The following is a 106,306-nucleotide window of genomic DNA, read 5'->3' as shown; positions in this document are numbered from 1 at the left end:
GGGTGCGGGGCGGGCGTGCGCAGGTCGCGCGGGGCCGGGGGCGGTGGCCGGGTCGACGCGGAACGACACCGTCGACGTCGTACGACATCGACCCTGTCGTTCGCACGCGCCTGCAACCGTCTGCGCACGCAACAGGCGACCGAGTCGGTGTCGTACGACATCGACCCTGTCGGTCGGCGTCCGCACGCAGCCGTGGTCGCGCAACGTAACGGGCCCGACCCCTCGTGGCAGAGTGGCACTGCAGCGCACCGCGAAGCCTCGCGCGCGGCCCCCGACTCCCGACACTCCGCACCCATCGAGAGGAAGGCAGCGCATGCCCTTCGAGAACACTGACCGCATCCAGGCCACCACCGCCGGATCGCTCCCCCGCACCCCGGAGCTCATCGCCGCGAACGCCGCACGGCCCGTGGCCGCCGACGGCTTCACGCTCGAGAGCACCGACGAGGTCCGTGCCCTGACGAGCGCGGCCGTCGACGACGTCGTCGCACGGCAGACCGCGCTCGGCATCACGCAGCCCGGTGACGGCGAGTTCGGCAAGGCGATGTCGAACAGCGTCGACTACGGCGCGTGGTGGGGCTACTCGTTCCAGCGCATCAGCGGCCTGAGCCTGACCGACGAGAACATCTTCTCGCAGCAGCCGGTCCGCTCCACCCCGGGGAACATCCGGCTCACGAGCTTCCCGGACCGGCGCGACTGGACGATCTTCCACGACGCCTACACCGACCCCGAGTCGGGTATCGGCACCGGCAAGAACGCCACCGCGTTCCCGACCACGACCGGTCCGATCACCTACACCGGCCACGAGGCCGCGGCCACCGACGCCGCGAACCTCAAGCACGCGGTCGAGGCCGCCGGCGCGGACAACGGCTTCATCACGGCGCTCTCCCCCGGCTCCGCCGCCCGCATCGCGAACGAGTACTACGCGACCGAGGAAGAACACATCTGGGCGTGGGCGGACGCCCTGCGCGAGGAGTACACGACGATCCTCGACGCCGGCCTCGTGCTGCAGATCGACGACCCCTCGATCGCCGAGAACTGGGACCAGATCAACCCCGAGCCGAGCATCGAGGACTACCGCGCCTTCACCCGCGTCCGTGTCGAGGCGCTCAACCACGCGCTGCGGGGCCTCGACACCAGCCGCGTGCGCTTCCACCTGTGCTGGGGTTCCTGGCACGGACCCCACACCACCGACATCGAACTCCGCCACATCGTCGACCTGATGCTCGACATCGACGCCGGTGCGTACTCGTTCGAGGCCGCGAACGCCCGCCACGAGCACGAGTGGACCGTCTGGCAGGACGTCACCCTGCCCGAGGGCAAGGTCATCGTCCCGGGGGTCGTCGGCCACGCCACGAACGTCGTCGAGCACCCCGACCTCGTCGCGCAGCGCATCGAGCGGTTCGCCTCGGTAGTCGGGCGCGAGCGCGTGATCGCCGGCACCGACTGTGGCCTCGGCGGCCGCGTGCACCCGCAGATCGCCGCGGCGAAGCTCGAGTCCCTCGGCGAGGGTGCCCGGCGCGCGAGCGCGAAGCTCTTCTAGCCGCCCGTTCCTTCCCAGAACGGCCGCGATACCTGGTGAGATCGGGCGTACTTGCCACGAAGAACACGGCAGGTACGCCCGATTCCGCCAGGTACGCCCGGTTCGGGCAGGTTCGCCCGGTTCAGGCAGGTACGCCCGGTTTCGGCAGGTGCGCCCGGTTCGGGGAGGTACGCCCGGTTTCGGCAGGTGCGCCCGGTTTCGGCAGGTACGCCCGGTTCGGCCAGGTACGCCCGCTTCCGGCAGGCACGCCCGGATCCGGACGCACGCACGAGCGGACTGGAGGCCCGGTGCCAGCTGGCACCGGGCCTCCAGTCCGTCAGCGGGTGCGTCTACCGACGCGAGCGGCCGAGCACGACCGCCGCGCCCGCAGCGGCGACGCCGAGCCACACGAGGGGGCGCGTGACGCGCCGTCGCTTCGCCACCCAGCCGCCGTTCGTCGCGTTCGCGGCGTCGGCGGGGGCGTAGAGGTTCCCGTCGGTCGGCGCGCCCTCGCCACGGAGCGCGAACGTCTCCACCATCGGCTTCGTGATCTTGTGGAACAGGCCAGGGAACACGTATTGCAGCGGCACGAGCGATGCCTGGATGCGTCCGACGAAGCGGTAGCGCTTGGGGTGCGTGGCGGCGTGCACGACGGCACGGCCGGCCCGCTCGACCGAGACGGTGGGCGGCAGCGGGTGCGAGGTCTTGCCGGTGTAGTTGGCGCCGTTCTGGTAGATCGGGGTGTCGATCGTGGACGGCAGCAGCGCGGTGAACTTGATGCCGGTGCCCGCGAACTCGTCGCCGAGCACGTCGACCAGGCCGAGCGCAGCGTGCTTGCTCGTCACGTACGCCGACTGGTACGGCGCCGAGAGCAGCGACTGGATCGAGCCGACGAGCACGTAGGTGCCCTTCCCGCGCTGCTTCCAGTGCGGCAGCAGGTGCGTGATGGCGTTGAGGTGCCCGTACAGGTTCGTGTCGACGACGCGCTTGAACGCCTCGGTGGGGGTCTGCTCGAACAGGCCGTAGACGAACAGCGCCGCGTTGCCGACGAAGACGTCGATGCGACCGAAGCGGGTCGTCACGGTGCCGATGAGGTCCTTGACCTGGTGCTCGTCGGCGACGTCCGTCGGGATCGCGATCGCCTCGGCGCCGAGCTTCCGGCACTCGGCGGCTGCGGCCTCGAGCGAGTCGTGCCCGCGTGCGGCGAGCACGAGCGTGGCGCCCTGCCGGGCGAACTCGTGTGCGGCGGCCCTCCCGATGCCGCTCGATGCTCCGGTGATGACGACGATCTTCCCGCGGTACCGATGTCCCATGTGTCCTTGGTACCCGGCCGTGGTCCGTTCCCGCACAGCCGGGTCGTACCCCTGCACGCGGTGCGAGGATGGAGCATGCGCAAGGACGACCTGACCGTCGACGAAGCCGCGGTCATCGCCGAGCACGCCCGCTCCGGTGTCCTCGACGTCGACGACCCCGAGGTGCGGAAGGTCGTCGAGCAGGCGAACCGGGTGCTGGTCCGTGCACAGATGTGGGGCGAGGAGCGGAGCCCGAAGCTGCGGCGTCGCCGACGGCTCATCGCGGTCGGCGCCCTCGTGATGGTGCTCGTCTGGGTCGCGGGGCTGCTCGTGCCGCTGGCGATGCGCTTCGGCTGACCGGTGCGTCCCGCGGACGAAGCGGGATCCGGGCCTGTTCAGGCGCAGCCGGATGGTGCATGATCCGACGATCACACCACCATCGCGCTGCAGGGAGCACGACATGGACCAGCACATCGATCGACGGCGCTTCATGACGCTCGGACTCGCCGGGGCCGCGACGACCGCCCTCGGCGCGACGGCGATCGGCCCGGACGGCTCGGCACAGGCCGCGACCGGAGCTGCGGCGCCGACCGCTGCGCCCGTGCTGCTCGCCGCCGACGAGTTCGACGGCCCGGCCGGCAGCGCGCCGAACCCGGGGATCTGGCGGTACGACCTGGGTGCTGGCGGCTGGGGCAACGCCGAGCTGCAGACCTACACGGACTCGCGGCGGAACGCGGCGCTCGACGGTGCCGGCAACCTCGTGATCACCGCACACCGCGAGGCCGACGGGTCGTACTCATCGGCCCGGCTGAAGTCCGAGAGCACCTACACCGCGCAGTACGGCCGCATCGAGGCGCGGATCCGCCTCCCCCGCGGCCAGGGCATCTGGCCGGCGTTCTGGATGCTCGGCGCGGACATCGGGCAGGTCGGCTGGCCGGCGTGCGGGGAGATCGACGTCATGGAGAACGTCGGGTACGAGCCGGGGATCGTGCACGGCACGGTGCACGGGCCCGGGTACTCCGGCGCGCAGGGCATATCGGCGGCGTACACGAACCCGTCCGGAGCAGCGTTCGCCGACGACTTCCACGTGTACGGGGTCGACTGGCGCCCCGGCTCGATCACCTGGACGGTCGACGGCGTCGCGTACCGGACGGTCACCCGGGCCGACGTCGGCTCGGCCCCGTGGGTGTTCGACAAGCCGTTCTTCGTGATCCTCAACGTCGCGGTCGGCGGGAACTGGCCGGGTTCGCCCGACGCCTCGACACGGTTCCCGCAGCAGATGACGATCGACTGGCTGCGGGTCCACCAGAACGGCTAGGCGCGATCGCCGAGGCGGACGAGCGTCAGGGACGGCGGTTCGCCCGGGCGACGAGCCACAGGTACGTGCTGTGCCCGACCAGGGCGAGTCCGAAGAACACCGCGGCGACCGCGTACACCCGGTCGAGCTTGCCCTGCCCGATCACGAGCATCACGACGCAGAACACGACGGCGATCGCGAGGACACCGACCTGCACGGTCGACCAGATCCGTCGGAAGCGCGGCATGCCCGTCTCGTTCACGCCCCCCATTCTGCCCGATGCCGTCAGTGCTTCTCCGGGTCGTGGCCCCAGTTCATGAGCGAGTACCGCCAGGGGGTGTCGTGCACGTCGCCGTCGGGACGCTGCTCCGAGTGCCGGGCGACGTAGCCGACGACCTTCCGCATGTGCGCCAGGTCGTCGTCGGTGCGGTCGGCCTTGTGCTTCTCGAGGATGCGGATGATGTGCCGGCCGCTCTCGTGCCCGGTCGACTCGCCACCGCCCGAGGGCTTCTGCCCGACGGACTTCGACTCGTCGGTGTCGAGCCACTTCCGCAGCTCGGTGGCGGTCATGTTCACCGCGTCGTCGAAGTCGGCTCGGGTCTGCTCGTCGTCGTGCTCGCTCATGCGGTCGAGACAACCCGATCGTGCTGGACGACTGCGCAGGACGGATGCGCCTCCGACCGTGCCCAGCCCCTCGCGCGTTTCCTGACCCTGCGAACCCCTTACCCGAACAGGAAGAGGCATCACATGCGCGCAGTCGTGTGGCACGGCATCGGCGACATCCGGCTCGACGACGTCCCGCAGCCGACGATCCAGGACCCGGAGGACGCGATCGTCCGGATCACCCGCAGTGCGATCTGCGGCACCGACCTGCACTTCGTCCGCGGCACGATGGCACCGATGGTGGAGGGCACGATCCTCGGTCACGAGGCCGTCGGCGTCGTCACCGAGGTCGGGGACGCGGTGCGCGGGTTCAGCCCCGGCGACCGCGTCGTCGTCAACTCCACGGTGTCCTGCGGTGCCTGCCGGTACTGCCGGATGGGCAAGACCGCCCAGTGCGACCGCTCGAACAGCAACGGACCGCAGGCGGGCACCGCGTTCTTCGGCGGCCCCGCCTCCACCGGACCGGTCGACGGCATGCAGGCCGAGTACGTCCGCGTCCCGTGGGCCCGCAACACCATGCACCCGCTCCCGGACACCGTCTCCGACGAGCAGGCGATCCTACTGTCCGACATTTTCCCCACGGGGTGGTTCGGCGCGGAGCTCGCGGGCGTCACGCGCGGTGACGTCGTGGTGGTGTTCGGTGCCGGGATCGTCGGACAGTTCGCGGCGGCCTCGGCGTACAAGCAGGGTGCGGCCCGCGTCATCGTCGTCGACGGCGAGGAGACCCGGCTCGCCGCCGCGCTCGCCCAGCACTGCGAGGTTGTCGACTACAACGCCGAGGACCCGGTCGAGACGATCATGTCGCTGACCGACGGTATCGGCGCGGACTGCGTGATCGACGCAGTCGGCGTGGACGCCGAACGCCCGAAGCGCGGCCCGGCGGCGGTCGATCAGGACCAGGCGGCGGCGTTCGACGCCGAGGTCGCCGAGGTCGCGCCCGACGCCGCGCCTGACAGCTTCGGTGCACAGCAGCAGTGGAAGCCCGGCGACGGCCCCTCGCAGGTGGCTCGCTGGGCGGTGGCGAGCGTGGCGAAGTACGGCCGCATCGGGATCATCGGCGTGTACGGACCGACGGCCGAGCACTACCCGATCGGTGAGGCGATGCTGAAGAACCTCACCGTGCGGATGGGGAACTGCGACCACCACTCCGTCACCCCGCCGCTGATCGACATGGTGGCCGCCGGACAGTTCGACCCGACGGCCCTGATCACCGAGCACGAGCCGATCACCGACGCGATCGGCGCCTACCAGGCGTTCGACCGACGCGAACCCGGCTGGATCAAGGTCGAGCTCGGCACCTCCTGAACCGAACGCGACGCACCGGTACGCGCTGCACCGGACCAGGACGACACCGGGTGGGAATGGAACGGCCCCGCCCGGTGTCGAACTCTCCACCGACCACGAAGGAGCACACCATGAGCCTCGACCTCCACAAGAGCACCGGCGCCGGAACCGTCACCGACGAGCGCGCCTGCCTGCCGAAGCCCGTCCTGCCCACCCTGCACGACGAGCGCACCCCGTCCTTCGGTCGCTGGCTCGGACAGATCAACCACACCGACTGACCGACCGTCGGGAGCGACGGCACGCACGGCCCGCCGACGGCCCGGCCCCTCGCCGCGCACTGCTACCGTGCACCCATGTCCTGGGGCCGGCGGTACTACGCGCTGCAAGCCGTCGGTGGAGCGGCCTGGTGGATCGCCGTCGCGACGCTGCCGTGGATCCGCACGGCGACGCTCGGCTCGCTCGACCCGGTGCTCGTCGCCGTGTTCGACGTCCCGCTGTTCGTCGTCGCCTCGGCGCTCGCCGCCGCCGGTGTCCGGGCCGCCGCGGTGGGCACGACGGTGTGGACCGCCCTGGTGCTGGTCGCCCTGAGCGTCTGGGCCACCGTGACCGGCGAGGCCGGCTGGGGCGTGCTCGTCATGCTCGCCGCCACGATCGGCTCGGCCCTCGCCCTCGCCCTGGTGCTGCTCGGACGGGTCCCGACGGAGTGGGTGACGAGCGGTCCGCTGCGGATCCGCACCGCTGACGCCAGCGCCCCGCGCTCCCGGCACGTCACCGCGACCGTGCTGCAGATCGTCGTCTTCTGGGGCCTGTTCCTCGGGGTGTTCCCCCTGCTCATCGCGTTCGCCGAGCAGCGCTGGGGCCTGCACCCGGACCTGCCCGCACCCTTCGTCACCACCCTCACCGTCGTCGGTGTGGTCGTGCTCCTGCTGGCCAGCGCGCTCGGCATCGCGTCGGCAGCGGCGATGTCGACCAAGGGCGAGGGCACACCGCTGCCCTCGGCCACCGCGAACCGCCTGGTGGTCGCCGGGCCGTACCGGTCGGTGCGGAACCCGATGGCCCTGGCCGGCATCACGCAGGGCGTCGCCGTCGGCCTGCTGCTGTCGTCGTGGCTGGTCGTCGTCTACGCGATCGCCGGTTCCGTGGTCTGGAACTGCATCGTCCGCCCGCTCGAGGAATCCGACCTGGCGGAACGGTTCGGCGACGACTTCCGCCGCTACGCCGAGCAGGTCCGGTGCTGGGTGCCGCGGTGGCCGGTGCCGGCACGCGTGGGTTCGCTGCCGCTCAGCTCGTCGCGCCGCTGATGTTGACGAGCCACGACACCCCGTGGCGGTCGGTCAGCATGCCGAAGGTGTCGCCCCACGGCGCGGTGGTGAGTGGTTCGACGATCGTAGCGCCCTGGGCCAGGCCGTTCCACCAGCGCGTCAACAGCTCGTGGTCGTCACCGCTGAGCGACAGCGAGATGCTGCTCTCCGCCGGCGTCGGCATGCCGGACGGCGCGTCCGAGGCCATCAGGAGCAGGCCCTGGTCGCCGTCGAGCTGGCCGTGCATCACCTTGTCGGCGTCGGCGGGGTCCTGGCTCATGCCGGCTTCACCGAACGTGCCGATGGTGAGCGTGCCACCGAAGACCGAGTGGTAGAACTCGAGCGCTTCGCGGGCTCCGCTCCGGAACCCGAGGTAGGGGTTGAGGCGAACGGTCACGACGGTCTCCCTCGTCCTGCGCGGGCGTCGTCGCCCGCGTCGTGATCATGCTGGCAGAGTGCGCGTCCCGGCGAAAGCGGCAGGCGCACGGGTGCTGGGCCGCGCCGGACGGGAGGCGCGTGGCGGCGCCGCCACGGGCCTCCAGGCCGTCACTCGGCGGGGTCCACCACCGGCGGTCGCGCGGACGGGGCGAGCTCACGGATGCGCTTGGCGGGGACGCCTGCGTAGACGCCGTGCGCCGCCAGGCGGCCGACGACCACGGCGCCGGCCGCGACCACGACGTCGTGCTCGATGTGGGCGCCCGGCAGGATCGTGGCACGGCCGCCGATCCAGACGTGCTCCTCGACTACCACCGGGCGGCCGGTCGCGACGTCGCTCCACCGGCCCTGGGCGTCGATCTCGTGGTGGCTCGTCATGATGAGCACCTGCATCCCGATCGCGGTGTTCGCCCCGATGGTCACGGGGGCGACGGCCTCGACGGTCACGTTCCGGTTGCAGAAGACACCCCGGCCGATCGTGAGGTGCTTCGGGTCACCCGTCAGCGAGAACCCGGTGCCCACACCCGACTCGGCGCGTGCCCCGGCGGCACGGAGCAGCAGCCGCCGGACGATCCGGGGCAGCAGCGGGGATCCGAGCAGCGCGGTGAAGACGAAGTGTTCTCGGGCGTAGGAGGCGTCCTCGACGAGCCGGCGGCCGAACGTCGACGGATCGGTCGTCGGCGGGACGGCCGCAGCCGGGACGGGTGGTGCTGCTGAGCCGGCCATGGGGTCTCCAGTCGTCGTGGCTGCGTGTCCGTGCAGCGCAAACGTAGGGCGACGATCGTCGGCGATCGGCCGGACGGCGGGCGGTTGCGGGATTCTTGCGGGCCCGCGCGGCCAGTCGTCTACGCGCGGGCGCCGTCGCGCGCGGTGGACGCCGTCTGCCGGGGCAGCTCGCCGAACTCCTCGCGGTAGCTCCCCGCGAACCGGCCGAGGTGGGCGAACCCGGTGGCCCGGGCGATCTCGGCGATGCTCCGGCCGTCGCCCGACTCGAGCTGTTCGCGCGCGAGCAGCAGCCGGATGCGACGCAGGTACATGGTCGGGGTGATGCCGTGGTGCCGCTGGAACGCCGCCTGCACGCCGCGCACGCTCAGGCCGGCGGCCTCGGCGACGTCGTCGACGGTGATCTGCTCGGTGGCGTGCTCGAGCAGGAAGGTCTCGGCGCGGGCGAAGCGGGCGGTGGAGGCCATGACCGGCTCGTGCTGCCCGACCGGCCAGTGCGGGATCGCGGTGAGCAGACCGCCGGCGGCGAAGCGCGCGAGCTCCCGCTCGCGTTCGACCGGGACGGCGTCCGGTCCGGCCAGGACCTCTTGTGCGATGGACCGCACCATGAGCCACCAGGCAGCGAGCGGCGCGCCCTCGGGGACGTGCCGCGGACGGAACTCGATGGGACCCGGGGCCCAGTCGCCGCGCTCGGCCGCGACCTGTTCGACGATCGAGCGGTCGATCCGCAGGACGTCCTTGTTGCAGGCGATCCAGCGGAAGCGCTGGGGCCCCTGACGGAAGAGCGTCGGCCGGCCGATCTTCACGGTGTTCTCGTCGAGCTGGGCGACTCCGGACTTCATCCAGAAGATCATCATCGCGTCGCCGGGCTCGATCGTGCCGCTCAGGACCCCGGTGCAGCGGGTCGACTCGAGCGACAGCAGCGCCGTTCCGCGCACGCGCTCCTCGAACACGAACTCGGCGTCCGTCGGTTCGACCGACAGCCCGTGGGTGATGTGCGTCCGAGCCATCGCCTCGGCCGCCACCGACGGCTCGGCGGTCTGGATCTCCCGCAGCAGGCGGTGCATGGTCTCGGGCACGTGACGATCCTGACGACAAGTCGGCGTCGGCGCAACGAGCGACGCGCCGTGTTCCTGTACGGCGGCCAGCCGAAGCCCTGTTTGCTGTGCGGATGGAGGCCCGGACATGAAGCAGATCCAGTACGACCGATCGACGATCTTGACGAGCGACGACGTGGCCGACGCCGTGATCGAGTACGCCGCGGCCCTGGCCGGTGGCAACCGGGCGGACACCGTCGCGATCCCCTCGGTGGCGACGGACGGCACCATGACGACCACCAAGGTCCTCATCGGTCCGTCGAGTCAGCTCGTGGTCGAGGACGCCGAGGAGGACGAACTCGAGCGCGAGGACACGGAGTTCGTGGCACGGCTGCGGGCCGCCGCGCTGACGTTCGAGCACGACGAGGTGATCCACGCGGACACCCGGACGGACCTGACCGAGGGGCCGGTGGCGTAAGCAGCGCCCCCGCGGAGCGACCGCTCAGCGCCCGAGGTCCGGCGGCGTCGCGTTGGGGTCGACGGCGAGCACGGCCTCGGTGCGCCGTGCGATCTCGACCAGGAACGCGTCGCCCTCGGGCTCGAGGTCGTCATCCGGGGCGGGCTCCACGGCCACCGGGACGGACGGGGCCAGCAGCACCTCGACGGTGCTCGCCACCCCGAAGTCGTCGGCCGTCGGGATCGACACGACGTCGCTCAGCCGACTCTGGTGCAGTGCGGCGGCGTACCGGATCACCGCGTCGGCGATCGAGTCGCTCGTCAGGACACGGACGGTGCCCGCGTAGTTCACGTACTTCAACGTTGCTCCCTGGTGAAGAGGAGCTTCCGTCGCGGTGACGGTTCCCTGATCCGGTGCCACGGTAGGCGGCCGACGTGCCGGGTACACATCTTCGAGCACCGAACGGGGTACGCCGTGACCCTGGACAGGCGTTCAGTGGCGCCCGCCCAGCATCGGGGACGTCCAGGGAAACCGACCACAGGGAGAGACATGACCGAGCAGCAGCAGCCCCCGGGGAGCGACCAGGAACTCACCCCGGAGGCCGACCACGGCGAGGAGTCGTACCGCGGCTCCGGCAAGCTCACCGGCAAGCGGGCCGTCATCACCGGTGGGGACAGCGGCATCGGGAAGGCCGTCGCGATCGCGTTCGCGCGCGAGGGTGCCGACGTCCTGATCAGCTACCTGCCGGAAGAAGAGGACGACGCGCAGGACACGAAGCTCTGGATCGAGGAGGCCGGTCGGAAGGCCGTGCTGTTCCCGGGCGACGTGAGCGATCCCGCGTACTGCCGATCCGTCATCGACCGGGCGGTCTCGGAGCTCGGCGGGCTCGACGTCCTCGTGAACAACGCCGCCTACCAGATGACCCACGAGACGATCGAGGAGATCAGCGACGAGGAGTGGGATCACACCCTCGCGACGAACCTCAGCGCCTACTTCCACCTCGTCAAGGCCGCGCTGCCGCACCTCGGCCCGGGGTCGTCGATCATCGGCTCGAGCTCGGTGAACTCCGACAACCCGAAGCCGAACCTGGCGCCCTACGACGTCACCAAGGCGGGCGTCGCGAACCTGTCGGCCGCGCTGGCGCAGCTGCTCGGGGAACGCGGGATCCGCGTGAACAGCGTCGCCCCCGGTCCGATCTGGACGCCGCTGATCCCGTCGACGATGCCGCCGGAGCAGGTCGAGCAGTTCGGCAAGCAGTCGCCGCTCGGCCGTCCCGGCCAGCCGGCCGAGCTCGCACCCGTCTACGTGCTGCTCGCCAGTGACGACGGCAGCTACGTCTCCGGCGCGCGGGTCGCCGTGACCGGCGGCACCCCGATCCTGTGACGGGACGCCGGTCCGGCAACGGGACCAGGTGACGGACGGGAGGCCCGGGGCACGACGTGCGCCGGGCCTCCCGTCCGTCGTCGGGGGACGCTCCTGGCTGAACCGCCGCCCACCGGGGCCGGCCTACGTTCAGGGCCATGTCCACGCGAGCGAAGACCGTCACGGCGCTGTTCGGCGCCGCCACCGTAGCCCTCCTGCTCACCGCCTGCGACCCCGGCGGAGCGCAGAACATCAACCCCGTCGGCAAGGTCCCCGGCTCCGAGGAGAAGTCCCAGTCGGCCCAGTGCGACGTGGCCGCCAGCGCCGCCGTCGACATGATCGACAAGGCGGTCGGGTCGCACGACACCACCGAGTTCGCGAACATCCAGAAGGGTGACGGCGGCTGGTACCTCGGTGCCGCGATCGTCCCCGCGGACAGCAACGACTCGAACGACGACGAGGTCACCATCTGGGCGACCACCGCCGACCCCACGGCCGACGACTTCGACGGTCCGCTGTACGCCGTGAACGACGTCGCCAAGCAGGCCGTCGCCGACGAGACGACCACCACCTCGGATGCGCCGACGCCGTTCGCCGACGACTCGAAGGCCGCCGAGCAGGTCGAGAGCTGCGTCGTCGAGGCGTCCGACCGCTAGTCGTCGGACACCGCGCAGTGGCCGATCAGTCCTTGGGCTGGTCGGCCACTTCCACGTCCACGTGGTAGTCGTCGCCGCCGTCGGTGCTGATCGTGGACACCGAGTCGTAGACAACGTCGTAGCCCGCCGTGTTCACGTCGCAGTGCACCTCGGCGCCGTCCTCGATCGCGATGTCGTCCGCACCGCAGTCGACCTCGGGCGTCGCGTCCGAGACGTCGGCCAACGCGTCGACGACGACGCGTTCGAAGGCGTCCGGTGTGACGGTCCGTGACGCCGACGACGATGCCGTGCACCCGCTGAGCGTCACCGCCAGGGCGATCGTCGCGATGAGCGTCGTGAGTGCGGTGATGGCGCGCTGGTGCTGCATGGTGTCCCCCGTGGTCCCCTGGCCGCTGCTCGCCCCGAGATCGGGGACCGGCCGTTCCTCGACGACAGCGGGAAGGTGCGAGGACGTCTGCCACGAGTTCGGGTCAGGAGCAGACGTCCTCGCGCTACGACGCCGTCGGGTTCGACGCGGTGGTCATGACGAGGCCAGCCCGGGAACGGGGGGGTCGGGCACCCGCCGGTAGGGTCCGGCGGGGTAGCTTCCGGAGACTGTACGTCGACCACGGCTCAGACGTGTCCATGTTCCGCAGGAACCGGACAGTGCCCGACCATCCGCCGCGCGCCCGGCTGAGCGTCCGCCCGAGGAGTCGTGAAGGCCCGTTCAGCAGCGTCGCAGTTCACTAGACGATCGTCTTCTGAGCGCCTACGGTTCCCAACACCCCGTTCCCCTCCCGAACCGTGAGAGACCGCATGCGCAGCCCCCGCCAGACCACCGTGCTCGAGACCGGCCGCTGACGTGGCCGCGGCGAAGGCGACCGTCCTGCTCGTGAGCGACTTCCCCCTGTCGGCGATGCGGGGTGAACGCGCCGCGCTGGTCGAGCAGGCGAAGGCCTTCGCGGAGTCCGGTCACGTCGTCTGGGTGGCGACTCCGCGCTCGAGCGAGACCGCGGAGCTGCGGAAGCACGGCGTCCGCCTGTTCGAGGTCGAACCGTCGATCAGCGCCCCGGAGAGCGACCTGCCGGTGGTCCGCAACTCGGTCCGCGTCCGCCGGTGCCTCGGCACGCTGATGCTCGAGGAACGGATCGACCTCGTCGTCACCCACTCGGACTTCGGGCTCGCCGCGGCGGCGCTCACCACGGCGCGCTCCCTCGAGCTGCCGACGATCCACACCGTGCACGGTTCGGCGCCGGTCCGGGGCCGGACCGCGGCGGCGATGGCGCCCCTCGCGCGGCACGCGCACCGTGTGGTGACCGGCATCCGGCCCACGCGGCACCGCTTCACGGGGCACCCCATGGACGACGCGCGCCGCAACATGGCCGTGGCCGTCTCCGGGGCGGCCGACGTCGTCGTCACCCCGACGACGCGGCAGGCCCGTGTCCTGCGCGAGGCCGGCGTCGGCCCGGTCCACGTCGTGCCCAACGCCCTCGGCCGCCGGCCGGTCGAACCGCCGCCGGCGCCGGAGCTCGGCCCACTCCGGCTCGTCTGGGCGTCGCGGTTCACCCCGGACAAGCGCCTCGACGTCCTCCTCAACGCGATCCGGCTGGTGGAGATCCGACTCGGGGCACACGCCGTGCGGGTCGACGTCGCCGGCGGGACCGTCCCACCGACCCGCACGCCGGTGTCGGTCCGTGTCCACGGCCGCCTGTCGTCGCAGGCCGTCCACGACCTGCTGCTGTGCGGGCACGCGGCGGTGGTCTGCTCGCTCGAGCACGACGGCCAGCCGATGACCGCGCTCGAGGCATTCCGGGACCACCGCCCGGTCATCGTCTCCGACATCCGCCTGGCGAGCGAGTTCGGCTCCGCCGCCGTCCTGACCGACGACGAGACCGCGTTCGGGCTCGCCACGACGATCATCGAACTCGCCTCGGACCGGACGCTGCTGCGGCCGCACACCGCCGCCGCCGTCGAGCACGCGCGGCTCGCGACGGCGGAGCGGCACACGGATCAGGTCCTCCGGCTGGTCGCCGGCAGCTGCCGGCCCTGAGTGACGGCTCCCCCGCGAGCGCGCGCCGCCCTGGGCGCACCACGGGACGGACTGGAGGCGCGGTGCGGGCCCGCCCCGTGCCTCCAGTCCGCAGGCGGTCGAGCAAGGAGAACGCCCCGATGAGGAGGGGGGATCTCATCGGGGCGTTCCGTTCGTGGGGCCGCGTCAGGCGGCGAGGCGCGCAGCGAGCGCGGTGGCGCGGGACCGGAGGTCCGCGTAGGTGGCCTCGTACGCGTCCGGCGTGCCGACGCGCGAGGGGTTCGGCAGCGACCAGTGCAGGCTGTCGCCGTCGTCGATCGACTCGTGCGCGCGGTCGCAGACCGTGACGACCAGGTCGCCGTCGGCGACGAGGTCGCGGAAGGCACGCGGGACGTGGTCGCCGAGGTCCAGGCCGTGGCGTTCCCCGACGGCGACCGCCCCGGGAGCGATGGCGGCCGCCGGACGCGTCCCGCCGGACACTGAGCCGATCTCGCTGACCTGCGCCCAGACGCCCGCGGCCAGCGGGGAGCGCGCGGAGTTGCCGGTGCAGACGAACAGCACGCGGGACACCGGTGGCCGCACCGCTGCCGAACCGTGCGGGACACCGCTCGGCTCGAGGTGCAGGTAGCTGCGGCGCCCGTCGCCGTCGGAGCGGCGTCGCGTGACCAGACCGGACTGCTCGAGAACGCGCAGGTGGTGCGCCAGGAGCGGGCCGGAGATCCCGAGGGCGGCCCGCACCTCGCTCGGGCTGGCGTCGGACGCGGCGAGCAGGTCGACGATCGCCAGGCGGGCGACGTCGCCGAGGGCCGCGTGCTGCGCCGCACGCCGCTCGAGGTCCTGCCGCCGACTGTTCATCGGTTCAATGTTGACTGAACCATCTGCCGTCGTCAAGATGAGCGGGTGACGACCAGCCCCGAGCCCCTGCGGTCGTCCGCGGCATCGGTGTTCCTGGTGTTCCTGCGGCTCGGGCTGACCTCGTTCGGCGGGCCGGTCGCACACCTCGGGTACTTCCGTGAAGCCTTCGTGGTGCGTCGCCGCTGGCTGCGGGACGACGCCTACGCCGACCTCGTCGCGCTGTGCCAGTTCCTGCCCGGACCGGCGTCGAGCCAGGTGGGGATGGCCCTCGGGCTGCAGCGCGCCGGGCTGCTCGGGCTCCTCGCCGCGTGGTGCGGGTTCACCCTGCCGTCCGCGGTGCTGCTCGTCGCGTTCGCCCTGCTGGTGTCCGGTACGCCCGACCTGGCCGGCGCCGGGTGGCTGCTCGGGCTGCAGGCCGCCGCAGCCGCGGTGGTGGCACAGGCGGTGCTCGGCATGGCGCGCTCGCTCACACCGGACCGCCGTCGGGCGACCATCGCGGCCGCCGCCGCGATCGTGGTGCTGCTCGTCCCCGGCCCGGGGCCGCAGGTCGCGGTCATCGCGGTGTGCGGTGTGGTCGGCGCGGTGTGGCTCCGCGGCGTCGTCGCGCCACCCGAGGACGTCGCCGACGCCGAGGTCGCCGTGCACCTCCCCCGCTGGGTCGCCGTGTCGGCGCTCGTCGCGTTCGCCGCCCTGCTCGTCGCGGCACCCGTCGCCGCGAGCGGCACCGGGGCCGTGCGCCTGTTCGGGGTCTTCGCGCAGGCTGGCTCGCTCGTCTTCGGCGGCGGCCACGTCGTCCTGCCGCTGCTCGAGTCACAGACCATGGCCACGCACCTGGTGGGCCACGCGGACTTCCTGGCCGGGTACGGCGCCGCACAGGCCGTGCCCGGGCCGCTGTTCACCTTCGCCGCCTACCTCGGCGCCGTCGCCGACGGCAGTCCGAGCGGGCTCGTCGGCGCGGCGGTGGCACTCATCGCGATCTTCCTGCCTGCGGCACTCCTGGTCATCGGCGCCCTGCCGTTCTGGCACGTGCTCCGTGCCCTGCCGTGGGCCCGACGCGTGCTGGCCGGCGTGAACGCGGGCGTCGTCGGGCTCCTCGCCGCGGCGCTCTGGGACCCGGTCATCACCGAGGGGGTCCGCTCGGCACCCGCACTGGCGCTCGCCGTGGCCGCCTTCACCGCCCTCACCCGCTGGTCCGCTCCCCCGTGGGCCGTCGTCATCGGAGCCGGCCTGCTCGGCGCCGTCGTCCTCTGATCGGAGCACTCCGCATGCCCACCGTCCTGTTCGTCTGCGTCCACAACGCCGGCCGTTCCCAGATGGCCGCCGGCTTCCTGCAGCACCTGGCGGGTGGCCGCGTCGACGTCCGGAGCGCCGGCTCCGAACCGGCCGACCAGCTCAACCCGGTGGTCGTCGCGGCGATGCTCGAGGAGGGCATCGACATCCGGAACGAGCAGCCCGCCCTGCTCAGCACCGATGCCGTCCGCGCCGCCGACGTCGTCATCACGATGGGGTGCGGGGACGCCTGCCCGGTGTTCCCGGGCAAGCGCTACGAGGACTGGGAGCTCACCGACCCCGCGGGGCTCGACCTCGACGCCGTCCGGCCGATCCGCGACGACGTGCGCGCGCGGGTGCAGGACCTCATCGCCCGGACCGCTCCCTGACGCGGTCGAGCAGGCGGTCGACGAGCTGCTCGCGCCACGGGACCGACGACCAGACGTGGTCCGCGCCCTCGACCGCGGTGAACGTCGCCCCGCTGAGCAGTTCGCCGTAGCGCCGGCCGTACTCGACCGGGACGATCTCGTCGGCAGTGCCGTGCAGCACGTCGACCGGCCCGTCGTACCCGCGTGCCTGGGCGTAGACGTCGAGTCCGTCCCGGACCTCGTCGACGAACCCGCGCCCGAGGGCGGTCCCACCGAAGTCGAACCAGCCGCGGTCACGGACGGGTGCGAGCGGCTGCCCCTGGATGGTGTCGTGCACGGCGATGTCGTCGACCACGACCCCGGCCGGCGACCACAGGGTCAGGCTCCGGACCAGGTCGGGGACCCTCGCCGCCGCCATCGCCGACTCGACGGCACCCAGGCTGTGGGCGACGACGTCGATCGGTGCCCCCTGGTCGGCCGAGAACGACCGGATCATCGTGACGACCTGCTCGACCTCGTCGCCGATCGAGATGTCCGCGAACCGTCCGTCGCTCGTGCCGTGCCCGAGACGGTCGTAGGAGCGGACCGTCAGACCGGTGTCGGTCAGGGCGGTCGCGGCCTGCACGAAGAGCTGGCGCGGACCGATCGACGAGTCACCGAACCCGTGCACGAACAGCACCGAGCCACCGGCAGCCGAGGGTGCCGACGCCGGGCGGTACTCCCACCCCCGGAGCGCCCCGCCCCGGTGCTCGAGCCGGATGCTCGTCAGAGCACGCTCCAGCGGACGTTCCGCGGTCATGCTCAGTTGCTCCGGTCGGCGAACCCGGCCGGCAGGTCGGCGGGCGCAGTGTCGACGACGGTCTCGTCGTCCTGGCCGACGAACTCGAAGAGGGTGATGTGGGCGAACTCGGGGACGACGTAGATCGGGTAGGTGGGGCCGGCGTCGCGGTACTCGCGCATCCGGTCCAGGTGGTCGTTCTGGAACAGCACGGTCTTGCTGCCGTCCTCCTCGACCCAGTGCGGGAAGAAGATCGTGCCGTGCAGCACGCGCTCTCCCGGCACCACGGTCACGACGACGCTCGTGCCGGTCGGCTCGTTCCACGACACCTTGTAGACGCCGGCGGTGAGCACCACGAGGTCGACCTGCTGGTCCTTGACCCAGCGCCCGCCGACCATGCCGGAGTGGATGCGGTAGTCGATGGTGGTGGCGTTCTTGACGTACATCTCGTACTGCCAGCCGTTGGCGTACGTGTAGATGAACCGGTGTCCGACGATGCCGGAGAGGTCCTGCGACGGGACGGGCTGTGCGACTGAGGTGGTGATCGTCATGCACCCATCCTGCGCCAAACATAGTTTTGTTGCAAACCTTTTTCGAGGACCTAAGCTGAGGACATGGGCAGCGAGCACGACACCGCAGGACTCCGGGACATCGCCCGGCGGCTCAGCGACCAGGTCGGCCCGTTCCGCCGCACCCTGCTGAACGCATCACGTCGTGACGGTGCGCTGCCGGAACTGCCCGACGCCCAGATCGAGGTCCTGCGACGACTCGACGAGGCCGGGTGGCTCACGCCGACGGCGCTCGGCCGGTCCCTCGGCCTCGCCCGCTCCACGGTCAGCAACCTCGTCACCGCGATGGAACGCGGCGGGCTCGTCCACCGGCGGCTCGCCACCGGTGACGGCCGCAGCACCGAGATCGCCCTGACCGAGCTCGCGTCCGAGCGGCTCCGGGTCTACGACGCCTCGGCCGAGCACGTCCTGGTCGGCGCGCTCGAACGCCTGGGCCCGGATGGGGTCGACGCACTGCGCGCCGCGCTGCCCGTGCTCGCCGAGCTCCGTCTGGCCATCGACGAGCCCGGAGCGTAGGGATCGGCTGACAGTGCGCGTGAGCCGTCCCACAGGTCCGGACCGTCGATCACCAGCGGGAACGGGTCACCCTGGCAGCGCGCGTACAGGCCACCCTGGAGGCGCGCACCGCGACTGAGAAGCCGGTCACGGTCGCAACGTGTGGCGGCTCCAGGGCGCGCGTCGGCTTCCAGGGTCCGGTTCCATCGTTCTGCCGTGCAGACGACATCACTTCTCCCCATCTTCGCCAAGGCGTGTGCGGTGGCAGCTCCGGTCGCCATCGCCGTGTCGCTCGTGGCCGGTCCGGCCGTGGCGGCACCCCTCCACACCTCCACCTCCGTCACCACGGCGACCTCCGCGCAGCACACGGTGGACCGCGTAGCGCGGACGACCTCGGGTGGCACGGCGGTCTCGCGGCTCGACCGTCGCGCCGAGCAGCGCAACGAGGCCACCGTCCGGCACCTGTTCCGGTGCGCGTTCCGGTCGCCCGCGTCCGCGAAGGCCCGTGCGGCTGCACGGTCCGCCGTCGCGACCGGTGCCGTCGCGCACGGTGCGACGAGCGCCTCGGGTCCGTCCGCGTTGCTCGCCGAGTTCACCGCCGACCGCTCCCGGGTGCCCGGCGCCCACGCCGTGATCAAGCACATCGCCGGTGACGCGGACCTGGTGGCCGTGCACTGGCAGATCACCGCGAAGCCGAAGGACGAACGCACCGGTGACGCCGCCGTCGACCTGTTCCGCATGCGCGACGGGCGCATCAGCGAGTGGTGGGCACTCCGTCAGACGGTGCCGACGGGGACCCCGGCCAGCGGCAACACGAACAGCATGTTCAGCGACCTGTACCCGGCCGCGAAGCGTGACCGTCACCTGACCGAGCGGCAGGAGGAGCACAACCGAGTGCTCGCCGTGACGGCGTACAACCGGCTGTTCCGCGACCACGACGTGTCCGTCCTCGACGAGAAGTTCGACCCGGCGTACCTGCAGCACAACTCGGTCGCCGCGAACGGCACGGCCGCGCTCAAGCAGTTCTTCGCCGGCAGCGCCGCGCAGAGCCTGCCGAAGCAGGAGTCCGTCATCTCGCTCGCCGACGGCGACCTGGTGTGGACGTTCTCGAAGCCGGTCGGGGCGAAGGCCGACGCACCGTTCGGCGCGGCCGACCTGTTCCGGGTCGACGACAACCTGATCCGCGAGCACTGGGACGTCGTCCCGACGAGCTGAGGCTCGGCCGGAGGAGCCGCGCGTCTCAGGACGCGCGGCTCCGTCGCGCCCGCTCCTTGATCGCGGTGATGACGGCCGTCTTCGCCTCGGCGTAGGCGTTCATGTCGTCCCAGCTCCGGTCGAGCAGCTCCCGCTTCGTCCGTTCGTACAGCGCCCGGTCGTCGGCGTCGGCGCGCAGGTGGTCACGGAGGAGCAGGTACTCGTCGACCGCCGTCGCACCCCGCTCGTAGACGTGCACGTGGACGTCGCGGGCCGGCGTCCGGACCAGGCGGTGGCGCGGCTCGCGGACGCGCAGCTCGTACCCGGCGGCGAGGAGCTGGTCGAGGTACGTGGCCTCGGCGGTGATGTCGGCGACGACGACCACGATGTCGACGATGGGCTTCGCTGCCAGGCCGGGGACGGCCGTGGAGCCGATGTGCTCGACGACCGGGGCGTCCGCGCCGGAGCCGGGGAGGGCCTCCAGGATGCGTCGCCGGTGGTCCGCGAAGACCGCAGCCCACCCGCTGTCGGCGGGGTGCAGGGTCACGGTGACCGGTTCCGGGCCGCCGATGATCTCGACGGTCGTGACGTCCGGGCGGGTGTGGTCCTCGTCGTGGTGCACCCGGACATGATCGCAGTCCGTGGTCGTGGTCGTGGTCGTGGTCGCGGTCGCGGTCGCCGTCGCGGTCGCCGTCGCGGTCGCCGTCGTCGATCGCGTCAGAGCTTCGCGGGGAACGCCGATCCGCGGCCGATGACGGTGAGGAGCGCCGCGACCGCCCCGAACACGATCATCACCACGGCGAGCACCAGCCCGTCGGAGGCCGTCAGCAGGGCGGCGCCGAACAGGCCGGCCGCGAAGATCGCGATGTTGAACGCGACCGGCAGGAACGCGCTCGCGACGTCGGCGTCCTCGCCGCCGGCGGTCGTCAGGGCGGCCTGCAGCTGCGTGGAGGAACCGCCGAAGCCGATGCCCCACAGGCCCGCGGCCACCAGGACCGCGACCGGCGACGTGTGGCCGACGAGCAGCACCACGCCCGCCAGGACGAACAGGCCGACGCTGCCGTGCAGCAGGGGTCGGGGGTGCCGGTCGAGCAGCGCGCCCGTCACGACGACGCCGAGGATCGCGGCGATCCCGTAGACGAGCAGCACCAGCCCGGCGCTCAGGTCGGTGCCGGTCGCCCGCAGGTACGGCGAGATGTACGTGTAGATCGTGTTGTGCGCCACCATCCACGTCGCGATCACCGCGAGGATGACCGCGATGCCGCGGATCCGGAACACCTTCACGACGGACAGCTTCGCGGCGCTCGTCTGCCCCGGGGCGTCCGGCACGAACAGCGCGATCAGCGCCAGGACCACCACGCCGACCAGGCTCAGCCCGATGAACGACGACCGCCAGCCCAGGGCGTTGCCGATGAAGGACCCGAGCGGGGTGCCCAGCGCGAACCCCACCGGCGCGCCCGTCGAGACGATCGCGAGCGACACCCCGGCGAAGCGGGCCGGGCTGATCCGCCGGGCGTAGGTGGCGAACATGCCCCAGATCGTCCCCGACATCGCGCCGGCGACGAACCGCGTGACCAGTGCGACCGCGACGTTCGGGGCGAACGCGGTCAGGGTGTTCGCGACGAGGAGCACGGCGATGGCGGCGACGATGAGCGGCTTGCGGCGGAACCCGCGGGTCAGGGCGATCGCCGGGACCGTGGCGATGACCGTCCCCATCGCGTACGCGCTGACGAACAGGCCGACCGTGCCCTCGCTCGTGCCCATCCCGTCGGCGATCGCCGGCAGCAGCCCGGCCGGCATCGTCTCCATGGCGACCAGGAGGAACCCGATCGCGGCGAGCAGGGCGAGCGGGAACCAGGGCAGTCGACCGTCGGTGGCCCGGTCGGTCGTGGGGAGGTCGGAGGTCGTCGTGGTCACGGACCGACGGTAGGGGCATCGTCCGGCGCAGAGGGAGGTTCGGCTGGACCCCGTTTCGCCGGAGCCTCACTGGGCGGGTGGTGGTGGGGCTTCGATGGTGGTGTCCACGAACCGAGGGAGCCCCGATGCAGGTCCGAACCAGACGCCGTCCGGCCGCGGGTCCGCACCTCGCGCTGCGTCCACTCGCGCTGGCTCCGGTCGTCGCGCTGGTGGTGGGGGCGCTCGCCGGGTGCAGCGGCGTCGACCGCGCGGAGCTGCCGGAGTCGGCGCCTGCGTCCGCGGCCGCGACTGCGACTGCGACTGCGACTGCAGCTCCCACGATCACCACCCCGACGGAGGCCGACCCCGTGCACATCACCATCGAGCTCGACGGCGAGACCCTGACCGGCCGGTTGACGGGCAGTGCGACGGCGCGCGCGCTGGCCGCCCGGCTGCCGGCGACGCTGACCTTCGCCGACTACGGCGGGCAGGAGCAGATCGCCCGGCTCCCCGCGCCGCTCGACACCACCGGCGCCCCGAGTACGAGCGATGCGCCGGCGGGCACCATCGCGTACTACGTGCCGGACCAGTCGATCGTCCTGTACTACACGGACGTCGGCAGCTTCTCGGGGATCGTGCCGATCGGCACCGTCGACGACTTCGGAGCGGTGCGCGACCTGCCGTCCGGCGCCGCCACCATCCGAGTGCGCGGCTGACGGGCGTCCGCCCCCTTCCCCGCGTCCCCGCCTCCCCTCGCGTCCCTTCCATCGAACAGGAATCACACCCCATGACCGGAACCAGCACCTTCCTCATCACCGGCACGAGCCGCGGGATGGGCACCGACTTCGCCCGGACCGCCCTCGACGCCGGGCACCGGGTCGTGGCGACCGGACGCGACCCCGAGCGGGTCCGCGCCGTCCTCGGCGACCACGAGCGCCTGCTCGCCGTCGCGCTCGACGTGACCGACCCGGAGTCGGTCCGAGCCGCAGTCGACGCCGCGACCGACCGCTTCGGCGGAGTCGACGTCCTGGTGAACAACGCCGGGAGCTTCCAGGCCGGGTACTTCGAGGAGATCTCGGCCGAGCAGTTCCGCGCGCAGATGGAGACGAACTTCTTCGGGGCGCTCGCGGTGACGCGCGCCGTGCTCCCGGTCATGCGACGGCAGCGATCCGGGCACGTCGTCAGCATCAGCTCCACCGCGGGCATCGTCGCCGGCGCCGGTGGGAGCGCCTACTCGGCGTCGAAGTTCGCGCTCGAGGGCTGGATGGAGGCCCTGCACGACGAGGTGGTGCCCTTCGGCATCCACACCACCGTGGTCGAGCCCGGCTTCTTCCGCACCGACCTGCTGGCCGAGGGCGACTCGACCTTCTGGGGCGACGTCGCGATCGACGACTACGCCCCGCTCTCGGCCGGGTCGAAGGAGTTCTTCCGCGGCATGCGGGGCAACCAGTCCGGCGACCCCGCGAAGCTCGCGCAGGTGCTGCTGACGCTGATCGCGATGCCCGAGCCGCCGCTGCGGTTCGCCGCCGGCGCGGACAGCGTGGCGGGGATCGTGCAGAAGGGACAGCAGCTCGTCGACCAGGCGCAGGCGTTCCCCGAGCTGTCGACGACGCTCGACCTGGATGCGTGACGACTGCCCCTTGCCGACTTTGGCTACGGGTATTAGCCTCTGAGTTACTACCCGTAGCCGAAGGAGCCACGTCATGCTCGAACACCTGGACACCGAGGGCGGCACGATCGCCTACGACCTCTCCGGAACAGGCCCGCTCGTGGTCCTCGCCCACGGCATGGGCGACAGCCGGCACGCCTACCGTTTCGTCGTACCGGAGCTCGTCGCGGCCGGCTACCGGGTGGCGAACGTCGACCTCCGCGGCTGCGGCGACTCGAGCACCGGGTGGGACGGCTACCAGCGCACCGACATCGCACGTGACCTCGTCGCCGTGGCCCGCCACCTCGGTGGCCCGGCCGTGGTCGTCGGGCAGTCCATCAGCGGGGGCGCGGCGACCATCGCCGCAGCCACCGCACCGGACCTGGTCGCGGGCATCGTCGAACTGGCGCCGTTCACGCGCAAGCAGTCCGTCGACCTGGGCGGACTCCTGCGCAACCGCCGACACCGCGCCGGCACCGTCCAGCTCGCGCGGGTCATGACGAGCGGCAGCCTGCCCGGCTGGCTCGCGTACCTCGACATCGCGGTCCCCGCCAAGCCCGCCGACTGGGCGACGGAGCGCAACCGCATCGAGACGACCCTGCGGCGACCGGAGCGGATGGCGGTCCTCCGCGCCATGACCCGCACGTCGCCCGCCGACGCCGGCGAGCAGCTGGGTGCCGTCCGGTGCCCCGTGCTGGTCGTCGAGGGCAGCGCCGATCCGGACTGGGCCGTGCCCCGCGCCGAGGGCGAGCGGATCCTCGCCGACCTGCCGGACGGCCTCGGCGAACTCGCCGTGATCGACGGCGCCGGCCACTACCCCCACACCGAGACGCCGGCAGCGCTCCTCGCCCTGCTGCTGCCGTTCCTCGCCCGCACGCTGCCCGTCGCAGGTCCCGTTGCCTAGGGCGGGGCTCGACCCGGCGACCGTCACCGAGGCCGCGGCGACGCTGGCCGACGAGATCGGCCTCGCCCAGCTGAGCATGAGCGTCGTCGCCGACCGCCTCGGGGTGAAGGCACCGTCGCTGTACAAGCACGTCGACGGACTCGGCGACCTCACCCGCAGGATCGCGATCCTCGGCGCGAACGAGCTCGGTGACGCACTCCGCGACGCCATGCAGGGGCGCAGCGGTCGGAGTGCGCTCGAGGCGGCGGTGCAGACCGTGCGCCGGAGCGTCCGGGAGCACCCGGCGCGGTACCAGGCAGCCGTCAGCGTCCGGCCGACCGGTGCCGATGACCCCCTGGCGGTCGCACTCGGCCGCACCCTGGCGTCCTTCGCCGCGGCGCTCCGCGACTACCCGCTCGACCCGGCCGACGAGGTCCACGCGCTCCGGGTGCTCCGCAGCGTCCTGCACGGGTTCGCCACGATCGAGGCATCCGGCGGGTTCCAGATGGACACGGACGTCGATGCGAGTGCCGCGTGGATGGTCGACTTCCTGGATCGCGGCTTCCGTGCCGCGACGACAGGGTGACCGTCACCACGGCGACGCGCCCGTCGAGGCCCGTCGGTCACGACCCGCTCCGTGGCGGCCTGCGGTTCCTGGCGGAGCTCGTCGCGTGGGTGGCCGTGCCCTGGGCGCTCTGGCCCCACTCACCGGTGCTCGCGATCGCCGCCGTCCTGGTCCTCGTCGTGCCGCCGGCGGTGTTCGGGACCCCGGGTGACCGCCCCGGCGGCGACCCGCCGGTCACGGCACCGGGAGCGGTCACGATCGCGTCGGTCCTGGCGCACCTCGTGGGGGCGGTCGCGGCGGCGTGGGTCCTGTGGCCGATGGCGGTCGCGATCGCCGTCACCGCCCTGTGCGTCGCCGTCGTCGTCTCGGAACAGCCGCGGTGGCGGGCGCTGGTCGGACGCGGGCGCTGAGCCGTTCGTAGGCTGACGCCATGGCAGCAGCAGACGAGACCGGTCCGTTCTGGCACGGCACCGTGGCGGCCCTGCAGCCCGGGGAGTTCCTCTCCCCCGGCTTCCATTCGAACTACCGCCCCGACGTCGTGATGAACCACGTCTACTTCACGGCGACCCGCGACGGAGCAGGGCTCGCGGCCGAACTCGCGGCCGAGCTCGTGCCCGGCGACCGCGAGCCGCGTGTGTACCGTGTCGAGCCGACCGGTCCCTTCGAGGACGACCCGAACGTGACGGACAAGAAGTTTCCCGGCAACCCGACCCGGTCGTACCGCAGTGCCCTCCCGCTCCGTGTGGTCGGCGAGGAGACCGGGTGGACACGGCTCACCCCGGAGGCGTTGCGCCAGTGGCGGGAACGGCTCGTCGCGCTCCCGCCCGAGGAACGCGGCGAGATCGTCAACTGACCGGCGTCAGGCCGCGATGATGTTCGGGGCGAACCGGCACCAGTAGTCCGTGATCGGCCCGTCGGACTCGCGGATGCCGACTCCGAAGGACTCGCCGCCCACGACCCACGACCCGAGCACCGGGTGGTTGTGCCCGTTCGACCCCGGGAAGTCCGGGAGCTCGTGGTACTGCTGCCACACCCGTTCGGCCCCGGAGCCGGGGCGCCGGTACTCGCGACCGTTCGTCGTGACCGAACCGTCGGATCGGTGCACCGCGATGCCGTCGCCCTCACGCCCGAACACGGGCTTCACGACGAAGTCGCGCATGCCGTTCGGACCGTCCGCGAAGGCCGGCAGCAGGTTCGGGTGACCCGGGAACAAGCGCCAGAGCGCGACGAGCAGCAGCTTGTTCGACAGGAACATCTTCCACGCCGGCTCGTACCAGCGGCCGAGCCGCCCGCGGTCGCTGACCAGGAAGGCGCCGAACTCCTCGTCGCCCTGCGCCCGGTCGTCCCCGGAGACGAGGTCCTCCCACGGGTACAGCTTGAAGAGGTTGCGGATCACCGGGTACTGGGTCCCCGGAGCGTCCCCGGGCAGCGTGAACACGCTCCGCGACGAACCGACCGGCTCCTGGTCGCCGACGAACTGGCGGGCCGTCGCGTGCCAGCCGATGTCCTTCATCTCGATGCCGGTGTGCTCCCACCCGGCCTCCCCCGCCAGGTCGCGCATGTAGGCCACCGTGTCCCAGTCCTCGCCCGCCGTGTCGAGGTCGGAGTGCGCCACGAACAGTCGGCCACCGTCCTCGGCGCGCAGGGACTCGTGCAGCAGTGTCCGCCAGCGCGCCACCATCGCCTCGTGGATGCCGTTCCACTGGTCGGTCTCGGCGGACAGTTCGCCGGTGGCGAGCCGGTCCTGCATCCAGTGCCACTGCGTGACCGATGCCTCGATCAACCCGGTCGGGGTGTCCCCGTTGTACTCGAGCATCTTGGCGGGTGAACCGTCTCCGGCGTAGGCCAGGTCGAACCGCGCGTACAGGTCGGGCTCATCGTGCTCGAGCGACCACGCGGCGAGGTCGAACCCGGCTCGCGTCAGGCCCAGCGTGCCGAGGGCGCCGGTGGCGAGGTACCGGGCGGCTTCGAGGCACATCCGGTGCAGTTCCTCGGTCTGCCGCTCGAGCGCCTCGACCTCCGGCAGCGTGAAGACGTACGCGGCGGTGTCGTTCCAGTACTCGACGGGCGTGCCGTCGTCGCGGACGGACCGCGAGTAGATCAACCCGGTCTGCTGGATCCGGCGCCGCCAGTCCGGACGCTCGGGGAACTCGATGCGCTCCATCAGCCGCCGAACCCACCGTGTCCGCCGGCTCCGCCGAAGCCGCCCTTGGTGACCGAGCTCCCGCGGGACGAGACGCCAGCCTTCGCGGTCTTCCCGGCGGGCAGGGCGCTCGTGCCGCCGGAGACCGCATCCCCGACGCCGGGGACCCTCGTGGCACGGTTGGCGAAGAGCGGCAGGAAGTACCAGCCGGCGTGCCCGCCGTGGTTGTTGCAGTCGTCGTCCGGCAACCGCTTCTCGGTCGCGTTGTCGCGGCAGATCTTCGCGTAGTCACTGTCGACGCCGGCGCCCTCGCCGCACCCGGTCAACGACGCTGCCAGGGCTGCGACCACCCCGATGGAGATGACACGGGAAGCACGGCGACGAACACTCACGAAGGGGAACAGTACCGCTCACCACGGACCGGTGTCCGCGTCGGCACGTTGGTCAGCGCAGACGATCGTCTGGCGAACCGGTAGCGTGTGTGGTGGCGGCGCCCGCCGCACACCGTCCACGAGAGGGCCGACCATGCCACGGAGCACCGATCGGGTCCGGGCATCTCCGATCGTCCTCGCCGTGGGGATCGCTGCGCTCGCCGTCGCCATCGCCCTGCCCGCGCCGTCACCGACCACGCCGGGACCCGAGACGATCGGCCTCGGCGCATCCGGCGCACTCGGCGCCGCACTCGGGGCACCGCCGGTGACGAGCGGCGCGCACCGGTTCGCGATCCGCCCACCACGGACGGTCGGCACCAGCGGAGTGGTCAGGGTGCGGTTCGCCGGACTGGGCACCCCCGGTGCCGTCGTCGTCGTCCACTACGGCAGCCCCGGGGACGACTCCGGGAACGAGCGCGTCGCGGAGGTCGAGCCGGGCAGCAGCGCCGTCGGCTCGACCGGCCGGTTCGCCTTCACGGCGGCGCTGCCCGAGCTGCCCCGTGGAGCCGACCGGGCGTCGTGGAGCGCCCGGCTGATCGACCCCGCGTCGCTGGCCGTCCTCGGCCGCGTCGAGGGCGTCCACCTCGTCGAGCACACCGAGCGCTGACCACCGATCCACGGCCGGCACGATGAGAGGGCGCGCAGGGTGCTGGCTCCCGTCCCGTCCTGCGGTTACGTTCGCTAGACGAACGTCTGGCCAGCAGTCAGCGGCGAGACCTGACCTCGAGGAGCCCCCGTGTCGACACCCCACCGCACCCCGTCATCCCGACCCGCGTCCATCGCACTCGGGGCCGCGCTGCTCCTGACCCTCGGCCTCGCCGGCTGCTCCACCGCCGGATCCGCAGCACCCTCGCCATCACCGTCCCCCGCTGCGCAGGGCGACGCGCCCGCGACGACCGACTCGTCACCGTCGGTCGACGTGACCGTCGCCGCGACGACACTCGGCAAGGTCGTCGTCGACGGCAAGGGCATGACCGCGTACTACTTCGACGCCGACGTCAAGGACTCCGGCAAGAGCACCTGCACCGGTGGCTGCGCGACCGCGTGGCCCGCGATCGAGGCGACGACGGCGACACCGAAGGTGTCCGGCATCACCGGCAAGGTCGGCACCATCACGGGCGTGGACGGCGGACGGCAGATCACGATCGACGGCCGACCGATCTACACCTTCATCGGGGACAAGAAGGCCGGTGACGTGACGGGTCAGGGCGACAAGGGCGTCTGGTACGTCGTGAACCCGGACGGCTCCGAGCAGAAGAAGTAGGGCAGGCACCCCGGCGGGAGGGCAGGGATGCCACGCCCGCCGGGGTCAGCCCTCGGCCTCTGCCGGGTGCCCGCCCACGCGCACGGGCTCCACCTGCTCGAGCAGCGCGTGCACACCCGGCAGACCGAGCCCGGTGAACAGCGCCGCCCACAGATCCCGGAGCTGCCCCTCGGTGTCCCGCGTCAGCCGGGCGCTCGTGCGGGCCCACATCACCCCGAAGGTCGACGTCAGCACGAGGTCCGCCGCACGTGCCCACTCGGGGTCGGTGGCCGGTCCGGTGCCACCGCTCGAAGCCGACAGGTGCCGACGGACGTAGTCGTCCCACGTGAAGACCCGTGGAATCACTTCCCCCGCACCGCGGAGTTCGTGACTCAGGCGGATCGCCCCGGCAGCCACCGGGCACCGTATGGCGTCGGAACAGGCGGACGTCAGCATGACGAGTAGGTGCTCGAGCCCCTCGGGCTGCCGGATCAGTGAGTCGATCGCCGCCCAGCGCGCCTGCTGCCGCTCGATGACCGCGAAGGCGAGCTCGTGTTTGGACGAGAACACGTGGTAGCCGATCGCCGACTTCGGGCGGTCCATCGCGGCGGCGACCCGCGCGAACGAGGTCCCCGCGTAGCCGTGGCTCGCGAACTCCGCCGCCGCAGCCTCGATGATCTGCTCGCGGGTCCGGGTCTTCGCCTGCTGCCGCTGGTTCATCGCACTCCTCGGTCGGGTCTTTGTTCATCATACGAACGTCTGGCCAGGAGACGGCAGCGGTCACGCCGGGCGCAATGCCTCTGATCCCCTCAGCTTCAGGATTTCGATAGACGATCGTCTGGCGCGTTGTTAGCGTTCACGCACACCGGGCCACCCCGGCCCGCACCCACGAACCGAGGAGTCCCCATGCGTTCGACCCCGTCCACCCACCGCTCCCCATCGGTCCGCCGACTGACCGTGCTCGCGACCTGCGTCACACTCGGCGGCGCGCTCGCCGCCGGCGTCCTGGTCCCCGCGCAGGCCGGAGCCGCCACGATCTCCCACACGGCGCACGCCACACACGCCTCGACCCGGGCTGCGTCCGTGGCGTTCACCGCGAAGACCCACGGCGGGCCCGACCGGAAGAGCTTCACCGGCATCACCTTCGCCGGGACCGGGAAGCCCGGCACCCTGGTCATCGTCTACTACGACGCACCGGGCAAGCCGCGGGGCCTGTTCAACAAGCACATCGCCGAGGTCACCTCGGGCGACGACGTCGTCAGCGCCAGCGGCCACTACCGCTTCACCGCGGCGTTCCCGGACCTGCCGCGCGGCACCAGGACGCTGCACTGGCACGCCCGTCTCAGCGACCCGGACACCCTGTCGGTGATCGGACGCGTCAACGGCACCCGCACGCTCGGCTGACCCGTGACCCGCCACGTGCAACCGGCGCTCGTCCGCACCCTGGCCGTCGCCGTGTCCCTGGCGGCCGTCGCCGGGGCCACCCTCACCTGGGCTCCGTCGGCCTCGGCCACCACGAGCGACCCCGACCGGGTCGCAGCGCCGATCATCGCCGGCACCGAGGTCGGTGTCCCCGGCGGCACCTGCACGGTCGGTGCCGTGCTGGCCGCCAAGGGGTTCCGGAGCCAGCTCAAGCAATACCAACGGGCGACCCGGTGGGTCGTGCTCGCGAAGCACTGCGCGCCACTGCAGGCACCCGTGCAGCTCGACGGCGCGACCGTCGGCAACGTGGTCTGGCAGTCCGCGGAGTCGGACCTCGAACTCGCCGTCATCCCGCCCCTGGCGTGCACCCGGGCCCGGGCGGCGACCGGCTCGTGCGACCAGTCCGTCGCAACGTGGACGCCCCGGGCATCGGGCCGTGTGTTCAACCGGGTGGACGGGGGCCTGGCACGCGCCGCCGTCACCGGCATCGGCAAGCCAGATGCCGATCCCTTCTGCACCAGCGGTGCGGCGAGCGGGCTGCTCTGCTCATGGACAGCCACACGCGTGCCGGCAGGGAGCCATCCCGGCGTGCAGCACCTCGCCGCCGCGCGCGCCGGCGCCGGCATCGAGCCGGGCGACGCCGGCGGACCGGTGATCAGCGCCACGAACCGGTTGTACGGGATCGTCTCGGGCAGATCGACGACGAGCACGACGGGGTCGACGGTGCTGCTCTACACACCTGTCCAGCAGGTCCTCACCGAGCTGTTCCGGTACCGGCTGGCCCCGGCGTCCTGAGGCGCTGGCCGCCGGGTGGGCGACTGAGCGCTGCCTCATGACCCGGACACGCCCCGGCCACCTCGGCGCCACACCGCCGACGACCCGCGCCGCGATCCTGCGGGGAGCCGGACGCCACCACGTCCGGCTCCCCACGACCCCCGGGTCCTGATCAGATCGAGGTTGCCCCGTGTCCCCGCTCCGCCACTCCCCACTCACCCGCTCCCCGCGCACCCACTCTCCGCGCACCCACTCTCCGCGCACCACCCGCGTCGCCGCGGCCGCCCTCGCCGGCCTGGCCGTCGTCGCCTCCGCAGCGTTCTCCGTCACGGCCGCCCACGCCGACACCACCCTGCAGCCGGCCTCCACCGCCGCCGACCACCCGATCACCGACGTCCCCGGGCTGGTCAACGGCCGCGAACTCGCCGCGGTCCACGGACGGTCCGGGCAGACCGTGAACGCCCCGCGCCTCATCCGCTCCGAGTCACTCGACAAGGTCACCGCCGCCGGAGCCACCACCCTGGCCGACGAGTACCACGTCGACCTCGTCGTCGACCTGCGCACGCCGTCCCAGATCGCCGCGAAGCCGGACGTCGCGATCCCCGGTGCGCGCCACGTCGACATCTCGATGTTCGGCGCCGACGGCGACTACAGCGACGACACCGCGATGTACCACGACCTGGTCGACAAGGGCCGGGTCGACCAGGCGACCCCCGGGTCGATGATCACCGCGTACCGCCGGGTGCTCCGCATCCTCGCCACGCACACCAGCGGCACGGTCCTGATCCACTGCTCCCACGGCATGGACCGCACCGGCACCGTGGTGGACCTGCTCGACCGGGTGCTCGGCGTCGACAGCGCGGACATCCTGCACGACTACCTGCTCTCGAACACGCAGCTCGGGGTGACCTGGGCGACACCGCAGCTGCTGCAGGGCACCTTCGAGCAGGACATCGCGACCGAGTACGGCGGCATGGGCTCGTACCTGACCGACACGATCGGCGTGACCAAGCACGAGGCCGCCGCCCTGCGCGAGCGTTTCCTCGTGTCGGACGACCCCACCGTGTCCTCGATCGCGGTCGCGGGCGTGCGTGTCCACCTGCCCGCCGCTGCCTCGTCGCACGGTGCGACCGTGACCGCCCCGGTCCGGACGCTGCGCGTCGCCGACGTCCACGTGCACACGACGAACCCGAACGCGGCCGCCGCTGTGCACGTGTCCGGCCGGACGGCACGCATCACGGTCACCGCCCAGGACGGCACCACGACGAAGGAGTACCGCCTGACGGTCCGCCGCCCGGCCACGAAGCGCTAGCCCGGCACCCACGCCGACCGCCCGCGGCCCGCGCCGGGCGGTCGGCGTGACCAACTGTTCACCACCACCGTCGCCCGGTCCGGGCGTCCCTCCGGCTACCGTGACACTCGTGCAGTCCTCCAGACAACGGCGCCCGCGGTGACCGGACACCCCGCCGTCCCGACCATCCACGACGTCGCCGCCCTGGCCGGTGTGTCGAAGTCGGTCGTCTCCCGCGCCCTCGCCGGCGCGTACGGCGTGGCTCCATCGACGACCGAGCGGGTCAAGCGCGCCGCGCTCGACCTGGGCTACGTCGCGAACGCGAACGCCCGTGGCATGTCGGCACACCGCACGCACACGCTCGGGGTGTTCGTCCGCGATGCCTCCACCCCGTTCTACGGGCACCTGCTGACCGCGTTCCAGCTGCAGGCGGCGGCGCGCGGGTACCGCGTCGTCACCGCCACCGGTGCGGGGTCGTTCCCGGTCAGCGAGGAACGCCGGGCGCTCGAGACCTTGGTCTCCCTGCGCGTCGAGGGGCTCATCGTCTGCAGCGGGGCCCTGCCGATCGCCGACGTGCTGCCGTTCGCCCGACGCATCCCGACCGTGGTCTCCGGGCGCCCCGAGACGAACGATGCGGTGAGCAGCGCGTACTGCGACGAGCGCGGTGGCGGACGCGGCCTCGCCGACCACGTCGCCGACCTCGGACACCGTCGCGTCGCGGTGCTGACGGTCACACCGTCCGGGTCGCTGACACAGTCGGCACGCACCGACGCGATGGTGCGTCGACTCCGTGCGCGCGGCGCCGAGGTGCTCCGGATCCGCTCCGAGGACCACGGCGCAGACCCCGAGGACCTCGACTCGTTCGTCGAGCAGGTGCTCCGGGCCGGCGGTGTGACGGCGATCATGGCACCGAGCGACCGCTGGGCCGTCGGAGTGCTCGAGTCGATGCGCCGCCGCGGCCTCCGTGCACCGGACGACCTGTCGGTCACGGGCTACGACGGGGTCGCCCCACTCGCCACGGAGCTGCTCGGAATCACCTCGTGGCGACAGCCGCTCGGCCTGATCGGCCGCCTGTCCGTGGACGACGTGGTCGACCAGATCGACGGTCGCTCGACGGGCGTCACCCACAACGCGGTCGACGGCGCCCTGGTACCGGGTCGGACCGCCGCTCGGGTCTGACCGTCGGGCGGAGCGACGAGAACGGCCGGCCCCGCGTCGCCGACACCCATCGTTCACCGTTCCGTCACGGACCGACGGGTGAGATCCGGGCCCGTCCAGTCGATCATGGGGAACGTTCCCGACCATCGGGAACGTTCCCCATCCCCGATCCCGGACGGACCCATGCCCCAGAACGTCACCGCCAAGCTGCCGCGCGACCCGAGCGACCCGTACCGCCACGGCATCTACCTGCGCCCGGACGCCCGCACCTGCCGAGCCGTCACGGTCGTCACCGACCAGCTCCGCGCGCAGTACGGCCTGCTGTCGGCCGGTGCCTTCCCGCCGCACGCCACACTCGTCGGCAGCCAGCCGTTCGGCAGCCACGAGGACCAGGTCGTCGCGGCCGTCACGGCACTGCTCGACGGCCGACCGGCGTTCGACGTCCACAACGCCGGCGTCCGTGAACAGGGCATCGGGTTCGTCTACGACGTCGCGACCCGACCGGACGGCTCGCACAACGACGACTTCGTCCGGCTCGCAGCCGACATCGAGGCCGTGGTCGCACCGTTCCGGCAGCCGATGCAGGTCCCGCTGGCGAACGACTACGACCCGGAGCAGTACCGCGCGCACCTCTCGCTCGCCTCGCACGACCTGTACGGCCGACCGGACCTGCACGACGAGGTCGGCGCGTACATCCGCGAGCTCGACGTCGACGTGCCGACCGGGTTCCGCGGCGACACCGTCGTGCTCTACCGCACCGCGAGCCCGGACTGGTCCGGTCGCTGGTGGCAGACGATGACGTGGGAACACGTCCACACCTGGAAGCTCGCCTGACCGTGGCCGCGACCCTCCGCGACGTCGCCGAGCGGTGCGCCGTCTCGCGATCGCTCGTGTCACTCGCCCTGCGGGGCGACGACGGTGTGTCCCGGCCACGTCGGGAACTCGCGGTGCGGACGGCAGACGAGCTGGGCCTCCCGGTCGGGACGCTCGCAAGGCGACGCGCGCAGGGCGCGCCGCTCGTGCTCGGGGTGGTCGTCACCGAAGCCGCGAACCCGTTCCACGACGAAGCGCTCCGGAGCGCTCGCGCGACCGCGCAGACGCTCGGGTTCGCGCTCCGCGTCGTGGACGGGTTCCGTGACCCTGCCCGACTGGCCGACGGCCTGGAGGCCCTGCACGCCTCCCGCGGGTCGGCCGACGGTGTCCTCGGGGTCGCGGTCCTGAGCAGTCGGCTCGCCCCGGCACGGCTGGCTGCGGTCGCATGCGACCTGCCGGTCGCGGTCCTCGGGTCGAGCGGGTCGGCGCTCGCGGGTCTCGGACTCGACACCGTGCGCGCCGACGAGGAGTCGGGCATGCGCGAACTGGTGCTCCACCTCGCCGCACTCGGGCACCGACGCACGTGCTTCGTGGCGGAGTCGGACCACCCGTCGACGACCCGTCGTGCCGTCGCGCACGCCGCGGTCACCGCACAGCTCGGCGCACCGGGCGACCACCGCGTCGACGACGTCGAGGCCCTGGCGGAGGACCCGGCGCGGATCGCGCGGCACCTCGGTGACGGAGTGACGGCCTTCGTCGCGACGAACGACGCGACCGCGGCGCGGCTCGTGGCGATCGCCGACGTCGCGGGACTCGCGCTCCCCCGGATGGCGGCGGTGACCGGGTTCGACGGCACCGGTCTCGGCGAACGCCTCGACCTGACGAGTGTCGACCAGCCGCGCGTCCGGATGGGCGCGCGGGCGGTCGAGCTCGTGGTCGAGCGGCTCCGGGGTCGTCGCGGCGACCGGCACGAGGTGCTCCCGACGCACCTGCTGCCGCGTGGGTCCACCGCGAGGGCGGTCGCCGGGCACCCGCTCGACTGACCGCTCGCGACGCCCACGTCGAATCGGTCGGCGGCCCGGTCTGCGGCTCAGTCGGCGGGCCGGCCGGCGGCCCGGGCGGCGGCTCAGACGGTGGCGGTCGTGGCCGACAGCTCCTGCACCCGGCGCACCAGCTCGGCGTGCGAGCCCCCGGCGCCGGCGGCGACGTAGTCGTCCGCCAGCTGGGCGCGGCCGACGGCTTCGCCCCGACGGAAGCCCCGGAACCACCCGCCGGCGCGCTCGAGCACCAGTGCCCCGGCGGCGACGTCCCACGGGTGCGTGGCGAAGCCCATCGTGACGTCCGACCATCCGGCGGCGACGTGCACCAGGTTGAGGGCACCGCTGCCGAGGCTGTGGTGGTGGCGGTACCGGAGCGTCAGGTCCCGCAGGAGGTCGAACGCGGCTGCTTCACCGAGCAGATCGAGGTCCTGCTGCACCGGGAAGCTCGTCAGGACCGTCGCGGCGTCGTCCGGCCCCGACGACGAGTGCATCGGGGCGCCGTCGAGCCAGGCGCCGTCGTCGTCCGCCGCGAACACGTGGTCGGCGACCGGGTCGAACACCACACCGGCGACGACCTCGCCGTCGACCTCGGCCGCGATCGAGATGCACCAGTACGCGAGTCCGCGGGCGAAGTTCGCGGTGCCGTCGATCGGGTCCACGATCCACCGCACCACGGGATCCGCGGCGCTGCCGGTGTCGCCGTTGTCGCCTGCGGTGTCGATGCCCCCGGCGGCGCCGGTACTGCCGGTACCGCCGGTGGTGCCGCCTTCTTCGCCCAGCACGACCGAGCCCGGCACGGCCGCGGTGAGCACCGCCGTGATCGCCTCTTCCGCCGCGCGGTCGTGCAGGGTCACCACGTCGTGCGCATCGCGCTTCGTGCTGATCGTCATCGGGGCGCGGAACACGGCGAGCAGGTCGGGTGCAACGGTGCGCGCGGCCTCCTCGGCGATCGCCCGGAGTGTCTGGGGAGCAGGAACGGTTCGCATGGTCCCCGGTTCTACGACGTCGAGGCCCCTGGACGGCGAACCACGCCGGTCGACGGGCCGAACCCGAGGTGAACGCGCGGCGTGCGGCGGTGAACGTCGGCACCCGATCGGCGGAGGGGTTGAACGCGGCGTGAACGGGTGACGGCGGGTGGTCGACGTGCCTTGACCGGTCTCCGACCCCCGCCGCACAGTGGAGTCGTTCCCGGTTAGGGAACGTTCCCTACTCGGAGGAGTCCGCCCCATGACGGTCCCCGTCAGGTCCGGCCTGGTCGCCGGTCCCCCGCGTACCGCAGGGTCGCCGCGGTCGCCGCAGTCGCCGCGTCCACCCCGGGCGACCCGGACGACTCGGTCCTCGTTGCGCTCGGACCGCCGGCTCGGTCTGGTGCTCCTCGCACCGGCGCTGCTCGCGTTCGCGGTCTTCGTCTTCTACCCGCTCGGCCGCGTCCTGGTGCTCAGCACCCAGGGCACCGACATCTTCGGTCAGCCGGCGGGCTCGGTGGGGCTGCAGAACTACGTCCGCACGTTCACCGACCCCGCGTTCGGACAGACGATGCTGACCACCGCGGTCTTCTGCGTCGGCGTGGTCGTCGGCCGCATCGTGTTCGGTCTGCTCGTCGTGATCCCCCTGACCGTGAAGCTCCGCGGCCTGCCGGTCTTCCGCGCACTCCTGACGGCACCCATGGTCGTGTCCGTGTCAGCGGGGTCCGTCGCGTTCGCGGCGATGCTCGCACCCGGCAACGGGCTGCTGAACACGGTGATCACCCAGTTCGGCGGCGCGCCCGTGCCGTTCCTGACGAGCACCCAGTGGGCCCTGGCGAGCGTCATCGTCGTGACGATCTGGGGGTCGCTCGGGTTCACCGTGCTGCTCCTGCTCGGAGCGTTCGGCGCCATCGACCAGGACGTCATCGAGGCGGCGCACCTGGACGGTGCCGGGCCCGTGCGGACACTCTGGTCGATCTCCCTGCCGCTCGTCACGCCGACGCTCTTCTTCGTCGTCGTGACCGGAACCGTCGAGGCACTCACGACCTTCGGGCAGATCCAGATCCTCACGGGCGGCGGTCCGGCCGACTCCTCGAAGACCCTCGTCTACGCGATCTACCAGCAGGCCTTCGGGTCCGGCAGCGCGAACTTCGGCCTCGCCGCCGCGCTCGGGGTCGTGCTGTTCCTGCTGGTCCTCGGGCTGTCGCTCGTGCAGTTCGGCGTGCTCGAGAAGCGGGTGAACTACTGATGCGCCCCGTCACCGCACGCCGGCTCCGGAGCGTCTTCGTCTACGCCTGGCTCGTCATCGCGGTCGTCGTCGTCTGCTTCCCGCTCTACTACGTCTTCGAGGGCGCGCTCACCCCGACCCGGTACCTGGACCAGGGCCTCGCCGGTCTCGTGCCGATCCACCTGACGCTCGACAACATCGTCCGCGCCACGCAGGTCGTCCCGCTCGGGCAGCAGTTCCTGAACAGCGTCGTCGTCACCCTCGCCCAGACGGTGCTGCAGGTCGTCATCGGCATCATCACCGCCTACGCCCTGGTGTTCTGTCGGCTCCGGGGCGCCCGTGCCCTGTTCCTCGTCCTGCTCGCCAGCATGATGATCCCCGGCGAGACGACCCTGATCGCGAACTACCTGACCGTCTCGTCGTGGCACCTCATCGACACGCTCCTGGTCGTCTTCCTGCCGTTCGTGGCCTCGGCGCTGACGATCTTCCTGTTCCGCCAGGCGTTCCTGAGCTTCCCGGACGAGCTGCGCGAAGCCGCGGTGCTCGACGGCGCCGGACACTTCCGGTTCATCCGGTCCATGCTCCTGCCGCTCACCCGCCCGACGCTCGTCTCGGTCACCCTGGTGAGCGCGACGGCCGCCTGGAACGGGTTCTTCTGGCCGCTCCTCGTCACCAACTCGCCGGAGCACCGCACCGTGCAGGTCGGCATCGCCCAGCTGTCGGACGCCGAGGCCGCCGACATCGGCGTGGTCCTCGCCGGCGCCGCCATGGTGACCCTCCCCGTCCTGGTCCTCGTCCTCGTCGCCCAGCGGTTCCTCGCCGGCGGCCTCACCGCCGGGGCGCTCAAGTGACGACACGCTCGATCCCCTCCCCGACCCCCGCCCGCCCCACACCCGAAGGACGCACCATGCCCGCACGTCGTTCCACCGCCCTCACCGCACTCGCCACCGGGGCCGTCGCGGTCCTCGCCCTGACCGGGTGCTCCACGTCGAGCTCCGCGTCGGACAGCTCCGGCCCCGTCACCGTCGACTTCTGGCACGCCATGTCCGGGCCGCCCGCGACCGAGCTCGACGCGCTCGTCGCCCGCTTCAACAAGGAGAACGACCAGCACATCACCGTGAAGTCGTCGTTCCAGGGCGACTACGCGGCCGTCCAGACGAAGTACACGGCGGCGGTGCAGTCCGGCTCGACACCGGACCTGCTCATGATGAACGACGTGTCGACCGGCTTCATGATCGACTCCGGCCAGACGGTGTCCCCCGCGAAGATCAGCGGATCGACGTCGGGCACCGACACGATCGCCCCGGCCGCCGCGACCTACTACAGCGACGGCAAGTCACTCGCGGCGATGCCGTTCTCCGTTTCGATGCCCGTGCTCTACCTGAACAAGGCACTCGTCGCGAAGGCCGGCCTCGACGCCACGAAGCCGCCGAAGACGCTGGCGCAGGTCGCGACCTGGGCCGAGAAGATACACGCCGCGACCGGTGGCTACGGCATGAGCATGAACATGGGCGACTCGTGGATGCTCGAAGAGCTCAGCGCGTCGGGCGGCCAGCCCTTCTGCACGCCGGACAACGGCCGGAAGGGCAAGCCGGTCACCGGCGTCTCGCTCACCTCGGACACCCAGGTGCAGTTCATGACCACACTGCAGAAGCTCTACCAGGACGGCGCCGCCCTGAACCCCGGCACCGACTCGACCGTGCAGAACTCGGCGTTCTCGAGCAACAAGGTCGGGATGCTGCTCACCTCGTCCGGCGCCTACACGACGGTCGACCCGGACGGCTCGAAGTCCGTCGTCGCCCGGTTCCCCACGACGTCGGCCTCCGACGACGCCGGCCAGGTCATCGGCGGCAACGCGCTGTGGATCTCCGGCAAGGGCCACTCGTCCGCCGAGCAGCAGGCGTCGTACACGTTCGCCAAGTGGCTCCAGACACCGGACGTGCAGGCCGAGTGGGCGAAGGCGACCGGCTACGTCGCGATGAACACCGACGCCCAGGACACCACCGTGGGCAAGCGCTCCCTGTCCGACCCGAACATCGCCACGATGTACCAGCAGCTCGCCGACGACCCCACGAGCGTCGCCGCGGCCGGCTGCATCACCGGAGCGTTCCCGACGGTGCGCGCCACCGTCATCGGCGCTTTCAACCGGATCGTCGAGGGCGCCGACGTCGAGTCGACCATGACCGATGCGGAGCAGCAGGCCGGCAAGCAGATCGAGTCGTACAACGAGGCCGCCGGCAAGTGAGCACGGTCGGCGCGTGAGCGCCCCGCGAGGCTGACCAAGGGTTCATGGAGCACGACCGTTGTTCGCCATACGGTTGTCTGACGAAGCGGGCTGGCGGCCCGCGCGACGATCGGAGCCCTGTGGTGTCTGCTGCGAACGGCCGGCCCGGCTACGGGGCCCCGGAACCCCTGCGCATCGTGTTCTCGTTCCCACGCGGGCGGGGACACCTCGCGCCGATGCTGCCGCTCGCCCGCGCGGCCAGCGCTGCCGGACACCGAACCGCGCTGAGCGGTGCACGCGAGGCGGTCCTCGAACAGACCGGGTTCTCGCACCGGCAGCCGCGGGACGTGGAGCTGCCGGCGAGCAGGCCGGGCACCGGAACCCTGACCCCGATCGACCCGAGCACGGTGCTCACCCGCGTCCCCCAGGTCTTCCTGGGGGACGCGGCGGCCGGGGCCGTCGTCGACGTCGGACGGCTGGTCACACGGTGGACGGCTGACCTCGTGGTCTGCGGAGAGTTCGACTTCGGCGCGATGACCGCCGCCGAACGAGCCGGGGTGCCGTGCGTGGTGGTCCTGGCCTTCGCCTCGGCCGGCGGGACCTGGCGCGACGCGGTGCGAGAGCCGCTCGAGGCGCTCCGCCGACGCGCAGGACTCGAGCCCGACCCGCAGCAACACATGCTCGGCGGCGCGCTCACCGTCATCCCGTTCCCGGCGTCGATGCGATCCGGGCACGAGCTGCATGGCCCGGTCATCCGGATGCGACCGGACGCCTGGTCACCACCACCGTCGGACGCCGCGGCGTGGTTGGCCGCCGGCGACGGACCCCGCGTCTACGTCACGCTCGGCACCGAGTTCAACACGAAGTCCGGCGACCTCTTCGCCCGGCTCATCGACGCGCTCGCGGCCCTGCCGGCGCGGATCCTCGTGACGACCGGACCCTGGGTCGACCCGACGACCTTCCCGGTGCCGGCGGGCCCGGGAGCGATCCGGATCGAGCAGTACGTCCCGCAGGACTCGGTGCTCGGGCTCGTGGACCTCGTGGTGAACCACGGCGGATCCGGATCGGTGACCGGAGCGCTCGCGCACGGGGTGCCCCTGCTGGTCCTGCCGCTCGGTGCGGACCAGTTGCCGAACGGCGGCTGCGTCGACGCCCTGGGCGCCGGACTCGTCCTCGATGCCGCGACAGCGACCGCGGAGGACATCCGCACCACCGCGTCGCGACTCCTGACCGAGCCGGCGTTCCGCGTCGCCGCCGGACGGATCCGGACCGAGATCGCCGCCGGCGATCCGCCAGCCGTCGTCCTCGCCGCCGTCGAGCGCCTGGTCGGCCTGCCCACGAACCGTGCTGACCATCGCTGAGCGGCGACCAGGTGACCCGAAGTCACTCCGGTCAGCGCACCAGGCAGATCGTGCTCAGGTCGACGTCCGGACCGGGCCGCGTGTACGACGAGGTGCTCTCGAGCCAGTCTGCGGTCGGCGAGATCTGGTCGGGGACCATGTCCGCCTCGGACCGTGCGTCGATGCCCTCGGACTCCCAGTACGCGCGGACGCGGTCCACGTCGCGGTTGGCGCCCTCGATCAGCGTGTGGTCCTCGGGCAGGAGTTCCTTGCCGTGCTCGTCGGTGTACTCCCCCGGGTGGTACCAGTACCGCCACCGGACCCCCTGGTGCGCGTTCGACAGCTGGCACTCCTCGCTGTACGCGCCGCCGGCGGGTCGGCCGTCCCGGAAGGCGGACTTCCGGTCGCCGCCGAGGATCCGCACCGTGCGGTCCCCGATCCGCTCGAGCGTGGCCCGGGCGTCACCGTCGGCGAAGTGCCGCTCGGCGGCGGTCGCCGGCTGCGCCCACCGCCGAGCGTCGGCGGCCACGCTCCGCACCTGCGACGTCAGGACCAGGCCGTTCCACGGCACGGCGATGACCAGCACGACGATCGCCGCAACGACGGCGACCAGTGAGTGGCGCGGTTCGCGCCGGCGAGCCCGGACCTGCACGACGAGCACGACCACTGGGATCCCCACGGCGAGCACGGCGCCGATCACCAGCCGTGCCAACACGCCCCCGGCACCGAGCCGGTCGTCCATCGACCCGAAGTCGCGCGCCAGGTACGCCCCGATCTGGACCGCCCAGCTCACGACGAGCAGCACCGGCAGCACGAGCGCGATGGCGATCGCGTTGCCCCGCCCCGTCGTCGGGCCCGTCCCCTGGTCTCGCCAGTCCTGCTGTTCCGTGCCCATACCGGCCCCCGCCCCCGTGGTGTCGTGACCATCCTGTCAGCAGAACGCGCCCCGGGCCCGAGCGACGCCTCCGCCCACCCCCGAAGCGGTGGTGCCCCAGCGGCGCCTGTTGCTGCCAAGATGACCGACGTGACCACGACCACGCCTCGAGCCGATCTCGACGCCGCTGCCGACGGCTTCGAAGGCGGCTGGTTCCGCATCGACGACGACGTGGAGCACCTGGACGACGTGGTGTGGCGACCCGCCACGGATGCGGACGACACAGCGACCATCCCCGGCCCTGCCGCCGTCATCGTCGGTGGCGAGCCGCGCGAGCACGTCGGTTCGACGCTGCCGTTGGCGCAGCTGGCGGAGATCGACGTGGCACGTCAACGCACCGTGCGGAAGCTCTGGCTCAGCCCGATCACCATCGTGGTTTGTCTGCTCGTCGTGACCGCGCTCGAGGCCTCGGGTCTGCCGTGGCGGACGGACCTCGGCAGGCAGCTCCTGGTCGGACTCGGCACGGCCCTGCCGGTCGACGCGCTCTGCACCGCGATCTGGTGGCGGATCACGCGTGACCCCTCGGGCGCCGTCGTCCGCAAGATGGGCGGACACCGGACCCGCCAGCAGTACGACCAGCAGCGCGCCGTCCTCGAACGCTGACCGCGCCGCGAGCGCGCCCCGACCCCTCAGCGAACCGGCGCCGACACCGCCGCTGCGGGCGATGGCTCCGACGACGGCCGCACCCCTCGACCAGGCCGGAGCACCGCCTCCACCCGCTCACGGTCGAGCTCGCCCTGCCACCGCGCCACCACGAGCGTCGCGACGCAGTTGCCGAGCAGGTTGACGCTCACCCGCATCGCATCCATGATCCGGTCGGCACCGAGCAGCAGCGCGACGCCAGCGACCGGGAACAGCCCGAGGCTCGTCGCCGTCGCGGACAGCGCCAGGAACGACGAGCCCGGCACCCCGGCCATGCCCTTCGACGTCAGCAGCAGCACCCCGAGTGCCGCGACCTGCTGCTCGAGCGTGAGCGGCACCCCGAACGCCTGGGTCAGGAACAGCAGCGAGATCGACAGGTAGATCGCCGCCCCGTCGAGGTTGAACGAGTACCCCGTCGGCACGACGAGCCCGGCGACGCTCCGTGAGACGCCGACCTCGGTGAGCCGCGTGATCATCCGCGGCAGCACGGCCTCGGTCGACGCGGTGCCCAGGGCCAGACCGAACTCCGCGCGGGTGTGCCAGACGAACCGCCAGATCGGCACCCCGGACAGCAGCCGCCCACCGACGAGCAGCGCCACGATGAACACCGCCGCCGCGCCGTAGCAGGCCGCGATCAGCAGCCCGTACGACCCCAGGGTGTCGATGCCGTACTGCCCGACCACGTACGCCATCGCCCCGAACGCACCGAGCGGCGACAGACGCATCACCCAGCCCAGGATCCGGTAGACGACCTCGAGGCACAGGTCGAGGCCCCGCACGAGCGGCCGCGCACGGTCACTGCCGATGGCGGCGATCGCCGCGCCGACGAACACCGCGAAGACGAGCACCTGCAGGATGTCGTTGGTCGCGAACGCGTTCACGACGCTCGACGGGATGAGGTCGAGGATGAAGGTCCCCGCGTCCGGCGCCGTGCCGCCCGCGGTCTTCGCCGCCACGGCCGAAGCGTCGAGCGACGACGGGTCGATCCGCAGGCCAGCCCCGGGGCGCACGAGGTTGCCGACCAGCAGGCCGAACACGAGCGCGCACGACGACGCGAGCAGGAAGTAGATCATCGCCTTGCCGGCGATCCGTCCCACGGACCGCAGGTCGCCGACGTGCACGATGCCCGTCACCACGACGATGAACACGAGCGGCGCGATCACCATCTCGATCAGCCGGATGAACCCCTGCCCGACCACGTTGAGCACCGGCGCGGCCGCAGGGAAGCAGACTCCGACGGCGATGCCGAGGGCCACCCCGATCGCGATCTGCACGAACAGCGAGTGGTACCAGCGAGCGGGAGCACGATCCGTGGTGGTGACGTCCATGCATCCACCCCACAGGGCGCGTGTTTCGTCGACGTTGCGAGTCTGTTCCCACCTCCCGCACCGCGCGCCCACCGAAACAGCGCCGCACGCCCACCGAAACAGAGCCGCGCGCCGACCGAAACTGGGCCTCGCCCACCGAAACAGGGGCCGCCGTCCGGGTCAGCTACCGCCGACGACCGTCAGGGTCGGCCGGTGCCGAGCGCCGGAGTCGTCCTGGCTGGTCAGCACACTCCACGACCGGACGACACCGGCCGACGGATCGACCAGGGTGTGGTCGATCGGCATCGCGAGCCGCGGATCGAGCCACGTCGGCCACGTGCCCAGACCCGCGGCATGCACGGTCGACGCGGCGTCCCGGCACGAGCCGGGACCCCCGCCGTCGAAGCTGTCGACCGATCCGTTGAAGTCCCCCGAGACGACCACGTCAGCGTCGCGGCCGCACTGTTCGCCGACCCACCGCAGGTCGGTCCGCCAGCCCGCCAGGCCACGCACGAACGGTTGCGGCGCGTGCACGGCGACGATCGTCGGGATCGACGGCCCGGACACCGTCATCGTATTCACCGGATCGACGCCGGGCGACATCGACGCGCCGGACGCGCGGTCGGCCCCGACGAGCACCGCCACCTGCGCGCCGGCACCACCCATGAACACCCGCACCGGCCGACCGTACTGCCCCATCGCCCGCGCCACCGCGGTGGCGGCCCGTCGGTCCCCCGCGTCGGGGAGCACGACGACGTCTGCCCGTGCGGTCAGTGCCGCGCGGGCGATGCCCTGCGCACCGACGAGTCCTCCGTTGGTGTTCCACTCGAACACCCGGAGTGCACCCCGGGCACCGTCGACCGGCCGCACGTCCCATCCCCGCACGCCGAGCACCGCCGTGTTCGCCACTGCGACGACGAGCAGGACCGCCCCGAGCGACGCAGCGACCAGCCGCACGGCTCGCGTGCGTCGCAGGACGACGGCGACGAGCACCAGGGCGACACCGGCAGCGACCAGTCCCGCGCTCACGAGGGACCGGGCCGGCAGCACGGCGGCGAGCACCGGAGCCCGCCCGACAGCGAGCCACGGCGCGGCGACGAAGACGGCACCGAGGACGGCACCGACCAGCAGCACGATCACGACCACCACGGGGGTCCGGACGGCAGCGCGACGACGAGGCACCCTCGGATCATCGTGGACGGCAGCCTACGGCCGCCGGTGAACGGCGACCTCGCGCTGAGGATCCTGCTGGATGCCAGCACCCGCCGCACCCGCAGCGGCGCCGGGGACCAGCCCACGCCGTGGGGCGTCACGACATCGGACTGGAGGCTCGGTGCCAGCTGGCACCGGGCCTCCAGTCCGTCACCCGCGCACGTCGCGAGCCGCACGCGCGACCGCGGGCAGCTAGCTGCCGTTCGCCGCGACCACTCGCCACACGAGCATGCCGACCGTCACGAGGGTGCCGAGCACCGAGACGATCGCCGCGACGACGCCGAGCCGGCGTCCGCGACCCGGCCGCACGATCGCGACCACCGCGAGGATCGACGCGACGAACTGGAACGGCCACCCGAGCACGAACACCGACGGCCAGCAGCTGCTGTACAACCCGGTCAGCGCGAGGAACAGCGCGAGCAGGGCGATCCCGAGCCGGTTCGCTCCCGTCTCGCGAGTTCCGGCGGTCCCGCCGTCCGAGTCGTCGTCGAGCGGGCCGCCCGAGTACGGGTTGTCGGGGCGGAGCGCCTGCAGCGCCCGGATCCGTTCGGCGTCGAGCCCACCGTCGCGGGCACGGGCGGCATCGGCCAGCGCGAGGGCGTCGTTGCCGTGCCCCGCGACCTCGTGCTGGGCGATGGCCCACGCGAAGAGCGCGCGCTGTCGGGGGTCCGAGCGGGTCGCGGCGTCGACCGCCCAACCGAGCGTGGTGAGGAAGAGCAGGCCCCCGAACGCGAGCAGGACCGCCCGCCCCGGCTCGTCGGGGTCCACCCGGAAGAGCACCACGCTGCACGCCACCATGCCGACGCCGAACAGAGCCGTCGCCCCGATCTGGCCGCGCCAGTAGCCGTTGCCCGAACTCGCCCCCGCGGGTGTGGTCATGCAGCGACCCTAGCCCCCGGGCTCCGCGACGCCGACACGGCTCCGGTCAGGCGGCGGGAAGGACTCCGTCGAAGGTGACACGGAGCTCACTCGGACCCCGGAGGAGCGCGTTGCGGCGGTACGGCGGCGGGTCGAGCACCAGTTTCGGGTTGACGAGCCGCCGGAACAGGGTGGCGAGGGCGATCTGGGTTTCCAACCGCGCCAGTGGGGCGCCGAAGCACGCGTGGATCCCGGCGCCGAAGCTCAGGTGGTCGTTGCCCGCGCGGTGCGGGTCGAACCGGTCCGGCTCGGGGAAGTGCCGGGGGTCGCGGTTCGCTGCAGCCCAGGCGATCCACACGGGTGCGCCCTCGGGGATGGTGACGCCTGCGACGGTGACGTCGGCGAGGGCGATGTACTTCGGGGTCACCTGCGCCGGCGGTTCGACTCGGATGAGCTCCTCGAACACCTGCGCGATGGTGTGCGGGTTGTCGCGGATCAGCTCGATGGTGTCGGGGTGGCGCAGCATGGTCAGGGTGCCGTTGGCGATCATGTTGACGGTGGTCTCGTGCCCGCCGACGAGCAGCATGATCGACGTGTTGAGCACTTCGGTCTGCGACATCGGCCCGTCGGGGCCGTGGTCGTTGACGAGTCCGGAGAGCAGATCGCCCTGCGGTGTGCCGCGCCGCGACTCGGCGAGTGCGCCGAGGTACGCAGCCAGCTCGCGGCTGGCCTCGTCTGCTTCGCGCCGCTTGACGGCGGCGTCGGCGTCGTCCGTGGCCTCCGGCGGCGCGATGATGGCTGAACTCCAGGCGTGGAAGCGGGGCTCGTCCTCCGGGGGGACGCCGAGCACGTCGCAGATCATCGCGACCGGGAGCGGGTACGCGAACGACTCCACGACGTCGATCTCGGTGCGTCCGGCGAACCCGTCGATGAGGTCGTTCGTGATGGCATCGATGTCCTGTCGGAGCCCGTCGATGTAGTCGGCGGCGTGCGGCGGTCCGAAGTGGCGCATCGTCTGCCGGCGCAGGCGATCGTGCACGGGCGGGTCCGTCATGACGAACGCCGACGTCAGCGCGGGTTCGCCCGGATCGGCACCCTCGGCGCGGTGCTTCGCCATGGGGTCGGAGCTGATCCGCGGGTCGTGCATGAGCTGCACGACCTCGTCGTACCCGGTGACGAGGAACGCGCCGTTGTCCAGCTGCTGCACCGGGTGGGTGCGCAGCTGCGCGTAGAGGGGGTTGGGGTCGTGCCGGTTGTCCTGCTCGAGCAACGTGTCCCACGTCGTCGACGCGGTGTGCGGGTTGTTCGTCATCGTGTTGTGCTCCTGTCGTCTGGCTCTGATCGGTGGTGGTGGGAGCGGTCCGCTAGCGTGCTGCGGCCACTCCGGGGTTCCGTGACGGGTCGACGGTCGGGTCCTGGAGCGGGAAGGACGCACCAGCGGCGATCTGCGCGCGGTAGTACGGCAGCCACTTCGCCTGGTTGACGGCGACGGCGGCCACCAGGCGTGCGTCCCGGCCGAACGTGACGACGCCGGATCGCTCGTCGAGGGAACCCTGCGCGACCTGCGCGGAGTCCGCGACGGACGGCTCTCCGACGGCCTTGAGGACGTTGCCGAACTGCATCGTCCAGAAGACCGCGGTGCTCTCGTGCGGCACGTTGCTGTCGTGCACGAGGTTCCGCGCTGCGACGTCGGCCTGGCTGACCGCGGCGCCCCAGTGCTCGCTCGTCCAGGGGCCGGGGCCCGCCGACGGGTTCGGGTGCCGCGCGATGTCACCGGCGACGAAGACGTCGTCCATCGGTTGCCCGTCGGTGTCGAGCGCACGCTGCGCGACGTCGCAGAGCACTCCACCGGCGTCCTGTGCGACCCCGGACCCGGTGAGCCACTCGCTGTTGGGAACGGCCCCGACCGCGACGACCGCCAGGTCGACGTCGACGGTGGAACCGTCGGTGAGTCGAGCACCGCAGAGCCGTCCGCTGTCGTCGTCGAGCAACGACACCACGCCGGTGCCGGTCCGGAGGTCCACACCGTGTTCGCGCTGGACATCCGCCATCATCCGTCCGATCGCGGTCCCGAAGACCTTCGCCATCGGAGCCGGCCCGCGATCGACGACGGTGACGGGGATGCCGAGGGTGCTGCACGACGACGCGATCTCGCCGCCGGTGAACCCACCGCCGATCACCAGCACTCGACGAGGCCGGTCCTCCAACCGGGCGCGGATCTGTGAGGCGTCGTCTGCTGTCCGCAGCACGAAGACGCCGTCCAGGGCGGCCTCGGACTCGACCGGCCACGGCCGGGAGCGACGTCCGGTGGCGATCAGCAACCGGGTGTACCGGATGCGTTCCCCACCGTCGAGGACGACCTCCCGGCCGGACGTGTCCAGCGAGACCGCTGCGTGGCCCAGGCGCCAGTCGGCGTCCAGGTCGGCCGCGTGCGGGAGGGTCGTCGTGGTGGTGCCGACGACGCCGGTGAGCACCTGTTTCGACAGCGGCGGGCGGTCGTAGGGCCGGTGCGGCTCGTCCCCGACGATCGTGAGCTCGCCGGTGAACCCCGCTGCGCGCACCGTCTCTGCGGCACGGAGGCCGGCGAGCGATGCACCGACGATGACGACCGCGTCGCTGGACGTCAACGGCGCGGCACCGCGCACGGCGGGGTCGGCATGCCGGACCGGGAGGCGCGTTCCCCCGACCCGGATAGCCTGCACCGGACACGCGGCCGCGGACTCCAGGACGCGAGAACGTTCCTCGTCGCTCGGGTTCGGGTTGTAGACCAACGCTTCCTCCCCCTCGAACCGGAACACGCCGGGTGCGAGGAAGCAGCACTGGGCGTAGCTCTGGCACTTCGTCATGTCGACTGCGATGTCCATGGAGTCCTCTCGTCGGGGTGTGGTGGTCCTCAGCGTGCGCCGATCCGGAGCGCGAGCGGTACTGCAGCGGGAGCGCCCCGGCTACTGCGGACGCAGTACGTCAGCCATGCGCCGACGTGTGTGCCGTCGTGTGCTCGAGGACTCTCACCCACTCCCAGTCCGCGCCGCGCCACGCGCCTGCTCGCCGCACCTACGCTCCGAACGTCCGGCCATCCCCCGACGGAAGCGGCCCCGTGTCCTCGTACCTGCTCTGCGCCCCGCCCGTCTACGGCCACCTCGCGCCCCTCGTCGACGTGGGCCGCGACCTCGCGGAGCGCGGCCACGAGATCACCGTGCTGACGGGGTCCAAGTACCGCGACCTCGTCGTCGGCGCCGGGCTCCGGTTCGTGGCGCTGCCCGCCGACGTCGACTTCGACGACGCCGATCTGCAGGAGCGGCTCGCCGACGCCAATGCGGCACGCGGGATCGCCGTCGTCCGCGAGGGCATCATCGCCATGTTCGTCCGCGCGATCCCGTCCCAGTACCGCGCGCTGACGGCGCTGCTGGCAGCGGGGCGCTTCGACGCGGTGCTCGGCGAGGCGTCGTTCACCGGGCTCGCGCCGTACCTGGCCCTGCCGTCCGCGGAGCGTCTGCCCGTGCTCGGGATCGCGACCACCCCGGTGACGCTCACCAGCGTCGACGCCGCCCCCTTCGGCACTGCGCTCTCCCCGGGACGCGGGCCGGTGGCTCGCGCGCGCAACCGACTGCTCACCGCCGCGATCCACCCCGTGCTCACCCGGCCGCTGCGTCGAGCGGTGGACGCCGTGCTCGCCGAGGTGGGGGCGCCGCCGTCGCAGACCGGGACGTTCGACTTCGCGTACCGCGCGTTCGACACCCTGTTCCAGCTGAGCGTCGCGGAGCTCGAGTACCCGCGCCGCGAGCTCCCCGACTCGGTCCGGTTCGTCGGTCCGGTCGTGGCCCGCGCGGCACCGACGCCCGCGGCCGACCTGCCGGCGTGGTGGGACGACCTGGACACCGACACCCCGGTGGTGCTCGTGACCCAGGGCACGATCGACACCGTCGACCTCGGCCGGCTCATCGCGCCGACGCTCCGCGCGCTGGCCGACGAGGACGTCCTCGTCGTCGCGACCACCGGTGGCCGCCCCGTCGACCAGGTCGACCGCGCGCTCGGCACGGCGCTGCCCGCGAACGCCCGGGTGGCGACCTTCCTGCCCTACGACCAGCTGCTGCCGCGGTGCAGCGTCGTCGTCACGAACGGCGGGTTCGGCGGGGTGCAGCGTGCTCTCGCACACGGCGTGCCGCTCGTGGTCGCCGGGTCGACCGAGGACAAGCCGGAGGTCGCCACCCGGGTCGCGTGGGCCGGGTGCGGGCAGAACCTGCGTTCCGGGACGCCACGACCGGCGGCGATCCGTCGGGCGGTCCGCGAGGTCCTGGCCTCGCCGACCCACCGCGCCCGCAGCCGTCAGGTCGCGGCGTCGATCGCGGCCCTGCCGGACCCCGTCGACGTCATCGAGGCCGGGCTGGCGGCGGCCGTCGCCGCGGACGGCACCCCGCGACGCTGACCCCGCCTGCCGGCCCACGTCGTGGGGTCGGAAAGAGACGGACGGGAGGCCCGGTGCCAGCTGGCACCGGGCCTCCCGTCCGTCTCATCCCGCGTCGTCGTGCCCGGTGCCGGCCCGCGGTGCCGGTGCCGTTGCGGACGCCGTCCGGATCCGGAGCGGCACCGTCCCGGCGACGTACCGGTCGTCGCCCGCCTCGAGCGGGCGGCCGTCCTCGGCAGTGCTGGACCGGCGCACCTGCAGGAGGGCCGCGCCGGGCCGGACCCCGAGGAGCGCGGCGTCGGCGTCGTCGGCCAGCAGCGCGTCCACGGTGGTGACGGCGGCACCGACCCGGATGCCGAACCGGTCCTCCAGGGTCGCCGACACCGACGTCTGCCCGCCGGGGATCGTCCGGATGACGGCGGCGACCCACGGCGCGTAGGCGGTGCGCTCGAGCATGACGTCGACACCGTCGAGGGAGCGCACCCGCACGACGTGCAGGACGGGCTCGTCGTGCGCGGCGCGGAACAGGCGCCGCTCGCGCACGGTGGCCGGCCGTTCCTCGACCGCCACGACCCGCCCGCCGGGCTCGTGCCCCCTGGCCCTGGCCAGTTGACCAAAGGACTCGAGCGCGCCCGCGTCGTGACCGAGCGTCGTGGTGCGCACGCGCCAGCGGGAGCCGGCACGTGCCGTCAGGACCTGCCGGTCGCGGAGCAGCTCGAGCGCGTTCCGCACGGTGCCGCGCGCGACGGCGTAGTCGGCCGCCAGGTCGTGCTCGGCCGGCAGGACACCCGTGGCGTCGAACTCACCGCGGAGCACCCGGTCGGCGAGGTCCTCGGCGATGTCCCGGAACAGTGGTCGCACCCGGTGATCCTCCCCCGCAGCGGCTCGAGCTGTCCAGGTGTGTGGGAGTCCTCGCGGGATCGACACCGGAACCGCAGGGCCGAGCCACGGTGCACCTGGACAGGTCGATCCCGACTCCACCGGACGCGTTCACCCCGCCGCCACGGCCGGGCAAGGCACGGTTCAGCGCACCTCGTTGTCATGCTGACGGGCGCTCCTCCCCGCAGCGCCCGCACTCCCACCGACCTGGAAGGCCCGCGATGAGCACGAGGAAGCCCGAACACGGCGCACCCGACGTCAGCCTGGACGCCGCACCACCGCTGACCCCGGACGCGGCGTACACCGCAGCGGTCCGCCCCGGCCTGAGCCGCCGGACGGTCCTGGTCGGCGGCGCAGCAGCGATCATGGCCGGCGTCGCGGCAGGGTCTGCGTTCGGACCGGGCGCGGCCGACCGCGCCAGCGCGGCGACCGCTCGTGCCGTCCCCACCGGCACGATCGCTGATGTCAAGCACGTCGTCGTGCTCATGCAGGAGAACCGGTCGTTCGACCACTACTACGGCACGATGCCCGGCGTCCGCGGGTTCTCGGACAAGCAGGCGCTCGAGCTGCCGACCGGACACGACGTCTTCCACCAGCCGGCGGCGGCCCGCACCGACGGCGGCGCGATGCTGCCGTTCCGGCTCGACACCACGCGGTTCAACGCGCAGAACGCCGACGGCCTCGACCACTCCTGGGGCGGTGGGCACACCGCCTGGAACGGCGGTGCCTGGAACCGGTGGGTCGACGCGAAGAGCGCCCAGACGATGGGCTACTTCACCAGCGAGGACATCCCGTACCAGCGCGCACTCGCCGGAGCGTTCACGGTCTGCGACGACTACCACTGCTCGCTCAACGGTCCGACCACGCCGAACCGCCTGTACCAGTGGTCCGGCACCATCGACCCCCGCGGCGCCCAGGGCGGACCGGCGACCGACAACCCGGCGGACTACGAACCGGTGTTCGCCTGGACCACCTACGCCGAACGGCTGCAGGCGGCCGGCGTCACCTGGAAGACCTACGCCAACGACGAGGTCGGCGACAGCTCCGCCGACCCGTACGTCGGCGACTACGGCGACAACCCGCTCTGGCTGTTCGAGCAGTACCACCGCGCGCTCGCGTCCTCCGATCCCGCCCAGCAGGAGCTCGCCGCGCGTGCCGGGCTGCACGACGGGTGGAAGCCGAACTCCGGCAAGGGCCTCGACGTCACCCACCTGCTCAGCCAGTTCGGGCAGGACTGCGCGACCAACAGCCTGCCGACCGTGTCGTACGTCATCGCCCCCTACGGCTGGAGCGAACACCCGGCGGCCAGCCCGGACTACGGCGCCCACTACACGAACGCCGTCGTGCAGGCGCTCTTCAGCAACCCGGACACCTGGGCCTCGACCGTCCTGCTCGTCAACTACGACGAGAACGACGGGTACTTCGACCACGTCGTCCCCCCGTTCGCCGAACCCGGCACCCCCGACGAGTACGTCGACGGACTGCCCATCGGCATGGGTGCCCGCGTGCCGATGACCGTGGTGTCGCCGTGGAGCCGTGGCGGGTGGGTCAACTCGCAGGTGGCGGACCACACGTCCGTGATCCAGTTCCTCGAACACGTCACGGGCGTCCGCGAGCCGAACATCTCCGACTGGCGGCGGACCGTCTCCGGGGACCTGACGAGCTGCTTCGACTTCAGCGCCCCCGACGCGAGCATCCCCGGCGCCGACGTGGTCCCCGGCATCGAGCAGACTCGCGCGCTGGTCGCGGCCGCCGACGCCGACCAGGCGAAGCCGCCCATCGAGGAACCCGCGATCGGCGCGCAGACCGTGCCCGTCCAGGAGCCCGGCACCGTCCGTCGCCGGAGCCTGCCGTACCGGCAGCACGCCGACGCGACCGTCGACCACCGGACCGGTCGGGTCACCGTGACGCTCGCGAACGACGGTCGCCAGGGGGTCAACTTCCTGGTCTACCCGAACACCGCGATGCCGTTCGCCGCTCACCCGAAGACCGTCCCGGTGGGAGCCACCGCCGACTGGGCATGGGACACCACGACGACCGACGGCGCGTACGACGTCAGCGTCTACGGACCCGACCGGTTCCTCCGGCGCTTCGCCGGCACCGTCGCGGTCGGTGGTCGGGCGACCGGCGGCGTCCCGCACGTCTCGGTGGTCCGGGACACCCGCGGTCGGCGCACCCTGCAGCTCCTGCTCGAGAACACCGGCCGGGCCGAGCTCCGCTTCGTGCTCGTGGCCAACGACTTCGTGGAGCACCGCGAGACCGCGCACGTCCGCGGCTCCGGGCACAAGACGATGCACTGGCCGCTCGACGAGTGGGGGTACTACGACGTGGTCGTCACCGCGGACGGTGTGCCCGGGTTCCGGTACCGCTTCGCCGGGCGCGCGGAGCGCTGAGGCGGGCCGACCCGCGTGGGTCGGCAGGGGCGGTCAGGCCGCGTCGACGACGGACGGGAGGCCCGGTGCCAGCTGGCGCCGGGCCTCCCGTCCCGTCTCGTGACCGTCTCACGTCCGTCCCGCGTGCCGTCTCGCTTGCCGTCTCACGCGTCGGCGGCGGTCCCGGCGGGTGCCACCGGTGTGACCGGGGTCGCGGCGTCGGCGGCGTCGGCGTCGGCGTCGGCGTCGGCGTCGGCGTCGGCGTCGGCTCGCGCAGCCTGTCGGGCCAGCGCCGCGTCCAGGAAGCGTTCGACGAACGGCAACGCCACCACGATCGCACCGATGACGGCCGCGACGGGGACGATCACCGTCCAGCCGCGCAGGATCGAGTAGATGGTGGCGCCGAGGACGACCCACACCACGACCGTGAGCGGCCGCACCGGACCGGCGTCGGCGAGCAGGTTGATCGCGTCGACGGCCGCGGGCAGCCCTCGCCGTCCGAGCAGTGTCAGCATGACCCCGATGACGATGAACCCCATCGCCCGGACGATGCCGACCCAGGCGACGTCGCTCGCCGGATCCGCCAGCACACGCTGGATGAAGACCACCGCTGCCAGGACCCCGACGGCGAACAGGGCGACGATCACGAGGACGGTCAGGAGACGGACGGAGCGGCGCACGATGACTCAGCATAGGGACCCGTCGGGGCGCCCCGACGCGGCGCCCCGACGCACCGGCTCGACTCGCTAGGCGACGACCACCTGCGCGTTGACCAGGATGTCGTGCAGGTCGGGACGGAGCGCATCCTGTGAGGTCGTCCGGACCTTCACGATGAGCGCCGCTCCCGGCTTCGCGAAGGCGCGCGCGACCGTCGCCGACCACGACCCGTCCGTGTTGTGCCCGGCGATCGACAGGAACTGCGCGGTGCCGCCGGTGATCGTCGGCAGCAGCTGCTCCTCGAGTCGGTCGGCCGGCAGCCCCGCCGCCGTGAACAGCTGCTCGGTGGCGGCGCGGTCCCCGATCGTCGGGTCGAGGTCGGTGAGCCGCTGCTGCGTGATCGTCGCCACGGAGCCGTCGGCGTTCGTGTACTCCCGCGACCCGGTGGTCGGGTCCTCGCCGGTCTGCTCCCAGCCGTCGAGTGCCGAGACCTGGAGCCCGAACGCGGGCAGCGTGCTCGCCGAGAGCGCGTCGCCGTCCTCGAACGTGAGGTCCTTCGTTGCCGAGTCGACGGTGGCCGGCGCGGTCGGCGTCTCCGTCGGTGCCTGGTTCGGCGCTTGTGTCGGTGTCGACGACCGCGGTGTGGCCCGCTCCACTCCCGGTGCCGTGGTGCCGGTCCCGGCGCAGCCGGAGAGTGCGAGCACGACGATCACGGTCGCAGTCCCCGCGGTGGTGATCCTGGATGTGATGGACATGTGGTTCCCCCTCGGATCCCGCCGTGCGCCCCGTGCACCGGTCGGTCCGCCTGGAGCCTACGGGTCCTGGCGGCGGCGCGCCGCTCGGGTCACACGTCCGGGGTCTGTCCAGACGCGCCGAGCGATCTCCGGAGCACGACGAAGTGCAGCCCCGCGACGCGAGCGACGTGTGCCGGGAACGGTCGGGTCTCCCCCGTCGCGATGAACCCGCTTCGCTCGTACACGCGTCGCAGTCCCTCGTGCACGCTGAGCACCTCGAGCTCGACGGAATCGCACGCCAAGGCTTCCTCGGCGTACGCGATCGCCGCGGTCCGGAGCCGCCGGGAGATGCCTCGGGACTGCCACGCCGGGTCCACAGCGAGCATGCCGAGGTGCGCCGTCGCCCGGTCGGAGGCCCGCAGGTGACACGTCGCGACGATGGTGGCGTCGTGGACCGCGACGAGCACCACCGACCGCGGGGCACGGATCATCGCACGCACCTGGTCCGGGCTCGTCCGCTCCCCGGTCACCAGCTCGGCGTCGCTCACCCAACCCTGTTGGTTGGCGTACGCACGGACGACGACCGCAGCGACGGATGCCGCGTCCGTCTCGGACGCCGACCGGATCTCGAGCAGGGGTTCGTCTGTCACGACCGCATGCTCTCACGCAGCGCACAGGCATCTCGCCGAGCTCTGCGCACGCTCATGCACTGGGCGGACGCGGGCGTGCTCCGGGCGCGGACGTGCTCTGGGCGCCGGCGTCGGGCCGGCTACGAGTCGTCGCCTGCGTTCCGAGCACGCTTCCGCGCCTGCGCGCGGGAGTAGGACACCGAGCCGATCTGCACGGCGGCGAGGATGATCCAGAGGACCGCCATCTGCGTGTGGAACCGGGACGGTTCGACGACGGCCAGGACGAGCCAGACCAGCGCGATGACCGCCCACACCCAGGCGAGCCACGGCAGGGGCTTGCCGATCAGCCGTTCCAGCAGACTGCGTCGCTGCATCTCGGTCATGGCGCTGACGCTACCGGACGCCAGGGTGATCGCCGAGGCCCCGGGGCGACGACCGGTTGGATCCTTCCGGATCTGGTGGCTGCCGTTCCGGGAAACGGGCCGAAGCGGTCAACCCGCCGGCAGCGCGCGGCGTCAGGGCCAGCTCCGCACCGTGGACGGCCGCGATCATCGCCACGAGCGGCAGGCCGAGTCCGTGCCCGCTCCCGTTCGTCCGCGTGCGGTGGCGTCGTCGGAACGGCTCCGTCAACTCGTGCACCTCGTCGGCCGGGATCACCTCGCCGTCGTTCTCGACCCGGAGCTCGGACGACCGAGCGTCGAGCACCACCCGCAGGCTCCCGCCGGAGACGTTGTGGACCACGGCATTGCGGATCAGGTTGCCGACGAGTTGCCCGAGCAGCGGTCGGTTGCCCAGCACGACGACGTCGTCGAGCTGGACCGACACGACGATCCGCCGGGCCAGGCGTTCCGCGTCCACTGCCAGCAGCGCGGCCGCGACCTCGTCGCGGAGCGACACCGGGCGGGCGTCGATGGGCTCGTCCCCCCGTGCCAGGTCGAGGAGCGCCGTCGTCATCCGGATCATCTGGTCCGTGGTGACGAGCAGTCGTTCGAGGGTCTGCGTCCGGTCCGGCCCGTCGGGCGTGCGGAGGGCGACCTGGAGCATCGTCTTCATCGTGGCGAGCGGGGTCCGCAGTTCGTGCGAGGCGTTCGCCGCGAACCGCGACCGACTGACGAAGGCGGTCTCCAGGCGGTCGAGCATCCGGTTCAGCGTCGCACCGACGTCGCGGATCTCGTCCGGTGGACCAGAGACGTCCACCCGGGCGTCCAGCGTCCCGGCCCCGAGCCGGTCGGCGGTCGTGATGATGTCGCGCAGCGGGCGGAGGAGTCTGCCCGCGACGAGCCAGCTGACGACACCACCGCTGCCCCCGACCACGAGCAGCGCCGGGACCGAGACGATGACGAAGAGGCGGAGGACGTCGTCGCGGCCGGTGATCTCGTACACGTCGTGCGTCGACCCGTAGGGGAACGGGCCTGCCGTGAACGCGTAGCCGGGGACGATGGCGAGGACTGCGAAGACGACCGCGAGCATGACGGCGCCGGTGAGCAGGATCAGGGCCGTGTAGGTCAGGGTGAGCCGCGCCCGGATCGACAGACGGTGCAGCGCAGGGATCCTCATGCTTCGGGACGATCGCGGACAGGACCCTGTGCGATCGCGTACCCGACACCGGGCAGCGTCCGGATGGCGTCGGGACTGCCGAGCTTCTTCCGCAGGGTCGAGATGGTCAGCCGGACCGCGTTGGTGAACGGGTCAGCGTGCTCGTCCCACACCTGCTCGAGCAACTGCTCGGCACTCACGACGCCACCGTCCGCACGCAGCAGGACCTCGAGGACCGCGAACTCCTTCCGCCCCAGGCGCAGGTAGCGTCCGTCGCGGTAGGCCTCACGTCGGAAGGGGTCGAGCCGGAGGCCCGCCGTCTCGAGGACCGGCGCGACCGCGCGACGTGCTCGCCGGTTGAGCGCGCGGAGCCGTGCCACGAGCTCCTCGAAGTCGAAGGGCTTGCCCAGGTAGTCGTCGGCCCCGAGCTGGAGGCCGTGGACCCGCTCCGCGAGTGTCGTCGACGCCGTCAACATGAGGACGCTCGGCGCTTCCGGATCAGCAACGATCCGGGCACAGACCTCGTCGCCGTGCAGACCGGGGATGTCCCGGTCGAGCACGACCACGTCGTACGCGTGGACGGCCAGCTGATCGAGCGCGGCGAAGCCGTCGCCCACCGTGTCGGCGGCGATCGCTTCGAGCCGCAGGCCCGCGCGGATCGCCTCCGCCAGGAACGGCTCGTCCTCCACCACCAGTACCCGCACGTCGCTCCTCGCTGCTCCGGCCGATCCGGACCCGGTCAGCACAGCAGATCGGATGTATGCGGAGCGTATGCGCTCGACCAGACGCTCGGCTGACGTGCCGACTGTTCCGATGAGGGCATGTCCAGAACCGACCCCGCGCTCGAGAACCCTGTCCTGCCGTCGTTGACCGGCCTGCGCTGGGTCGCTGCGTTCGGGGTCTTCGCCTACCACGTGCGGAACCTCGGGTACTTCGACGGGAACGCGCAGAGCACCCTGAGCGCCGTGGTCGGCAGCGGCGACACCGGCGTCTCGCTGTTCTTCATGCTCTCCGGCTTCGTCCTGGCCTGGTCAGACCGCACCGACGGGGAGCGCGCAGGACCGGTCCGAGCAGCACTGACCTTCTGGTGCCGACGCGCCGCGCGAGTCTGGCCACTGCACCTGGTTGCCGTCCTCGCCGCGATCGTCGTGGGAGCGACACTGATGCCGAGCATCCGGACGACGTCGCCGGCAGCCCTCGTGGCGAACGTCCTGCTCGTCAACGCCTGGCACGCACCGTGGTGGCAAGCCGGGAACCCAGTGTCGTGGTCCCTCGCCTGCGAAGCGTTCTTCTACCTGACGTTCCCGTTCCTCATCCGACCGATCCGACACGCCCACCCGGCCGTGCTCACGGCCCTCGCCGTGCTCGCAGCCGTCCTCGTCCTGGTCGCACCGGTGCTCGTGCCGCACCTGCCCGGTTCTCCCGTCCCGGCGAGCTGGCCACCGGCACGGTTCCCCGAGTTCCTGCTCGGCGTCCTGAGCGCTGCCCTGGTGCGCTCAGGCGCCTGGCGCGGACCACGACTCGCGGTCCCCGTCCTGCTGACGGTCGCGGGCCTCCTCGCCGCAGACCTGCACCCCACCTCGGGGTTCGCACTGACCGGCTGCACGGTCGTGGGGTTCTCCCTGCTGCTGCCCGCGCTCGCCAGGGCGGACGTCGAAGGACGCACCACCGGCCTGTCGTCTCCGCTGCTCGTGCACCTGGGGACCAGGTCGTTCGCGTTCTACCTCGTCCATCTCCTGACGATCGACGCCGTGCTGGCCTTCCGGCCCCAGGGCGCGGCCGACGGCGGCGTCACCAGCGCCTTCCTGGCCCTGCTCGCGTTGGTGGTCGCGATGGCCGTCGCGACCGTCCTGCACGACGCGGTCGAGGTTCCGGCACGCCGACTTCTGCTGCACTGCCTCGGGAACCGCGCAACACAGCCCGGCGTCAGCTCCCCGCGCATCCCCACCAGCGTCGCCACGACCCCATCGAGACAGTGACCGCTCGTGCCTGCATCAGGTCGGGGTGCTGTCGGAACGGACGAGCGAACGTGCTGCACGCGACGACACCGTGTCCTGCATCGAGGTACCGACGATGACGGCTGCGAGGGCGTCCATGGCCGGTGTGAGTTCGACACCTTCCAGCTGCGCACGGAGCCAGACCCGGAACTGTTCCTTCGCCGCCGTGGCCGCCGCGGCGAGCTGCCGTCCCGCAGGCGTGCAGCTGAGCTGGATCCGGCGCCGATCATCCGCACTCTCCTGGCGATCGACCATCCCCGCCGTGACCATGCGGTCGACGAGCCTGCTCGGGTGCCCGCCTTCGAAGAGCACCAGCCCGCCGAGCTCTCCCAACGACATCGGTCCGTACAGGTCGAGGAGTTGCAGCACTTCCGCCTGGCTGGGCGTCACGCCGAGCGGTTTGAGGAGCTCGGTCAGGCGCCTGTCCGACTCCCGCGAGACAGCCTTCGTCAGCAATCCCAGTCGTTCGAGGTCATCCATCCCTCGATCCTCCCACAGCAGGCATATGCTGTAGCACATGATGACATCGCACTTGAATGGCCCTCGCCTCGCGATCACCGGCGCGAACAGTCGCACCGGTCAGCAGATGCTCGCCGAACTGCACGGAGACGCCGTCGCGCTCGTTCGCCGGAGTGGCCGGGTCGATGCCGCCACGGTGATCACGGACTGGACGACGTCGACTGCCGCCGAGACCGCCCTCGGCCAGGTCGACGCCGTTGCGCACCTCGCCGGCAACTTCGGCGCGCCGCACTGGGAGGACTACCTCGCCGGCACGGTCGAGACCACCCGACGGGTCGCCGATTCGGTCGGCGAAGGCACCCGCATCGTCTACCTCTCCCAACTCGGGGCGGACTCCTCCGCCGAGAACTGGTACGAGCGCGCCAAGGGCATGGCGGAAGAGATCCTCGCCCCGATGAACGCCACCGTGTTCCGCATCAGCGCGATCGTCGGCGGCCGAGAGAACCCCCAGCCGTTCGACTTCATGGTGCGTGGCGGCACGGACGGAGATCCGGTCCCGATCGCCGGGGACGGCTCCCAGGTCTTCCGTCCGATCCACATCGATGACGTCGTCACGGCGATCCTGCTCGCGACCCGGCCCGGCGCGCCGAGTGGCGTGTTCGACCTCGTCGGGCCTCAGCAGCACACGATGCAGGAATGGGTCGACATCGCCCACGGCGGTCCGACTCCCACGACCCGGCGGGACGATCTCCCGCCAGCGATCGACGACCTCCTCGCCAACCCGGTCACTCCTGGCGATCCCACCGCGCTGCTGGCTGCCTTCCCGGAGCTCCAGCTGACCGACTGGCGCCCCTGAGCACGGATCACACCGGCGTCGTCAGGCACGTGACCGAGCGTTCAGATTCACGCGACCCGGGTGGTCCTCCGGTCCTCGTACCCGCGGACGGCATCGTCGAGGTCCTGCCCAGCCGACCGGGCACGCAGAGCCCCTCGTGCGGAGCAACTCAACGCTGGGCCGCAGGCCGCACGACGATCTCGTTCACGTCGACGTCGGGTCGCTCGGCCACCGCGTAGGAGACAGCGCGGGCGATGGCGTCGGCAGAGATCGACTCGGCACGGTAGACGACCATCGCGGCGGCGGCGGAGGCGTCGGTGATCGTTGCGGCGAGCTCGGACTCGGTGACTCCTGGTGACACGGTGGTGACACGGATCCCGCGCGGTGACTCCTGGCGCAGCCCCTCGGTGATCGCCCGTGCTGCGAACTTCGTGCCGCAGTAGACAGCCGCTGTGGGCGAGACGTCGTAGGCGCCGACGGACGCGATCGTCACGACGTGGCCCGTGCCCTGGGCGAGCATGGTGGGCAGGGTCGCCGTGATGCTGTGGAGGAGGCCGCGGACGTTGACGTCGATCATCCTGTCCCACTCGTCGACGAGGCCTGCGGCGAGGGGCGACAGCGGCATCACGCCGGCGTTCGCGACGAGCACGTCGATCCGCCCGAAGCGTGCCCGGGCAGCAGCCGCGAACTCCTGCACCGAGGCGAGGGCGGTCACGTCGAGCGGCACTGCCATCGCCGTACCGCCCGCCCCCTCGATCTCGGTGACGAGCTCGTCGAGCCGGTCGGTGCGCCGAGCCCCGAGCACGACGGGGTGGCCGGCCGCGGCGAGGCGGACGGCCGTCGCGCGCCCGATGCCGCTGGAGGCGCCCGTCACGAGGACGACCTTCCGTCGGTGCAGCACCATGCCCGCGTGGTGCAGGACGTCGTCCCTGAAGTCGCCGTCCGCGGTGAAGCCGGTGTCGTCTCGGTAGTCGATGTGGTCGCCGTCGACCTCGTAGGTGCCCACGTAGGCCGCCTCACGGTCACCTCGGGCCTCCACGTAACGGCCGTCGGGCCGGAGCTCGTGGCGGATGCGGCCGTCGGCGGTGACCCAGAGGCCGAGGTAGGGGTGAACGGGCTGGGGCGTGCTGCTGGTGTCCATGCCCCCAGCCTCGACGCCGCTCAGCCCCGGACCATCGCCCTGTCCTGCCGGGGTACGGCAGGACCAGGGAGGCGGCGCTCCTGCCACCTACCCTGGTCCCGTGCCCATGCCCGCCGACGACCTCACCCTCGCCGCGTACCTGCGCGCCGTCCGCGGCCGCCTCACCCCGGAGTCGCTCGGACTGCCAGGCGGAGGTGTCCGCCGGGTGCCCGGGCTCCGCCGCGAGGAACTCGCCGTGCTGGGCGGCCTCAGCGTCGACTACTACACACGGCTCGAGCAAGGGCGGGAGGTGAGTCCCGGCGCCGCCGTGCTCGAGGGCATCGCCGACGGGCTCGAGCTCGAGGGCGACGAGCGCGACCACCTGTTCTCGTTGGCCGGGCTGGTTGCTCCCCCGCGACTCCCGCGCGTGGCGACGTCGGTGACGCCGGCTCTCGGGCAGCTGCTCGACTCGTGGTCGGCACACCCCGCGTTCGTGATCGACCCCGCGCACGAGATCCTCGCCGCGAATGCCCTGGCCCGCGCGGTGTACGCCCCTTTCGGACGCTTCGACAACCTCGTGCGGATGACCTTCCTCGACCCGACGGCGCGGCACTTCCACGCCGACTGGGACCGCGCCGCCGACGCAACCGTCGCGAGCCTGCGGGCGGCGACCGCGGAGTTCGGGGGCGACCCGCGCCTCCTCCGTCTCGTCGCGGAAGTGAACGACGCCAACCCGGAGTTCGCCGAACGGTGGAGCACGCAACGGGTACGGCGCAAGACGACCACCGCGAAGCAGTTCGAGCACGCGGAGGTCGGGCGGCTGGAGTTCGACGCCCACACCTTCGCCGTCGAGGGATCACCCGGCCTGCAGCTCGTGGTCTACGGCTACGAGGCAGGATCTGCAACGGCGCGCGCGCTGATCCTGCTCTCCATGGGCGCGGCGAGCACATCGACGATCAGCGAGCCCGCGGCGATCTTGTCATGAGACTGAGGAAGCAAAGTCGAACTGGCTTGGCCCGGCCGCTCCGTCTCAGCCGTCCTCGCCGAGCACCAAGGAGAACGCCTCGCTCGAGAGCGTTGGCACGCCGAGGTCTCCAGCCAGCGTCACCACGGCGCGGTCGTTCGACACCACCACCCAATCCGCACCGAACAGACCCAGCTCGGCCTCGGCCAGCGCGTCAAGCGCGCAAGCGAGCAACAAGGGGTCGGCATTCCCGAGATTTGCGTAGAGGTCGATGAGGGTCGTGTCGTCAGCTGGAACACGTTGGAGGACGGCCGCGAGGTGCAGGAGGACGCCCTCGTTGGTCATGTATTCGAGCGCGCGCAGCGAATCGACGTCTGGAAGGAATCTTGCTTCGTGGAGCACCTCGGACGGCAGCCGACACTGCTCGTGAACGAACGCCGAGGAGCGCTGCTCCTGGGTCAGCCGAGTCAACACGTTGTTGTCGAGGAGGTAGAACGTCCCCATCATCCGAGCGCCTCCCGGAAGTCTCGAATCTCTCGCGGTCGGATCTTGTTCGCGCAGACCGCTCGGCAGAACTCACCTTCGGTGATCTTGCCGGCATCCAGCGCGCCGAGCATTCGAACGGACAGCTCTCGGCCGTTGTACGTCCGGACCCCGTTGACCGGTTTCGGCTGGCGGCCCTGCGACTTCGGCCGATTGGCGAATTCGAGGCGAAGTTCCTCGAGGTGTTGCTGAGCCCCGGAACGGCTGATGAGCCCGAGTCGCTGGAGGCGCACGACCATCGCGCTCGGAGTCACTTTGAACGAGTCGGCGGTACTCCTGATCTCCCCAAGATCATCGGACGAAACCGTTCTCATCTGCGTCACCGGCATCAGGATCTCGCCAACGATGTCGTACTCGCGGCCCGGGTTCGACGCGAGGTTCCGGCCGTCGTAGGTGACCGGCGCGAAGATGCCGCGAGCGACCAAGACCGTGAGGAGGGTCAGCGTGAAGAGCTGACGCCCCTCCGGCTCCTCGTCGTCGCCGTGGCTCCCCCGCGAGAGGAAGATGTACGGGACCTTCTTGTCCTTAATGGTCAGCCCACTGAACTTGACCTCGATGAGCTGAGGCATGAAGCCGCGGACGCTGCGCGACACGAGGATCTGGTGCGCTTCCAGCGTCTCGATGAGCAACGAGAGGGCGGCACCCTTCGATCGAGCCGAGCGGAGTACGGCCACATCCAAGTCGAGAGCCGTGAGCAGCACGGCGACGTCCTCCTCGATCGTCGCCCGAGGCCTCCGGAGGACTCCAACGACCTTGTTCTCGGCGAGCGACTCGTCGTGAGTGCGCAGCATCATCTGCTTCCGCACAAGATCCTTGACGATGAGCTCGACGTCGCTGAGCTCGATCGTCGTACGCGAATTGACGGCGAAAGTGTCCTTGCTCAGCCCTTGCAGCAGCTTCTTCGTCTTCGTTTCGACCTGCGCCCGAACCAGCTCGCGCGGCGCGAAGCAGAGCGCGTACGGCACCTGTGCGGTGCGCGCTAGATCAACGAGATCTGAGAAGCTGATCGTTGACCGTTCGAGGGCGTGGCGATACGGAACACGTGCGCTCACGACAGAGTTCTCGAACAGCTCGACGAAGACGAGGCGGTCGATCATCACGCGACTCCCGTGCAGCGTGACCGCGATCGTCCCTGACTGGTCGAGGCTCACGGCATCGCCTCGTGGTGGCTCAACGACCCCGACCCAGTGGCTGCAGCGCTCCCCATCCGACCGACGATCCCTCATATCGGCAGTCAAAGCGACCCCGAGTTCGGGTGTCGAGCGAGTCCGCTCGCCAACCGGAGGTCATCAAGAGCGTGGCGCCTACGAATGCGCTTTGACCCGATCCCGCAGCAAACCACCGGCGCGCAGTGCTCGAGAGCCCGTACGTTCTGAGCATGGGCGTTCTCACGGTGACAATTCGTCCCGGTCGGCGAACGGAAGTCCAGAACATGCCGTTCGAGGGCAATGGACGCGGCTACACCATCCTCGGAGACATGTTCTGCACATCACGGCGTGGTCAGGTTGGCTACTCCCCCAGCTCACGATCGTGGCCGGTCTCGCGGCCGCACACGAATGCGGTCATCCTAGGACTTGCCGCACGATACGGCCGGCTGAAGGTCGTCCGGCACGGCGGTGTCGAAAAGTGCGCGGAAGCGTGCTGAAAGACCGGACGCCCCGAGAACGCGTGGCTCTGCGAATGCGCATGTGCTGGACAAAATCACGGCTTGGGCAGCCGTTCAAGGTCACAGTGGGCGGCAGTGGACCCGGCGGACAACTATCGGTGAAGACTCGTACGCCCCACGAGTTCTACGTCGGCTGACGAAGGGTCCAGTCGGCGAAAAAAATTCGCGAAGGCGAATTCAACTCATTCGTGGGCTGGCCGTGGCGTCAGCGCACCGACCTTCCGAGCTGCTGATGCGTACATCGAGCCGCCACCACTGCCAGCGTCCAGTGGGCTCTGGCGGGCTCGAACCGCCGACCACTTCGGTGTAAGCGAAGTGCTCTACCAACTGAGCTAAGAGCCCTCAAGGCTGATCCTACTTGGCAATGAGCCGGCATCGTGACGACGAGCGACTTGACTCGCCGTCGCCGACGACGTTGGCCGACTCCCGCGTGCGAGATACTTACCCTCGGCGCTGTGGCGCTCGTCGACCCGACCGGGTCCACTCGAAGGGCCGGGGGTCCCGTGATCAAGTGCATCGTCCGTATCGACGGCATCGGCCTCTTCCAGCGTTGGCAACCCGGCAACGATTCCGCAAACTTTGAGCGGATCAACGTGGTCTACGGCGGCAACGGCACCGGCAAGTCGTCTATCGCACGCGCCTTTGGCGAAGCGACCGCGGAGTCCGCGGCCTCGACCGTGCATGTCTCAGTCGAGGATGGCGACAGGCTTCGTCAGGTCACGTCGAGCGAGGATCCCTTCTGGACTCGCGTGCGCGTTTTCAACCACGACTACATCGAGAACAACCTGAGCTTCGGCGCGGATCGCAGCGAGGCAGCACCGCTTCTCGTCCTCGGTCAGGAGAGCGTTGGTCGCGAGGCGCGGCTCGCGCAGATCGCGGACCGCCTCGAAGCCATCGAAAGCGAGGAGCGGCTCGCGATCGAGGATGCCGGCCGCGCACGACATGCTGCCGACAGTCTCGCAACGTCGACCGCGACGACGATCCACAGCGAGCTGCAGCACGTGAGCACACGGTACGGCCGGGCCTACAACCGTCGCCAAGTGAAGACCTTGCTGGACGCCTTCCCGACCAGGTTCGACGAATCCCTCGACGAGGTCATTTCGACGCATCTCGGCACTGTTCGTCCACAGAAGATGGAGCCAGTCGCCCTCCTCCCCAACACCGGTGAAAGTGTCCTTCCGCTCGTCACCGAAGTGGGCCACGCGCTTGCCACCTCGGTGTCGAACGTGGTGCTCGACGACCTGGCCGAGCATCCCGAGGGCAGCACCTGGGTGAGTGAAGGCCTGTCGAGGCACGAGCAACGCGACCGGTGCCTGTTCTGTGGCGGTGTGGTGACCGACGCGCGCCGAGGTGCTCTGGCCGCGCATTTCGACGACCGGTTCCGGGAGCTGGAGCGCACGCTCAACGCGCTGGACAGTCGCGTCGCATCGGTCATCTCGGCGCAGCAGGGCATCATCTCGCGGGCGCCGGCAGCGAATCTCCTGTACCCGGCGCTCCGGGAAACGTACGGTGAAGTGCTCGCCGGGGTGCGAGAAGCCATCACATCTCGAAGCGAGGCGCTCGACGCGGTTCGCCGTGCGATCGCGACCAAGCGCTCCGCGATGTTCGACGTGGTCACGTTCGATGCCGGTGCAGTCGACGGCCAATCGGACGACGTAGCCGCGCTCAACCTCGTGCTGCGGGACCACAACGACCGTTCGGCGGCGTTCGAGTCGATCCGCGCGGACGCCGCCGATCGTGTCGAGCGCGCCCGGGTCGAGTTGATCCGCTCGGAGTACGTGTCGTTGTCCGAGCGAGCGATCCGCGCCGAGCAACGAGCGTCAGACCATGGCGCCGAGCGCGAGCAGTTGACCCGCGAACGTGAGCGGCTGAACTCTGCCGGGCTCGACGCGGGACCACTTGCAAGCGAGCTCACCCGAGACGTTGCCGTCCTCCTCGGTCGCGATGAACTCAGCTTCACCGCTGTCGACGGGCGTTACGCCATCGAACGGGACGGGCGCCCGGCCGTCGGTCTCAGCGAGGGCGAACGGACAGCGATCTCCCTGCTCCACTTCCTGTGCAGCCTCCGCGACGAGACGATGCGTGGCGCCGACCTGACCGTCGTCATCGACGATCCGGTGTCGAGTCTCGACCAGGAGATCATGGTCGGCGTCTCCGGGCACCTCTGGAACACCTTCGTCGGAGCGGGTATCCGCCACCAGCTGATCCTGCTCACGCACAGCTTTGAGCTCTTCCGAATGTGGGTGAACCAACTGGACCGGCTGAACTCGCGGATCCGCCGGGACAACTCGTACTCATTGCACGAGCTGCGCTCGAGGGTGAGTCGCGACGCTGAGGACGTCCCCCGTCGCGTGCCGGTCCTGCGGAGCTGGAGCGACCCTCAGCTCCGCAAGAAGCTGCGCTCCCAGTACCACTACCTGTTCTGGCGGGTCGGCAGTTCCGTCCTTGAGCGGAACGCCGGTACGCAGTTCGAGGCTGAGCTTGAGGCTGCTGCGCTTCTACCGAACGCCGCGAGGCGCCTCTTGGAGTCGTTCCTGGCCTTCCGGTTGCCAGTGCACATGGGCGACTTCGAGGGGAGTATGCGGACGGCGTTCGACGAACACCGAATCGAGCAACCAGTTCGCCAGCGTCTGGTGCGGTTCCTTCACCAGTCGTCGCACAGCGAAGAAGCGGACATCTCTCGTCCCGTGGACATGCACGAGGCGGTGGTCGTCCTCGAGTCGGTGTTCCGCTTCATCGCGGCAGTGGATCGGCCGCACTTCGAGCAGATGTGTGCCGCCGTCGTCCCGGACCTCTCGTACATCAGTACGTCCTCGGTCACGGTGGAACCGGTCCCTGCCGCGTGACCTGGGCTTTCGACAACCACCGCAGCGCGAGCGACGGGACTGACATCCACGGTGTAAATGTGGCGCTCTACCAGCTGAGCTAAAGGCCCTCACCACGATCCTAGGGCGTCAGCGCTCGATCGTCGTCGAACCAGGCGGGCACGTCACGACACCCCGCACCGGGGTCGATCGCAGCGGATCACGAGTCCCTTCGCGTCCTCGTCCCGGTCCTCCGGAACGCCACCGGACAGCACGATCGGGGTGTCGTCGGCGCTGAGGCCGATCGCCAGCGTGCTGGTGCTCGACCGTTCGTCCTGCACCGCCGGGAACCGGGCGATCGTCGTCTGCTCGGAGCTGGTGCACCGCGCATCACGGCACGAGAGCAGTCCCAGAGTGCCGCGTTCCTCGTCACGGACTGCGACGAGTGGCCGCCCCGATCGGTCGATGACGAACGCCGGAAGCAGGTTCGTCGGCCCGTTCGGCGTGATGTCCGTGTGCGACGAAGACGAGCACGACGCATCCGCGCAGAACGTCAGCCGTTGGGTCGCGATCCCGTTCGACCGCGCGAGCACGACCGGGTTCCCGTCGCCGCCGATCGCCACCCGGGCGTCGTACGCCTCGTCCCACGCCCGGACCGGCTCCCCCGGCGGGATCGCGTGCGACAGGTCGCGGACGACGGGCTGGCCGCTGTCCGGGCTGAACGACACGAGCCGAAGGGCGGTGAAGGTCGGCGAACGAGCGTCGGTCTCCGACACCAGCGAGACCACCGCGGTGCCGTCCGGCGCGACGGCGACGTCCACACCCTGGTGGTCCAGCGGCGGGATCCACGGCAGCGCCACCTGCCGAACCGTGTGTTCGACGCAGGACACGTCCTCGCAGAACACGGCGACCAGGTGCGAGCGTCCTTCCGGTTCACCGCCGCGGGCGATCCCGACCACGACCGGCCGGTCGCCGGAACTCGCGACTGCCACGTCGGTCATCCAGTAGCTGACGCGCCCCTGATCGGTCTCCACGATGTCGACGGCGGCGACCGTGGTGCGGCGCCCCTCCGGGCGATCGACGGCCGGCGTCTCGTCGGCGGAGTCACGCTGCTCCGCCCGTCTCCCCGCGGGCCAGGCGGCATCGTCAGACTTCGGGGCCACATCGAGTTGGTCCGCGCGTGAGTGCACGACTTCGAGCTCGTACTGCTCCGCGACCTCGTCCTCGAACCGCACCTTCCAATGGGCAGTGAGCAGCCCGCCGTCGCCGGTCCTCCCGATCGCGGAGCCGCCGGTCAGGCCGGGCATCTCCATGGGGGTGTCGCACGACGCATGCCCACACATCCGCAGACGGCTGGGCGGTGTCGACGGCGTGCTCACGACCGCCGTCCGGCCTCCGACGTCCGCGATGTCGCCGCCGAGCAGGCCGCGCGCGTCGGCAGGGGCGGCGTCGTACTGCACAACGCCGAGCGGATTGCTCGAGACGATCACCGCGAACACCACCGCCGGGACGAGCACCACGCCCGCTCCGACGAGTCCAGGCCGCGCCCGTCGTCCCCGGGCCATCGGATCGGCCGGGTCGACCGCCAGCGGTGACCGAAGCCGACCGCCTTCGTTCCGCGTTGCGGCTCCGCGGACCGCGATCGCGACGATGACCAGCACCAGACCGGTCACGGCGACGCAGCACCAGGCCACGATGACGCTGCTCCGGAGCACGGACGGCGGCAACAGGCGCAGCAGCAGCAGGACGCCGACCCCGAGCACCGTCATCAGCGCCGCTCCCCCGACGAGCGCGCGGCGCGGCGTCGCCTCGTGCCCACCACGGACGATGACCCGACCAGATCCCCAGGCGCGACGGAAGGCCGATCGACGGGGCACACCGGCCACGAGCAACGCCCACCCGAGCAGCAGCGGCGCCACGATGACGACACCGACCGCCAGCACCACGACGATCACGACGGTGCCCCAGACACTTGCCCGCCACGACACGGCGGTGGCCGTCCCCGCCGCCACCGCCACCAACGCGACGAGAGCGGCCTCGACGACGAGCCGCCAGTGGTGGACCGACCACTGCCACGCGTCGCGCGGCCCCGCGGTCGCATCATCCGTGGCCGCGAGCATGACCACGGTGGTTGCGGTCACCCCGAAACCGAGCCCGAGCGCCGCGATGACCGTGCCCACGGCGAGCAGGGCCACGGGTACCCCGGCGCCGTCGAGCGCCGCGAACGCACCGTTCACCAGGGCGACGCGACCGCCCGGCACGCCGAGCAGGAGCACCACCCCGGCCAGCAGCAGCCCGGCCGTGAACGGCACGACGAGGGCGAGCCCCGCGCGGCCCCCGCTCCACGCGATCGACGGCACGGGTGGTGGACCGTACTGCCGCCGCACCGCGGTCTCGGTCGAACCCGTCCTGGCGACACCCGTCCCCGGTCGTGCACCATCCATATGCTCGTCCCCCTCCGACAGCGTCCGCCCATGCTGTCAGGTTCGACGCCAGACGTCCAGAAGGTGACATTTCAGCCGCGGACCCGCGCGCTGGCGAGCGTGGCCACCCCAAATGGTTTAGCCCCAGACTTACTTTCGACGATATGAAGCTCTACGCTTAACCCATGCAGTCCGAGCCCGTGATCGCCGTGATCGTCGACCTGGTCGACTCTCGCACGCTCGAGGACCGCTCCGCAGCCCAGCAGGACGTCGAGCACGCCTTCGACAGTACCCCGGACATCACCGCACTCGACCCCCTCCGCGCCACCGTCGGCGACGAGTTCCAGGTCATCTACGCCACGCTCACCGACGCCCTCGTGGCGACGACGGCCGCGACCCTCGCACTCCCCCCGACCGTGCAGATCCGCCTCGGCATCGGCCGCGGGCAGGTCCGGACGATCGGCACCGGCGGCGCCGGCGGCCCGCTGCAGGACGGCCCGGGCTGGTGGTCGGCGCGGGACGCCATCAACGAGACCCACCGGCGCGAGGACGGCCGGACCGCGTTCCTGCGGTCCTGGTACCACGACGCCGACGACCGCCACGGAACGACGGAGCGACTCGTGAACGCCTACTTCCTCAGCCGCGACCACGTCGTCTCGCGGCTCGCGCCCCGGGCCCGCCGGATCGCACTCGGTCTGGTGCAGGGCCGGACGCAAGCGCAGATCGCCGCGGACGAGGGGATCACCCCGTCGGCGGTGTCCCAGTCCGTGCAGAAGTCGGGCGTCGCCGCCCTGGTCGAGGGCCTGCGTGTCCTCGGGGACGGGGGCCGCTGATGCTCGCCGGAGTCCTCCTGACCCTCGTCGGGCTCGCCGACGTGGTCCGCGCACGGACCGGGACCGACGCGGCACCACGGCGCGTGCTGACCACCACGGTGATCGTCCTGCTCTGGGCGGCCGTGACGACCGTGGCGGTGCTCGGCCTCGGCCTCGCGGTCTGGTCGGTGCTGGTCACGGTCGTCCTCGCAGCCGCGTGGGTCGCGACGACGATCCCGGTGCGGTCCGGGGGCGCACCCGGCGGTCGCGATCGGGCACTCCCCTGGCTCCGACGCTCCGGGTCTTGGCCGGCCGTCCTGCTCGCCGTCGCGGTCGCCGCGCTGCTGCTCTGGGCGCCGGCTGCCGACGCCTCGGGCTTCGTGGTCGACTGGCACCGTGACGCCGGCCCGGCCTTCGTCGGAGCGGTGCCGCTCGCGGCGCTCGTCGCCGGCATCGGGTCCGCACTGTTCCTGGTCGACTCGGCCAACGTGGTCGTCGCCCAGGCGCTGCCAGCAGAACTCTCCCCGGACGCCCAGCGCACAGCGGCGGCGGCAGCAGCCGGCCGACCGAAGCGCTTCGGCCGACGACGCACCGGCAGGGCGTCGGACGCAGACGCAGACGCAGACCGCACGGTCACCCTCAAGGGCGGACGCATGATCGGTCCGATCGAGCGCCTGCTGCTCGCCGGGTTCTCGTTGGCCGGCGCCTTCCCCGTCGTCGCCGCGCTGATCGCCGCGAAGGGGATCGTCCGGTTCCCCGAGATCCGCCGCGAGACGACCGGGTACCAGGCCGAGTACTTCCTGATCGGCAGCCTGGTGAGCTGGGCGATGGCCTTCGCCGCCGCCGGCATGTGCTGGTTGCTGGCACTGGGCTGACGAACGCCCCCGGCCCCCGATCACCGCAGGTACGCTCTCCCCCGTGAACGGTGTCGGAGTCGGTGTCCTCGACGAAGCCGGGCGGCTCCGCCTGCTCGGCGCCGGTGTGACGGGCGCGGCCTTCGCCGTCGTCCTGGTCATGCTGGTCCTGTCCTCGTGGACCGAGGCGACCACCACCGTCCTGGTCTCGGCCGGCATCCCGACCGCCGTGGCCGGTGCCGCGATCGCCGTCGTCCTGCAGCGCCGTGCCTGGCGCGCCGAGGGCGGCTACGAACGGTCGATCGTCGTGCGCGAGTGGATCGCCGACGGGCAGGTGCCTGCGGGTGTGCCGGCGGACCAGTGGATCCCGCTCGTGCAGGCCCAGGCCGACCGCGAGGGCGCCGGCTGGGGCAAGGTCGTCCTCGGCGTGCTGTGGATCGCGATGACCTGGTCGATGCGCGACCAGTACGGCACGCTCATCACGACGATGCTCATCCTGCTCTGGAGCGCGATGGCCCTGTGGGCAGCCGTCTGGGTCATCCCCCGCGCCCGGGCAGCGCGAGCGCTCCTGCGCCGCGGCGTCTCGACGATCGGCTGAACCCCGCACACGCGCGTCTGACTACGCTCGGACCCATGCAGAGTCGCACCCTCGGCCGCACCGGCCGCTCCGTCTCCCCCATCGGTCTCGGTACCTGGCAGTTCGGCGGTGACTGGGGTCCCGTCTCCGAAGCCGACGCCAACGCCGTCATGGACGCCTCCGTCGAGTCGGGCGTCACCCTGTTCGACACCGCCGACGTCTACGGCGACGGTCGCAGCGAGCAGCTCATCGGCGCGTGGCGTGCCGCGAACCCCGACGTGCCGCTGACGATCACCACGAAGATGGGCCGTCGCGCCGACCAGGTCCCCGAGAACTACGTCGCCGCGAACTTCCGCGAGTGGGTGGACCGCTCGCGGAAGAACCTCGGGCAGGACACCCTCGACCTCGTCCAGCTGCACTGCCCGCCGACCCCGGTCTACGAGGACGACGCCGTCTACGACGCCCTCGACGCGCTGGTCGCCGACGGCTCGATCGCCGCCTACGGCGTCAGCGTCGAGACCGCCGACCAGGCCCTCACCGCGATCGCCCGGCCCGGCGTCGCGAGCGTCCAGATCATCCTCAACGCGTTCCGTCTCAAGCCGCTCGACCGCGTGCTGCAGGCGGCCCGGGAGGCAGGGGTCGGCATCCTGGCGCGCGTCCCGTTGGCCTCGGGGCTGCTCTCGGGCAAGTACACGACCGACACGTCGTTCGCCGAGGGCGACCACCGCAACTACAACCGCCACGGCGAGGCCTTCGACCAGGGTGAGACCTTCAGCGGCGTCGACTACGACGACGGCGTGCGTGCTGCGCAGACCTTCGCGGCGTCCCTGCCGGACGCCGTCTCGGTCCCGCAGGCGGCGCTCGCGTGGATCCTCGCGCAGGACGGTGTCACCGCGGCGATCCCCGGCGCGCGCAACCCGGAGCAGGCGCGCTCGAACGCCGCAGCGGGCGACCTGCCGCCGATCGAGGGCCTCGACGCCACCGTGCACGACCTGTACGACACGTGGTTCCGCGCGAGCGTCCACGACCGCTGGTGAACCTGCGGAGCGTCGCGGTCGCGGTGGCCGCACTCCTGCTGCTGTCCGGGTGCGCCGCACCCGGAGCGGTCACCACCCGCGACGCTCCACCCTGGCCACGGCCGACCGACCTGACGGCCCGCGCCGAGTCCGCCGGGCTCCGGAACGTCTGGGGCGAACGGCTGGCCGAGCACGTGCACACGCACCTGACGATCCTGGACGGCGACGAGCCGGTGACCGTCCCGGCGAACATCGGGCACTCGGACAGCCGGAAGTTCGCCGCGGAGATCCACACGCACGACACGTCGGGCATCGTGCACGTCGAGTCCCCGACGGAGCAGACGTTCACGCTCGGGCAGTTCTTCGACGAGTGGGGCGTCTCGCTCGGTCCGGAGCACGTCGGTGGTCTGCGCGGCGAACTGACGGTGTGGGTCGACGGGCACCGGAGGATCGGCAATCCGCGCTCGATCGAGCTCACGGACCTGCGCCAGGTCGTCCTCGTCGTCACCACCGTCGGCGAGGTCCCGCACCTGCCGGCCACCTTCGACTGGCCGCCACAGTACGACTAGCGCCGGAACCGGCTCGGCTCAGGCCTCCTTCGCAGCGACCCACGACAGGTCGAGGTCCCACTGCTCGACCGACCCGGCCGGCAGCTGCCACACGTACTCGTTCTTGAGCTTCTTGCCGTCCTCGCGGAACGGCCCCGTCCGGTACGGGTAGAACGCGACCGTCGGCAGCGTGCCGGGCGGCGCCGTGCGGATCGCGTTCGAGAAGTCCTTGTTCAACCGGCGCAGCTCGGCGATCACGGCGCCCCGGGCGGCGTCCGCGTCGAACCCGCCGGCACCCGAGGCGAGCTGGAACGCGATGTGCAGCTGCCGGTCACCGCGGTCGTCCTCGTAGCTGATCAGCCGATGGTTCTCGACGGCCTCGAGCAGCTCCGGGTCGCCGTACACGACGTCCCGCACCACGTCGGGTGCGACGACGGCCCCGTTGTAGTCGACGGACAGGTCGGACCGGCCGTAGTGGAACAGCAGCGGCAGGTCGAGCTCGGCCTCGGCGGCGAGCGCCGCGTGTCCGGTCGCCCGCAGTACGGAGCGGAGTTCCTTCATCCGCACGACGTGTCCGCGGTCGTGGATGTTGTAGCGGATGCGTGGGCTGATGTTCTCGGAGCGGGCGATGGTCACGACGAGTTCACCGAGGTCGTTCGTCTCGATCAGGTAGCCGAACGGGTTGAACTGGAACACCATCGGCAGAACCCCGTACTCGCCCTGCTTGGTCAGGGCGGCGGAGAGTTCCGGTGAGGCGGCGATCGCCCGGCGGAGCTGCACGCTGAACGGTGTCTCGATGCCGAGGTTGATCTCGAGGTCGCTCGCCCCGTAGGAGCCGAGGACGGCCTGCGCGTACTGCTCGATGTGGGCGCGCATGTTCTCGCTGATGCCCTCGCCCCCGAACGCGGCGACGATCGTGTACTGGCTCCAGTCGAGTCGGTCGTCCTCGAACAGGGCCTTCAGGAACGGCGGGTAGCTGCAGATGATGTAGGTGAAGTCGGTGCCGAACTCGCGCATCGTCTGCACGATCTTGTCGCGGTCCGGTCCGATGGACTTGATCATGGAGGACTCGGTGAGCGAAGCGGTCACGTTCATCCCGGTGGCCCAGGCCCCGAGCGAGAAGGCGTTGAGCACGAACGGCTGCTTCGACAGGTCCTTGGCGGTGCGGGAGAACCCGAGTTGCAGCAGCTGTCGGGTGGCCTGGCGTTCGTCGGGGCCGCGCACCCAGCTGGTCGGGGTGCCGCTCGAGCCGCTGGACTCGTCGACGACGACGCCGCGTCGGGGCAGGCGTCCGTCGATGCAGCGCTCGGGGATGCTCCAGCGCTTGACGTAGGAGTCCTTGTCCATCTCGGGGAGCGCCGAGATCGCTGCGGCGATCCCGCCACGGGTGTCGAGCCGGGAGGCCCGTCCGGACTCCGCCAGGAACGCCCGGTACGCGGGGACCCGCTTCGCAGCCCGTTCCGCGGTCCGCCAGGCGCGCCAGCGTCCGAGGGTCCAGCGGAGCGGCTCGATGCCGGGCGTGAGCAGGAGCTTGTGGGTGCCGACCCGGGGCATGAACAGTGCGACGAAGGTCTCGACCACCCACACCACCGAGAACACCGCTGCGCGCTTCACCGGGCACCGCCCACGGTCATCGATGCTGCGGGTCGGCGGTGTGCCAGGGGTGGCGGGTCGCTGTGTCCGAAGCGGAACAGCATCCAGGCCATCCGCCCGTCGGACTCGTCGACGCCCGCACGTTCCACGAACGCGGCGTGTGACCGCGGGTTGGTGATCACCGTGCCGAAGGGGTGCATGGCGATGCCGCGGGCGGAGAACTCCAGCCAGATGCGCATGAAGACCCGTCCGGCCTCGACGTACTCGGCCGGGGTGCTGAACGGTCCCTCGAGCCAGGCGAGCTGTCGGACGCCCCGCATGGTGGACAGGTACACCTTGCGGAAGACCCCGCCGATGCCCGGGGCCTGCCAGAGTCCGCGGTGCTCCATGGCGAACCGGAGCACCGGGCCGGGCATGAGCATCGTCTCCGCGGACAGCCCGTCGCCGGTGGCCGCTGCCTGTCGCTTCGAGAACCGCAGCCAGTGCAGGATCTCGTCGTGCACGGCGTCGTGCTGCAGGTCGTCGAACAGGGTCTCCTGGTTGACGCGCACGATCTCGTCGACGGTGGCCCGGTCGTCGGTGGTGCGGAAGCGCTGCCCGGCGGCCGACGCGATGGCGGACGCGGCCTCGATCGCGGAGGCGTCGACGAGCGTTGCGTCGTAGGGCCTGCGTGAGGTGCGCCGTGCGAGGAAGCCGGCCAGGGCCTCCCGGTCGTCCGCGGTGACCACGTGCGGACGCAACGTCACCGTGCCCAGCCGGTGCAGGCGGTCGTCCGCCGTCGCGTCGTGCCCCGGACCAGCGTCGAGCCGACCGAAGTCCATCTCGGCGTGGTCGAGCCGTTCCTGCACGGTGTACCCGTGCGCCCGTGCCACCACGTCGAGCCCGGCCAGGAACACCCCGGCGCAGACGTGCCCGAACGGGATGCCGAACGACTCCGCCGGCAACCCCCGTCGCAGGTCGTAGAACACGGTCGCGGTGCGGTCGTCCTCGACGCGCACGACGATCGGTTGCGAGTTGTGCGGCGACGGGTAGTGCCGCGCGTCCTCGATGATGCCCGTCCACGGTGATGCCATCGTTCCCCCTCGGTGGTCCCTGGCGACGATCATACGAACCCCCGGCGTGCCCCATGCCGGTCAGGGCATGCACTGTGGACAACCGGTGCGTAGCCTGCTCCTCGTGATGACCATCCGCACCGGCACCGACCTCGCCGCGGTCGACGACGTCGTCGACGCCGTGACGGCGCACGGCGAGCGGTACCTGGACCGGGTGTTCACCCTGCGGGAGCGCACCGACACCGGCGACGACCCGGAGCGCCTCGCTGCCCGGTTCGCGGGCAAGGAGGCCGTCGTGAAACTGCTCCGGCCGGCTCCGGACCAGGCGATCCCGCTGAGGGACATCGCCGTCGTGCTCGACGCCGGCGGCGCCCCCACGGTCGAGCTGTCCGGGGCGGCCGCGGCCCTGGCGGAGTCGATCGGGTGCGGCCCGATCGCGGTCTCGTTGGCACACGAACGGGGGCTCGCGGTGGCGACGGCGGTGGCCCTCTCGGAGCGCTGACCCGGCGCTCCGGACAGGGGTGCGGTTTCCCGCACCGGCACGGCGGTTTCCCGAGGGCCGTTCCTCTTTACGGTTGCAGTCATGGAACAGGACCCGAACCCCTCCAGCACCACCGCGACGATCGCCGACCCGGCCACCGACCGGGCCGTCCGTCGCGCCCTCGCCGAGCACGGCAGGCTGACGGTCGACGCGTGGGACGTCGCGTCGATCGCCGACCTCTACGCCCTCGGCCTGACCTCGCACGCCACCGTCAACGTGATGCTCGCGGTGGAGTCGGACCTCGACGTCGAGTTCCCCGACTCCGTGCTGAACCGGTCCACCTTCGCGACCGTCGAGTCGATCGTCGCCGCGGCGGAGCTCGCCGCGGAGCTCGCCTCGTGACCCTGGTCCTGCCGGCACCGTCGGTCGTCGACCGCTTCGCCGAGCGTGCGAGCGCGGTGGCCGAGGTCGCCGCACAGTTCGCCGACGAGGTCGACCGCGACGCCCGGCCCCCGCGCGAGGCCATCGCCGCGATGCGGGAGTACGGCCTGCTCGCGGCAGCGGTGCCGACCGAGCACGGTGGCGAGGGTGCATCCGTGGCGGAGCTCTCCGCGATCGCGACCGAACTCGGCCGAGCCTGCGCCGCGACCGGCATGGTGTTCGCGATGCACCAGGGCCAGGTCATGGCGCTCTGGCGGCACGGCGGCGACGGTGCCGGCGTGCTCGAGACGATCGAGGCCGTCCGGGGCGGGGCACTCGTCGCGTCGGCCACCACCGAGCGTGGCGTCGGCGGCGACGCCCGGCGGTCCACGTGTTCCATCGAGCCGACCGACGACGGCCGGATCCGCCTGCGCAAGGACGCGCCGGTGATCTCGTACGCCACCGAGGCCGACGCGGTGTTCGTCACCGCCCGCCGCGACCCGGACGCCCCGGCATCGGACCAGCGACTGCTCATCTGCCGCACCGACACGATGGTCCTGTCGCAGACGTCCGCCTGGGACACCATGGGGCTCCGCGGCACGTGCAGCAACGGGTGGATCCTCGACACCGAGACGACGACCGACCGGGTGTTCCGCGACGACTACGCTGCGATCTCCGCCCAGACGGTCCTGCCGGTGTCGCACGTGCTCTGGGCCTCGGTCTGGCTCGGCATCGCGGTCTCGTCCGCGGAACGTGCCCGCAGCGCCGTCCGCAAGCAGGCCCGCGCCGCCGTCGGGACGACCCCGCCCGGTGCGCTGCGGCTGGCCGAGCTCCTGGTCGACCTGCAGGCCCTGGCCGACTCGGTGCGCCACGCCGCCGAACGGTTCGACGTCGCAGCCGAGGACCCGGACGTGCTGGCCTCGAGCGCGTACGCCCTCGCCGCGAACGCCCTGAAGATCGGTGCGTCCGAGCGCGTCACCGACATCGTCACGAAGGCGCTGCGCATCGTCGGGATCGCCGGCTACGCCGCCTCGGGTCCGATGAGCATCGCCCGACACCTCCGAGACGCCCACGGTGCCGCCGTCATGGTGAGCAACGACCGTCTCCTCAAGAACGACGCCGACCTGGCCATCATGACGGGAGTGATCCTGTGACGATCACGGACACCACCACGCACAGCACCGACACCACCACCGCGGACACCGCCGCCGCGGACGCCACCGCCGCGCTCGACGCCGCCCGCGCCGCCCTCCGCGCCCGGCTGCTCACCGACGGCGTGCTCCTCGACCTCGGCACGCCCGGCCTCTACGGCCGCACCGGGGTCTTCGAGCGCGTCTACGCCGCCGTCGACGCGGCAGCGGTGCGCAGCCAGCAGCACCTCGGCGCCGAGGTCCTGCGCTTCCCGCCGGTCGAGCCGCTCGCGTCCTTCGAGCGCACCGACTACATCGCGTCGTTCCCGGACCTCGCCGCGTCGATCTCCGGGTTCACCGGTGACGACCGCACCCACCGCGCGCTGCTCGCCGCCCGCGAGCGCGGTGAGCGCTGGGAGGGGTTCCTCGAGCCGGCCGACCTCATGCTCACCCCCGCGGTCTGCCACCCGGTCTACGGCCTGATCGGCGACACCGTGCCGCAGCAGGGCCGGTTCTTCGACGTCCTCGGCGACTCCTTCCGCCGTGAGCCCTCGCTCGACCCGATGCGCCTGCAGGCCTTCCACATGCACGAGTTCGTGCACGTCGGCACCCCCGCGTCCGCAGCGGCCCACCGGGACGGCAGCATCCCGGTGATGCGCGCGCTGCTCGAGTCGTTCGGGCTCGAGATCGACGTCGTCCCGGCCAACGACCCCTTCTTCGGCCGCGTCGGGCAGATGCTCGCCCGCAACCAGGTCGAGCAGGCGCTCAAGTTCGAGTTCGTGACGAAGGTCTACGGTCCCGACCACGACGCCACCGCGATCAGCTCCGCGAACCTGCACGAGGACCACTTCGGCACCTCGTTCGGCCTCCGCACCGAGGACGGAGAGGTCGCGCACAGCGCCTGCATCGCGTTCGGCCTGGAACGCATCACCATCGCCCTGTTCGCCGCCCACGGCACGGACCTCGACGCCTGGCCGGCGTCCGCCCGCGCCGCCCTCGCCCTGTGACCACGCTGCACGGCTGGTCCGGATCGCCGGCGATCCGCGCCGCGGTCCAGCTCCCCGCCGCCGCGCGCGCCGGCGTCGTCATCTGCCCGCCGCTCGGGCAGGAGGGCGTCATCGCGTACCGCACGCTCCGTCTGCTGGCCGACCGCCTGGAGGCCCGTGGCATCGCCTCGGTGCGCTACGACCCGTCCGGACGTGGTGACGGCGCACCCGACACCACGCCGGACGCGCAGGTCCGGTCCGCGCGCCACGCCGCCGCCGTGCTCCGCACGACCGGTGTGCAGCGCGTCGCGTTCGTCGGGCTGGCCTCGGCCGCCCTCGTCGCGGCGAACGCCGCCGCGGAGACCGACGGCCTCGTCGTCTGGGACGCACCGGCATCGGGCAAGGGGTGGCTCCGCAGGCAGCGCGCCCTCGCGACCATCACGATCGGTGCCGACCGCGTGGTCGACGGCGTCGAGAGCCTGATCGGGTTCGACGTCGAGCCCGACGAGGCCGCCGCGCTCGCGGACCTCGCCTTCACCCCGCGCACCGGGCCCACCGTCGCGCTCGTCCGCCCGGGTGCCCGGCCGCCGAAGCCCCTCGGTGGCGTCGACGTGACCGAGGTCACCGGCAGCGCCGAGCTCCTCGACGGCACGAGCATCCACGCCCGCATCGCCGGAGCGGCCGTCGACACCGTCGTGGCCTGGCTCGACACCTGGGCGCCCGAGACGGCGGTGCCCGTCCGCACGCCCGTCCTCGACGAGGTCCTCGACGTCGACGGCCGCGTGTCGGAGCGCATCGTCCACCTCGGCGAACAGGGGCTGTTCGGGATCGAGACCGTCTCGTCCGCCCAGCACCACGACGCCCCCGTCGTCGTGCTCCACAGCGGCGGCGCCGAACACCGGGTGGGGGCCACCGACTACCAGGTCGAACTCGCCCGCGCCCTCGCCCGCGACGGCGCCCGGGTCGTCCGGGTCGACCGCCGTGCCACCGGCGAGAGCACCGGCGTGCACGAGGACGAGCGGAGCTTCCTGTTCGCGCAGGAGTGGGTGGAGGACCAGTCCGCCGTCGTCACCGCACTCGCAACCCCCTCGGACCGGCTCGTGCTCGTCGGCATGTGCGCCGGTGCCTGGGTCGCGGGCCGCGCCGTCGAGGAGGCCCCGCGCCTGGTCGTCGAGATCAGCCCGAACGACTACCGTCGCGTCCCGGCCGAGCCCGGTTCGTACGCCGACGGGGTCCGGGCGATCGACGCCCCGTCGCCCGCCCGGATGTGGGTGCGCGAGCGGTACAACCGCTTCGTGCCGACGGCCGTCCGCGACCGCATCGCCCGTCGCGACCGGATGGGCGGGGTCGTCGGCCACGTCCGCCCGCTCGTCGAGCACGGCACCGACGTCGTCGTGATCGTCGCGCCTGAGGACGCCGCCCTGTTCGACCGGCTCGGTGGGCAGAAGGCCGTCCGGCGCTGGCCCGGTGACGACCGTCGCGGCTCGGTGTCCGTCGTCCGCGTCGAGGACGGCGACCACGCGCTGTTCTCCCCGACGATGCGCGAGGCCGTCGTCGCCGAGGTGCGCTCCCGCGTCGCGGCGACGTTCCCCGTCCACACCTGACGCGGCCCGACCGGCTCAGCGCAGGCCGAGCTCCCGCGCGACGGCGTCGGGACGCTCGACGTGGGCGAAGTGCCCGCAGTCGTCGAGCAGCACCGTCCGGACCTGCGGCACGAGCACCCGCAGCGCCTCGAGGTCCGAGACGCGGGCGAACACGTCGTCCTGTCCGGCGATCGCCGTCACCGGGCAGGTGATCGCACGCCACCGGTCGACGTCGTACGCCGCCGCCGACCGTGCCGCCTCGGTGAACTGCTCCGGCCGGAGCTCCTCGACGAAGGCCTCGAGCACGCTCGGGTCCAGGCGTCGCACGTGCGTGAACACCGGCGCCGCGACGAGCGGCAGCAGACCGATCCGCGCGATCCCCCGGAGCAGCGGACGAGCGGTGCCACCGGTCACCGTGAGGCCCGCACGCAGCAGGGTGAACGCCGGCAGGGTGCCGAGCGCCCGCACCGGGTGCCGAGCCGCGCCGGCGGTCGCGACCGTGGTACCGGACACCAGGGCGAGCGACCGCACCCGCTCGGGCGCCACCACCGCCAGGTGCAACCCGACGAACGCTCCCATGGAGTGCCCGACCACGTCGACCGCGCCGAGGCCCAGCGCACCGAGGACCGCGGACACGGCACCCGTGACGGCGTCGAGCCCGAGCGGACCGTCGGGAGCCGGCGAGGACCCCCAGCCGGGCAGGTCGACGAGCACCAGCCCGCGGTCCCCGATCCCGTCCGCGGCGCGCAGCAACGGCGTCCACGTCGACCAGGAGCCGGCGACGCCGTGCAGCAGCAGGAGCGGGTCCGGGCCGGCGCGGTGGTGCACCACGACGGGTCCGGTCGGGGCCTCCACGACCGTGCGGGTCAGCCCCCAGGCGCCGGGCGTGACGCGCACCGGGTACGGGGCGTACGCGTCAGCGGTGACCCCGTGACCACGTGGGTCGGTGTCGATGGCGTGCACCGGGCCTCCTGTCCGACCGTCGACGCGGACGCGTCCGTCAGGAGGGATTCGGAACGCTAGCCGACGGGGACGGGTGCCGAGCAGGCGGCGAGCCGGTCGAGGGCCGCCTTGTACTCGGCGACGTCGCGCTGCAGGCCGGGCTCGGTGATGATCGAGGCCTTGATGCGGCCCTGCACGTCGATGACGAAGGTCGCGCGGGTGGCGAAGCCCTTGTTCTCGAGGAACACGCCGTACTCCTTCGAGACGGCGCCGTGCGGCCAGAAGTCGGCGAGCAGCTCGAAGTCGTAGCCGTTCGTCTCGGCGAACGACCGGAGCGTGGCCTTCGAGTCGACCGAGATGCCGAGCAGCTCGATGCGCTGGTCCTGGAACATCGTGATGTTGTCCTGCAGGGTGCAGAGCTCGTTCGTGCACCCGGACGAGAACGCCAGCGGGAAGAAGACGAGTGCGACCGGGCGGTTGCCGCGGAAGTCGCTGAGTCGGACGTGCTCACCGAACTGGTTCGGGAGCTCGAAGTCCGGCGCGAGTGAGCCGATCTCCAGTGCCATCGCTACGTGTGCTTCTTCCTCGGGCGTGGGGTGTGCCCGTCGGGTCCGTGCGCCGCGGATCGCGTGTGCACGATCGGCCATGCTACGCCGACGACACGCGAATGCAAGCACCCGTCCACCTGCACGTCACCATCAGCATCAGCGTCGGTCCTGGGGCCTAGAGTGGACGGGGCCCCAGCCGGTCGCGACCCGACCACCGGAGCCACCATGTCCACCACCACGAGAACGAACGAGGTCAAGGGTGACGGTGAACGACCAGGACCCGTACAGCGCCGGGGCGAACGACCAGGATCCGCAGGAGACCGCCGAATGGCGTGAGTCCCTCGACGGGCTGGTCCAGACCCACGGACACCAGCGCGGTCGCGAGATCATGCTGAGCCTGCTCAAGCGGTCCAAGGAACTGCACCTCGGTGTGCCGATGGTCCCGACGACGGACTACGTGAACACCATCGCGCCGGAGAACGAGCCGGAGTTCCCCGGCGACGAAGAGCTGGAGCGCCGGTACCGCCGCTGGATCCGCTGGAACGCGGCCATCACGGTGCACCGCGCACAGCGTCCCGGCATCGGGGTCGGCGGGCACATCTCGACGTACGCGTCGAGCGCCGCGATGTACGAGGTCGGCTACAACCACTTCTTCCGCGCGCAGGACCACCCGTCCGGTGGCGACCAGGTCTTCTTCCAGGGCCACGCCTCCCCCGGCATGTACGCCCGCGCCTACATGGAAGGGCGCCTCTCCGAGGACCAGCTCGACGGGTTCCGGCAGGAGAAGTCGCACGCCGGTGGCGGCCTGTCGTCGTACCCGCACCCGCGCCTCATGCCGCACTTCTGGCAGTTCCCGACCGTGTCGATGGGCATCGGCCCGATCAACGCGATCTACCAGGCGCAGCAGGCCAAGTACCTGTCGAACCGCGGCATCAAGGACGCCATGGACCAGCAGGTCTGGGCGTTCCTGGGCGACGGCGAGATGGACGAGGTCGAGTCCCGCGGGCAGCTCCAGGTCGCCGCGAACGACGGCCTCGACAACCTGAACTTCGTCATCAACTGCAACCTGCAGCGACTCGACGGCCCGGTCCGTGGCAACGGCAAGATCATCCAGGAGCTCGAGGCGTTCTTCCGCGGTGCGGGCTGGAACGTCATCAAGGTCGTCTGGGGCCGCGAGTGGGACGACCTGCTCGCCCGCGACACCGAGGGCGCGCTCCTCAACCTGATGAACCAGACGCCGGACGGCGACTACCAGACGTACAAGGCCGAGAACGGTGCCTACGTGCGCGAGAACTTCTTCGGGCGCGACCCGAAGGCGCTCGAACTCGTCAAGGACTACACCGACGACCAGATCTGGAACCTCAAGCGCGGTGGCCACGACTACCGCAAGGTCTACGCCGCGTTCAAGGCCGCGACCGAGCACAAGGGCCAGCCGACCGTCATCCTGGCGAAGACGGTCAAGGGCTACGGCCTCGGCCCGAGCTTCGAGGGCCGCAACGCGACCCACCAGATGAAGAAGCTCACGCTCGACAACCTCAAGCAGTTCCGCGACGAGATGCGCATCCCGATCTCCGATGCGCAGCTGGAGGAGAACCCCTACACGCCGCCGTACTACCACCCGGGCAACGACGACGAGGCGATCCAGTACATGCACGAGCGTCGTCGCGCGCTCGGTGGCTACGTTCCGGAACGTCGCACGAAGTACACGCAGTTCACGCTGCCGGACGACTCGAAGTACCAGGTCGTCAAGAAGGGCTCCGGCAAGCAGGAGGTCGCCACCACCATGGCGTTCGCACGCCTGCTGAAGGACCTGCTGCGCTCGCCCGACTTCGGCGACCGCGTGGTCCCGATCATCCCGGACGAAGCACGCACCTTCGGCATGGACGCCTACTTCCCGTCGGCGAAGATCTACAACCCGAACGGCCAGCACTACACGTCGGTCGACCGCGAGCTCCTCTTGGCCTACAAGGAGAGCCCGCAGGGCCAGATCATCCACGTCGGCATCAACGAGGCGGGGGCCCTCGCGGCGTTCACCGCGGTCGGTACCTCGTACTCGACGCAGGGCGAGCCGCTCATTCCGGTCTACGTCTTCTACTCGATGTTCGGGTTCCAGCGCACCGGCGACGCCATCTGGGCCGCCGGCGACCAGATGACCCGTGGCTTCATGATCGGCGCGACCGCCGGCCGCACCACGCTGACGGGCGAGGGCCTGCAGCACGCGGACGGTCACTCGCCGCTCCTCGCCACGACGAACCCGGCCGTCGTCTCGTACGACCCGGCGTACGGCTACGAGATCGGCCACATCGTCAAGGCCGGCCTCGACCGCATGTACGGCACGAACGAGGACGGCTCGCCGAAGCACGCCGACCCGAACGTCATGTACTACCTGACGGTCTACAACGAGCCGCTGGTGCAGCCGGCCGAGCCCGAGGGCGTCGACGTCGAGGGCATCCTCAAGGGGATGTACCTGCTCAAGGCGAGCGAGCACGACGGCCCGAAGGCCCAGCTGCTCGCGTCCGGTGTCGCCGTGCCGTGGATCCTCGAGGCGCAGCAGCTCCTCGCCGAGGACTGGGGCGTGTCGGCCGACGTCTGGAGCGTCACGAGCTGGGGTGAGCTGTACCGCGACGGTGTGGCCGCCGAGCAGCAGGCGTTCCTCAACCCGAACGAGCCGGCCCGCACGCCGTTCGTCACCGAGCGTCTGCTCGGCACCGAGGGTCCGGTCGTCGCCGTGAGCGACTTCATGCACCTGGTGCAGGAGCAGATCCGCCCGTTCGTGCCGACCGACTACGCCACGCTCGGCGCCGACGGCTTCGGCTTCTCGGACACCCGTCCGGCCGCTCGCCGCTTCTTCCACATCGACGGCCCCTCGGTCGTCGTGCGGACGCTGCAGCAGCTCGCCCGCCAGGGCAAGGTCGACGGCGCGCTCGTCCAGCAGGCGATCGACAAGTACCGCCTGCACGACGTGACCGCCGGCACCACCGGCAGCGCGGGCGGCGAGAGCTGATCAACCCGTGACGACGGTCCGCCCGGACCACGAGAGCCAGGAGAGCGCGCGCGAGCGCGCGCTCTCCTGGCTCCGTCAGGTGTCCGGAGAACTCTCCACAGCCACCATCAAGCGGCTCGAGGACACGCTCCCCTGGTACAGCGAGATGCCGCCGGGGCGCCGCTCCGCCGTGGGCCTCGTCGCCCAGGCCGGCATCACCTCGTTCATCAGCTGGCTCGAGGGCACCGCGTCGACGCCGTGGATCGCCGCGGCCGACGTCTTCGGGTCCGCCCCGCGGGAGCTCCTGCGCTCGGTGAGCCTGCAGCAGACCCTGCAGCTCATCCGCGTCGTGGTGACCGTGGTCGAGGAACGCGCCGCCGACGACGAGATGCTGCAGGAGGCGATCCTCAAGTACTCCCGCGACATCGCGTTCGCCGCAGCCGACGTCTACGCCCGCGCGGCCGAGGCCCGCGGCCTGTGGGACGCCCGGCTCGAAGCGCTCGTGGTCGACTCGATCCTCTCCGGCGAGTACGACGACGAACTGCCGTCCCGCATCGCCGCCCTCGGGTGGCACGGCCACGGCGAGGTCGCGGTGCTCGTCGGCACCGCGCCGAAGCAGCTCGAGGTCGACCAGGTCCGGCGGACCGCACGGCACATGGACGCCGACGTGCTCGTCGGGGTCCAGGGGTCGCGGCTCGTCGTGGTGATCGGCCGCGCCACCCCGCGCGACGACGTCCCCGAGGGCGAGGAGCCCGTCTCCTTCACGACCATCGCGCAGGCCCTCGAACCGCTGTTCGGCGACGGGCACCTGGTGCTCGGCAACGAGGTCCCCGGGGTCGTCGACGCCTCGACCAGCGCGAAGGCCGCCCTCGCCGGGTTCGCCGTCGCGCGTGCCTGGCGAGGCGTCCCGCGCCCGGCCCTGGCCGACGACCTGCTGCCCGAACGTGCACTGGCCGGCGACCCGCTCGCCCGGTCGGCACTGGTGCAGCGCATCTACGTCCCGCTCAAGGACCAGTCCACCGAGCTCCTGCAGACGCTGTGGTGCTACCTGGACACCGGCCGGTCGCTCGAGGCCACGGCGCGCGAGCTCTTCGTGCACCCGAACACCGTGCGCTACCGCCTCCGCCGGGTCGCCGACATCATCGGGTGGGACGCCACGCACGCCCGGGACGCCCTGATCGTGCAGTCGGCGCTCATCCTCGGCGCGATGTCCGAGTCCGCGACCGGCCGCCGCCGCATCACGCCCCGGCGCTAGCGCGCTCCGAACGGTAGAGAACCGACAATGTCCCGCGGGGATTCGTGTGGGAAGTCCACACGGGCCCCGCGGGACGAGAACGCGAGGATTGTCCGGTGATCGTCGTCGTCGCGCCCGGACAGGGCTCCCAGACCCCCGGCTTCCTCGCCCCCTGGCTCGAGGACGCCACCGTTCGTGAACGAGTCGGGCAGTGGTCGGAGTCGATCGGCGTCGACCTCGCCGAGCACGGCACGAACTCCGACGCGGACACCATCAAGGACACCGCGCTCGCACAGCCCCTCATCGTGGCCGCCGGCCTGGTGACCGCCGACGCACTGCTCGCCGAGGGCCGTCGTGCCCTGGTGGGCGGGGTCGCCGGACACTCGGTGGGTGAGTTCACCGCCGCCGCGGTCGCCGGGATCCTCGAGCCGACCGACGCCGTCGCCCTGGTCGCCGAACGCGGCCGGGCCATGGCCGACGCCGCAGCGCTCGAGCCGACCTCGATGGCCGCCGTCCTCGGTGGCGACGCCGACGCCGTGGCCGCAGCCCTCGCCGAGCACGGCCTGGTGCCCGCGAACCACAACGGTGGTGGCCAGACCGTCGTCGCCGGTGCCGCGGACGCCATCGCCGCCCTCGCCGCCGACCCGCCCGCCAAGGCCCGGGTGATCCCGCTCGCAGTGGCCGGTGCGTTCCACACCCGGTACATGGCCCCCGCCGTCGAGCGGGTCGCCCCGGTCGCGGCCGCCGCCACCGTGCAGGACCCGACCCTGCCGATCTGGACCAACGCCGACGGCTCCCGCGTCGACGATGGGCGCCGCTTCGTCGACCTGATGGTCCAGCAGATCGCGAGCCCCGTGCACTGGGACGCGGTCATGGAGTCCTTCTCCGCCGCCGGCGTGACCGGCATCATCGAGCTCGCACCCGCCGGTGCCCTCGTCGGCCTGGCGAAGCGCGGCCTCCGCGGCACGCCGACCGTCGCCATCAAGACCCCCGACGACCTGCCTGCAGCGATCGACCTGCTGCAGCGCGCGGGCCAGGAAGCAGACGCAACCGCATGACCGACCCGACCACCCCGACGGACGCCCCCACGGGCCTCCCGACCGGATCCGCGCGCCCGCTGCTCCAGCAGCGTCGCGGCCACGAGTTCACCCGGATCCTGGCGTTCGGCGCCGCCCGCGGCGAGAACGTCGTGCCGAACGACGACCTCGTCGGCCCGATCGACTCGTCCGACGAGTGGATCCGCCAGCGCACCGGCATCATCACCCGCAAGCGCGCGGGCAAGGACGTCGAGGCCGTCGACCTCGCCGAGGCCGCCGCGCGCGAGGCCATCGAGAAGGCCGGCATCGAGCCGTCCCAGATCGGCGTCGTGCTCGTGAGCACCGTCACGCACACCGTCGCCACCCCGTCGATGGCGTCGCTGCTCGCCGAGCGCATCGGCGCCACCCCGGCCGCGGCGTACGACATCAGCGCCGCCTGTGCCGGGTACGCCTACGGCATCGCCCAGGCCGACTCGTTCATCAAGTCCGGGCTCGCCGACCACGTGCTGGTCGTCGGGGCCGAGAAGCTCAGCGACGTCGTCGACCCGACCGACCGCTCGATCTCGTTCCTGCTCGGGGACGGTGCCGGCGCCGCCGTGATCGGCCCGAGCGACTTCCCGGGCATCGCCCCCACCATCTGGGGTTCCGACGGCTCGAAGTGGGACGCCATCGGCATGACCGCGACCTACAACGAGTGGGAGGCCGGGGCACCGCGTCCGACCATGCGCCAGGCCGGGCAGACGGTGTTCCGCTGGGCCGTCTGGGAGATGGTCAAGGTCGCCCGCCAGGCACTCGAGACCGCCGGCGTCCGCCCCGAGGACCTCGCCGCGTTCGTGCCGCACCAGGCGAACATCCGCATCATCGACGAGTTCGCCAAGCAGCTCGGCCTGCCGGAGACGGTGACGATCGCCCGCGACATCACCACCACCGGCAACACCTCCGCCGCGAGCATCCCGCTCGCCACGCACCGCCTGCTCGAGGAGCACCCGGACCTGTCGGGCGGCCTCGCCCTGCAGATCGGCTTCGGCGCCGGACTCGTGTTCGGTGCCCAGGTGGTCGTCCTCCCCTGATCCCCGTCCGGTCGCGCACCCGCGCGCCCGGTCTCCATCCCGACGAGCCTCCGCGCACCCGGACCCCGCGTGCCCTAGGCTGGTCAACGGTCAAACGACACCCCCCTTCAAGGAGAACACTCATGGCCCTGTCCAACGAAGAAGTCCTCGCCGGCCTGGCCGAGCTGATCAACGACGAGACCGGTATCGCCACCGACACCGTCGCCGCCGACAAGTCCTTCACGGACGACCTCGACATCGACTCCATCTCGATGATGACCATCGTGGTCAACGCCGAGGAGAAGTTCGACGTGAAGATCCCGGACGAAGAGGTCAAGAACCTCAAGACCGTGGGCAACGCGGTCGACTACATCGTCAAGGCCCAGGCCTGACACGAGCTTCCTGAGCGCCGCGGCCCGCGGACCCCTGCGGGCCGTGGCGCTCATCTTGTTCACCCCAACGAAAGAGCACGTCGTCCCATGACCAAGAAGACCGTCGTCGTCACCGGGATCGGTGCGATCTCACCCCTCGCCGCGACCGCCCCGGACACCTGGGACGCGCTGCTCGCCGGCAAGTCCGGCATCACCCGCATCGAGGACCCCCGCTACGCCGAGCTCGAACTCCCGGTGGAGTTCGCCGGCCAGGCGCGCCGGTTCCTCACCGACCAGCTCACCCGCCCCGAGTCGAAGCGCCTCGACCCCTCGTCGCAGCTGTCGCTCGTCGCGGCGCGCGAGGCCTGGGCCGACGCCGGCATCGACGACGAGTCGGTCGTGCCCGAGCGCCTCATCGTCGACTGGGCGACCGGCATCGGCGGCGTGAACACGCTGCTCGACGCCTGGGACACCCTGCGTGAGAAGGGTCCGCGTCGCGTCCTGCCGATGACGGTCCCGATGCTCATGGCGAACGGTCCCGCCGCCGCCATCGAGATGGAGTTCGGCGCCCGTGGTGGTGCCCGCACCTACCTGTCCGCCTGCGCGTCCTCGACCGAGTCGCTGGCCGAGGCGTACCGGCACATCGCCGACGGCGACGCCGACATCGTCATCACCGGTGGCGCCGAGGCCGCGCTGCACCCGCTCCCGCTGGCCGCGTTCGCCGCGATGCAGGCCCTGTCGCGCCGGAACGACTCCCCCGAGACCGCGTCGCGTCCCTACGACGTCACGCGTGACGGCTTCGTGCTCGGTGACGGCGCAGCGGCGCTCATCCTCGAGTCGAAGGAGCACGCCGAGGCCCGCGGCGCGACGATCTACGCCGAGGTCGCCGGCTCCGGCATCACCTCCGACGCCTTCCACATCACCGCGCCGGACCCCGAGGGCAGCGCCGCCGCCCGTGCGGTCCTGCAGGCCCTCGAGCACGCCGACGCGAGCATCGAGGACGTCGTGCACGTCAACGCGCACGCCACCTCGACCCCCGTCGGTGACGTCGCCGAGTACCACGCGATGCGTCGGGTCTTCGGCGACCACCTGGACGACGTCGTGGTGTCCGCGACCAAGGCCTCGACGGGCCACCTGCTCGGTGGCGCCGGTGCGATCGAGGCGGTCTTCACCGTCCTCGCGCTGCACAACCGCGTCGCCCCGCCGACGATCAACCTGCACGACCAGGACCCGGAGATCGTCATGGACGTGGCCCGCGAGCCGCGTGCACTGCCCGAGGGCGACCTGCTCGCGGTCAGCAACTCGTTCGGCTTCGGCGGCCACAACGCCGTGGTCGCGTTCCGCAGCGTCTGATCCGTCGCACCCTGCCAGGAGGCCCGTCCCGCGTCGTCGGGGCGGGCTTCCGTCGTTCCGGTGGCCGGTCTGGTGGTCGGCTCAGCCGACGCGGTGCAGCCAGACGACCGGGTTGCCCTCGGCCGCGTGGCGGAAGGGCTCGAGCTCGTCGTCCCAGGCCTGTCCGAGGGCGAGCCGGAGCTCACGGTGCAGTTCGAGGGCGTTGCTGCCCGCGACCTCCATCGCGTAGCGCACCCGGTCCTCGGGGATGACCATGTTGCCCGTGACGTCGGTCTGGGCGTAGAACACACCGAGATCGGGCGTGTGCATCCAGCGACCGCCGTCCGAGGCGCTCGTCGGCTCCTCGGTGACCTCGTACCGCAGGTGTTCCCACCCGCGCAGGGCCGACGCGATCGCAGCACCGGCGCCCACCGCCCCGGTCCACGTGTACTCGGTCCGGCGCGCACCGTCCTGGGCGGGCTGGTCGAGCCACGAGAAGTTCACGGCGCGGTTCATCGCGCGACCTGCTGCCCATTCGACGTGCGGGCAGAGCGCGCGGGGTGAGGAGTGCACGTAGAGCACTCCTGTCGTCGTTCCGTTCACGGTTCCTCCGATACGTCAGGTGCGACTTCCCCATCGACCTGGTGCGGAGGATCCTGACCCGAGGGGCCACGGAACCATCGGTATGCGATTGTGATGTCCCGACGGGACACGCCCATTATGCAGCGCTGCGGCTGGGAACGGCAAGGAACCGACCCCGATCAGTGCAGGACGGCACCGTCCGCGTCGACCGGGTGTCGCTCCCCCGCGGTGATCGGCACCGGGACGCGGTTGTCCTCCGGTGGGATCGGGCACGCGTACTGGTACGAGAACGCGCACGGCGGCAGGACCAGCAGGTTCCAGTCGAGCTCGACCGTCGCCTGCATGCCGGGGTCGTCGAGGTACAGGAACCGACCCATGGAGTAGGTGCTGCCCGGGTCGTCCTCGGGCAGGGCGCTCGTGGCGTCCTGCACGATGAGCTGCAGCCGTGGGGCTCCGCGGTGGGCAGCCGACCGGACGGCGACGAACCGCACCGTTGCACCACCCACGACGGTCTCGATGTGTCCAGCGACCGGCAGGGCGTCGCCGGCGGCGTCGCGGACGCTGCCACGGGCCTCCAGGTCGTCTCCCACCAGCGGGACGTACGTGCCGGACGTCACCCAGTCGCCGGACCACGCGAAGCGGGCGATCTGCGCGAAGCGGGCGATCGACTCGGAGGACGGGTCCCAGACGCGCAGGGTGTCGCCGCTGACGGTGCCGGCGAAGCCGTCCGGCAGCGCGACGGTCGACGGCACGACGGCGGTGTCCCCGGCCACCAGGACCGTGCCGTCGACCGGGACGCCGTCGACGACGACACCGTCGGCGGCCTCGGCCGTCACGGTGAGTCCGCCGACGGCCGGGGCCCACGTCCCGGGGACCGGCCAGACCGGCTGCGGCTGGTCGACGTGCTGGGCGTTCACGAGGGCGAGCGGCCCTCGGGCACTGCGCGCCCAGCGGTCACGGTCGTGGACGTGCTCGGCGAAGGCGGCGACGACCGCGTGGTCGGGTGCGCCGGTGCCGCTCGTCACGCCTGCTCCTGGCGGGGGTAGATGACCTTCTGCACGATGATGATGACCGACGCCGCGACGGGCAGCGCCACGAGCGCGCCGAGCACGCCGCCGATCGTGCCGCCCGCGACCGCCGCGATGACCACGAGCGCGCCGGGCACCTGGACTGCACGCGACATGATGCGCGGGGAGATCAGGTAGGCCTCGACCTGCATGTAGACGAGGTAGTAGATGGCAGCGGCGAGGGCGGTCGCCGGCGACGCGAAGAAGCAGAGCAGCGAGATGACGATCGCGGCGGCGAGCGTGCCGACGAGCGGGATGAGCGAACCGAGGAACGCGAACGACGCGAGCAGCACCGGCAGCGGCGCGCCGATGATGAGCAGGAAGAAGAAGCTCAGGATGCCGTTGATCAGTGCCTGCGAGACCTGCCCGACGACGTAACGGCCGACAGCCTGCGTGATCTGCTCGCTCACGTCGATGAAGTTCTGGCGGCGCGACGCCGGCACGAACCGGTACGTCGCACGCTTCATGCCCCGCATCGACGCGAGGAAGTAGAGCATCAGGATGATGACGATGAGCGCCCCGGTGACCCCGGACAGGATGCCGCTGCCGACCGCCAGGATCCCGCCGCCGACGCTGAGCAGGTTGCCCGGCTTCTCGACGAACGACTGCAGCGACTGCAGGGCGTGGTCGATGTCGAACGACCCGGCGAACTGCTTCGACAGGTCCTGCACCCACTGCTGCTGCGAGATGTCCTGCACGATGTCGGGGAAGTTCTGGATCAGGTTCGACGCCTGCTCCACCAGGATCGGCACGACGGCGAACACGATGCCGGCGAAGGCCCCGAGCACCGCGACCACGACGATCGTGATGGCCGACCAGCGCGGGATGATCCGCTCCAGGAACGACACGAGCGGGTCGATGCCGAGTGCCAGGAACAGTGCGACCCCGATGTAGACCAGGACCGTGCTGAGCTCGTTGATGATCGCACCGGCGAGCAGCGCGACGAGCACACCGATGGCACCCATGAACCCGAGACGGAAGGCGTTCACGCGCACACCGGTACCGCCACGGGTCACCTCGAAGGTGACGTTCGGTGTCGGTGCGTGGTCGTCCTGCGACGTGTCGCGCTTCCTTGGCATGTGCACGTAGGGCGGGCGGGACTCGAACCCGCGGATCGTTCGGTTATGAGCCGACTGCCTTGACCAGCTTGGCTACCGCCCCTCGCCGGAGACCCTCAGGCCACCGGCTCACCACGATACAGCGACTCGAACGTCGACAGCGTGCGGTTGATGTCGTGTGCCTCGATCATGGCCAGACTGCGATCCCGCATCGCGACGTACTCCGTCTCGGGCGCGGTGAGCACCGTCGTGAGCTTCGCCGCCAGGTCGTCCACGTCGCCCGGGGTGAACAGGTACCCGTTGCCGTCGATCAGGTGCGGCAGCGCCATCGAGTCGGCGGCGACGACCGGCAGCCCCGAGGCCATCCCCTCGAGCGACGAGATGCTCTGCAGTTCCGCCGTCGACGGCATCGCGAACACCGTCGCGTTGGTCAGGGCCTCCTGCTTGCGCTCGTCGGAGACGAACCCCAGGAACCGCACACGGTCCTCGAGCCCGAGCTCCTTCGCCAAAGCGGTGAGCTTCGGGATCATCTCGCCGTCGCCGACGATGGTCAGCGTCGCGGACAGCTCGGCGGGCAGCAGCGCCACCGCGCGGACGAGCACGTCGAGGTTCTTCTCGGGGGCCACACGGCCCACGAAGACGATGTCGTTGTTGACCGGGCGTCCCTCGCGCGCCACGTACCGGGACGCGTCGATGCCGCACGAGATCGCGAGGACCTGCTGGCCGGCGATGGCCTTCCGCAGGTAGTCGGCGGCCAGGTTCGTCGGCGTCGTGATGGTGTCCGCCAGCCGGTAGGTCTTGGCGGCGTCGCTCCACGCGATCTTCAGCGCGAGGGGCAGCGTCCACTTGCCGAACGGCGTGTACTCGAGCAGGTTCTCCGGCATGAAGTGGTTCGTCGCGATGACCCGGATGCCGCGGTCGTTCGCCTCGTGCACGATGCCGCGGCCGATGACCACGTGCGACTGGATGTGCAGCACGTCGGGCGTGACGGCGTCGAGGATCGGTCCGGTCCACTTCCGGACGCTCCACGGCCAGACGAAGCGCAGCCACGGGTGCAGCGGCCACTTGTACGACTTCAGGCGGTGCACGACGAGCGTGACGCCGTGGTGCTCCTCGTCGAAGGTGCCGTAGTGGCGGCTCGAGGCCGGGGCCACGACGTGCACCTCGTGCCCGCGCTCGGCCAGGCCGACGGCGAGCTGCTCGGCGAAGGTGGCGGCGCCGTTGACGTCGGGGGCGAAGGTGTCCGCTGCGATCAGCACGCGCAACGGTCGGTGACCGCCCGTCGCTTCCGTCGGTCCGGCGGTGGCGGTGGTGGCGTCTCCTGACACGGCTGAGTTCGTCCTCTCGTGGGCGATGGCTGGTCGGCAGTGACGCTATCGCACCAGGATCGACGGTCGCGTCAGCCGCGCGGATGAGGGCGGCGAGCACCTGGTGCGCGGCGTCAGGCCCGGGTCTGCGGGTGGTGCTTGGCGAGCAGGAACACCCCGGTGATGGCGATGCCCGCGGCCACCACGAAGCCCGCGACCGCGAACCACGGCGCCCCCGAGGCCTCGCCGAGCACGATCACGCCGATGCCGACCGCGACGATCGGGTCGATCACCGTCAACCCCGCGATCACGAGGTCGGCCGAGCCGCTCGAGTACGCGTTCTGCACGAAGTACCCACCGAGCGACGCCGCGACGACCACCCCGACGATGGCGAGCACCGTCAGCCAGTCGAAGGTGCCGTTCACGAACCGGTTCAGCACCACCTTGGCCAGCGTCGCCACGAACCCGTAGAGCACCCCCGCCCCGACGATGTAGTACAGCGCACTGCGGTGCTTGGCGACCAGGCGGAAGGACACCAGCACGAGCACCAGCACGACGGCCAGGATCACCAGCACGGTGACGAGCTGCTGACGGGTGATCGCGCTCTCGTGCCCGACGAACGCCGCGATCCCGACGAAGATGCCGACACCGATGATGCACGTCCACACGGCCCGCCGCGCACGCCGACCGAGCGGCACACCGGACGACCGCGACGAGAACCACGTCGTGATGACGAGGGCGACGGCACCCAGGGGCTGCACGACGATCAGGGGCGCGAACGTGATGCTGATCAGCTGGAGCACCACCGCGATGCCGAGCATGAGCGTACCGAGCACCCAGTAGCCGCTCGAGACGAGCCCGACGACGTGCCGGACGCTCAGCCCCTTCGACTGCCGACCGAGACGCGCCTCGACCCGCTGCACCCCGCGGCTCTGGAACTGCGCCCCGAGCGACAGGAACACTGCACCGATCAGCGCCACCGGGATCATCAGCGCCTGGAACGGCGTGAGGTTGCTCACGGCGTCGGGCAGCTGGAGGTCCGTCGTCACGCGTCGAGGCTACCGTCCCCCGCCGGATAACCTGGGTGAATGGCCGTTCTCCCGATCCGCATCACCGGCGAACCCGTCCTGCACGAGCGTGCAGCCGAGGTCACCGCGTTCGATGACGACCTCCGCACCCTCGTCGCCGACATGCTCGAGACCATGGACCTGGCACCGGGCGTCGGCCTGGCCGGACCGCAGGTGGGCGTCGGCAAGCGCCTGTTCGTGTACTCCTACACCGACGACGACGACGTCCTGCACCGGGGCGCCGCCGTGAACCCCGTCCTGTGGATCACGCCCCCGGTGCCCGAGTCCGTCGAGGAGCTCGACGAGGACGAGGAGTCCGAGGGCTGCCTGTCGATCCCGGGCGAGCGGTTCCCGCTCCGCCGCTCCGAGGGCGCCCTGCTGCGGGCCTTCGACGAGCACGGCACCCCGTTCGAGGTCGAGGCGCACGGCTGGCTGGCCCGGATCTTCCAGCACGAGTACGACCACCTGGACGGCTGGCTCTACGCCGACCGCCTGGTGCACCCCTACGGCAAGCAGGTCGCCAAGGCGATCCGCAAGAGCAGCTGGGGCGGCCCCGGCCAGTCCTGGTTGCCGGGTCGCGACCACCCCGAGGGCTGACGCCCGTCGACGTCGGCACCCGGTGCCGTCCAGCCCGTCGCTGGTCCGGCGGGCGGCCTGGAGGCCCGGCTCAGCCCCGGTAGGCAGTCAGTGCGTCCCGCAGGCGGTCGGTCTCCGGGTGCCCGGGGCAGTACCGCAGGAGCCCGGCGGCCACGTGCGCACCGCGCGCGTCGGCGACCGCCGACGTCCACGGCGCCGAGCCGCGGACCGCGCACGTGCTCGCGAGCTCGACCAGGGTCGCGTCACCGCGCGCCGCCGCCACCGCGGCCTGCTGCTGACTCGACGGCACCGACCCGGTCAGGCGCTTCGCCGAGCAGTCGGCGCGCTCGGCCTCCCACACCGCCGAGTAGGTGGTGTAGGTCTCGCTGTCCGATCCGTCGGCGGCGCAGACGAACGCGAAGACCACGGGCGACGCGCCCGAGCCCAGGCCGGTGTCCGAGCTCGTCGGGTCCTCGGACGCGTCGGTGTCCGGGCCGACGCTGCTGCAGCCGGTGAGCACCGCCGTCACGGCGACGACGACGCCCAGGAGCGTGAGTCGAGGCGAACGGGAACGGTGCACCTGTGAACGCTAACAGCAAGCGCTGCGGACGACCCGTACGGCGGCTCCTGCGATGATGGTCCGGCATCGCCCTGTCCTGGAGGTCCTCATCCCCCGCCTGCACTCCCGCCCCGTCCGTGCGACGGCCCTCGTGGTCGTCGCCCTGGCTGCTGTGTTCGTCGCCTACTGGCACCTCGGCCGTCCGACCATCGTGAACGACGAGTTCGTGTACCTCCGCGCGAGCTGGGCCTACGTGCACGGGAACTTCTCGCTCAACCTCGAGCACCCGCCGCTCGCGAAGTACGTGTACGGCGTGGCGCAGCTCCTGGTGGGACAGGGGCCGCTCGGGCCGAGGCTGGTGGCTGCGACCGCGATGCTCGGCACGGGTGTCGTCCTGTTCCTCTGGCTGCGACGCGAGGTCGGCTTCTGGACCGGCCTGACCGCGGCGGCGATGTGGTGGCTGACGCCGCGTGGCTCGGGCTCGTCCTGGGCGGAGGCCGGGTCGGTCATCGGCGTCCGCATCGACCGGTTCGCGATGCTCGAACCCCTCATGGTCTTCTTCGCCGTCGCCTCGCTCGCCGCGGCCTGGCGCTGGATGCGGACCGGCAACCGGTGGTGGGTGGCCGCAGCGGGTGCGCTGCTCGCACTGTCCGTGACCTCGAAGGTGTCGACGGCGGTGCTCGTCCTCGCCGTGGGAGCACTCCCCCTGCTGTTCCGTCGGTGGCGCGACCTGGGGGTCGGTGCGCTGTACGGCGGCGTCGCGTTCGTGGTCGTGTTCGTGGTCGTCTACCTGCCGGTCGGGCTCTTCGGGGCCATCGGGCAGATGCTCCGGTTCCAGGCGCAGCAGAACGCCCACGGGCACCCGACGACCATCCTCGGGACGATCTACCCGGCGGCACCGTGGTGGGCGAACTTCGCGTTCCTCGCCGACGGCACGGGCTGGTTGCTGCTCACCGTCCTGACCATCGGTGTGGTCGCCGCGCTCGTCGTCCGACCGGACCGCCTGGTCGCGTACCTCGGCATCGCCCTCGGTGTCTTCCTCGTCTTCTACGTCATCGTCGCCAACGTCTCGCTGCCGTACTACTACGACGCGTGGATGCCGTTCATCATCGCCTTGGCGGCGATCGGGTACGGGCGGCTGGCGACCGTCCGGCCGCCCGTCGGACGCATTGCGGCGGCAGTGCTCGTCGCCGCGCTGCTCATCCCCGTCGCACGGCTGGGCGTCGCCGTCGTGCAGACCCGTCCGAGCGGCATCGCGATGTTGACGGACGCGCTCGAGGTCCGTGGCAAGGACGACGAGAACGTCCTGTTCGCCCGGTTCAGCGCGAACACCTGGCGCATCTACTTCGGCGACCGGGGCACGCAGAAGCCGCAATTCGGACCGTTCGACGCGGTGGTGGTCGGCCACGACGACCGGCGCGCCATGCCGGAGCAGGTCCGCACGTTCCTGGCGGAGTACGACGATCAGCTCGAGCACTTCCGGCTCGACTACCTCGATGTCTACGTCACGAAGACCGGCGTGATCAACGACAACAACCGCGACGGCACGCTCAGCATCGAGCCCGAAGAGCCCGACGACCGCTGACCCGCACACGCCGGCGTCCAGGCACACGCCGGCGTCCCGCGCAGACGCCGGCGTCCCGCCAGGACGCACCCGAACCGGCGAGACACCGCCGAATCCGGAGGCGTCTCGAGCACGGGCGGCGTGCATCGAAGACGCCGGCGTCTTCCTCACCGTCCGCAACGCAAAAGGTCCCCACCCCCGAAGGGATGAGGACCTGTCGCTCCCCGAGTTGGACTCGAACCAACAACCTGCCGGTTAACAGCCGGCTGCTCTGCCAATTGAGCTATCGAGGATCACTGTCCGCTGGCGAATGACGTGCGAACAACGGGTAACAGCATAGCAGGACCCCGAGGCCCTCCACCGCATCGGACACGCCGCCCGGGCGCGCCGCGCTCCGAGGCCCCGGTGTCAGTACCCGGCGACCGGGTCGACGACGCCGACGAAGCCCTCGCCGTCGCCCCCGAGGAACGCCGCGGCGTTGAGCCGGACGCGCTCGGCGAGCAGCGGTGCGACCATCTCCGGGGTGTCGGCCTGGTGCGGGGTGATGATCACGCCGGGCTCCGACCAGAGCGGGTGCCCGTCGGGCAGCGGCTCGGGGTCAGTGACGTCGAGGCCAGCCGCGGCGATCTCCCCCGCGCGCAGGGCGGCGACCAGTGCGTCGGTGTCCACGAGTCCGCCGCGGGCGATGTTCACGAGCCGGGCGGACGGCTTCATGATCCGGAACTGCTGCTCACCGAAGAGCTTCGCGGTGCCCGAGGTCATCGCCGCTGCGATCATCACGACGTCGGCGTCGGGCAGGACCCGGTCGAGCTCGTCGGTGGTGACGGTCCGCGCGGCTCCGGGCACGGGCTCGGGCGAGCGGCGCACGACCGTGACGTCGACGTCGAACGGCGCGAGCAGCCGGAGGTACTCGAGGGCGATCCCGCCGGCACCGATCACGATGACGTTCCGCCCGTACAGCGAGACACCCTCGGGCTCGGTCGCCCACGACGACGCACGAGCGCGCTTCTGCAGGACCCGGAGCGTGCCGAGGGTCAACGCGAGCGCGTGCTCGGCGACCGGCTCCGCGTAGGCGCCCTTGGCCGAGGTGAACAGCACGCGGTCGCCGTGCTCCTGGATCAGGTGCGCGAAGGCGTCGACGCCGGCGAAAGGCAGCTGCACCCAGCCCACCCCCGGCGCCGACGACAGCGCGTCGGCGAGGCCGGCCGGGTCGCGAGCGTCAAGCCAGACGACGCCGCGGGTGTCGGCGTCGAGCGGGGCGACGGTGCCGCCGGCCTCGGTCACGGCGTCCACGTGCAGGTCCGTCGGTTCCGGCAGCACGGCCACCGGCCCGGGCTGCGGGGCGTCGATCGGCAGCGGTGCACCCGACGTGGGGACGACGGCGCGGTGGCCGCGGGGGCCCTGGGAAGTGGTGCTCACGCGTTCTCCTGACGGTCGGTGCGCGGGCCGGTGCCGGCGGCGAGCGGACGGCGCGGCGCGGACGAACGGCGGGCCGTCGTCGGTGCCGGGCGACGCTTCACGCCGCGGGCCGCGGTCGAGGCGAGGGTCTTGACGTAGGGGTCGACCGGGTTGTCGAGGACCTCGTCGAAGGTGCCGAGCCCGACGAGCCGGGCATCGGCCATCACGGCGACGCGGTCGGCCAGGGCGCGGGCCTCGCGCAGGTCGCTGGACACGACGACGGCCGAGAACTGCCGGCCGCGCTGCAGGGTCGCCAGGGCCTCGAGCACGGACTGCCGCACGAGCACGTCGACGCCGCGCGCTGGTTCGTCCGCGACCAGGAGCTGGGGCTCGAGCACGAGCGCCTTCGCCAGGGCGACACGCTGGCGCTGACCGCTCGAGAGCTCCCACGTGTTCAGGCGCATCGCCCCGAGCGGCAGGTGCACGGCGTCGAGCAGTCGGGCCACGATGAGCCCGGCCTCGCGCCGGTCGAACCGGCGGTCGCGGGCGTAGATCGGTTCGGCGACGGCCTCGCCGACGGTCAGGTCCGGGCTGAGCCGGTCGGCGCCGTCCTGCGGCAGGTAGCCGATCCGGCCGCTCAGCCGTTCGAGCTTGCGCGACGAGGGACGGAGGCCCCGGGTCTTCTGGCCGAGCACGGTCAGCTCGCCGCCGACGATGTGCCGACGGAGGGCACCCTCGCCCTCGCCGTGGGATCCGAGCTGGCCCGCGATGGCGGCGGCGAAGGTCGACTTGCCCGATCCCGACTCACCGAGCAGGGCGAGGATCTCCCCCTGCCGGACCGTGAGGCTCACGCCGTCGACGGCCCGGATGGACTCGCCCCCGCGTCCGCCCCGGTACTCGATCGACACGTCGTCCGCGACGACCGCCGGTCCGTTGACCGCGATCATGGGTCCCCTTCCACGCCGCCCCCTGGCGGCGGTTCGCGACGGGCCGCCCTGGCAGGTCCGTCGTGCGTGCAGCAGTGGAGACGACCACCCTGGAGGCCCGGCGTGCGTCGACGACGCTGGGCGGGCCTCCAGGGCGGGTCACGTCGGGTCAGGACCCGACGTTCTCCAGTCGCTCCAGCGTACGCCGTCGCTCCGCCTGCTCGGCTGGGTCCGGCACCGGCAGCGACGCGAGGAGCCGCTGCGTGTAGGGGTGCTGCGGCGCGCCGAGGACCTGCGCCGTCGTGCCCGTCTCGACCAGGTCGCCGCGGTACAGCACCGCGATCCGGTCGGACAGCGCGCCGACGACCGCGAGGTCGTGGCTGATGAACAGCGAGGCGAAGCCGAGGTCCTGCTGCAGCTCGAGGAAGAGCTCGAGCACCCGGGCCTGCACGGAGACGTCGAGCGCACTCGTCGGCTCGTCGGCGATGAGCAGCTTCGGCCGGAGCGCGAGCGACCGGGCGAGCGATGCACGCTGGCGCTGCCCGCCGGAGAGCTCGTGCGGGTAGCGGTCGCCGTAGGCGGCCGGCAGCTGCACGGCCTCGAGCAGCTCGTCCACCCGCTTGCGCGCGGCACGGGGGCTCGAGACCTCCTTGTGCACGACCAGCGGCTCGGCGACGCACTCGGCGATGGTCAGCAGCGGGTTGAATGAGGTCGCCGGGTCCTGGAACACGAACCCGATGTCCTTGCGCAGGTGCTTGAAGTCGCGTTCGCGGTACCCGAGCATCTCGGCGCCGAGCACCTTGAGCGAGCCGCCGGTGACCTTCGTCAGGCCCGCCATGGCCCGGCCGATGGTGGTCTTGCCCGAGCCGGACTCCCCCACCAGGCCGAGGACCTCGCCCGGACGGATCGCCAGGTCGACGCCCTTGACCGCCTTGAACGCGGGCGAACCGAGCCGCCCGGGGTACTCGATCTCGAGCCCCTTCGCCTCCACCAGCGGGGTGACGTCCTCGGAGATCGCGGCGCGCCGGGCCACCCCGGTGGACGCCTCGAGCCGGGGCACCGCGGCGAGCAGCCGCTTGGTGTAGTCGGCCTGCGGCGTCGCGAACAGTGCCGTCGCCGTGGCCTCTTCGACGATCTCGCCCTGGTACATCACGGCGACGCGGTCGGCCAGGTCGGCGACCACGCCCATGTTGTGCGTGATGACGACGATCGCGGTGCCGAACTCGTCGCGGCAGCGGCGCAGCAGGTCGAGGATCTCGGCCTGCACCGTGACGTCGAGTGCCGTGGTGGGCTCGTCCGCGATGATGACGCTCGGCTCGAGGGCCAGTGCGCTCGCGATGACCACGCGCTGCTTCTGCCCGCCGGAGAACTGGTGCGGGTAGTGGTCGACGCGGGTCTCGGGGTCGGGGATGCCGACGCGACCGAGGTAGTCGATGGCCTTCGCCCGTGCTTCCTTCTTGGACACGCCGCCGTGGGCACGGAGCCCCTCGGCGATCTGCCACCCGACGGTGAAGACCGGGTTGAGGGCGGTCGACGGCTCCTGGAACACCATCGCGCCGGCGGTCCCGCGGAGCTCGCGGAGCTTCTGCGAGCCGACCGACACGACGTCGGTGCCGTCGAGCAGCACCGCGCCGCCGAGTGTCGCCGTCTCCGGCATGAGCCGCAGCATGCTGCGGGCCGTGACGGACTTGCCGGAGCCGGACTCGCCGACCAGGGCGAGGACCTCGCCGGGGCGGACGTCGAGGCTGACGCCCTTGACCGCGTCGACGGCGCCGCCGTCGGTCGCGAAGGTGACGGTCAGGTCGTCGACGACGACGACCGGCTCGGTGGTGGTGTCGCCCGGTTGCAGGCGGGTGGTCGGGGTCATGCGCCCGTCCCTTCCGTGTCGTTCCCGGCGGTGCGCGGTGCCTCGGGGTTGCGCGTGTCGCGGGGTGCCGCGGCGTCGCGCGTCTCGCGCGTCTCGCGCGTGGACACGAGCTGCTTCAGGCGTCGGCGTGCACGCAGGCGGGGGTCGGAGATGTCGTTCAGGCTCTCGCCGATGAAGGTCACGCCGAGCACGAGCACCACGATCGCGACACCCGGGTAGACACCGGTCCACCAGACGCCGCTCGCGACGTCCGAGAGCGCGCGGCTCAGGTCGTAGCCCCACTCGGCGCCGGACGTCGGGCCGATGCCGAACCCGAGGAAGCCGAGGCCGGCCAGGGTCAGGATCGCGTCGCTCGCGTTGAGCGTCAGGATGAGCGGCAGGGAACGGGTCGAGTTCCGCAGGACGTGCCGCGTCATGATGCGCCACGGGTTCGTGCCCATCACGCGCGCCGACTCGACGAACGCGTCGTTCTTCAGCCGGACGGCCTCGGCACGGACCACGCGGAAGTACTGCGGCACGTAGACGACGGTGATCGAGATCGCCGCCGCGATGATGCCGCCCGAGTAGCTCGAGTTGCCGCCGGAGATGACGATCGACACGATGATCGCGAGCAGCAGCGACGGGAACGCGTAGATGGCGTCGGCCACGACCACCAGGACGCGGTCGAGCCAGCCGCCCAGGTACCCGGAGACCATGCCGAGCAGGACACCGACGATGATCGAGACGATCACGGCGACGATGACGACGAGCACGGCCGTGCGGGCGCCGTAGAGCACGCGGCTGAACACGTCGAAGCCGCCGACCGTCGTGCCCCAGATGTGCTCGGCACTCGGTGCACCGGTGCGCGGGAAGCTCTGCCCGTCCGCGCCCTGCAGCTGACCGAAGCCGTACGGGGCGAGGAGCGGGGCGAACACCGCGACGAGCAGGTAGAGGGCGCAGATGACCACGCCGACGATGAGCATGGCGCGCTGCCAGCCGGTGCTCCGGCGCAGCTGGACCACCACGGGGAGCCGCTTCCAGAGCGGCTCGTGGCGGTCGACGAGGGTGGTGTCGGCCATCGTCAGAACCTCACTCTCGGGTCGATCAGGGCGGCGACGACGTCGACGATGAAGTTGGTCACCGCGACGATCACCGCCAGCATCGCGACGATGCCCTGCACCGCGACGAAGTCACGGGCCGACAGGTACTGGTTGAGCTCGAAGCCCAGACCGCGCCACCCGAAGGTCGTCTCGGTGAGCACCGAGCCGCCCAGGAGCATCGCGATCTGCAGCCCCATCACGGTGATGATCGGCACGAGGGCCGGACGGAACGCGTGGGTGCGCACCAAGCGCGACTCGCGCACACCGCGGGACCGGGCGGCATCGACGTACTCGGAGCCGAGCGACCCGATCATGTTCGCGCGCACCAGGCGCAGGAAGATGCCGGCGGTGAGCAGGCCGAGCGTCAGCGCGGGCAGGACCGCGTGCTGGAGCACGTCGCCGATGACCTGGGCGTTGCCGGTGCGGAGCGCGTCGATGATGTAGATGCCGCTCGCGCCGGGGATGCCGTCGAGGATGAGCGACACCCGGGTCGAGGCGCGGTCGCCGAGGGGCAGCCAGCCGAGCCACACCGAGAAGACGAGCTTGAGCAGCAGACCGCCGAAGAACACCGGCGTGGCGTACGTCAGGATCGCCAGCGCGCGGAGCAGCACGTCCGGCCACTTGTCACGCGTGTACGCGGCGAGCATGCCGAGCGGGATGCCGAGTACCAGCGCGACGATGAGCGCGTAGAACACGAGCTCCGCGGTCGCACCGCCGTACGTGACGATGATGTCGGTGATCGGACGGTTGTCCGTCGATGAGGTGCCGAAGTCACCGCGCAGGATGTTGCCGAGGTACTCGAAGTACTGCACGAGTACCGGCCGGTCGTACCCGGCGGCGTGCAGGCGTTCCTGCAGCTGACTCGGCGTGAGTCGACCGCCGACCGACGCGGTGATCGGGTTCCCGATGACGCGCATCAGGAAGAACACGAGCGTCACCAGGATGAAGACGGTCGGGATGATGAGGAGGAACCTGACGAGGATGTACCGGCCGAGTCCGCCGCCACTGTTCTTGGCACTGCGTTGTGCCTGTGGCTTGGTGGGATCGGTGCCGTTCACGTCCTGCGTCGCCTCGGGAGTGCTGAGGGTCACGGGGTGTGTGCCTTTCGTCGCCGTTGCACAGGCACGCGGGCGTCCCTCGTGGGAACGCCCGCGGCCTGCACGTGGGGCTTGGTGCTACTTGCTCAGGGTGGCGTACCGGAACTTGAACGAGGCGTCGAGGGTCAGGCCCTTGACGTCCTTGCCGGCGACCGCGACGGACTTGCCCTGCAGCAGCGGCAGCGTCGAGATCTGGGTGGCCTCGCGCTCCTGGGCCTGCTCGATCAGGTCGGCACGCTTGTCCGGGTCGGACTCGGCCTGCTCCTTCGCGATGAGGTCCTGGATCTCGGGGTCGTCGTAGTGGTTCTGGACGAAGTTCTCCTTGGTGAAGAACGGCGACAGGTAGTTGTCGGCGTCGGAGAAGTCCGGGAACCAGCCGAGCTGGTACACGGGGTAGGCGTCCTTGGTGCGCTCCTGCGCGTAGGTCGTGTAGACCGTCGACTGGATGTTGACGGTGAACAGACCGGAGTCCTCGAGCTGCTGCTTGAGCAGGGCGTACTCGTCGTCCGAGGCCGAACCGTAGTGGTCGGGCGCGTACTGGATGTCGAGCTGCACCTTGCCCTTGACGCCGGCGTCCGACAGCGTCTTCTTCGCCTTGGACACGTCCGCGCCGCCGTCGCCGTCGCCGTACATCTCCTTGAACGGCTGGACCGCGCCGGTCAGGCCGTCCGGGACCATCGAGTACAGCGGGGTGAAGGTGTCGTTGTAGACCTCCTTCGCGAGCTGGGCACGGTCGACCACGTCGGCAGCGGCCTGACGCACGGCCAGGGCCTTCGCCTCGTCGGCGTCGTCCTGCCCGGTGCCGAACGGCTGCGTCTTGAAGTTGAAGACCACGTAGCGGATCTCGCCGCCGGGGCCGTCGGTGACCTTGAGGGAGTCGTCCTTGCGCAGGTCCGAGATGTCGGTCGGCGTCAGGGAGCGGTACGCCACGTCGACGTCGCCCTTCTGCACGGCGAGCTTGAGGTCGGTCTCCTTGGTGTAGTAGCTGGCGGTGACCTCGTCGGTCTTCGCCTTGCCGAGCAGGCCGTCGTACTTCGGGTTCGTCTTGTACTGGATCGTGTCGTTCTCCTTGTAGGAGCTGATCTGGTACTGCCCGGCGAAGGCCTTGCCCTTGACGATGTCGTCGGCGCTGGTGAGCTTCGTCGCGCTGAAGACGTCCTCGTCGACGATCGGACCCGCGGGGCTCGAGAGCACCTGCGGCCAGGTCTGGTCGGCGTGGTCGAGGTTGAACACCACGGTGGTGTCGTCCGGGGTGTCGATGCTCTTGAGGTTGGCCAGCAGCGACTGCGGACCGTTCTCGTTGTTGATCTTCAGCTCGCGGTCGAACGAGAACTTCACGTCGCTCGACGTGAGCTTGTTGCCGTTCGCGAACTCGAGCCCGTCCTTGAGGGTGACCTCGTAGGTGGTCGGGTTCGTGAACTCCGCCTTCGTGGCGATGTCCGGCTCGACGTCCGGGCTCCCCACGGGCGTGTTCATCAGGAACGGGAACACCTGGTTCTGCACGGCGAAGGAGCCGTTGTCGTAGGAACCGGCCGGGTCGAGGGACGTGATCTTGTCCGTCGTCCCGATGCTCAGGCCGTTCAGTTCGGTGTCACTCACGCTGCTGCTCGCGCAGCCGGTCAGCACCAGCGCCGTCGCTGCTGCACCGGCGCCGAGCGCGATGCCGCGCTTGCCCCACTTGGTCACGGATGCCATGTCCGCTGCCTCTCTGGTCATGATTGCAAGAGTCCTGAGCCGGAGGGTGGAACGTCTGTGTGCCCGGCCAGGAACGCTCATTGGTATCACCCTGTCACGGAACAGAACGAACCGGGGGCGATTTGTTTACACCGCTGTAATGCACGGGGCCGCCGCGTGATGCATGATTCCGCCGGAGTCGAGCGGCGCGTCACGCAGGAAAGTTGCGTGGTGCAACCGGGGCGGGGCTCCCAGCAGGTCGGGCTAGGGCGCAGGAACCGTCGCTCGACAGGGGCACTCGAGCGCTACACCGCCTCCGTTGCACGACGCAACTA

General features: G+C 71.4%; 108 protein-coding genes and 3 tRNA genes. 57 read left to right on the top strand and 54 right to left on the bottom strand.

What is annotated here, in order from left to right; translation table 11 throughout:
* The first annotated feature begins 313 nt into the window (after positions 1–313).
* Positions 314–1,540 (top strand): cobalamin-independent methionine synthase II family protein, encoded by a 1,227-nt coding sequence (locus tag DEJ02_RS14730; RefSeq protein ID WP_111033579.1) that lies wholly within the window; start codon positions 314–316, stop codon positions 1,538–1,540.
* Between the two features lie 329 nt (positions 1,541–1,869).
* On the opposite strand, the gene DEJ02_RS14725 is transcribed toward DEJ02_RS14730, so the two are convergent.
* A complete protein-coding gene (locus DEJ02_RS14725; RefSeq protein WP_181440375.1) occupies positions 1,870–2,832 on the bottom strand; it encodes an SDR family oxidoreductase in 963 nt (320 codons plus the stop codon).
* Positions 2,833–2,907: 75 nt separating this feature from the next.
* On the opposite strand from DEJ02_RS14725, the gene DEJ02_RS18535 reads away from it, so the two are divergent.
* Both DEJ02_RS18535 and DEJ02_RS14720 read left to right on the top strand, forming a co-directional pair.
* Complete coding sequence (locus DEJ02_RS18535) at positions 2,908–3,168, top strand: hypothetical protein (protein ID WP_027465422.1); 261 nt, start codon at positions 2,908–2,910, stop codon at positions 3,166–3,168.
* A 103-nt stretch (positions 3,169–3,271) separates the two neighbouring features.
* Positions 3,272–4,129, top strand: coding sequence for a family 16 glycosylhydrolase (locus DEJ02_RS14720; RefSeq protein ID WP_111033577.1), 858 nt, complete (start codon positions 3,272–3,274; stop codon positions 4,127–4,129).
* A gap of 25 nt (positions 4,130–4,154) precedes the next feature.
* Here the strand turns inward: DEJ02_RS14720 and DEJ02_RS14715 are convergent, their stop codons facing one another.
* Together DEJ02_RS14715 and DEJ02_RS14710 are read right to left on the bottom strand one after the other, a co-directional pair.
* Complete coding sequence (locus tag DEJ02_RS14715; protein ID WP_139179681.1) at positions 4,155–4,370, bottom strand: hypothetical protein; 216 nt, start codon at positions 4,368–4,370, stop codon at positions 4,155–4,157.
* Positions 4,371–4,393: 23 nt separating this feature from the next.
* Positions 4,394–4,732 carry a DUF3140 domain-containing protein gene (locus DEJ02_RS14710; RefSeq protein ID WP_071244508.1) on the bottom strand — a complete coding sequence of 113 codons (339 nt, stop codon included), beginning with the start codon at positions 4,730–4,732 and terminating at the stop codon, positions 4,394–4,396.
* Positions 4,733–4,855: 123 nt separating this feature from the next.
* Here DEJ02_RS14710 and DEJ02_RS14705 point away from each other — a divergent pair, with 123 nt between their 5' ends.
* The 3 genes from DEJ02_RS14705 to DEJ02_RS14695 all read left to right on the top strand — a co-directional run bounded on the left by DEJ02_RS14705 (position 4,856) and on the right by DEJ02_RS14695 (position 7,356).
* A complete protein-coding gene (locus DEJ02_RS14705) occupies positions 4,856–6,076 on the top strand; it encodes an alcohol dehydrogenase catalytic domain-containing protein (protein WP_111033576.1) in 1,221 nt (406 codons plus the stop codon).
* A 110-nt stretch (positions 6,077–6,186) separates the two neighbouring features.
* On the top strand, positions 6,187–6,333 hold the full coding sequence (locus DEJ02_RS18530; protein WP_164941096.1) for a hypothetical protein: 147 nt from the start codon (positions 6,187–6,189) through the stop codon (positions 6,331–6,333).
* A 75-nt stretch (positions 6,334–6,408) separates the two neighbouring features.
* The gene (locus DEJ02_RS14695; protein ID WP_111033575.1) at positions 6,409–7,356 is read left to right on the top strand and encodes an isoprenylcysteine carboxylmethyltransferase family protein; all 948 of its coding nucleotides are present in this window, start codon (positions 6,409–6,411) and stop codon (positions 7,354–7,356) included.
* On the opposite strand, the gene DEJ02_RS14690 is transcribed toward DEJ02_RS14695, so the two are convergent.
* From DEJ02_RS14690 to DEJ02_RS14680, 3 genes are all read right to left on the bottom strand, one after another.
* On the bottom strand, positions 7,337–7,753 hold the full coding sequence (locus DEJ02_RS14690; protein ID WP_027465416.1) for a VOC family protein: 417 nt from the start codon (positions 7,751–7,753) through the stop codon (positions 7,337–7,339). The two genes, DEJ02_RS14695 and DEJ02_RS14690, sit on opposite strands and share 20 nt — an antisense overlap.
* 149 nt (positions 7,754–7,902) lie before the next feature.
* Positions 7,903–8,517, bottom strand: a complete 615-nt coding sequence (locus tag DEJ02_RS14685; RefSeq protein WP_111033574.1) for a DapH/DapD/GlmU-related protein — start codon at positions 8,515–8,517, stop codon at positions 7,903–7,905.
* 119 nt (positions 8,518–8,636) lie between these two features.
* Entirely contained in the window at positions 8,637–9,593 is a 957-nt protein-coding gene (locus DEJ02_RS14680; protein WP_181440374.1) for an AraC family transcriptional regulator, read from the bottom strand.
* 106 nt (positions 9,594–9,699) lie between these two features.
* On the opposite strand from DEJ02_RS14680, the gene DEJ02_RS14675 reads away from it, so the two are divergent.
* A complete protein-coding gene (locus DEJ02_RS14675) occupies positions 9,700–10,029 on the top strand; it encodes a hypothetical protein (protein ID WP_111033572.1) in 330 nt (109 codons plus the stop codon).
* Between the two features lie 24 nt (positions 10,030–10,053).
* Here DEJ02_RS14675 and DEJ02_RS14670 read toward each other — a convergent pair whose 3' ends face one another.
* Complete coding sequence (locus DEJ02_RS14670) at positions 10,054–10,368, bottom strand: hypothetical protein (protein WP_146249298.1); 315 nt, start codon at positions 10,366–10,368, stop codon at positions 10,054–10,056.
* A 189-nt stretch (positions 10,369–10,557) separates the two neighbouring features.
* Here DEJ02_RS14670 and DEJ02_RS14665 point away from each other — a divergent pair, with 189 nt between their 5' ends.
* The gene (locus DEJ02_RS14665; RefSeq protein ID WP_111033570.1) at positions 10,558–11,391 is read left to right on the top strand and encodes an SDR family oxidoreductase; all 834 of its coding nucleotides are present in this window, start codon (positions 10,558–10,560) and stop codon (positions 11,389–11,391) included.
* 137 nt (positions 11,392–11,528) lie between these two features.
* On the top strand, positions 11,529–12,026 hold the full coding sequence (locus DEJ02_RS14660; RefSeq protein WP_110863897.1) for a hypothetical protein: 498 nt from the start codon (positions 11,529–11,531) through the stop codon (positions 12,024–12,026).
* A 25-nt stretch (positions 12,027–12,051) separates the two neighbouring features.
* On the opposite strand, the gene DEJ02_RS14655 is transcribed toward DEJ02_RS14660, so the two are convergent.
* Positions 12,052–12,393: a hypothetical protein gene (locus DEJ02_RS14655; RefSeq protein ID WP_111033569.1), complete on the bottom strand. Its 342-nt coding sequence runs from the start codon at positions 12,391–12,393 to the stop codon at positions 12,052–12,054.
* 504 nt (positions 12,394–12,897) lie between these two features.
* Here DEJ02_RS14655 and DEJ02_RS14650 point away from each other — a divergent pair.
* Complete coding sequence (locus tag DEJ02_RS14650; protein WP_146248682.1) at positions 12,898–14,055, top strand: glycosyltransferase family 4 protein; 1,158 nt, start codon at positions 12,898–12,900, stop codon at positions 14,053–14,055.
* Between the two features lie 165 nt (positions 14,056–14,220).
* Here the strand turns inward: DEJ02_RS14650 and DEJ02_RS14645 are convergent, their stop codons facing one another.
* Complete coding sequence (locus DEJ02_RS14645) at positions 14,221–14,889, bottom strand: MarR family transcriptional regulator (RefSeq protein WP_111033567.1); 669 nt, start codon at positions 14,887–14,889, stop codon at positions 14,221–14,223.
* Between the two features lie 45 nt (positions 14,890–14,934).
* Here DEJ02_RS14645 and chrA point away from each other — a divergent pair, with 45 nt between their 5' ends.
* Together chrA and DEJ02_RS14635 are read left to right on the top strand one after the other, a co-directional pair.
* Positions 14,935–16,140, top strand: a complete 1,206-nt coding sequence (gene chrA / locus DEJ02_RS14640) for a chromate efflux transporter (RefSeq protein ID WP_111033566.1) — start codon at positions 14,935–14,937, stop codon at positions 16,138–16,140.
* Positions 16,141–16,154: 14 nt separating this feature from the next.
* The gene (locus DEJ02_RS14635) at positions 16,155–16,547 is read left to right on the top strand and encodes an arsenate reductase ArsC (RefSeq protein ID WP_111030197.1); all 393 of its coding nucleotides are present in this window, start codon (positions 16,155–16,157) and stop codon (positions 16,545–16,547) included.
* Here DEJ02_RS14635 and DEJ02_RS14630 read toward each other — a convergent pair.
* Together DEJ02_RS14630 and DEJ02_RS14625 are read right to left on the bottom strand one after the other, a co-directional pair.
* Positions 16,525–17,325, bottom strand: coding sequence for an alpha/beta hydrolase (locus DEJ02_RS14630; protein WP_111033565.1), 801 nt, complete (start codon positions 17,323–17,325; stop codon positions 16,525–16,527). The genes DEJ02_RS14635 and DEJ02_RS14630 overlap by 23 nt on opposite strands.
* A gap of 2 nt (positions 17,326–17,327) precedes the next feature.
* Positions 17,328–17,855, bottom strand: a complete 528-nt coding sequence (locus DEJ02_RS14625; RefSeq protein WP_017885669.1) for a phenolic acid decarboxylase — start codon at positions 17,853–17,855, stop codon at positions 17,328–17,330.
* A 63-nt stretch (positions 17,856–17,918) separates the two neighbouring features.
* Here DEJ02_RS14625 and DEJ02_RS14620 point away from each other — a divergent pair, with 63 nt between their 5' ends.
* Positions 17,919–18,389: a MarR family winged helix-turn-helix transcriptional regulator gene (locus DEJ02_RS14620; RefSeq protein ID WP_017885670.1), complete on the top strand. Its 471-nt coding sequence runs from the start codon at positions 17,919–17,921 to the stop codon at positions 18,387–18,389.
* Between the two features lie 240 nt (positions 18,390–18,629).
* Positions 18,630–19,583, top strand: coding sequence for a nuclear transport factor 2 family protein (locus tag DEJ02_RS14615; protein ID WP_111033564.1), 954 nt, complete (start codon positions 18,630–18,632; stop codon positions 19,581–19,583).
* Between the two features lie 25 nt (positions 19,584–19,608).
* Here DEJ02_RS14615 and DEJ02_RS14610 read toward each other — a convergent pair whose 3' ends face one another.
* Together DEJ02_RS14610 and DEJ02_RS14605 are read right to left on the bottom strand one after the other, a co-directional pair.
* Complete coding sequence (locus DEJ02_RS14610) at positions 19,609–20,184, bottom strand: GrpB family protein (RefSeq protein ID WP_111033563.1); 576 nt, start codon at positions 20,182–20,184, stop codon at positions 19,609–19,611.
* A 95-nt stretch (positions 20,185–20,279) separates the two neighbouring features.
* Positions 20,280–21,479: an MFS transporter gene (locus DEJ02_RS14605; protein WP_111033562.1), complete on the bottom strand. Its 1,200-nt coding sequence runs from the start codon at positions 21,477–21,479 to the stop codon at positions 20,280–20,282.
* A 125-nt stretch (positions 21,480–21,604) separates the two neighbouring features.
* Here DEJ02_RS14605 and DEJ02_RS14600 point away from each other — a divergent pair, with 125 nt between their 5' ends.
* From DEJ02_RS14600 to arr, 6 genes are all read left to right on the top strand, one after another.
* Positions 21,605–22,174 (top strand): cyclophilin-like fold protein, encoded by a 570-nt coding sequence (locus DEJ02_RS14600; protein ID WP_111033561.1) that lies wholly within the window; start codon positions 21,605–21,607, stop codon positions 22,172–22,174.
* Positions 22,175–22,245: 71 nt separating this feature from the next.
* Complete coding sequence (locus tag DEJ02_RS14595; RefSeq protein WP_111033560.1) at positions 22,246–23,088, top strand: SDR family NAD(P)-dependent oxidoreductase; 843 nt, start codon at positions 22,246–22,248, stop codon at positions 23,086–23,088.
* A 73-nt stretch (positions 23,089–23,161) separates the two neighbouring features.
* Complete coding sequence (locus DEJ02_RS14590) at positions 23,162–24,010, top strand: alpha/beta fold hydrolase (RefSeq protein WP_111033559.1); 849 nt, start codon at positions 23,162–23,164, stop codon at positions 24,008–24,010.
* Positions 24,003–24,575, top strand: a complete 573-nt coding sequence (locus tag DEJ02_RS14585; protein ID WP_111033558.1) for a TetR/AcrR family transcriptional regulator — start codon at positions 24,003–24,005, stop codon at positions 24,573–24,575. The genes DEJ02_RS14590 and DEJ02_RS14585 overlap by 8 nt, the downstream gene beginning before the upstream one ends.
* On the top strand, positions 24,572–24,964 hold the full coding sequence (locus DEJ02_RS14580) for a hypothetical protein (protein ID WP_111033557.1): 393 nt from the start codon (positions 24,572–24,574) through the stop codon (positions 24,962–24,964). Before DEJ02_RS14585 ends, DEJ02_RS14580 begins: the two co-directional genes overlap by 4 nt.
* Before the next feature lie 20 nt (positions 24,965–24,984).
* On the top strand, positions 24,985–25,407 hold the full coding sequence (gene arr, locus DEJ02_RS14575; protein ID WP_111033556.1) for an NAD(+)--rifampin ADP-ribosyltransferase: 423 nt from the start codon (positions 24,985–24,987) through the stop codon (positions 25,405–25,407).
* Positions 25,408–25,413: 6 nt separating this feature from the next.
* On the opposite strand, the gene DEJ02_RS14570 is transcribed toward arr, so the two are convergent.
* Both DEJ02_RS14570 and DEJ02_RS14565 read right to left on the bottom strand, forming a co-directional pair.
* Positions 25,414–26,718, bottom strand: coding sequence for a glutathionylspermidine synthase family protein (locus DEJ02_RS14570; RefSeq protein WP_111033555.1), 1,305 nt, complete (start codon positions 26,716–26,718; stop codon positions 25,414–25,416).
* The gene (locus tag DEJ02_RS14565) at positions 26,718–27,089 is read right to left on the bottom strand and encodes a tRNA-dihydrouridine synthase (RefSeq protein ID WP_258378749.1); all 372 of its coding nucleotides are present in this window, start codon (positions 27,087–27,089) and stop codon (positions 26,718–26,720) included. Before DEJ02_RS14565 ends, DEJ02_RS14570 begins: the two co-directional genes overlap by 1 nt.
* Before the next feature lie 133 nt (positions 27,090–27,222).
* On the opposite strand from DEJ02_RS14565, the gene DEJ02_RS14560 reads away from it, so the two are divergent.
* The gene (locus tag DEJ02_RS14560; protein WP_111033553.1) at positions 27,223–27,735 is read left to right on the top strand and encodes a hypothetical protein; all 513 of its coding nucleotides are present in this window, start codon (positions 27,223–27,225) and stop codon (positions 27,733–27,735) included.
* 129 nt (positions 27,736–27,864) lie between these two features.
* Positions 27,865–28,392, top strand: a complete 528-nt coding sequence (locus tag DEJ02_RS14555) for a hypothetical protein (protein WP_111033552.1) — start codon at positions 27,865–27,867, stop codon at positions 28,390–28,392.
* A gap of 45 nt (positions 28,393–28,437) precedes the next feature.
* On the opposite strand, the gene DEJ02_RS14550 is transcribed toward DEJ02_RS14555, so the two are convergent.
* Entirely contained in the window at positions 28,438–29,091 is a 654-nt protein-coding gene (locus DEJ02_RS14550) for a TetR family transcriptional regulator (protein ID WP_111033551.1), read from the bottom strand.
* A gap of 186 nt (positions 29,092–29,277) precedes the next feature.
* Between DEJ02_RS14550 and DEJ02_RS14545 the strand changes: the two genes are divergently transcribed.
* The 6 genes from DEJ02_RS14545 (at position 29,278) to DEJ02_RS14520 (ending at position 34,872) form a co-directional block, all read left to right on the top strand.
* Complete coding sequence (locus tag DEJ02_RS14545) at positions 29,278–29,775, top strand: hypothetical protein (RefSeq protein WP_111033550.1); 498 nt, start codon at positions 29,278–29,280, stop codon at positions 29,773–29,775.
* A 3-nt stretch (positions 29,776–29,778) separates the two neighbouring features.
* Positions 29,779–30,588, top strand: coding sequence for a trypsin-like serine protease (locus DEJ02_RS14540; protein ID WP_111033549.1), 810 nt, complete (start codon positions 29,779–29,781; stop codon positions 30,586–30,588).
* Between the two features lie 169 nt (positions 30,589–30,757).
* On the top strand, positions 30,758–31,879 hold the full coding sequence (locus DEJ02_RS14535) for a tyrosine-protein phosphatase (RefSeq protein ID WP_111033548.1): 1,122 nt from the start codon (positions 30,758–30,760) through the stop codon (positions 31,877–31,879).
* A gap of 138 nt (positions 31,880–32,017) precedes the next feature.
* Positions 32,018–33,037, top strand: coding sequence for a LacI family DNA-binding transcriptional regulator (locus DEJ02_RS14530; protein ID WP_111033547.1), 1,020 nt, complete (start codon positions 32,018–32,020; stop codon positions 33,035–33,037).
* A gap of 162 nt (positions 33,038–33,199) precedes the next feature.
* Positions 33,200–33,850, top strand: a complete 651-nt coding sequence (locus DEJ02_RS14525) for a 2'-5' RNA ligase family protein (protein WP_111033546.1) — start codon at positions 33,200–33,202, stop codon at positions 33,848–33,850.
* 2 nt (positions 33,851–33,852) lie between these two features.
* Positions 33,853–34,872, top strand: coding sequence for a LacI family DNA-binding transcriptional regulator (locus DEJ02_RS14520; protein ID WP_181440373.1), 1,020 nt, complete (start codon positions 33,853–33,855; stop codon positions 34,870–34,872).
* A gap of 83 nt (positions 34,873–34,955) precedes the next feature.
* Here DEJ02_RS14520 and DEJ02_RS14515 read toward each other — a convergent pair whose 3' ends face one another.
* On the bottom strand, positions 34,956–35,855 hold the full coding sequence (locus DEJ02_RS14515) for an inositol monophosphatase (protein WP_111033544.1): 900 nt from the start codon (positions 35,853–35,855) through the stop codon (positions 34,956–34,958).
* Between the two features lie 382 nt (positions 35,856–36,237).
* Between DEJ02_RS14515 and DEJ02_RS14510 the strand changes: the two genes are divergently transcribed.
* The 4 genes from DEJ02_RS14510 (at position 36,238) to DEJ02_RS14495 (ending at position 40,647) form a co-directional block, all read left to right on the top strand.
* A complete protein-coding gene (locus tag DEJ02_RS14510; protein WP_258378748.1) occupies positions 36,238–37,083 on the top strand; it encodes a carbohydrate ABC transporter permease in 846 nt (281 codons plus the stop codon).
* Positions 37,083–37,913, top strand: a complete 831-nt coding sequence (locus DEJ02_RS14505) for a carbohydrate ABC transporter permease (protein WP_111033542.1) — start codon at positions 37,083–37,085, stop codon at positions 37,911–37,913. Before DEJ02_RS14510 ends, DEJ02_RS14505 begins: the two co-directional genes overlap by 1 nt.
* A gap of 56 nt (positions 37,914–37,969) precedes the next feature.
* Positions 37,970–39,307, top strand: a complete 1,338-nt coding sequence (locus tag DEJ02_RS14500; RefSeq protein WP_111033541.1) for an ABC transporter substrate-binding protein — start codon at positions 37,970–37,972, stop codon at positions 39,305–39,307.
* A gap of 122 nt (positions 39,308–39,429) precedes the next feature.
* Positions 39,430–40,647, top strand: coding sequence for a glycosyltransferase (locus DEJ02_RS14495; protein ID WP_258378747.1), 1,218 nt, complete (start codon positions 39,430–39,432; stop codon positions 40,645–40,647).
* A 31-nt stretch (positions 40,648–40,678) separates the two neighbouring features.
* Here DEJ02_RS14495 and DEJ02_RS14490 read toward each other — a convergent pair whose 3' ends face one another.
* Positions 40,679–41,521 (bottom strand): hypothetical protein, encoded by an 843-nt coding sequence (locus tag DEJ02_RS14490; protein ID WP_111033539.1) that lies wholly within the window; start codon positions 41,519–41,521, stop codon positions 40,679–40,681.
* A 129-nt stretch (positions 41,522–41,650) separates the two neighbouring features.
* Here DEJ02_RS14490 and DEJ02_RS14485 point away from each other — a divergent pair, with 129 nt between their 5' ends.
* Positions 41,651–42,163, top strand: a complete 513-nt coding sequence (locus tag DEJ02_RS14485) for a hypothetical protein (RefSeq protein ID WP_146249297.1) — start codon at positions 41,651–41,653, stop codon at positions 42,161–42,163.
* A 26-nt stretch (positions 42,164–42,189) separates the two neighbouring features.
* On the opposite strand, the gene DEJ02_RS14480 is transcribed toward DEJ02_RS14485, so the two are convergent.
* The 5 genes from DEJ02_RS14480 to DEJ02_RS14460 all read right to left on the bottom strand — a co-directional run bounded on the left by DEJ02_RS14480 (position 42,190) and on the right by DEJ02_RS14460 (position 48,443).
* Positions 42,190–43,530 carry a cation:dicarboxylate symporter family transporter gene (locus DEJ02_RS14480; RefSeq protein WP_111033537.1) on the bottom strand — a complete coding sequence of 447 codons (1,341 nt, stop codon included), beginning with the start codon at positions 43,528–43,530 and terminating at the stop codon, positions 42,190–42,192.
* A 159-nt stretch (positions 43,531–43,689) separates the two neighbouring features.
* Positions 43,690–44,691, bottom strand: coding sequence for an endonuclease/exonuclease/phosphatase family protein (locus DEJ02_RS14475; protein WP_146249296.1), 1,002 nt, complete (start codon positions 44,689–44,691; stop codon positions 43,690–43,692).
* A 222-nt stretch (positions 44,692–44,913) separates the two neighbouring features.
* A complete protein-coding gene (locus DEJ02_RS14470; protein ID WP_111033535.1) occupies positions 44,914–45,600 on the bottom strand; it encodes a hypothetical protein in 687 nt (228 codons plus the stop codon).
* A 46-nt stretch (positions 45,601–45,646) separates the two neighbouring features.
* Positions 45,647–46,891, bottom strand: coding sequence for a cytochrome P450 (locus DEJ02_RS14465; protein WP_111033534.1), 1,245 nt, complete (start codon positions 46,889–46,891; stop codon positions 45,647–45,649).
* Between the two features lie 52 nt (positions 46,892–46,943).
* Positions 46,944–48,443 carry an FAD-dependent oxidoreductase gene (locus DEJ02_RS14460; protein ID WP_111033533.1) on the bottom strand — a complete coding sequence of 500 codons (1,500 nt, stop codon included), beginning with the start codon at positions 48,441–48,443 and terminating at the stop codon, positions 46,944–46,946.
* 233 nt (positions 48,444–48,676) lie between these two features.
* Here DEJ02_RS14460 and DEJ02_RS14455 point away from each other — a divergent pair, with 233 nt between their 5' ends.
* Positions 48,677–50,005 (top strand): glycosyltransferase, encoded by a 1,329-nt coding sequence (locus tag DEJ02_RS14455; protein WP_111033532.1) that lies wholly within the window; start codon positions 48,677–48,679, stop codon positions 50,003–50,005.
* 84 nt (positions 50,006–50,089) lie between these two features.
* Here the strand turns inward: DEJ02_RS14455 and DEJ02_RS14450 are convergent, their stop codons facing one another.
* Positions 50,090–50,845: a GntR family transcriptional regulator gene (locus tag DEJ02_RS14450; protein ID WP_111033531.1), complete on the bottom strand. Its 756-nt coding sequence runs from the start codon at positions 50,843–50,845 to the stop codon at positions 50,090–50,092.
* 239 nt (positions 50,846–51,084) lie between these two features.
* Here DEJ02_RS14450 and DEJ02_RS14445 point away from each other — a divergent pair, with 239 nt between their 5' ends.
* Complete coding sequence (locus DEJ02_RS14445) at positions 51,085–53,256, top strand: phosphocholine-specific phospholipase C (protein WP_111033530.1); 2,172 nt, start codon at positions 51,085–51,087, stop codon at positions 53,254–53,256.
* Positions 53,257–53,399: 143 nt separating this feature from the next.
* Here the strand turns inward: DEJ02_RS14445 and DEJ02_RS18330 are convergent, their stop codons facing one another.
* From DEJ02_RS18330 to DEJ02_RS14415, 6 genes are all read right to left on the bottom strand, one after another.
* Complete coding sequence (locus tag DEJ02_RS18330; protein ID WP_146249295.1) at positions 53,400–53,915, bottom strand: hypothetical protein; 516 nt, start codon at positions 53,913–53,915, stop codon at positions 53,400–53,402.
* 66 nt (positions 53,916–53,981) lie between these two features.
* Complete coding sequence (locus tag DEJ02_RS14435; RefSeq protein ID WP_146249294.1) at positions 53,982–54,647, bottom strand: hypothetical protein; 666 nt, start codon at positions 54,645–54,647, stop codon at positions 53,982–53,984.
* A gap of 89 nt (positions 54,648–54,736) precedes the next feature.
* Positions 54,737–55,276 (bottom strand): GNAT family N-acetyltransferase, encoded by a 540-nt coding sequence (locus DEJ02_RS14430; protein WP_111033527.1) that lies wholly within the window; start codon positions 55,274–55,276, stop codon positions 54,737–54,739.
* A 119-nt stretch (positions 55,277–55,395) separates the two neighbouring features.
* On the bottom strand, positions 55,396–55,638 hold the full coding sequence (locus tag DEJ02_RS14425; RefSeq protein WP_111033526.1) for a hypothetical protein: 243 nt from the start codon (positions 55,636–55,638) through the stop codon (positions 55,396–55,398).
* Between the two features lie 10 nt (positions 55,639–55,648).
* A complete protein-coding gene (locus DEJ02_RS14420; protein WP_111033525.1) occupies positions 55,649–56,812 on the bottom strand; it encodes a HAMP domain-containing sensor histidine kinase in 1,164 nt (387 codons plus the stop codon).
* Entirely contained in the window at positions 56,809–57,495 is a 687-nt protein-coding gene (locus DEJ02_RS14415; protein ID WP_111033586.1) for a response regulator transcription factor, read from the bottom strand. Before DEJ02_RS14415 ends, DEJ02_RS14420 begins: the two co-directional genes overlap by 4 nt.
* Before the next feature lie 117 nt (positions 57,496–57,612).
* On the opposite strand from DEJ02_RS14415, the gene DEJ02_RS14410 reads away from it, so the two are divergent.
* The gene (locus tag DEJ02_RS14410) at positions 57,613–58,770 is read left to right on the top strand and encodes an acyltransferase (protein ID WP_111033524.1); all 1,158 of its coding nucleotides are present in this window, start codon (positions 57,613–57,615) and stop codon (positions 58,768–58,770) included.
* A gap of 15 nt (positions 58,771–58,785) precedes the next feature.
* On the opposite strand, the gene DEJ02_RS14405 is transcribed toward DEJ02_RS14410, so the two are convergent.
* Complete coding sequence (locus tag DEJ02_RS14405) at positions 58,786–59,364, bottom strand: MarR family winged helix-turn-helix transcriptional regulator (protein WP_128779742.1); 579 nt, start codon at positions 59,362–59,364, stop codon at positions 58,786–58,788.
* Positions 59,365–59,374: 10 nt separating this feature from the next.
* Here DEJ02_RS14405 and DEJ02_RS14400 point away from each other — a divergent pair, with 10 nt between their 5' ends.
* Positions 59,375–60,103: an NAD(P)-dependent oxidoreductase gene (locus tag DEJ02_RS14400; RefSeq protein WP_181440372.1), complete on the top strand. Its 729-nt coding sequence runs from the start codon at positions 59,375–59,377 to the stop codon at positions 60,101–60,103.
* Positions 60,104–60,251: 148 nt separating this feature from the next.
* Here DEJ02_RS14400 and DEJ02_RS14395 read toward each other — a convergent pair whose 3' ends face one another.
* Positions 60,252–61,223, bottom strand: a complete 972-nt coding sequence (locus DEJ02_RS14395) for an SDR family NAD(P)-dependent oxidoreductase (RefSeq protein WP_111033521.1) — start codon at positions 61,221–61,223, stop codon at positions 60,252–60,254.
* 106 nt (positions 61,224–61,329) lie between these two features.
* Here DEJ02_RS14395 and DEJ02_RS14390 point away from each other — a divergent pair, with 106 nt between their 5' ends.
* Entirely contained in the window at positions 61,330–62,187 is an 858-nt protein-coding gene (locus tag DEJ02_RS14390; protein ID WP_111033520.1) for a helix-turn-helix transcriptional regulator, read from the top strand.
* A 45-nt stretch (positions 62,188–62,232) separates the two neighbouring features.
* Here DEJ02_RS14390 and DEJ02_RS14385 read toward each other — a convergent pair whose 3' ends face one another.
* The 3 genes from DEJ02_RS14385 to DEJ02_RS14375 form a co-directional block, all read right to left on the bottom strand.
* Positions 62,233–62,673: a hypothetical protein gene (locus DEJ02_RS14385; RefSeq protein WP_111033519.1), complete on the bottom strand. Its 441-nt coding sequence runs from the start codon at positions 62,671–62,673 to the stop codon at positions 62,233–62,235.
* A complete protein-coding gene (locus tag DEJ02_RS14380) occupies positions 62,670–63,860 on the bottom strand; it encodes a hypothetical protein (protein ID WP_111033518.1) in 1,191 nt (396 codons plus the stop codon). The genes DEJ02_RS14385 and DEJ02_RS14380 overlap by 4 nt, the downstream gene beginning before the upstream one ends.
* 784 nt (positions 63,861–64,644) lie before the next feature.
* Positions 64,645–64,717 (bottom strand) — tRNA-Val (locus DEJ02_RS14375).
* Between the two features lie 113 nt (positions 64,718–64,830).
* Between DEJ02_RS14375 and DEJ02_RS14370 the strand changes: the two genes are divergently transcribed.
* Positions 64,831–67,221 (top strand): AAA family ATPase, encoded by a 2,391-nt coding sequence (locus DEJ02_RS14370; protein WP_181440371.1) that lies wholly within the window; start codon positions 64,831–64,833, stop codon positions 67,219–67,221.
* 143 nt (positions 67,222–67,364) lie between these two features.
* Here DEJ02_RS14370 and DEJ02_RS14365 read toward each other — a convergent pair whose 3' ends face one another.
* Positions 67,365–69,539, bottom strand: a complete 2,175-nt coding sequence (locus DEJ02_RS14365) for a hypothetical protein (protein ID WP_111033516.1) — start codon at positions 69,537–69,539, stop codon at positions 67,365–67,367.
* A gap of 248 nt (positions 69,540–69,787) precedes the next feature.
* Here DEJ02_RS14365 and DEJ02_RS14360 point away from each other — a divergent pair, with 248 nt between their 5' ends.
* From DEJ02_RS14360 to DEJ02_RS14340, 5 genes are read left to right on the top strand one after another with little or no spacing between them, the layout of a single operon-like run.
* Entirely contained in the window at positions 69,788–70,435 is a 648-nt protein-coding gene (locus DEJ02_RS14360) for a SatD family protein (protein WP_111033515.1), read from the top strand.
* Positions 70,435–71,289, top strand: a complete 855-nt coding sequence (locus tag DEJ02_RS14355) for a hypothetical protein (RefSeq protein ID WP_111033514.1) — start codon at positions 70,435–70,437, stop codon at positions 71,287–71,289. Before DEJ02_RS14360 ends, DEJ02_RS14355 begins: the two co-directional genes overlap by 1 nt.
* A 43-nt stretch (positions 71,290–71,332) precedes the next feature.
* The gene (locus DEJ02_RS14350) at positions 71,333–71,866 is read left to right on the top strand and encodes a hypothetical protein (RefSeq protein ID WP_111033513.1); all 534 of its coding nucleotides are present in this window, start codon (positions 71,333–71,335) and stop codon (positions 71,864–71,866) included.
* 35 nt (positions 71,867–71,901) lie between these two features.
* Complete coding sequence (locus DEJ02_RS14345; RefSeq protein ID WP_111033512.1) at positions 71,902–72,882, top strand: aldo/keto reductase; 981 nt, start codon at positions 71,902–71,904, stop codon at positions 72,880–72,882.
* Positions 72,879–73,430 carry a hypothetical protein gene (locus DEJ02_RS14340; protein ID WP_111033511.1) on the top strand — a complete coding sequence of 184 codons (552 nt, stop codon included), beginning with the start codon at positions 72,879–72,881 and terminating at the stop codon, positions 73,428–73,430. The genes DEJ02_RS14345 and DEJ02_RS14340 overlap by 4 nt, the downstream gene beginning before the upstream one ends.
* An 18-nt stretch (positions 73,431–73,448) precedes the next feature.
* On the opposite strand, the gene DEJ02_RS14335 is transcribed toward DEJ02_RS14340, so the two are convergent.
* Entirely contained in the window at positions 73,449–75,023 is a 1,575-nt protein-coding gene (locus DEJ02_RS14335; protein ID WP_258378746.1) for a phenylacetate--CoA ligase family protein, read from the bottom strand.
* Entirely contained in the window at positions 75,020–76,075 is a 1,056-nt protein-coding gene (locus DEJ02_RS14330; protein WP_111033510.1) for a hypothetical protein, read from the bottom strand. Before DEJ02_RS14330 ends, DEJ02_RS14335 begins: the two co-directional genes overlap by 4 nt.
* 106 nt (positions 76,076–76,181) lie before the next feature.
* On the opposite strand from DEJ02_RS14330, the gene DEJ02_RS14325 reads away from it, so the two are divergent.
* The 5 genes from DEJ02_RS14325 to DEJ02_RS14305 all read left to right on the top strand — a co-directional run bounded on the left by DEJ02_RS14325 (position 76,182) and on the right by DEJ02_RS14305 (position 80,675).
* Positions 76,182–76,556: a holo-ACP synthase gene (locus DEJ02_RS14325; protein WP_181440370.1), complete on the top strand. Its 375-nt coding sequence runs from the start codon at positions 76,182–76,184 to the stop codon at positions 76,554–76,556.
* An 81-nt stretch (positions 76,557–76,637) separates the two neighbouring features.
* Positions 76,638–76,937: an acyl carrier protein gene (locus DEJ02_RS14320; protein WP_111033509.1), complete on the top strand. Its 300-nt coding sequence runs from the start codon at positions 76,638–76,640 to the stop codon at positions 76,935–76,937.
* Positions 76,934–78,109: an acyl-CoA dehydrogenase family protein gene (locus tag DEJ02_RS14315; RefSeq protein ID WP_111033508.1), complete on the top strand. Its 1,176-nt coding sequence runs from the start codon at positions 76,934–76,936 to the stop codon at positions 78,107–78,109. Before DEJ02_RS14320 ends, DEJ02_RS14315 begins: the two co-directional genes overlap by 4 nt.
* Positions 78,106–79,092 carry an amino acid--[acyl-carrier-protein] ligase gene (locus tag DEJ02_RS14310; protein ID WP_220038389.1) on the top strand — a complete coding sequence of 329 codons (987 nt, stop codon included), beginning with the start codon at positions 78,106–78,108 and terminating at the stop codon, positions 79,090–79,092. Before DEJ02_RS14315 ends, DEJ02_RS14310 begins: the two co-directional genes overlap by 4 nt.
* Entirely contained in the window at positions 79,089–80,675 is a 1,587-nt protein-coding gene (locus DEJ02_RS14305) for an alpha/beta fold hydrolase (protein ID WP_111033507.1), read from the top strand. The genes DEJ02_RS14310 and DEJ02_RS14305 overlap by 4 nt, the downstream gene beginning before the upstream one ends.
* Before the next feature lie 15 nt (positions 80,676–80,690).
* Here the strand turns inward: DEJ02_RS14305 and DEJ02_RS14300 are convergent, their stop codons facing one another.
* Both DEJ02_RS14300 and DEJ02_RS14295 read right to left on the bottom strand, forming a co-directional pair.
* The gene (locus DEJ02_RS14300; RefSeq protein ID WP_181440369.1) at positions 80,691–81,617 is read right to left on the bottom strand and encodes an alpha/beta fold hydrolase; all 927 of its coding nucleotides are present in this window, start codon (positions 81,615–81,617) and stop codon (positions 80,691–80,693) included.
* A 56-nt stretch (positions 81,618–81,673) separates the two neighbouring features.
* On the bottom strand, positions 81,674–82,162 hold the full coding sequence (locus DEJ02_RS14295; RefSeq protein WP_071248033.1) for a peroxiredoxin: 489 nt from the start codon (positions 82,160–82,162) through the stop codon (positions 81,674–81,676).
* Positions 82,163–82,403: 241 nt separating this feature from the next.
* Here DEJ02_RS14295 and aceE point away from each other — a divergent pair, with 241 nt between their 5' ends.
* The 6 genes from aceE (at position 82,404) to DEJ02_RS14265 (ending at position 90,171) form a co-directional block, all read left to right on the top strand.
* Positions 82,404–85,148 (top strand): pyruvate dehydrogenase (acetyl-transferring), homodimeric type, encoded by a 2,745-nt coding sequence (aceE, locus tag DEJ02_RS14290; RefSeq protein ID WP_071405343.1) that lies wholly within the window; start codon positions 82,404–82,406, stop codon positions 85,146–85,148.
* 7 nt (positions 85,149–85,155) lie between these two features.
* A complete protein-coding gene (locus tag DEJ02_RS14285) occupies positions 85,156–86,382 on the top strand; it encodes a CdaR family transcriptional regulator (RefSeq protein ID WP_111033506.1) in 1,227 nt (408 codons plus the stop codon).
* 95 nt (positions 86,383–86,477) lie between these two features.
* The gene (locus DEJ02_RS14280; protein WP_071405344.1) at positions 86,478–87,419 is read left to right on the top strand and encodes an ACP S-malonyltransferase; all 942 of its coding nucleotides are present in this window, start codon (positions 86,478–86,480) and stop codon (positions 87,417–87,419) included.
* Positions 87,416–88,468: a beta-ketoacyl-ACP synthase III gene (locus DEJ02_RS14275; protein ID WP_071405345.1), complete on the top strand. Its 1,053-nt coding sequence runs from the start codon at positions 87,416–87,418 to the stop codon at positions 88,466–88,468. Before DEJ02_RS14280 ends, DEJ02_RS14275 begins: the two co-directional genes overlap by 4 nt.
* A gap of 122 nt (positions 88,469–88,590) precedes the next feature.
* A complete protein-coding gene (locus DEJ02_RS14270; protein ID WP_017886710.1) occupies positions 88,591–88,839 on the top strand; it encodes an acyl carrier protein in 249 nt (82 codons plus the stop codon).
* A gap of 87 nt (positions 88,840–88,926) precedes the next feature.
* On the top strand, positions 88,927–90,171 hold the full coding sequence (locus DEJ02_RS14265; RefSeq protein ID WP_027465338.1) for a beta-ketoacyl synthase: 1,245 nt from the start codon (positions 88,927–88,929) through the stop codon (positions 90,169–90,171).
* 81 nt (positions 90,172–90,252) lie between these two features.
* On the opposite strand, the gene DEJ02_RS14260 is transcribed toward DEJ02_RS14265, so the two are convergent.
* The 6 genes from DEJ02_RS14260 to DEJ02_RS14235 all read right to left on the bottom strand — a co-directional run bounded on the left by DEJ02_RS14260 (position 90,253) and on the right by DEJ02_RS14235 (position 95,213).
* Positions 90,253–90,753, bottom strand: coding sequence for a DUF3145 domain-containing protein (locus DEJ02_RS14260; RefSeq protein WP_027465337.1), 501 nt, complete (start codon positions 90,751–90,753; stop codon positions 90,253–90,255).
* A 158-nt stretch (positions 90,754–90,911) separates the two neighbouring features.
* A complete protein-coding gene (locus tag DEJ02_RS14255; protein WP_111033505.1) occupies positions 90,912–91,757 on the bottom strand; it encodes a DUF1684 domain-containing protein in 846 nt (281 codons plus the stop codon).
* The gene (locus DEJ02_RS14250) at positions 91,754–92,788 is read right to left on the bottom strand and encodes an AI-2E family transporter (RefSeq protein ID WP_309147174.1); all 1,035 of its coding nucleotides are present in this window, start codon (positions 92,786–92,788) and stop codon (positions 91,754–91,756) included. The genes DEJ02_RS14255 and DEJ02_RS14250 overlap by 4 nt, the downstream gene beginning before the upstream one ends.
* Positions 92,789–92,885: 97 nt before the next feature.
* Positions 92,886–92,960 (bottom strand) — tRNA-Ile (locus DEJ02_RS14245).
* Between the two features lie 13 nt (positions 92,961–92,973).
* Positions 92,974–94,185 (bottom strand): glycosyltransferase, encoded by a 1,212-nt coding sequence (locus tag DEJ02_RS14240; RefSeq protein WP_111033504.1) that lies wholly within the window; start codon positions 94,183–94,185, stop codon positions 92,974–92,976.
* A gap of 113 nt (positions 94,186–94,298) precedes the next feature.
* Positions 94,299–95,213, bottom strand: a complete 915-nt coding sequence (locus DEJ02_RS14235; protein ID WP_171907811.1) for a DMT family transporter — start codon at positions 95,211–95,213, stop codon at positions 94,299–94,301.
* Positions 95,214–95,252: 39 nt separating this feature from the next.
* On the opposite strand from DEJ02_RS14235, the gene def reads away from it, so the two are divergent.
* Positions 95,253–95,828 carry a peptide deformylase gene (gene def / locus DEJ02_RS14230; RefSeq protein WP_071405349.1) on the top strand — a complete coding sequence of 192 codons (576 nt, stop codon included), beginning with the start codon at positions 95,253–95,255 and terminating at the stop codon, positions 95,826–95,828.
* A 70-nt stretch (positions 95,829–95,898) separates the two neighbouring features.
* On the opposite strand, the gene DEJ02_RS14225 is transcribed toward def, so the two are convergent.
* Positions 95,899–96,387, bottom strand: a complete 489-nt coding sequence (locus tag DEJ02_RS14225) for a hypothetical protein (protein WP_111033503.1) — start codon at positions 96,385–96,387, stop codon at positions 95,899–95,901.
* A gap of 52 nt (positions 96,388–96,439) precedes the next feature.
* Here DEJ02_RS14225 and DEJ02_RS14220 point away from each other — a divergent pair, with 52 nt between their 5' ends.
* The gene (locus DEJ02_RS14220; RefSeq protein WP_111033502.1) at positions 96,440–97,951 is read left to right on the top strand and encodes a glycosyltransferase family 39 protein; all 1,512 of its coding nucleotides are present in this window, start codon (positions 96,440–96,442) and stop codon (positions 97,949–97,951) included.
* Positions 97,952–98,150: 199 nt separating this feature from the next.
* Here the strand turns inward: DEJ02_RS14220 and DEJ02_RS14215 are convergent.
* From DEJ02_RS14215 to DEJ02_RS14185, 7 genes are all read right to left on the bottom strand, one after another.
* A tRNA-Asn gene (locus DEJ02_RS14215) sits at positions 98,151–98,223 on the bottom strand.
* A gap of 115 nt (positions 98,224–98,338) precedes the next feature.
* Positions 98,339–99,349, bottom strand: coding sequence for a D-isomer specific 2-hydroxyacid dehydrogenase family protein (locus tag DEJ02_RS14210; RefSeq protein WP_258378745.1), 1,011 nt, complete (start codon positions 99,347–99,349; stop codon positions 98,339–98,341).
* Positions 99,346–100,275 (bottom strand): ATP-binding cassette domain-containing protein, encoded by a 930-nt coding sequence (locus DEJ02_RS14205; RefSeq protein WP_110864664.1) that lies wholly within the window; start codon positions 100,273–100,275, stop codon positions 99,346–99,348. The genes DEJ02_RS14210 and DEJ02_RS14205 overlap by 4 nt, the downstream gene beginning before the upstream one ends.
* A 148-nt stretch (positions 100,276–100,423) precedes the next feature.
* Positions 100,424–102,121 carry an ABC transporter ATP-binding protein gene (locus DEJ02_RS14200; protein ID WP_110864663.1) on the bottom strand — a complete coding sequence of 566 codons (1,698 nt, stop codon included), beginning with the start codon at positions 102,119–102,121 and terminating at the stop codon, positions 100,424–100,426.
* Positions 102,118–103,179: an ABC transporter permease gene (locus DEJ02_RS14195; protein ID WP_111033501.1), complete on the bottom strand. Its 1,062-nt coding sequence runs from the start codon at positions 103,177–103,179 to the stop codon at positions 102,118–102,120. The genes DEJ02_RS14200 and DEJ02_RS14195 overlap by 4 nt, the downstream gene beginning before the upstream one ends.
* Positions 103,180–103,181: 2 nt before the next feature.
* Positions 103,182–104,291: an ABC transporter permease gene (locus DEJ02_RS14190; RefSeq protein WP_372439454.1), complete on the bottom strand. Its 1,110-nt coding sequence runs from the start codon at positions 104,289–104,291 to the stop codon at positions 103,182–103,184.
* An 84-nt stretch (positions 104,292–104,375) separates the two neighbouring features.
* Positions 104,376–105,992: an ABC transporter substrate-binding protein gene (locus DEJ02_RS14185; RefSeq protein ID WP_071405356.1), complete on the bottom strand. Its 1,617-nt coding sequence runs from the start codon at positions 105,990–105,992 to the stop codon at positions 104,376–104,378.
* Between the last annotated feature and the right edge of the window lie 314 nt (positions 105,993–106,306).

The organism is Curtobacterium sp. MCLR17_042, from assembly GCF_003234695.1.
Taxonomy (GTDB): domain Bacteria; phylum Actinomycetota; class Actinomycetes; order Actinomycetales; family Microbacteriaceae; genus Curtobacterium; species Curtobacterium flaccumfaciens.
This window is presented reverse-complemented; position numbering and strand designations above follow the sequence as displayed.

Excerpts from the sequence above, each read along its gene's own strand:
- DEJ02_RS14730 (WP_111033579.1), top strand. The coding sequence starts at position 314 with ATGCCCTTCGAGAACACTGACCGCATCCAGGCCACCACCGCCGGATCG.
- DEJ02_RS14725 (WP_181440375.1), bottom strand. The coding sequence starts at position 2,832 with ATGGGACATCGGTACCGCGGGAAGATCGTCGTCATCACCGGAGCATCG.
- DEJ02_RS18535 (WP_027465422.1), top strand. The coding sequence starts at position 2,908 with ATGCGCAAGGACGACCTGACCGTCGACGAAGCCGCGGTCATCGCCGAG.
- DEJ02_RS14720 (WP_111033577.1), top strand. The coding sequence starts at position 3,272 with ATGGACCAGCACATCGATCGACGGCGCTTCATGACGCTCGGACTCGCC.
- DEJ02_RS14710 (WP_071244508.1), bottom strand. The coding sequence starts at position 4,732 with ATGAGCGAGCACGACGACGAGCAGACCCGAGCCGACTTCGACGACGCG.
- DEJ02_RS14705 (WP_111033576.1), top strand. The coding sequence starts at position 4,856 with ATGCGCGCAGTCGTGTGGCACGGCATCGGCGACATCCGGCTCGACGAC.
- DEJ02_RS18530 (WP_164941096.1), top strand. The coding sequence starts at position 6,187 with ATGAGCCTCGACCTCCACAAGAGCACCGGCGCCGGAACCGTCACCGAC.
- DEJ02_RS14695 (WP_111033575.1), top strand. The coding sequence starts at position 6,409 with ATGTCCTGGGGCCGGCGGTACTACGCGCTGCAAGCCGTCGGTGGAGCG.
- DEJ02_RS14685 (WP_111033574.1), bottom strand. The coding sequence starts at position 8,517 with ATGGCCGGCTCAGCAGCACCACCCGTCCCGGCTGCGGCCGTCCCGCCG.
- DEJ02_RS14675 (WP_111033572.1), top strand. The coding sequence starts at position 9,700 with ATGAAGCAGATCCAGTACGACCGATCGACGATCTTGACGAGCGACGAC.
- DEJ02_RS14665 (WP_111033570.1), top strand. The coding sequence starts at position 10,558 with ATGACCGAGCAGCAGCAGCCCCCGGGGAGCGACCAGGAACTCACCCCG.
- DEJ02_RS14660 (WP_110863897.1), top strand. The coding sequence starts at position 11,529 with ATGTCCACGCGAGCGAAGACCGTCACGGCGCTGTTCGGCGCCGCCACC.
- DEJ02_RS14655 (WP_111033569.1), bottom strand. The coding sequence starts at position 12,393 with ATGCAGCACCAGCGCGCCATCACCGCACTCACGACGCTCATCGCGACG.
- DEJ02_RS14645 (WP_111033567.1), bottom strand. The coding sequence starts at position 14,889 with ATGAACAGTCGGCGGCAGGACCTCGAGCGGCGTGCGGCGCAGCACGCG.
- DEJ02_RS14635 (WP_111030197.1), top strand. The coding sequence starts at position 16,155 with ATGCCCACCGTCCTGTTCGTCTGCGTCCACAACGCCGGCCGTTCCCAG.
- DEJ02_RS14630 (WP_111033565.1), bottom strand. The coding sequence starts at position 17,325 with ATGACCGCGGAACGTCCGCTGGAGCGTGCTCTGACGAGCATCCGGCTC.
- DEJ02_RS14625 (WP_017885669.1), bottom strand. The coding sequence starts at position 17,855 with ATGACGATCACCACCTCAGTCGCACAGCCCGTCCCGTCGCAGGACCTC.
- DEJ02_RS14620 (WP_017885670.1), top strand. The coding sequence starts at position 17,919 with ATGGGCAGCGAGCACGACACCGCAGGACTCCGGGACATCGCCCGGCGG.
- DEJ02_RS14600 (WP_111033561.1), top strand. The coding sequence starts at position 21,605 with ATGCAGGTCCGAACCAGACGCCGTCCGGCCGCGGGTCCGCACCTCGCG.
- DEJ02_RS14595 (WP_111033560.1), top strand. The coding sequence starts at position 22,246 with ATGACCGGAACCAGCACCTTCCTCATCACCGGCACGAGCCGCGGGATG.
- DEJ02_RS14590 (WP_111033559.1), top strand. The coding sequence starts at position 23,162 with ATGCTCGAACACCTGGACACCGAGGGCGGCACGATCGCCTACGACCTC.
- arr (WP_111033556.1), top strand. The coding sequence starts at position 24,985 with ATGGCAGCAGCAGACGAGACCGGTCCGTTCTGGCACGGCACCGTGGCG.
- DEJ02_RS14570 (WP_111033555.1), bottom strand. The coding sequence starts at position 26,718 with ATGGAGCGCATCGAGTTCCCCGAGCGTCCGGACTGGCGGCGCCGGATC.
- DEJ02_RS14560 (WP_111033553.1), top strand. The coding sequence starts at position 27,223 with ATGCCACGGAGCACCGATCGGGTCCGGGCATCTCCGATCGTCCTCGCC.
- DEJ02_RS14550 (WP_111033551.1), bottom strand. The coding sequence starts at position 29,091 with ATGAACCAGCGGCAGCAGGCGAAGACCCGGACCCGCGAGCAGATCATC.
- DEJ02_RS14545 (WP_111033550.1), top strand. The coding sequence starts at position 29,278 with ATGCGTTCGACCCCGTCCACCCACCGCTCCCCATCGGTCCGCCGACTG.
- DEJ02_RS14525 (WP_111033546.1), top strand. The coding sequence starts at position 33,200 with ATGCCCCAGAACGTCACCGCCAAGCTGCCGCGCGACCCGAGCGACCCG.
- DEJ02_RS14515 (WP_111033544.1), bottom strand. The coding sequence starts at position 35,855 with ATGCGAACCGTTCCTGCTCCCCAGACACTCCGGGCGATCGCCGAGGAG.
- DEJ02_RS14505 (WP_111033542.1), top strand. The coding sequence starts at position 37,083 with ATGCGCCCCGTCACCGCACGCCGGCTCCGGAGCGTCTTCGTCTACGCC.
- DEJ02_RS14500 (WP_111033541.1), top strand. The coding sequence starts at position 37,970 with ATGCCCGCACGTCGTTCCACCGCCCTCACCGCACTCGCCACCGGGGCC.
- DEJ02_RS14490 (WP_111033539.1), bottom strand. The coding sequence starts at position 41,521 with ATGGGCACGGAACAGCAGGACTGGCGAGACCAGGGGACGGGCCCGACG.
- DEJ02_RS14480 (WP_111033537.1), bottom strand. The coding sequence starts at position 43,530 with ATGGACGTCACCACCACGGATCGTGCTCCCGCTCGCTGGTACCACTCG.
- DEJ02_RS14470 (WP_111033535.1), bottom strand. The coding sequence starts at position 45,600 with ATGACCACACCCGCGGGGGCGAGTTCGGGCAACGGCTACTGGCGCGGC.
- DEJ02_RS14465 (WP_111033534.1), bottom strand. The coding sequence starts at position 46,891 with ATGACGAACAACCCGCACACCGCGTCGACGACGTGGGACACGTTGCTC.
- DEJ02_RS14460 (WP_111033533.1), bottom strand. The coding sequence starts at position 48,443 with ATGGACATCGCAGTCGACATGACGAAGTGCCAGAGCTACGCCCAGTGC.
- DEJ02_RS14445 (WP_111033530.1), top strand. The coding sequence starts at position 51,085 with ATGAGCACGAGGAAGCCCGAACACGGCGCACCCGACGTCAGCCTGGAC.
- DEJ02_RS14435 (WP_146249294.1), bottom strand. The coding sequence starts at position 54,647 with ATGTCCATCACATCCAGGATCACCACCGCGGGGACTGCGACCGTGATC.
- DEJ02_RS14425 (WP_111033526.1), bottom strand. The coding sequence starts at position 55,638 with ATGACCGAGATGCAGCGACGCAGTCTGCTGGAACGGCTGATCGGCAAG.
- DEJ02_RS14420 (WP_111033525.1), bottom strand. The coding sequence starts at position 56,812 with ATGAGGATCCCTGCGCTGCACCGTCTGTCGATCCGGGCGCGGCTCACC.
- DEJ02_RS14410 (WP_111033524.1), top strand. The coding sequence starts at position 57,613 with ATGTCCAGAACCGACCCCGCGCTCGAGAACCCTGTCCTGCCGTCGTTG.
- DEJ02_RS14400 (WP_181440372.1), top strand. The coding sequence starts at position 59,375 with ATGCTCGCCGAACTGCACGGAGACGCCGTCGCGCTCGTTCGCCGGAGT.
- DEJ02_RS14395 (WP_111033521.1), bottom strand. The coding sequence starts at position 61,223 with ATGGACACCAGCAGCACGCCCCAGCCCGTTCACCCCTACCTCGGCCTC.
- DEJ02_RS14390 (WP_111033520.1), top strand. The coding sequence starts at position 61,330 with ATGCCCGCCGACGACCTCACCCTCGCCGCGTACCTGCGCGCCGTCCGC.
- DEJ02_RS14385 (WP_111033519.1), bottom strand. The coding sequence starts at position 62,673 with ATGATGGGGACGTTCTACCTCCTCGACAACAACGTGTTGACTCGGCTG.
- DEJ02_RS14360 (WP_111033515.1), top strand. The coding sequence starts at position 69,788 with ATGCAGTCCGAGCCCGTGATCGCCGTGATCGTCGACCTGGTCGACTCT.
- DEJ02_RS14355 (WP_111033514.1), top strand. The coding sequence starts at position 70,435 with ATGCTCGCCGGAGTCCTCCTGACCCTCGTCGGGCTCGCCGACGTGGTC.
- DEJ02_RS14345 (WP_111033512.1), top strand. The coding sequence starts at position 71,902 with ATGCAGAGTCGCACCCTCGGCCGCACCGGCCGCTCCGTCTCCCCCATC.
- DEJ02_RS14330 (WP_111033510.1), bottom strand. The coding sequence starts at position 76,075 with ATGGCATCACCGTGGACGGGCATCATCGAGGACGCGCGGCACTACCCG.
- DEJ02_RS14325 (WP_181440370.1), top strand. The coding sequence starts at position 76,182 with ATGACCATCCGCACCGGCACCGACCTCGCCGCGGTCGACGACGTCGTC.
- DEJ02_RS14320 (WP_111033509.1), top strand. The coding sequence starts at position 76,638 with ATGGAACAGGACCCGAACCCCTCCAGCACCACCGCGACGATCGCCGAC.
- DEJ02_RS14295 (WP_071248033.1), bottom strand. The coding sequence starts at position 82,162 with ATGGCACTGGAGATCGGCTCACTCGCGCCGGACTTCGAGCTCCCGAAC.
- DEJ02_RS14275 (WP_071405345.1), top strand. The coding sequence starts at position 87,416 with ATGACCGACCCGACCACCCCGACGGACGCCCCCACGGGCCTCCCGACC.
- DEJ02_RS14270 (WP_017886710.1), top strand. The coding sequence starts at position 88,591 with ATGGCCCTGTCCAACGAAGAAGTCCTCGCCGGCCTGGCCGAGCTGATC.
- DEJ02_RS14265 (WP_027465338.1), top strand. The coding sequence starts at position 88,927 with ATGACCAAGAAGACCGTCGTCGTCACCGGGATCGGTGCGATCTCACCC.
- def (WP_071405349.1), top strand. The coding sequence starts at position 95,253 with ATGGCCGTTCTCCCGATCCGCATCACCGGCGAACCCGTCCTGCACGAG.
- DEJ02_RS14220 (WP_111033502.1), top strand. The coding sequence starts at position 96,440 with ATGATGGTCCGGCATCGCCCTGTCCTGGAGGTCCTCATCCCCCGCCTG.
- DEJ02_RS14205 (WP_110864664.1), bottom strand. The coding sequence starts at position 100,275 with ATGATCGCGGTCAACGGACCGGCGGTCGTCGCGGACGACGTGTCGATC.
- DEJ02_RS14200 (WP_110864663.1), bottom strand. The coding sequence starts at position 102,121 with ATGACCCCGACCACCCGCCTGCAACCGGGCGACACCACCACCGAGCCG.
- DEJ02_RS14195 (WP_111033501.1), bottom strand. The coding sequence starts at position 103,179 with ATGGCCGACACCACCCTCGTCGACCGCCACGAGCCGCTCTGGAAGCGG.
- DEJ02_RS14185 (WP_071405356.1), bottom strand. The coding sequence starts at position 105,992 with ATGGCATCCGTGACCAAGTGGGGCAAGCGCGGCATCGCGCTCGGCGCC.